This is a genomic window from Pseudomonas lini, assembly GCF_001042905.1.
In the GTDB taxonomy this organism is placed as follows: Bacteria; Pseudomonadota; Gammaproteobacteria; order Pseudomonadales; family Pseudomonadaceae; genus Aquipseudomonas; species Aquipseudomonas lini.
In genome coordinates, this window is the sequence record NZ_JYLB01000010.1 from 1 (window position 1) to 113,017 (window position 113,017).

111 protein-coding genes and 1 pseudogene (1 of these 112 cut by a window edge) are annotated in these 113,017 nt (G+C 59.7%); 38 read left to right on the forward strand and 74 right to left on the reverse strand.

Annotation, left to right across the window (positions count from 1 at the left end; translation table 11 throughout):
• Positions 1–754 precede the first annotated feature (754 nt).
• The 10 genes from TU81_RS24600 to TU81_RS24645 all read right to left on the reverse strand — a co-directional run bounded on the left by TU81_RS24600 (position 755) and on the right by TU81_RS24645 (position 12,820).
• The gene (locus TU81_RS24600) at positions 755–1,498 is read right to left on the reverse strand and encodes an SDR family oxidoreductase (protein ID WP_048396959.1); all 744 of its coding nucleotides are present in this window, start codon (positions 1,496–1,498) and stop codon (positions 755–757) included.
• A 115-nt stretch (positions 1,499–1,613) separates the two neighbouring features.
• The gene (locus TU81_RS24605; RefSeq protein ID WP_048396961.1) at positions 1,614–2,141 is read right to left on the reverse strand and encodes a nitrous oxide reductase accessory protein NosL; all 528 of its coding nucleotides are present in this window, start codon (positions 2,139–2,141) and stop codon (positions 1,614–1,616) included.
• A gap of 31 nt (positions 2,142–2,172) precedes the next feature.
• On the reverse strand, positions 2,173–3,003 hold the full coding sequence (locus tag TU81_RS24610; RefSeq protein ID WP_030130697.1) for an ABC transporter permease: 831 nt from the start codon (positions 3,001–3,003) through the stop codon (positions 2,173–2,175).
• The gene (locus tag TU81_RS24615; protein WP_048396963.1) at positions 3,000–3,923 is read right to left on the reverse strand and encodes an ABC transporter ATP-binding protein; all 924 of its coding nucleotides are present in this window, start codon (positions 3,921–3,923) and stop codon (positions 3,000–3,002) included. The genes TU81_RS24610 and TU81_RS24615 overlap by 4 nt, the downstream gene beginning before the upstream one ends.
• Entirely contained in the window at positions 3,920–5,209 is a 1,290-nt protein-coding gene (locus tag TU81_RS24620; RefSeq protein ID WP_048396965.1) for a nitrous oxide reductase family maturation protein NosD, read from the reverse strand. Before TU81_RS24620 ends, TU81_RS24615 begins: the two co-directional genes overlap by 4 nt.
• Positions 5,210–5,236: 27 nt before the next feature.
• Complete coding sequence (nosZ, locus tag TU81_RS24625; RefSeq protein ID WP_038982764.1) at positions 5,237–7,156, reverse strand: TAT-dependent nitrous-oxide reductase; 1,920 nt, start codon at positions 7,154–7,156, stop codon at positions 5,237–5,239.
• Between the two features lie 55 nt (positions 7,157–7,211).
• A complete protein-coding gene (nosR, locus tag TU81_RS24630) occupies positions 7,212–9,392 on the reverse strand; it encodes a transcriptional regulator NosR (protein WP_048396966.1) in 2,181 nt (726 codons plus the stop codon).
• A 109-nt stretch (positions 9,393–9,501) separates the two neighbouring features.
• Positions 9,502–10,890: an oxygen-independent coproporphyrinogen III oxidase gene (hemN, locus tag TU81_RS24635; RefSeq protein ID WP_048396967.1), complete on the reverse strand. Its 1,389-nt coding sequence runs from the start codon at positions 10,888–10,890 to the stop codon at positions 9,502–9,504.
• A 22-nt stretch (positions 10,891–10,912) separates the two neighbouring features.
• On the reverse strand, positions 10,913–12,259 hold the full coding sequence (locus tag TU81_RS24640; protein ID WP_048396968.1) for an oxygen-independent coproporphyrinogen III oxidase: 1,347 nt from the start codon (positions 12,257–12,259) through the stop codon (positions 10,913–10,915).
• A gap of 117 nt (positions 12,260–12,376) precedes the next feature.
• Entirely contained in the window at positions 12,377–12,820 is a 444-nt protein-coding gene (locus TU81_RS24645; protein ID WP_048396970.1) for a CopD family copper resistance protein, read from the reverse strand.
• A gap of 273 nt (positions 12,821–13,093) precedes the next feature.
• Between TU81_RS24645 and TU81_RS24650 the strand changes: the two genes are divergently transcribed.
• From TU81_RS24650 to TU81_RS24660, 3 genes are all read left to right on the forward strand, one after another.
• Positions 13,094–13,357 (forward strand): hypothetical protein, encoded by a 264-nt coding sequence (locus tag TU81_RS24650; RefSeq protein ID WP_048396972.1) that lies wholly within the window; start codon positions 13,094–13,096, stop codon positions 13,355–13,357.
• Between the two features lie 83 nt (positions 13,358–13,440).
• Complete coding sequence (locus TU81_RS24655; RefSeq protein WP_038982770.1) at positions 13,441–14,118, forward strand: SOS response-associated peptidase family protein; 678 nt, start codon at positions 13,441–13,443, stop codon at positions 14,116–14,118.
• A gap of 140 nt (positions 14,119–14,258) precedes the next feature.
• The gene (locus TU81_RS24660; protein WP_038982771.1) at positions 14,259–14,675 is read left to right on the forward strand and encodes a CBS domain-containing protein; all 417 of its coding nucleotides are present in this window, start codon (positions 14,259–14,261) and stop codon (positions 14,673–14,675) included.
• A 195-nt stretch (positions 14,676–14,870) separates the two neighbouring features.
• Here TU81_RS24660 and TU81_RS24665 read toward each other — a convergent pair whose 3' ends face one another.
• The 3 genes from TU81_RS24665 to TU81_RS24675 all read right to left on the reverse strand — a co-directional run bounded on the left by TU81_RS24665 (position 14,871) and on the right by TU81_RS24675 (position 16,037).
• The gene (locus tag TU81_RS24665) at positions 14,871–15,125 is read right to left on the reverse strand and encodes a hypothetical protein (protein WP_048396974.1); all 255 of its coding nucleotides are present in this window, start codon (positions 15,123–15,125) and stop codon (positions 14,871–14,873) included.
• 291 nt (positions 15,126–15,416) lie between these two features.
• Positions 15,417–15,722 carry a hypothetical protein gene (locus TU81_RS24670; RefSeq protein WP_038982774.1) on the reverse strand — a complete coding sequence of 102 codons (306 nt, stop codon included), beginning with the start codon at positions 15,720–15,722 and terminating at the stop codon, positions 15,417–15,419.
• A gap of 120 nt (positions 15,723–15,842) precedes the next feature.
• On the reverse strand, positions 15,843–16,037 hold the full coding sequence (locus TU81_RS24675; protein WP_030130625.1) for a hypothetical protein: 195 nt from the start codon (positions 16,035–16,037) through the stop codon (positions 15,843–15,845).
• 191 nt (positions 16,038–16,228) lie between these two features.
• Here TU81_RS24675 and TU81_RS24680 point away from each other — a divergent pair, with 191 nt between their 5' ends.
• A complete protein-coding gene (locus TU81_RS24680) occupies positions 16,229–16,423 on the forward strand; it encodes a hypothetical protein (RefSeq protein WP_038982778.1) in 195 nt (64 codons plus the stop codon).
• Between the two features lie 398 nt (positions 16,424–16,821).
• Here TU81_RS24680 and TU81_RS24685 read toward each other — a convergent pair whose 3' ends face one another.
• The 3 genes from TU81_RS24685 to TU81_RS24695 all read right to left on the reverse strand — a co-directional run bounded on the left by TU81_RS24685 (position 16,822) and on the right by TU81_RS24695 (position 18,797).
• A complete protein-coding gene (locus tag TU81_RS24685; RefSeq protein ID WP_048396980.1) occupies positions 16,822–17,157 on the reverse strand; it encodes a hypothetical protein in 336 nt (111 codons plus the stop codon).
• Between the two features lie 77 nt (positions 17,158–17,234).
• Positions 17,235–17,471 carry a hypothetical protein gene (locus tag TU81_RS24690; protein ID WP_038982782.1) on the reverse strand — a complete coding sequence of 79 codons (237 nt, stop codon included), beginning with the start codon at positions 17,469–17,471 and terminating at the stop codon, positions 17,235–17,237.
• A gap of 99 nt (positions 17,472–17,570) precedes the next feature.
• A complete protein-coding gene (locus TU81_RS24695; RefSeq protein ID WP_048396981.1) occupies positions 17,571–18,797 on the reverse strand; it encodes an RtcB family protein in 1,227 nt (408 codons plus the stop codon).
• A gap of 91 nt (positions 18,798–18,888) precedes the next feature.
• On the opposite strand from TU81_RS24695, the gene TU81_RS24700 reads away from it, so the two are divergent.
• Both TU81_RS24700 and osmE read left to right on the forward strand, forming a co-directional pair.
• Positions 18,889–19,128 carry a hypothetical protein gene (locus TU81_RS24700; RefSeq protein ID WP_007895573.1) on the forward strand — a complete coding sequence of 80 codons (240 nt, stop codon included), beginning with the start codon at positions 18,889–18,891 and terminating at the stop codon, positions 19,126–19,128.
• 11 nt (positions 19,129–19,139) lie between these two features.
• Positions 19,140–19,505 (forward strand): osmotically-inducible lipoprotein OsmE, encoded by a 366-nt coding sequence (gene osmE / locus TU81_RS24705; protein WP_038982784.1) that lies wholly within the window; start codon positions 19,140–19,142, stop codon positions 19,503–19,505.
• 46 nt (positions 19,506–19,551) lie between these two features.
• Here the strand turns inward: osmE and TU81_RS24710 are convergent, their stop codons facing one another.
• The gene (locus TU81_RS24710; protein ID WP_038982785.1) at positions 19,552–19,770 is read right to left on the reverse strand and encodes a hypothetical protein; all 219 of its coding nucleotides are present in this window, start codon (positions 19,768–19,770) and stop codon (positions 19,552–19,554) included.
• 221 nt (positions 19,771–19,991) lie between these two features.
• Between TU81_RS24710 and TU81_RS24715 the strand changes: the two genes are divergently transcribed.
• Positions 19,992–20,354, forward strand: a complete 363-nt coding sequence (locus tag TU81_RS24715) for an NUDIX hydrolase (protein ID WP_048396982.1) — start codon at positions 19,992–19,994, stop codon at positions 20,352–20,354.
• Positions 20,355–20,387: 33 nt separating this feature from the next.
• Here TU81_RS24715 and TU81_RS24720 read toward each other — a convergent pair whose 3' ends face one another.
• The 8 genes from TU81_RS24720 to TU81_RS24755 form a co-directional block, all read right to left on the reverse strand.
• Positions 20,388–21,161: a 1,6-dihydroxycyclohexa-2,4-diene-1-carboxylate dehydrogenase gene (locus TU81_RS24720; protein ID WP_048396984.1), complete on the reverse strand. Its 774-nt coding sequence runs from the start codon at positions 21,159–21,161 to the stop codon at positions 20,388–20,390.
• A gap of 136 nt (positions 21,162–21,297) precedes the next feature.
• Positions 21,298–22,311 carry a benzoate 1,2-dioxygenase electron transfer component BenC gene (gene benC, locus TU81_RS24725; protein WP_048396986.1) on the reverse strand — a complete coding sequence of 338 codons (1,014 nt, stop codon included), beginning with the start codon at positions 22,309–22,311 and terminating at the stop codon, positions 21,298–21,300.
• Positions 22,312–22,321: 10 nt separating this feature from the next.
• A complete protein-coding gene (benB, locus tag TU81_RS24730; protein ID WP_048396988.1) occupies positions 22,322–22,810 on the reverse strand; it encodes a benzoate 1,2-dioxygenase small subunit in 489 nt (162 codons plus the stop codon).
• Positions 22,807–24,171, reverse strand: coding sequence for a benzoate 1,2-dioxygenase large subunit (benA, locus tag TU81_RS24735; protein WP_038982790.1), 1,365 nt, complete (start codon positions 24,169–24,171; stop codon positions 22,807–22,809). The genes benB and benA overlap by 4 nt, the downstream gene beginning before the upstream one ends.
• 255 nt (positions 24,172–24,426) lie before the next feature.
• Positions 24,427–25,386 (reverse strand): AraC family transcriptional regulator, encoded by a 960-nt coding sequence (locus TU81_RS24740; RefSeq protein ID WP_048396990.1) that lies wholly within the window; start codon positions 25,384–25,386, stop codon positions 24,427–24,429.
• 179 nt (positions 25,387–25,565) lie between these two features.
• Positions 25,566–26,495, reverse strand: a complete 930-nt coding sequence (catA, locus tag TU81_RS24745; RefSeq protein ID WP_048396992.1) for a catechol 1,2-dioxygenase — start codon at positions 26,493–26,495, stop codon at positions 25,566–25,568.
• A gap of 55 nt (positions 26,496–26,550) precedes the next feature.
• Positions 26,551–26,841 (reverse strand): muconolactone Delta-isomerase, encoded by a 291-nt coding sequence (catC, locus tag TU81_RS24750; protein WP_007936026.1) that lies wholly within the window; start codon positions 26,839–26,841, stop codon positions 26,551–26,553.
• 10 nt (positions 26,842–26,851) lie between these two features.
• Positions 26,852–28,012, reverse strand: a complete 1,161-nt coding sequence (locus TU81_RS24755) for a muconate cycloisomerase family protein (protein WP_161794741.1) — start codon at positions 28,010–28,012, stop codon at positions 26,852–26,854.
• Positions 28,013–28,139: 127 nt separating this feature from the next.
• Between TU81_RS24755 and TU81_RS24760 the strand changes: the two genes are divergently transcribed.
• The gene (locus TU81_RS24760; RefSeq protein ID WP_048396996.1) at positions 28,140–29,030 is read left to right on the forward strand and encodes a LysR family transcriptional regulator; all 891 of its coding nucleotides are present in this window, start codon (positions 28,140–28,142) and stop codon (positions 29,028–29,030) included.
• On the opposite strand, the gene TU81_RS24765 is transcribed toward TU81_RS24760, so the two are convergent.
• The 6 genes from TU81_RS24765 to TU81_RS24785 all read right to left on the reverse strand — a co-directional run bounded on the left by TU81_RS24765 (position 29,027) and on the right by TU81_RS24785 (position 33,088).
• Positions 29,027–29,278 (reverse strand): DUF1652 domain-containing protein, encoded by a 252-nt coding sequence (locus tag TU81_RS24765; protein ID WP_038982798.1) that lies wholly within the window; start codon positions 29,276–29,278, stop codon positions 29,027–29,029. The genes TU81_RS24760 and TU81_RS24765 overlap by 4 nt on opposite strands.
• A gap of 197 nt (positions 29,279–29,475) precedes the next feature.
• Complete coding sequence (locus tag TU81_RS24770; RefSeq protein ID WP_038982800.1) at positions 29,476–30,375, reverse strand: polysaccharide deacetylase family protein; 900 nt, start codon at positions 30,373–30,375, stop codon at positions 29,476–29,478.
• Positions 30,376–30,544: 169 nt separating this feature from the next.
• Positions 30,545–31,492, reverse strand: a complete 948-nt coding sequence (locus TU81_RS24775) for an ABC transporter substrate-binding protein (protein ID WP_048397003.1) — start codon at positions 31,490–31,492, stop codon at positions 30,545–30,547.
• 367 nt (positions 31,493–31,859) lie between these two features.
• Positions 31,860–32,018, reverse strand: a complete 159-nt coding sequence (locus TU81_RS30530; protein WP_167344827.1) for a hypothetical protein — start codon at positions 32,016–32,018, stop codon at positions 31,860–31,862.
• Positions 32,019–32,078: 60 nt separating this feature from the next.
• Positions 32,079–32,390, reverse strand: coding sequence for an AzlD domain-containing protein (locus TU81_RS24780; RefSeq protein WP_162830927.1), 312 nt, complete (start codon positions 32,388–32,390; stop codon positions 32,079–32,081).
• Complete coding sequence (locus TU81_RS24785) at positions 32,390–33,088, reverse strand: AzlC family ABC transporter permease (protein ID WP_032830637.1); 699 nt, start codon at positions 33,086–33,088, stop codon at positions 32,390–32,392. Before TU81_RS24785 ends, TU81_RS24780 begins: the two co-directional genes overlap by 1 nt.
• 393 nt (positions 33,089–33,481) lie before the next feature.
• Here TU81_RS24785 and dapA point away from each other — a divergent pair, with 393 nt between their 5' ends.
• Positions 33,482–34,357: a 4-hydroxy-tetrahydrodipicolinate synthase gene (gene dapA / locus TU81_RS24790; RefSeq protein WP_048397004.1), complete on the forward strand. Its 876-nt coding sequence runs from the start codon at positions 33,482–33,484 to the stop codon at positions 34,355–34,357.
• 60 nt (positions 34,358–34,417) lie between these two features.
• Positions 34,418–34,804, forward strand: a complete 387-nt coding sequence (locus TU81_RS24795) for a DUF2784 domain-containing protein (RefSeq protein ID WP_008009099.1) — start codon at positions 34,418–34,420, stop codon at positions 34,802–34,804.
• 15 nt (positions 34,805–34,819) lie between these two features.
• Here the strand turns inward: TU81_RS24795 and TU81_RS24800 are convergent, their stop codons facing one another.
• Together TU81_RS24800 and TU81_RS24805 are read right to left on the reverse strand one after the other, a co-directional pair.
• Complete coding sequence (locus TU81_RS24800; protein WP_038982804.1) at positions 34,820–36,397, reverse strand: sensor domain-containing diguanylate cyclase; 1,578 nt, start codon at positions 36,395–36,397, stop codon at positions 34,820–34,822.
• A gap of 150 nt (positions 36,398–36,547) precedes the next feature.
• A complete protein-coding gene (locus tag TU81_RS24805; RefSeq protein ID WP_048397005.1) occupies positions 36,548–37,075 on the reverse strand; it encodes a DUF3087 family protein in 528 nt (175 codons plus the stop codon).
• Between the two features lie 227 nt (positions 37,076–37,302).
• Here TU81_RS24805 and ppnN point away from each other — a divergent pair, with 227 nt between their 5' ends.
• Positions 37,303–38,676, forward strand: a complete 1,374-nt coding sequence (gene ppnN / locus TU81_RS24810) for a nucleotide 5'-monophosphate nucleosidase PpnN (RefSeq protein ID WP_048397012.1) — start codon at positions 37,303–37,305, stop codon at positions 38,674–38,676.
• A 621-nt stretch (positions 38,677–39,297) separates the two neighbouring features.
• Here ppnN and TU81_RS24815 read toward each other — a convergent pair.
• From TU81_RS24815 to TU81_RS24865, 11 genes are all read right to left on the reverse strand, one after another.
• Complete coding sequence (locus TU81_RS24815) at positions 39,298–40,725, reverse strand: FAD/NAD(P)-binding protein (protein ID WP_048397017.1); 1,428 nt, start codon at positions 40,723–40,725, stop codon at positions 39,298–39,300.
• Between the two features lie 14 nt (positions 40,726–40,739).
• Positions 40,740–41,507 (reverse strand): ABC transporter ATP-binding protein, encoded by a 768-nt coding sequence (locus TU81_RS24820; RefSeq protein WP_048397019.1) that lies wholly within the window; start codon positions 41,505–41,507, stop codon positions 40,740–40,742.
• A 3-nt stretch (positions 41,508–41,510) separates the two neighbouring features.
• On the reverse strand, positions 41,511–42,851 hold the full coding sequence (locus TU81_RS24825; protein WP_048397021.1) for an ABC transporter substrate-binding protein: 1,341 nt from the start codon (positions 42,849–42,851) through the stop codon (positions 41,511–41,513).
• A gap of 25 nt (positions 42,852–42,876) precedes the next feature.
• On the reverse strand, positions 42,877–43,926 hold the full coding sequence (locus TU81_RS24830) for a branched-chain amino acid ABC transporter permease (RefSeq protein WP_048397022.1): 1,050 nt from the start codon (positions 43,924–43,926) through the stop codon (positions 42,877–42,879).
• 4 nt (positions 43,927–43,930) lie between these two features.
• Entirely contained in the window at positions 43,931–44,812 is an 882-nt protein-coding gene (locus tag TU81_RS24835) for a branched-chain amino acid ABC transporter permease (RefSeq protein ID WP_008014134.1), read from the reverse strand.
• Positions 44,812–45,588, reverse strand: a complete 777-nt coding sequence (locus TU81_RS24840; RefSeq protein ID WP_048397024.1) for an ABC transporter ATP-binding protein — start codon at positions 45,586–45,588, stop codon at positions 44,812–44,814. The genes TU81_RS24835 and TU81_RS24840 overlap by 1 nt, the downstream gene beginning before the upstream one ends.
• Positions 45,585–46,490 (reverse strand): AMP-binding protein, encoded by a 906-nt coding sequence (locus TU81_RS24845; protein WP_048397026.1) that lies wholly within the window; start codon positions 46,488–46,490, stop codon positions 45,585–45,587. Before TU81_RS24845 ends, TU81_RS24840 begins: the two co-directional genes overlap by 4 nt.
• Positions 46,491–46,863: 373 nt before the next feature.
• Complete coding sequence (locus TU81_RS24850; RefSeq protein WP_048397029.1) at positions 46,864–48,267, reverse strand: LLM class flavin-dependent oxidoreductase; 1,404 nt, start codon at positions 48,265–48,267, stop codon at positions 46,864–46,866.
• Positions 48,267–48,704, reverse strand: a complete 438-nt coding sequence (locus tag TU81_RS24855; RefSeq protein ID WP_048397031.1) for an acyl-CoA dehydrogenase — start codon at positions 48,702–48,704, stop codon at positions 48,267–48,269. Before TU81_RS24855 ends, TU81_RS24850 begins: the two co-directional genes overlap by 1 nt.
• Positions 48,705–48,714: 10 nt before the next feature.
• A complete protein-coding gene (locus TU81_RS24860) occupies positions 48,715–49,917 on the reverse strand; it encodes an SfnB family sulfur acquisition oxidoreductase (RefSeq protein ID WP_048397033.1) in 1,203 nt (400 codons plus the stop codon).
• Positions 49,918–50,073: 156 nt separating this feature from the next.
• Positions 50,074–50,637, reverse strand: coding sequence for a helix-turn-helix domain-containing protein (locus TU81_RS24865; protein ID WP_038982597.1), 564 nt, complete (start codon positions 50,635–50,637; stop codon positions 50,074–50,076).
• Between TU81_RS24865 and TU81_RS24870 the strand changes: the two genes are divergently transcribed.
• The 7 genes from TU81_RS24870 (at position 50,632) to TU81_RS24900 (ending at position 57,962) form a co-directional block, all read left to right on the forward strand.
• A complete protein-coding gene (locus TU81_RS24870) occupies positions 50,632–51,660 on the forward strand; it encodes a DMT family transporter (RefSeq protein ID WP_048397034.1) in 1,029 nt (342 codons plus the stop codon). The genes TU81_RS24865 and TU81_RS24870 overlap by 6 nt on opposite strands.
• 226 nt (positions 51,661–51,886) lie before the next feature.
• Complete coding sequence (locus tag TU81_RS24875; protein ID WP_048397036.1) at positions 51,887–54,817, forward strand: monovalent cation/H+ antiporter subunit A; 2,931 nt, start codon at positions 51,887–51,889, stop codon at positions 54,815–54,817.
• Positions 54,817–55,161: a Na+/H+ antiporter subunit C gene (locus TU81_RS24880; protein ID WP_008029186.1), complete on the forward strand. Its 345-nt coding sequence runs from the start codon at positions 54,817–54,819 to the stop codon at positions 55,159–55,161. The genes TU81_RS24875 and TU81_RS24880 overlap by 1 nt, the downstream gene beginning before the upstream one ends.
• Positions 55,158–56,843: a monovalent cation/H+ antiporter subunit D gene (locus TU81_RS24885; RefSeq protein ID WP_048397039.1), complete on the forward strand. Its 1,686-nt coding sequence runs from the start codon at positions 55,158–55,160 to the stop codon at positions 56,841–56,843. The genes TU81_RS24880 and TU81_RS24885 overlap by 4 nt, the downstream gene beginning before the upstream one ends.
• Positions 56,840–57,328, forward strand: coding sequence for a Na+/H+ antiporter subunit E (locus tag TU81_RS24890; protein WP_048397041.1), 489 nt, complete (start codon positions 56,840–56,842; stop codon positions 57,326–57,328). Before TU81_RS24885 ends, TU81_RS24890 begins: the two co-directional genes overlap by 4 nt.
• The gene (locus TU81_RS24895) at positions 57,325–57,603 is read left to right on the forward strand and encodes a K+/H+ antiporter subunit F (RefSeq protein ID WP_038982602.1); all 279 of its coding nucleotides are present in this window, start codon (positions 57,325–57,327) and stop codon (positions 57,601–57,603) included. The genes TU81_RS24890 and TU81_RS24895 overlap by 4 nt, the downstream gene beginning before the upstream one ends.
• Entirely contained in the window at positions 57,600–57,962 is a 363-nt protein-coding gene (locus TU81_RS24900) for a Na+/H+ antiporter subunit G (protein ID WP_038982603.1), read from the forward strand. The genes TU81_RS24895 and TU81_RS24900 overlap by 4 nt, the downstream gene beginning before the upstream one ends.
• Positions 57,963–58,085: 123 nt before the next feature.
• Here TU81_RS24900 and TU81_RS24905 read toward each other — a convergent pair whose 3' ends face one another.
• The 4 genes from TU81_RS24905 to TU81_RS24920 form a co-directional block, all read right to left on the reverse strand.
• Positions 58,086–58,523 (reverse strand): DUF3995 domain-containing protein, encoded by a 438-nt coding sequence (locus TU81_RS24905; protein WP_048397043.1) that lies wholly within the window; start codon positions 58,521–58,523, stop codon positions 58,086–58,088.
• 128 nt (positions 58,524–58,651) lie between these two features.
• Positions 58,652–59,668 (reverse strand): ABC transporter substrate-binding protein, encoded by a 1,017-nt coding sequence (locus TU81_RS24910; RefSeq protein ID WP_038982605.1) that lies wholly within the window; start codon positions 59,666–59,668, stop codon positions 58,652–58,654.
• Positions 59,669–59,787: 119 nt separating this feature from the next.
• Positions 59,788–59,991 (reverse strand): hypothetical protein, encoded by a 204-nt coding sequence (locus TU81_RS24915; RefSeq protein ID WP_038982606.1) that lies wholly within the window; start codon positions 59,989–59,991, stop codon positions 59,788–59,790.
• Positions 59,991–60,461, reverse strand: a complete 471-nt coding sequence (locus TU81_RS24920) for a hypothetical protein (protein WP_007907879.1) — start codon at positions 60,459–60,461, stop codon at positions 59,991–59,993. The genes TU81_RS24915 and TU81_RS24920 overlap by 1 nt, the downstream gene beginning before the upstream one ends.
• Positions 60,462–60,871: 410 nt before the next feature.
• Here TU81_RS24920 and TU81_RS30855 point away from each other — a divergent pair, with 410 nt between their 5' ends.
• The 3 genes from TU81_RS30855 to TU81_RS24935 all read left to right on the forward strand — a co-directional run bounded on the left by TU81_RS30855 (position 60,872) and on the right by TU81_RS24935 (position 61,888).
• Complete coding sequence (locus TU81_RS30855) at positions 60,872–61,120, forward strand: hypothetical protein (protein WP_048397045.1); 249 nt, start codon at positions 60,872–60,874, stop codon at positions 61,118–61,120.
• 147 nt (positions 61,121–61,267) lie between these two features.
• Positions 61,268–61,498: a hypothetical protein gene (locus TU81_RS24930; protein WP_007907881.1), complete on the forward strand. Its 231-nt coding sequence runs from the start codon at positions 61,268–61,270 to the stop codon at positions 61,496–61,498.
• A gap of 150 nt (positions 61,499–61,648) precedes the next feature.
• On the forward strand, positions 61,649–61,888 hold the full coding sequence (locus tag TU81_RS24935; protein WP_007907886.1) for a DUF2789 domain-containing protein: 240 nt from the start codon (positions 61,649–61,651) through the stop codon (positions 61,886–61,888).
• Positions 61,889–61,962: 74 nt separating this feature from the next.
• Here the strand turns inward: TU81_RS24935 and TU81_RS24940 are convergent, their stop codons facing one another.
• From TU81_RS24940 to TU81_RS25005, 14 genes are all read right to left on the reverse strand, one after another.
• On the reverse strand, positions 61,963–63,567 hold the full coding sequence (locus TU81_RS24940; RefSeq protein WP_048397047.1) for a methyl-accepting chemotaxis protein: 1,605 nt from the start codon (positions 63,565–63,567) through the stop codon (positions 61,963–61,965).
• A gap of 218 nt (positions 63,568–63,785) precedes the next feature.
• Entirely contained in the window at positions 63,786–64,190 is a 405-nt protein-coding gene (locus TU81_RS24945; protein WP_007907888.1) for a TraR/DksA family transcriptional regulator, read from the reverse strand.
• Positions 64,191–64,517: 327 nt separating this feature from the next.
• Complete coding sequence (locus TU81_RS24950; protein WP_008012126.1) at positions 64,518–65,540, reverse strand: ABC transporter permease; 1,023 nt, start codon at positions 65,538–65,540, stop codon at positions 64,518–64,520.
• A gap of 61 nt (positions 65,541–65,601) precedes the next feature.
• The gene (locus TU81_RS24955) at positions 65,602–67,167 is read right to left on the reverse strand and encodes a sugar ABC transporter ATP-binding protein (RefSeq protein WP_048397049.1); all 1,566 of its coding nucleotides are present in this window, start codon (positions 67,165–67,167) and stop codon (positions 65,602–65,604) included.
• A 69-nt stretch (positions 67,168–67,236) separates the two neighbouring features.
• Positions 67,237–68,163 (reverse strand): sugar ABC transporter substrate-binding protein, encoded by a 927-nt coding sequence (locus TU81_RS24960; protein ID WP_048397052.1) that lies wholly within the window; start codon positions 68,161–68,163, stop codon positions 67,237–67,239.
• Positions 68,164–68,530: 367 nt separating this feature from the next.
• On the reverse strand, positions 68,531–69,583 hold the full coding sequence (locus TU81_RS24965; protein WP_048397054.1) for a Gfo/Idh/MocA family protein: 1,053 nt from the start codon (positions 69,581–69,583) through the stop codon (positions 68,531–68,533).
• A gap of 136 nt (positions 69,584–69,719) precedes the next feature.
• The gene (locus tag TU81_RS24970) at positions 69,720–70,580 is read right to left on the reverse strand and encodes a sugar phosphate isomerase/epimerase family protein (RefSeq protein ID WP_048397057.1); all 861 of its coding nucleotides are present in this window, start codon (positions 70,578–70,580) and stop codon (positions 69,720–69,722) included.
• A 157-nt stretch (positions 70,581–70,737) separates the two neighbouring features.
• Positions 70,738–71,763 (reverse strand): Gfo/Idh/MocA family protein, encoded by a 1,026-nt coding sequence (locus tag TU81_RS24975; protein WP_048397059.1) that lies wholly within the window; start codon positions 71,761–71,763, stop codon positions 70,738–70,740.
• 31 nt (positions 71,764–71,794) lie between these two features.
• Positions 71,795–73,726: a 3D-(3,5/4)-trihydroxycyclohexane-1,2-dione acylhydrolase (decyclizing) gene (gene iolD / locus TU81_RS24980; RefSeq protein ID WP_048397061.1), complete on the reverse strand. Its 1,932-nt coding sequence runs from the start codon at positions 73,724–73,726 to the stop codon at positions 71,795–71,797.
• Positions 73,727–73,878: 152 nt separating this feature from the next.
• On the reverse strand, positions 73,879–74,700 hold the full coding sequence (locus TU81_RS24985) for a TIM barrel protein (protein ID WP_048397063.1): 822 nt from the start codon (positions 74,698–74,700) through the stop codon (positions 73,879–73,881).
• Between the two features lie 26 nt (positions 74,701–74,726).
• Complete coding sequence (locus TU81_RS24990; RefSeq protein ID WP_038982614.1) at positions 74,727–76,229, reverse strand: CoA-acylating methylmalonate-semialdehyde dehydrogenase; 1,503 nt, start codon at positions 76,227–76,229, stop codon at positions 74,727–74,729.
• 44 nt (positions 76,230–76,273) lie between these two features.
• A complete protein-coding gene (gene iolB / locus TU81_RS24995) occupies positions 76,274–77,116 on the reverse strand; it encodes a 5-deoxy-glucuronate isomerase (RefSeq protein WP_048397065.1) in 843 nt (280 codons plus the stop codon).
• The gene (iolE, locus tag TU81_RS25000) at positions 77,113–78,006 is read right to left on the reverse strand and encodes a myo-inosose-2 dehydratase (protein ID WP_048397068.1); all 894 of its coding nucleotides are present in this window, start codon (positions 78,004–78,006) and stop codon (positions 77,113–77,115) included. Before iolE ends, iolB begins: the two co-directional genes overlap by 4 nt.
• A 171-nt stretch (positions 78,007–78,177) precedes the next feature.
• The gene (locus TU81_RS25005; RefSeq protein ID WP_048397069.1) at positions 78,178–80,115 is read right to left on the reverse strand and encodes a bifunctional 5-dehydro-2-deoxygluconokinase/5-dehydro-2-deoxyphosphogluconate aldolase; all 1,938 of its coding nucleotides are present in this window, start codon (positions 80,113–80,115) and stop codon (positions 78,178–78,180) included.
• Positions 80,116–80,425: 310 nt separating this feature from the next.
• On the opposite strand from TU81_RS25005, the gene TU81_RS25010 reads away from it, so the two are divergent.
• A complete protein-coding gene (locus TU81_RS25010; RefSeq protein ID WP_038982618.1) occupies positions 80,426–81,346 on the forward strand; it encodes a MurR/RpiR family transcriptional regulator in 921 nt (306 codons plus the stop codon).
• A gap of 76 nt (positions 81,347–81,422) precedes the next feature.
• On the forward strand, positions 81,423–82,034 hold the full coding sequence (locus tag TU81_RS25015) for a glutathione S-transferase (RefSeq protein ID WP_048397071.1): 612 nt from the start codon (positions 81,423–81,425) through the stop codon (positions 82,032–82,034).
• Between the two features lie 125 nt (positions 82,035–82,159).
• Here the strand turns inward: TU81_RS25015 and hcnC are convergent, their stop codons facing one another.
• From hcnC to TU81_RS25040, 5 genes are all read right to left on the reverse strand, one after another.
• Positions 82,160–83,419 (reverse strand): cyanide-forming glycine dehydrogenase subunit HcnC, encoded by a 1,260-nt coding sequence (gene hcnC / locus TU81_RS25020; protein WP_038982620.1) that lies wholly within the window; start codon positions 83,417–83,419, stop codon positions 82,160–82,162.
• Positions 83,412–84,821 carry a cyanide-forming glycine dehydrogenase subunit HcnB gene (hcnB, locus tag TU81_RS25025; protein ID WP_048397073.1) on the reverse strand — a complete coding sequence of 470 codons (1,410 nt, stop codon included), beginning with the start codon at positions 84,819–84,821 and terminating at the stop codon, positions 83,412–83,414. Before hcnB ends, hcnC begins: the two co-directional genes overlap by 8 nt.
• Positions 84,818–85,132 carry a (2Fe-2S)-binding protein gene (locus tag TU81_RS25030; RefSeq protein WP_048397075.1) on the reverse strand — a complete coding sequence of 105 codons (315 nt, stop codon included), beginning with the start codon at positions 85,130–85,132 and terminating at the stop codon, positions 84,818–84,820. Before TU81_RS25030 ends, hcnB begins: the two co-directional genes overlap by 4 nt.
• Before the next feature lie 210 nt (positions 85,133–85,342).
• Positions 85,343–85,882, reverse strand: coding sequence for a hypothetical protein (locus TU81_RS25035; protein ID WP_038982622.1), 540 nt, complete (start codon positions 85,880–85,882; stop codon positions 85,343–85,345).
• Between the two features lie 232 nt (positions 85,883–86,114).
• Entirely contained in the window at positions 86,115–87,062 is a 948-nt protein-coding gene (locus TU81_RS25040; RefSeq protein WP_038982623.1) for a hypothetical protein, read from the reverse strand.
• Positions 87,063–87,333: 271 nt separating this feature from the next.
• On the opposite strand from TU81_RS25040, the gene TU81_RS25045 reads away from it, so the two are divergent.
• Together TU81_RS25045 and TU81_RS25050 are read left to right on the forward strand one after the other, a co-directional pair.
• Entirely contained in the window at positions 87,334–88,017 is a 684-nt protein-coding gene (locus TU81_RS25045; RefSeq protein WP_048397077.1) for a response regulator transcription factor, read from the forward strand.
• The gene (locus TU81_RS25050; RefSeq protein WP_038982625.1) at positions 87,995–89,389 is read left to right on the forward strand and encodes a sensor histidine kinase; all 1,395 of its coding nucleotides are present in this window, start codon (positions 87,995–87,997) and stop codon (positions 89,387–89,389) included. Before TU81_RS25045 ends, TU81_RS25050 begins: the two co-directional genes overlap by 23 nt.
• Positions 89,390–89,532: 143 nt before the next feature.
• Here TU81_RS25050 and TU81_RS25055 read toward each other — a convergent pair whose 3' ends face one another.
• Together TU81_RS25055 and TU81_RS25060 are read right to left on the reverse strand one after the other, a co-directional pair.
• Entirely contained in the window at positions 89,533–90,039 is a 507-nt protein-coding gene (locus tag TU81_RS25055; protein WP_038982626.1) for a DinB family protein, read from the reverse strand.
• Positions 90,040–90,255: 216 nt separating this feature from the next.
• Positions 90,256–91,365, reverse strand: a complete 1,110-nt coding sequence (locus TU81_RS25060) for an NAD(P)/FAD-dependent oxidoreductase (protein ID WP_048397274.1) — start codon at positions 91,363–91,365, stop codon at positions 90,256–90,258.
• Between the two features lie 545 nt (positions 91,366–91,910).
• Between TU81_RS25060 and TU81_RS25065 the strand changes: the two genes are divergently transcribed.
• The 5 genes and pseudogenes from TU81_RS25065 (at position 91,911) to TU81_RS25080 (ending at position 97,820) form a co-directional block, all read left to right on the forward strand.
• Entirely contained in the window at positions 91,911–92,207 is a 297-nt protein-coding gene (locus tag TU81_RS25065) for a hypothetical protein (RefSeq protein ID WP_038982627.1), read from the forward strand.
• A 281-nt stretch (positions 92,208–92,488) separates the two neighbouring features.
• The gene (gene mgtA, locus TU81_RS25070; RefSeq protein ID WP_038982628.1) at positions 92,489–95,209 is read left to right on the forward strand and encodes a magnesium-translocating P-type ATPase; all 2,721 of its coding nucleotides are present in this window, start codon (positions 92,489–92,491) and stop codon (positions 95,207–95,209) included.
• 223 nt (positions 95,210–95,432) lie between these two features.
• Entirely contained in the window at positions 95,433–97,109 is a 1,677-nt protein-coding gene (locus TU81_RS25075; protein ID WP_048397080.1) for a Na/Pi cotransporter family protein, read from the forward strand.
• 73 nt (positions 97,110–97,182) lie between these two features.
• A pseudogene (locus tag TU81_RS29865) lies at positions 97,183–97,422 on the forward strand (hypothetical protein); the annotation flags it as partial.
• A gap of 101 nt (positions 97,423–97,523) precedes the next feature.
• Positions 97,524–97,820: a DUF2388 domain-containing protein gene (locus TU81_RS25080; RefSeq protein WP_038982630.1), complete on the forward strand. Its 297-nt coding sequence runs from the start codon at positions 97,524–97,526 to the stop codon at positions 97,818–97,820.
• A 69-nt stretch (positions 97,821–97,889) separates the two neighbouring features.
• On the opposite strand, the gene TU81_RS25085 is transcribed toward TU81_RS25080, so the two are convergent.
• The 3 genes from TU81_RS25085 to TU81_RS25095 form a co-directional block, all read right to left on the reverse strand.
• Positions 97,890–98,822, reverse strand: a complete 933-nt coding sequence (locus tag TU81_RS25085; RefSeq protein WP_038982631.1) for a pyridoxal-phosphate dependent enzyme — start codon at positions 98,820–98,822, stop codon at positions 97,890–97,892.
• A gap of 271 nt (positions 98,823–99,093) precedes the next feature.
• On the reverse strand, positions 99,094–99,762 hold the full coding sequence (locus TU81_RS25090; protein WP_038982632.1) for an HAD-IA family hydrolase: 669 nt from the start codon (positions 99,760–99,762) through the stop codon (positions 99,094–99,096).
• Between the two features lie 131 nt (positions 99,763–99,893).
• Entirely contained in the window at positions 99,894–100,301 is a 408-nt protein-coding gene (locus TU81_RS25095) for a response regulator (protein ID WP_048397082.1), read from the reverse strand.
• A gap of 203 nt (positions 100,302–100,504) precedes the next feature.
• Between TU81_RS25095 and TU81_RS25100 the strand changes: the two genes are divergently transcribed.
• The gene (locus TU81_RS25100; RefSeq protein ID WP_048397084.1) at positions 100,505–101,443 is read left to right on the forward strand and encodes a class I SAM-dependent methyltransferase; all 939 of its coding nucleotides are present in this window, start codon (positions 100,505–100,507) and stop codon (positions 101,441–101,443) included.
• Positions 101,444–101,790: 347 nt separating this feature from the next.
• Here the strand turns inward: TU81_RS25100 and TU81_RS25105 are convergent, their stop codons facing one another.
• On the reverse strand, positions 101,791–102,444 hold the full coding sequence (locus TU81_RS25105) for an NAD(P)H-dependent oxidoreductase (RefSeq protein ID WP_038982635.1): 654 nt from the start codon (positions 102,442–102,444) through the stop codon (positions 101,791–101,793).
• A gap of 100 nt (positions 102,445–102,544) precedes the next feature.
• Between TU81_RS25105 and TU81_RS25110 the strand changes: the two genes are divergently transcribed.
• The 6 genes from TU81_RS25110 (at position 102,545) to TU81_RS25135 (ending at position 111,063) form a co-directional block, all read left to right on the forward strand.
• A complete protein-coding gene (locus TU81_RS25110; RefSeq protein ID WP_048397086.1) occupies positions 102,545–103,183 on the forward strand; it encodes a TetR/AcrR family transcriptional regulator in 639 nt (212 codons plus the stop codon).
• Positions 103,184–103,469: 286 nt separating this feature from the next.
• The gene (locus tag TU81_RS25115) at positions 103,470–105,227 is read left to right on the forward strand and encodes an L-lactate permease (protein WP_038982637.1); all 1,758 of its coding nucleotides are present in this window, start codon (positions 103,470–103,472) and stop codon (positions 105,225–105,227) included.
• Between the two features lie 226 nt (positions 105,228–105,453).
• Complete coding sequence (locus tag TU81_RS25120) at positions 105,454–106,827, forward strand: glutamine synthetase family protein (RefSeq protein WP_038982638.1); 1,374 nt, start codon at positions 105,454–105,456, stop codon at positions 106,825–106,827.
• A 9-nt stretch (positions 106,828–106,836) separates the two neighbouring features.
• Positions 106,837–108,228 (forward strand): aldehyde dehydrogenase family protein, encoded by a 1,392-nt coding sequence (locus tag TU81_RS25125; protein WP_048397088.1) that lies wholly within the window; start codon positions 106,837–106,839, stop codon positions 108,226–108,228.
• Positions 108,229–108,231: 3 nt separating this feature from the next.
• The gene (locus TU81_RS25130) at positions 108,232–109,392 is read left to right on the forward strand and encodes an iron-containing alcohol dehydrogenase (protein WP_048397090.1); all 1,161 of its coding nucleotides are present in this window, start codon (positions 108,232–108,234) and stop codon (positions 109,390–109,392) included.
• A 105-nt stretch (positions 109,393–109,497) separates the two neighbouring features.
• Positions 109,498–111,063, forward strand: a complete 1,566-nt coding sequence (locus tag TU81_RS25135) for an amino acid permease (protein WP_048397092.1) — start codon at positions 109,498–109,500, stop codon at positions 111,061–111,063.
• Between the two features lie 169 nt (positions 111,064–111,232).
• On the opposite strand, the gene TU81_RS25140 is transcribed toward TU81_RS25135, so the two are convergent.
• Positions 111,233–111,817 carry a hypothetical protein gene (locus TU81_RS25140; protein ID WP_048397095.1) on the reverse strand — a complete coding sequence of 195 codons (585 nt, stop codon included), beginning with the start codon at positions 111,815–111,817 and terminating at the stop codon, positions 111,233–111,235.
• Between the two features lie 425 nt (positions 111,818–112,242).
• Here TU81_RS25140 and yghX point away from each other — a divergent pair, with 425 nt between their 5' ends.
• A protein-coding gene (gene yghX / locus TU81_RS25145; RefSeq protein WP_048397096.1) for a YghX family hydrolase crosses the window boundary here: on the forward strand, positions 112,243–113,017 show its 5' portion. Its footprint extends 113 nt past the window's final position; only the first 775 of its 888 coding nucleotides appear in the window; its start codon is at positions 112,243–112,245; the stop codon falls past the right edge of the window.

Below are 113,017 nucleotides of genomic sequence, written 5' to 3' on the forward strand. Positions count from 1 at the left end.
TGCCCTCGCTCCGGTCCTGCTCCGTGGGCCCGCCGCCATCGGCCATCCATGGCCGGGGGCGGCTAACCCGGCATCCATGCCGGGTTGCCCACTGCGCAGAACCTCCACTCGGCCTCTCGAGGGGGCGAATACCGCAAAAGCACCGCGAGGCGGCCTACCGGCCGGCCTATCACTTCAAGCGTACGCATTCCCCTGTGATGATCGTTCCCACGCTCCGCGTGGGAATGCATCCCGTGACGCTCTGCGTCACCATTGCGCAGGACTCAAGCCTTGCGTCGCGAGCGGAACGCGGAGCGTCCCCGGCGGCATTCCCACGCGGAGCGTGGGAACGATCAGAGTGGGAACGGCTCCTGTTGCTTTGCTTTGCTTTGCTTTGCTTTGCTTTGGCTTTTGATTTTGACCTTGACCTGCCCCGTCGGAAGGCCGAACGCAGGTTCTGCGCAGTGGGCACCGCGGCAAGGATGCCGCGGTAGCCGCCCCCGGCCATGGATGGCCGATGGCGGCGGGCCCACGGAGCAGGACCGGAGTGAGGGTATGGCGAGCCTAGGCGAGCCACCGTACGTCAGGGGCGAAAGCGTTTGGTTACTTTGCGCTTTCCAAAGTGACCCGCCGTAAGGGCGGAACCCATAGTAGTCGTTACCGCAGCAACGGATATGTACACCATCAAAACCTATGTCACCCGACACGCCGCTTTCGCAGGCAAGCCAGCTCCCACAAGGGTCCGGGAACATCCGCAAAACTGTGAGTTAACCCATCACCCCAAGCTGTACCCATTATCAACCTTCCAATCCTGCCCATAAACACCCCGGGCGCCTTGGGACAGTTGAAAGATAATCACATTGGCCACCGCCGACGCATCGAGAAAATGCCCCGGCAGCAGACGCTTGCCAAGGGTATCAGCGACGTTATCGAGTTCCCCATCGCTCAACCCCAGGTTGTCCCACATCGAGGTCGCGGTCGGCCCCGGAGAAACAAGGTTGATGCGCACGTCATAACGCGCAAACTCCACCGCCAATGTGCGTGCCTGAGCCGCCAGCGCGGCCTTGCTGGCAATGCAGGCAGCCAGACCGGGAAAGCTCGAACCGGTCAGAAAACTACCGACAAACACCACCGAAGCCGGGTTCGCCAACTCACCGCGCAACGCCGCCAGAGTGTTCAACGCCCCGGCACCATTGACCGCCCATTGGCGCTGGAAGGCCGGCATGTCCAGGCTGTCGGCCATTTCGGCAATGCCCGCGTTGGGCACCAGATAATCCACCGGCCCCAACGCTGCAGCCCGCCGGGCCAACTCGTAAAGGTCGTCCTGGCAGGTGACATCCCCGGCACACCATTGCAACCGTTCGCCGTAGATCTGCTGCAAGGCTGGCAATTCACCGACGGTGCGTGACATCGCCAGCACCTTGACCCCGCGCGGCAACAGCGCGGCGCACAACGCCAGGCCAATCCCGGAGCTGGCGCCGGTGATCACCGCCAGACGATCCTGAAACTCGGTTTGCATCATGTTCTCCTGGGCATCGTTAATGCCAAGCACTGGGGACGTTGTGAGCCCCTATCTTTGAACAGACGCAGAAATACTGACTTGACGGCGATCACTTTTCTCGATGGCTCGCCGATCAATGAGTCGAGTGCGACATCGCTGTCTGCTGCTGAAGCACCGCCTGATCGATCTCGCTGAACCGCAGCACACGACCGCCCTGCTCGGCGGCCAGTTTTTCCGCAGCCTGCTGGCTGGAGAAAGACGCCAATACCACACCCATGGCGCCTTTGAGTTGGGTGCCGACCACGTAAAACGCATCCTTGGCATCGATCAGATGCGAATCATTGGGTGCGTTCCACGGACTGCGGCCCATGTCGTGGACATACAACCGGGCCTCGCCATGATGATTTTCCGGTTGCAGCCACCAACCGATCATCTCCGCCGTGGAGCAGAATTTCTTGATGCCGCTGCGCTCGACCACTTCGCCCTTGGGCCCGGGGAAGCCGTCGATGATCATGCCGCAAACATGGCATTCATCACTGGGATGAAAGGCAGTGGCGGCGTCGCTGTAGGTGGCTTGCACCGGTTTGTCACAGGCCGCCAGCAGCAGACAGACCATCAGGCCCGCCACGGCGCGTGCCGTCGTCGAATACAGATTACTCATCGTCAGATGCTCCAAAAACCAAGGTGTGAATTCATGTCGCCCGTCGACGGAACAGCAGCCAGGCCAAGCCCAAAGGCACCGCCACCCACAGCAACAGGCACAACCAGAGCATCGAGCCCGGCACAGGCAAATCGCTGCCCAGGGTCAGCACGCCAGCACTGCCGGCGCCGGGCTCGAAACCGGAGAGATTGATCAGGCGATAGATGTCGGCGGGGTTGAGCAGCAGTAACCAGGGCAGCACCTTCGGGTTGAACTGCCCTTCGCTGAGCACCAGCAGTGCCAGCAGCGCCAGGTCGAACACCAGCACGAAAAAGAACCACACCCCCAGCGCCAGCCCGGCGGCGGTGGATTTCTCGGCAGACACACTGCTCAGCACATAGGCCAGCCCTAGAAAGCCCCAGCCCAGTAACGTCGACGACAGCATGAATCGTCCAAAAGCCCAGAGCAGCAGGTTCAGTTCGACGTCCTCAACCAGCACCGCAATCGCGAGCATCGCGCAGCCGAAACCGATGAGGGTTGCCAGCGCCAGGATCAATCCGTGACCGACGAACTTGCCGAGCAGGATGTGCCCGCGTCCCAGCGGGTAGGTCAGCAACAGCAGCAACGTGCCGCTTTCGTCTTCGCCGACGATGGCGTCATAGGCCAGCAGCAAAGCAATCAACGGCATGAGGAATGTCGCCAGGCTGGCGAGGCTAGCGATGGTGGCGGGCACCGAGGTGAAGCCCAATTGCCCGGAAGCCGCCGCCCCCAACCAGGCGATGCCGGTCGCCAACACCGCGAACAACAGACTGATCGCCAACAACCAGCGGTTGCGCAAGCCGTCATTGAATTCCTTGCGGGCCATGTTCCAGATCGGGTTCATACGGTCTCTCCACTGGGGGTCGCACCGGCCCGGCCCATGTAATAGCGGTAAATGTCTTCCAGGGACGGTGGGTCGATTTCCACATCAGCAGGCTCGTGTTCATTAAGCAGTTCGCGCAGCAGGTCCAATTTGTTGCCATTGAGCGCAGCCACTTCAAGGCCCTCCACGCCCCAGCGCTGGGTGATGTGCCCGGCGTTGTTCCAGGATTGCTGCAAAGGCCCGGCGTGCTTGAGCCCGTTGGCGCGAATCAGCGTCGGCAACCCGGCTTCCTCGCGCAAACTGCGCAGACTGCCGAGGGCAAGCAGGCGCCCTTGGGTCAGAATCGCGGCACGGTTGATATGCGCCTCGACGCCCGGCAATACGTGGGAACAGAGAATGATGCTGGTGCCCTGTCTGCGCAGCCGGTCGAGTAACCGATAGAGGTCTTGTGTGGCGATGGGATCGAGGCCGACGGTCGGCTCGTCGAGCAGCAATAAACGCGGTTCGCCGAGCAAGGCTTGCGCCAGTCCCAGGCGTTGGCGCATGCCTTTGGAGTAGGTCTTGACCCGTCGATGAGCCGCGCCCGCCAGGCCGACTTCCTCCAGCAGCACGTCCACCTGCGCGGGCGCTGCGCCTTTGAGTCGGGCGAAATGCCGCAAGGTCTCCAGGCCGCTCATCTGCGGATAGAAGGTCACGTTCTCCGGCAAATAGCCCAGCAGACGCCGAACCTGCGGATCACTGGGCAAGCGGCCGAACACCCTGACCTGCCCTTCACTGGCCTGAAGCAGACCGAGCACCAGTTTCATGCTGGTGGTCTTGCCCGCGCCGTTGTGCCCGAACAAGCCGAGCACTTCACCTTCGCCCAGGCTCAGGTTCAACTGATGCAACACGGTGGTGTACCCATAGCGCTGGCTGACGCCTTCCATGTCGATGACGTTCATGCGGTGGGCTCCTGGGTCAGGGGTCGTGTGGTGGGATTCATCAGTGGATGGCTGTCCAGGACGCCGGGCGATTTCATCACCGGAAAGGCCCGTTGCACCCAGCGCAGCAATTCAATCCCGGGGCTGTTCATCAACAGCCGCACCTGCGGGTACAGCCACAGCAGGCGGTCGACGTTGTCGTTGGGTTCGTAGGCGATATCGCCCAGGCCATCGTTGTTGCGATCCCAGCCCAGGTAATCGCTCCAGTAATTGCCCCGGCCATCCGCCGACCACTCCTGCAAGCGGGTGGCGACGTATTTGACCTGCCGTTGGTTGCCGACAAACGCGTTGTCGCCGATGCGGTTGTCTTCGGAGCCGGCGGTGAGGTGAATGCCCACGGCGCTGTGCTCGAAGTGGTTGTGTTCGATGCTGTTGAACAGCGAGTTGTAGATGAATAGCGCCTTGCCTTCGGCGCCACTGATCATGCTGTCGCCGGTTGAGCCGTCGCGCACGTCCGTGACGAAGTTGTCGCGCAAGGTTGAATAGGTGATGTAGTTCATCAGGATGCCGTAGTTCTGATCCTGTTCGGAGCGGTTGCCGATCACCGTGAGCTTGCGGCTTTGCATCAAGGCGTAGCCGGTGCGGGTGCGGCGGGTGGTGTTGCCGATCAGCCGGTTGTCGTTGGCGAACATGTAATGCACGCCGTAACGCAGGTCTTCCAGGGTATTGTCCTGCAGCAGGTTGCCGTTGGAGGTATCGATGTAGATGCCATCGCGGGTGTCGCGCACCTGATTGCCAATGACCCGGGCGCCATGCACCGCATACAGATGAATACCGTTGCCACGATCCTGAGAACGCAGCGCCGTATCCCCCTGAATGTGGTTGTCGATCAGGCTCACATCCTGAGTCCCGTCGACCCAGATACCGAAGCCCTTACCCTTCAGGCGATTGCCTTTAATCACCGCGCCATGGGCTTTGGGCTGGATAAACACCGCTGCATTCATGGCCGTGAGGTCGTGGCCCCAGTTCACAAAGGTGCAGCCCTCGATGCCGACATCCGGCGCACTGATGATCAAACCGTTGCCCTGCCCCTCGCCCTGAAATACCGCGCCCGCCTCGCAGACAATCTGCATCGGTTGATCGACGCTGAACGAGCCACGGTACTCGCCCGCCGGCAAGTGCCAGCGTTGTTCAGCGTCAACCCGCAACGGCAACGTGGTGATCGGTTGCACCGCCAGCGCACTGCCGGACATCAGCAAGAGCGCAAACGCGATCACCTTGATCGGATTGCGCTTGATATCGGTCATCGGCCCGCTCCCGTCGAATGCCAACCGTCAGGCCCGCTCGACCTTCATGCGGCCGACCATTTCCATGTGCAGCGCATGGCAGAACCAGCTGCAGTAGTACCAATGCAGGCCGGCCTTGTCGGCGGTAAAGGTGATGGACGAAGTTTGCTGCGGGCTGATCTCCATGCTGGCGCCATGATTGGTCATGACGAAACCGTGGGTCACGTCTTCAATCTGGTCGATGTTGGTGATGATCACAGTGACCTCGTTGCCCTGCTTGACGGTGAACTCGGTCAGACCATAGGCCGGCGCCATGGAGGTCATGTAGACCCGTACATGATTGCCGTCGCGGATGACCTTGTTGTCAGTCTCCAGGTTGATCCCGTCTTTCTTGGCCAGCTCCACGGTGGCGGCGAAAAACGGGTCATTGCGGCTCCAGATCTTTTGGGTCTTGATCTGGTCCCGGCGCGCCAGGATGCAATCGTGAGGTTCGGCAAACGCAGGGCCGTCATGCACCAGCTTCATCTCGTCGCCGGAAATATCGATCAATTGGTCGTTCTCCGGGTGCAGCGGCCCGGTCGGCAGGAAGCGGTCCTTGGAGAATTTGCACAACACCACCAGCCACTTGCCATCCGCTTCACTGGTTTCGGTCAGCGAGGCGTGGTTGTGGCCAGGCTGGTACTGCACGTCGAGCTTCTGCTTGATGTAATTGACCTTCTCGCCCTTGTAGGCACGAATCGCTTCCTCCATGTTCCACTTCACCACCTGGCTGTCGATGAACAACGTGGTGTAGGCGTTGCCGCGACCGTCGAAGGTGGTGTGCAACGGGCCCAGGCCCAGTTCCGGCTCGGCGACGATAACCTCGCGCGGGTCCTTGAATTTATCGGCGAACAGGTCGTCCAGCCGGTCGATGGCAATCATCGATACCGTTGGCGACAGCTTGCCATTGGCAATGAAGTACTTGCCATCGGATGAGGTGTTGAGGCCGTGGGGGTTCTTCGGCACCGGGATGTAGCGAGTGAATTCGGAGTCCTTGCCATCGGTTTTACGACCGTCGACCACCGGCACTTTCGAGTCTTCCAGGGTGATGAATTTGCCGGCCTTGATCGCAGCCTCGATGCGCGGGATGTTGAACACCACGACCCAGTCGCGCTCGTTGCGCATCATGCCGCCAAGGTCGTAAGCCTTCTCCGAGTTGTAGCAGGTGGACGCGGCGTACTTGCCGGTGTAATCGGCGTCGGAGTTGTCCAGGTTGCCGTCGACAATCACCTGGAAAGCCATCTCCATTTTCTCGGCATCGATGGCGTTGAACATGGTGAAGCTGTTCTTGTCTTGCAGGTCGAAGGTGCTGCCGTCATTGGGGTGCGGGATGACGAATTCGGCATTGGCGAACACGTACTGGGTGTAAGGCACTTTTTGCAGACGCAGGCCGTGAATGGCCTGCACGTTCGGCACGGTGAGGATCTTGTCGCACTTCATGATGTCCAGGCGGATGCGCGCGACCCGGGAGTTGGCCTTGTCGTTGATGAACAGGTACTTGCCGTCGTACTTACCATCGGTCATGGAGATATGCGGGTGATGGCAATCGCCATTCTGGAACTTCGCACTGTCGCCCAGGATCCGCTTGCTTTCGTTGGTCAGGCCCCAACCGGTGGCCGAGTCGACGTTGAACACCGGAATACGCATCAACTCACGCATCGACGGCACACCCAGCACCCGCACTTCGCCCTGATGACCACCACTCCAGAAACCGTAGTATTCGTCCAGCTCACCGGGGCCGACATGGATTTTCGCCTGCGCATCCTTGACCGCGGCCGCCCACGACTCGCGGCTGAACACTGCGCCGCCCAACGTCGTGGCACCCGCCAGCACCGCACCGGTGACGGCGCTGCTGCCCAGAAAACCGCGCCGACTGAGTCCGGTCTGTTCTTCTTCCTGCACCGGTTTTGTGGATTCTGTGTCAGTCATGTTGCGTACTCCTTGAAGGGATAAAACGGTCACTGCGCACATGCGCTCGCAAGCTTCATTCAGCAGCCGGCACTTCCACGACAGGTATCAGTTGCACCGCCACGGGCGCCGGTTTGCCGCGCTTCTTGCGCTTGTTGATCAGCGGCGGGCATTTGTCTTCGTTGTGGTAGGTCATTTGGCAATCGAGGCAGTAGTGGCACTCGTTGGCATTGATCCGGCCATCAGGATGAATCGCCTGGATCTCGCATTCCTTGGCGCACAACTGGCAGGGGCTGCCGCATTCCTTGCGGCGCTTGAGCCAGTCGAACAGGCGCAATTTGGTCGGGATCGCCAGCGCCGCGCCCAAAGGGCAGATGTAGCGGCAATAGACTTTGCGCGTGAAAATGTTGATCACCAGCAGCGCCACCGCGTAGAGCACGAACCACCACTGGCGGTCGAACTTGAGGGTGATGGCGGTTTTGAAGGGTTCCACCTCGGCGAACAGCTCGGCGGTGGACATCGATTCCAGGGAAATGCCGAAAAGCAGCAGCAAGATGATGTATTTGATCGCCCACAGCCGCTCATGCACCGCAAAGGGCAATTCGTACTGGGGAATTTTCAACGTGCGCGCCGCTTCGTTGATCAACTCTTGCAAGGCGCCAAACGGGCACAGCCAGCCGCAGAACACGCCACGGCCCCACAGCAAAATGCTCGCGGCGGTGAAGACCCAGAGCATGAAGATCAGCGGATCGGTGAGAAACAGCTCCCAGCGAAAGTGCTCGAACAGCGCATGAACAAAGGTCAGGACATTAACCACCGACAATTGCCCCAAGGCATACCAGCCCAGAAAGACCACGGTAAAAAGCAAGTAGCCACGACGCAGCCAGTGCAGAAAGCGTGGCCGGCGGGTGAGTTTGTCTTGCAGGAACAGAATGGCCGTCAGCAGCAACAACGCACTCGCGAGGACGGCGATCTGGAAGTGTTTCTGGTACCAGATGTTCAACCACATCGGCCGGCTGGCTTCGTCGATGGCCGCCTGTTCTTCGGCACTGGGCGCGGGTCGTTCAAGGTAGGGCTCGGGCAGTTGATAAGGCAGTTCGAAGCTGCTGAAGGTGCCGCTGACCGGTCCCGTCTGACGCCGCACCAGGAGCTCCAGGGACCAGGGCGATCCCGGGTCGAACCCCGCCGGTTTGCGGACAATGAAAATCGACATTTCAGTGAACTCGGGCATGCCCTTGGCAAATACGTCGGAGAGCCGCTGATGGTCCATGTCGCGAAAGCTGATGACGTTGCCGAACTGGCGCAATTGCACCCGATCGAAAATCCCGCCGCGCACATAACCCGAGCCTTTATAGGAAAACAGCCCACGCCCCAGCACCACGATGGCCTGCTCGCCGGGTTTGAGTTCCTGCATGAGGAAGCGATATTGATTGTCGCCCAGCAACGCGCGGCCAATGGTCGGTGGGTTCAAGTCGGCGGTGTACAGCTCGATAAAGGTGTCATCGACTTGATCCGGGCCAGCGTTGTCGACGCCTTCGGCTTCGGTGCTCTTGAAGGCGGCATCGACCTGCCCACGGGTCAGGTTCAACCGGCGAATGGCGCCGTTACCGGTCAGTTGCTCCCAAGTGGCAGGCTCGAAAAAATCCTGGCGCACGATGGCGGGCTTGTTCACCTCCCCGCCCCTGTCCTCAATCAGCTTCAACGATACGGCCACCTCATGGGCGGCACGCATGATGACCTCATTGACCACCATGGCGGTGACCGTTGCGCCGGCGATGGCATCCACGGTGACCGCGCTCGGGTCGCTGGAATGGCCGACGACTACCCGCTGACTGACCTTGATCCCTTTGTATCGGGCGCTGAAACCGTGGAGTTTTTCTTCGGGAATGCCGATCAGCAGAATCGGTTCGTGGTGCTCCAGCACATAGGCGTCCTGAATCACGCCAGCGGTGTCGAGAATCACCTGGGTGTTGATGGGTTTGCCCGAGTAGGCCGGAATGTCCACCACATCCAGGCTCTGGAACACATAACCGATGACCTTGCCAGCGGCGGACAGCGTGCGCACCTTGAACTTGCCTTCGGCTGCGGACACCGAATCGGTTTGCGGGAAGACCTTCTCGATGCGCTGCTGCTCGATGTCGCCGTATGACTTGGCCTGCACCGTCGCGAACGCTGCGATCATCAGCAAGACCATCACCACCAGCCCGACGCTCCAGATGCGCAGGTTGCCATGTGTCGAAGGCTGATGGATTGTCATGAGCTCGCTGATTTCAAAGGGGCTTGCGGCAATGTTAGGGAGCGCTGTGTGCCCCGCCCTTGATTGAAATCAACTCGATAAAATTCCTCGCACCAGAGCGCCCGAAGCCTCAAACGGTGCGGGAAAACCGGCCTTTTTGCTCCCCTCCCAGATAGGCGTCAAATGCCATCGCGGCACTGCGCATCATCAAATGCCCTTGCGGCAACAGCACCAACTCGTCGCTGTGAATCTGCAACAGTCCGTCACGCACCTGCTCGTCCAGTTGCGCCAGCGCATCGGCAAAATACTCGGTGAAGCAAATCCCATGACCCGCTTCGAACTTGGCGAAATCGATCCTGCCGTGGCACATCAGGTCGCTGATCACTTCGCGGCGCAGCAAGTCATCGGCGCTCAAGCGATAACCACGATGCACCGGCAACAAACCTTGATCGATACGGGCGTAGTACTGCGAAAGCTCCTTGACGCTCTGGCTGTAGCTGTCGCCGACCTTGCCGATCGAAGACACTCCCAGGCCGATCAAGTCGCAGTCGGCATGGGTCGAGTAGCCCTGAAAATTGCGTTGCAGGGTGCCATGGGTGCGGGCCAGCGCCAGTTCGTCTTCCGGCAAGGCGAAGTGATCCATGCCGATATAGACATAACCGGCTTCGGTCAGGCGGCGGATGGTCAACTCCAGCAACTCCAGCTTGCGCTCCGGTGGCGGCATGTCCGCCGGGCGAATCAGCCGTTGCGCGCGCACCAGCTCGGGTAAATGGGCGTAGCTGTAGGCGGCAATCCGGTCCGGACGCAGGGCGATGATCTTGCCGAGGGTGACGTCGAAACTGTTCACCGTTTGCAGTGGCAGGCCGTAAATCAGATCGACGCTGATCGACTTGAATTGCGCCTCGCGCGCCGCCGCGACCAGCGCGTAGATCTGTTCTTCACTTTGCTGGCGATTGACCGCGGCTTGTACGTCGGGATCGAAGTCCTGCACGCCGAAGCTCAGACGATTGAACCCCAGTTGGCGCAGCGACTGGATCTGCTCGGTGTTGATGGTGCGTGGATCGACCTCGATGGAAAACTCATGGTCATCGCTGTCGTCCATGTCGAACGCCTGGTGCAAGCAGTCCATCAGGCCCGCCAGCTGTTCACTGGTCAAATACGTCGGCGTGCCCCCGCCCAAGTGCAGCTGCGTGAGTTTGCGCGTGCTGTCGAACAAGACGGCCTGCATCACGATTTCACGCTTGAGGTACGTCAGGTATTCGACGGCCCGATGGGTTTTCTGGGTAATGATTTTGTTGCAGGCGCAGTAGTAGCAAAGGCTCTTGCAGAACGGAATGTGGATATACACCGACAATGGCTTGGGCACCGCCGCCAGATTGCTGTCGGAGGCGGCACGCTGATAGTCGTCAACGGCAAACGCCTGATGAAACTGCGGCGCCGTGGGATAAGAGGTATAGCGCGGCCCGGGACGGTCATACTTTTCGACCAGGGCTCGATCGAAATCGAATGCAGGTTTCATGATCAATCAACTCGCAGGTGGGTTAATGCCTTGCACTGCCCGAATCCTTTTCAAACAGGTTGCAGATGGCATCCACTTCCGGCCGGCCGGCGGGAAGAATGCTGATGAAACGGTCCGACAATTCAATCAACCCGTCGCGACTCAATTGCTCCAGCAATGGCCAGACAGATGCAAAGTACTTGGAGAAAATCAGGCCATAGCGCCGCTCGATGGCGCGGATATCCAGCTCTTGATCACACGCCAGTCGCTCCATGACCATGTGCCGTATCTGATCCCCCGCCTCGAAACGCCAGCCACGAGACGTCGGCAATTGGCCCCGGTCCAGCTGTTGCTGATAACGCTCGATGGCGTCGGTGTTTTGCGTATACAAATCGTCGATCTGACTGATAGCCCCCAAACCGAAGCCGATATGGTCGCAATAGCCGTGACGGGTAAAACCGTCACACGTGCGACGTAATCGGCCGCGCTCCTGAGCGATCGCCAGATCATCGTCGGGCCGCACAAACTGCCCCATACCGATGTAGTGATAGCCCACGGCGATCAACTGTTCGAAGGCGATCTGGCGCATCGCGCCTTTATCGTCCTGGCTGCACAGTTCTCTGACCTGGTCGCCGAGCATCGGCCGATAACGGCGTGGTGGCCGGGCATAGTCGAACACCATCAGCCTGTCCGGCTCCAGTTCAATGATCGCCGCCAGCTTCAACGCGAAGCTTTCTGGCGTTTGCCAGGCATGACCAAAACCCAGATCGACATTGATCGATCGATAACCAAAGGTGCGGGCGGCATCGATCAATGAATGAATGGGGGCCGGGTTCTGGTAGCAGGCCACCGACATGTCACAGTCGGTGTCGATATCCGGAACGCCAATGCTGACATGATTGAATCCCTGGTTGCGCAACGCACCCATGGTCGACCAATCGGTATGGTGAAGGTCGACATCGACGCTGTAGTCGCCGCACTCATGCTCGAGAAAGTTGAATCGATCACGCAGGTGATTCATCAGGCGCTCGAGATGAGCGATGGTGGGTGTTCCGCCGCTCAGGTGAAATTGTTCGACCCGTTGCTCCGCTCCCAGATGACAACCGACGAGGTCGATCTCCTGTTCCAGGCGTTGAAGGTACTGTTCGATTTCGCCGTGCTCGCAGGCGACATCGCGCGGGGAACAAAAGGATGGCTTGAGGCTGGAAGGCAGCTGCACGTTCAGGGCGATCGGGCGGCGTTTCTGCCGGCTGACGCGCAAGGCGCGAAGCAAATCCAGAGAGCCGATGCCGTCATGAAACTTTTGTGTGTCGGCATGGCAGTTGGGGTCGAGTACGCCCTGATCGCACCGAGCGATCAGATCGCCGGGGGCGTGAGAAAAATCGAGCATGACAGGTCTCCGAGACTGGCTGCGGATCAACAGTGTCCGGGATTGGCGATCAATGCTCCTTGACTTGTATCAAGCGCAAGCCAAGTGCTTGCAGGACAGACCTTGGGGCAAGGCCGCTCACCACGTCAGGTAAAACATCCCCTTGGCCAGCAGCACAATGACGACCATATGGCAGAACACACTGCCATGGATGAAATGCAGGTATCGAGCGTTCATTCGGCCGCTTTTGAACAGCAAGATGGCGGCCAGGAAATGCAGCAGCACGCTCACGGCGACCATGATTTTCAACAGCAACAAGGTGCTGAACGATGAGGCCATTGGTGTTGCAAGGACGGGCAAATAGCGCAGCCAGACCATGCCCAGCCCCGCGCCGAACAATACCAGTAGCACCCACGGCATCAGGGTGCGGGCTCGGCGGCCAATACCCTCCTCGACCAGCAACATCACTTTGGCGGGCAACTGTTTGCGGATGCTTTCCAAAAAAAGGACTTCGAAGAACACCGTGCCGATAAAGATCAAAGCGGCAAACAGATGAAAGGTTAGAAACAGCGGATAGAGCATGAATGTTCGCCCTCAGTTCAGCTGTCGGTTTCTCCGGAGAATACAGAGCAGCTCGACTCAGGCGATTGACATCAATCAAGAAACCCGCGAATCCGCGCCGCCAGGGGCCGCGCCACACCGATCCTGTGCGGCGCGATCAGCCAGGCTATCGAACACAAGTTCGACTTCGTGCCATTCATCGACAATACTCAATAATCGAAAGTACCTGCCGATAGTCAAAACAATGCCCCGGCATTAGGGGATTTTAGAACGTGTAGTAATGGGTTCAAGCTTATGAAAGATATCTATCTGCTGATCGAGCATGGAATGGATCAGGGCGAAGTTTATGTACTTGGCTGGTTCGATGATGAGAAAAGGGCCAAGGAAGTGGCCGAGGAGAAGGAGTGGGAGGTGTACCGCGCCAGCTTGAAAACTGAGCATCCCTGGTCAAATCACAAACCGCTGGCGCCAGACCAGACTAAATATCGTCGTTTCTGGATCAAAGAGATTTCCAGATTTGATCACGTCCCGGTTCCCAGGTCCTCAGCGGTTCATTGACCCCCATCCGACTTCGGCTGCTCGGGGTACGCCCCACCCTGAAACTATTGTCTAAGCTCAGGATTAAGCATGAGGGCTCAGCCATGTGCGGACGACTTTCGCAGTATCGAGGTGTTCACGAGTTCGTGGCGGCGTTGAGTATGCCCAACGCCTTGGTCAACAATGCTGGCGATCAGCCGCTCGAACTCTACAACGCCGCGCCGTCGACTCAGCTCGCCTTGTTCCACGAGGAAAGCGGCATGCTGCACGCCGACAGGGTTCGTTGGGGCTGGCGACCGCACTGGGCCAGGGATCACGCAACACCGATCAACGCCCGGGTTGAGAAAGTCGCCCACGACCCATTCTTCAAGGAGATATGGCCGCACCGGGCAATTATTGCCATCGACAACTGGTTTGAATGGGTTTACGAGGGCGGTCCGAAGAAACAGCCTTACCTGATCCGTCGCAAGGATCACGCGCCGATCCTGTGCGCCGCCATTGGTCAGTATCCAAGGTACGAAAAGGAGCCGGACGAGCATGACGGCTTCGTGATCATCACCGCGGACAGTGAAGGTGGCATGGTGGATCTTCACGACCGTCGGCCTGTGACGCTCAGTCCCGAACTGGCCCGGGAATGGATTGACCCCTACACGCCCAAGGAGCGCGCCGAGCAGATGCTCCTGCAGCAACGCGAACCTTGCGACGTCTTCGAATGGTTCAAAGTGGACATGGCCGTGGGCAATGTGAAGAACCAGGGCTCAGAACTGATAGAGCCTATCTAGGGCCTGAGCACCATGACCCGCCCCAATCAATCCGTCACCATGACGAATGGGGATAAAACAATCTGAACCCGCACTTCCCCTCCAAGTCGAAAAATTGGCAGCCCTTAATCACTGAAGCATCACTTTAAAGGAGTCTTTTCATGAAGATTTCGGAAGTCATGACGAAAGATGTTTTAACAGCCAAGCCAAGCCAGACGATCCAGGAGGCCGCAAACATGATGGCCAGGATCGATAGCGGCGCCATCATGGTTGAGGAGCAAGAGCGTCTGATTGGCATGATCACGGACCGGGATATAGCCATCAGAGCTGTAGCCGAAGGACTCCCCGGCAAAACCCCTATCAGTAAAGTAATGACTGGCGGCATCCGCTATTGCTTTGAGGATGAAGACATAGAGCATGTGGCAAAGAACATGGCGGACGTGCAACTGCGTCGCCTGCCCGTGCTCAACCGAGACAAGCGTCTGGTTGGCGTTGTGTCGCTGGGAAACATTGCCAGCACTCGATCTCAATCCGCCGCTGCGACGGTTTTGCGCGGAGTGGCACAGGCTCATCATTAACCGGGCCGCTAAGCGTTCATCAGGATTAAAACTCGCATGGATCTGGCACGCTCGCCTGGCCTGGAATCCCGTTCGAAACCCGGTTTCAGGGTCAGGCGAGTCCTTGTGCACACATCCACCACAACCGTCTCGCAGAGATAACCTTCCCACACCCAGTGCGCCGTTCGCTGGGGCGCATGCTTATTGCGCGACACATCAGTTTGGCTCGACGAGCAGATCCTTGTCCTCTGCGCCTAGCGCCGGCTCCTGGTCTTCCAGTTTGTCGGTTTCTCGCTTCTTTTTCAGTCGAGCTCGAGTGCGCTCGGTGTCATAGGTTTTTCCGTCGGCCAAGGCATTCAGGGTTGTTGAAATCCGATAGAAACCACCACACGGCTCACAATAAATACGCAAGCCGCCCCCGAACGAAAGATCTTCCAGCGCATTAGTGTTTCCACACAGCGGACAGTTCATAGCCACCTCCTGATCATTCAGTTAGCCGCTTTCAGCCCGCCATAAATGCTGACAACCTGGGTAGGGTGTGATGACGAATAGCGGGGACATGTTGATATCGACAGGGGCTATCCATGGAGGTTGCTTGTTTTTTTGTCGATAGATCGAGCAATACCTGTGTGAGCCCCTGCAGGAGCTGCCGAAGGCTGCGATCTTTTGATCTTGATCTTTCAGGAGCTGCTGAAGATCAAAAGATCGCAGCCTTCGGCAGCTCCTACAGGGGGATGGTGTTTCAGCCAGGACAGACGGATTCTAATCCGCAACCAACGGCTGCCTGGAACGACTCGGCGCGAAGACCGACCTTTCCTCGGTGTCGCGATGCAACAAGGAAACGAAGTAGTCATAGGTGGATATCAACGGCACCGGATCGTCATTGCGCGCCATCTCAAGCCATCGTCTTGTGCGTTCGATGTCAAAGAACTCGTTCTTGAGTTTCATTTTCGCCACAAGGTTCGCCGAGACCTTGTAGCGTCCACAACCGGCCGAGCATTTGACTTCTGACCAGTCTCCAGCCGCGTGAACAGTGTTAGAGGCAGCCTGACAGATTAGGCACTTCATGTTCGATCTCCGTATCCATGAACTACCAACTGTAGACGATCCGCGACCAAGGAGCGTTCACTTGGAAGAAAGATAAGAACCTCAAAAAGTGAAGAGCCCAGCGCAATGGCTGGGCTCCGGTTATCTTCTGTTTTCCAGCATCTTATCGGCGAGTGCTTTGGCCCTTTGGATTAACAGATTCTGCCTGTCTTCGTGGGTGGCTTCTCCAACCACCGGTGCCGTCAGATTGCTTTCGGCAATCAACGCGGCACAGAAGTATTGATCCCAAACAGCGCTTTGCTCCGACTCCTGTCTGTTCATTTGGTCGGCGATCATATGCGGCTCCTTTTGATGAGGTAGCCTCTTTAGTTTACGCCACGAATCGTGGGCTACCCACGTCGCGAAGGATGATCGGCAATCTCATTGCAATGCCAATCGCTGGCGACAAATCGTTTCCTCAACTAGGATTTTTACCGTACAGGACTTCGCCCACTGTGTTTTCGGGCGACTCACCAAAGGAGAGATAGATGACATCTACTCGTATTTCCGAGCAAACCTATCGTGGTTGGTCCACCCCCATCCTGCTCGAACTGAAGGAAAGAGAACACCAGCTAGACCCTTCCGCACGCCAGGCTCTGCAGAATGTCCTGGTAGAAAGAAGGCTTGTAAACACCGGAAACCCTGCTGGCAGTGATCGGCGCAAGGCTGATCCGGCCAAGTAACAGACATCAAGTTTTCGTCCACCCCACGCTGCTGGCACTCTGTCGGCAGCGTGCTCATAAGCAATCACCAAATTCCAGACAAAAAAAAAGCCCAGGCAGCTGATGGACGCCTGGGCTTTAAAAATGCATAAACCGTGGTGGTGAACGCGGGGCAATATTACCTAATCGCGTGACTTGTAACAAGATATTCTGACTCACTATCCAGTTACTAAATATCCTAACTCATTAAATATCCACACTATTTTCAAGTCATCCACTGACTGCGCCACTCCCAACACTCCCAGGGACTGTTTGCTCTTGGAAGTTATTTCAGGAATGACCGTTCCTGGATTCCGACATATGGCTCCGACATACGGCACAGGCGTCCTCCATAAACGGAGCACGAAATGAAGCGAGCGTTACAAACAATCCCGGACAGCTTGGCGCAGCGCCCCTGACTTCGCCCACGGTGGCCCTTGGTAAAGCGACACCTGGCTGCCATCCTTCGATTTCACGATAACCAGAATTTCGTCAGCCGTGATGATGCTCGGCGCGGTGATCCGGTAGCCATTGGAAATCGCCGATTGCGTCGATCCCGCAATCTCCTGACGCCATAACGGCAATACACACGCGGCATATTCCTTGGGCGCCTTCTCGCTGTATTTGCTGATATTGGGTTCGCCCGGCACCACGGATGCGGGTAATGAACAGCCCGCCAACACAGCCACCGCTATTCCCGCTATCAACATGCGCATAAACGCTTCCTTATCCTGAAAAACGGGAAATGTAGCCTGTACTTATGCATACATCCAGCGGACAGCCGGTGATGTCTCTACAAAGGGGCTTCGCCCTGCCCCGGCTCGGCTCCCGAGCCCGAATCGGGATACGACCTCGCATTCAGGTACGTCATCCATCGCTCGTACGCTTCATGCTGCCATTTCGTGACCCGCTCCCATTCCGGGCCGCTCAGTTGATGGGCCGAGATCAGTTTCATCATTTCCGTGGTTGCCGCATCCAGGTCAACGATCAGCTCATGCGCGTGGTGTCTGAAATCATCGGTAGTCGTCATTTGAGATGGCCTCCCTAGCGAATGAATCATTACCTCAATACGACAGCAGAGCTGCTCACCCGCGTTAATGTTCCCGACCAATGGAAGCACCTTCCATCACTATCCCTTCACACAGATCACCTGTCGCAAGGTGTGCAGTACTTCCACCAGATCACGCTGGGCGTACATGACTTTGTCGATGTCCTTGTAAGCCATCGGAATCTCATCGATGACCGCCGCATCCTTGCGGCACTCCACATGAGCGGTCGCGCGAATCTGGTCTGCGACAGTGAAGGTATTTTTGGCTTTGGTGCGGCTCATGGTCCGACCGGCACCGTGGCTGCAGGAACAGAACGATTGCTCGTTGCCGAGACCCCGAACGATGAAGCTTTTGGCCCCCATGGAGCCGGGAATGATCCCCAGCTCGCCCTTCTTCGCCGACACCGCGCCCTTGCGGGTGACCAGGACGTCTTCACCGAAGTGCCGCTCTTTCTGCACGTAATTGTGGTGGCAGTTCACTGCCTCCAGCGCGACCTCGAAAGGTTTGCGAATCACTTGCCGCGCTGCCTGAATCACCGCCTGCATCATCAACGCGCGGTTCTGCCGGGCGAAGTCCTGAGCCCAGCCCACCGCTTCGACGTAGTCATCGAAATGCCGGCTGCCTTCCTTGAAATAGGCCAGATCGCGGTCCGGCAGATTGGCGATGTGCTGGCGCATGTCCGCTTGGGCCAATTGAATGAACAGGGTCCCGATGGCATTGCCAACGCCGCGAGAACCGCTGTGCAGCATGAACCAGACGCGGTTGGCCTCGTCCAGGCAGACCTCGATGAAGTGATTACCGGTACCTAGGGTGCCCAGGTGATGGCGGTTGTTGGTACTGGCAAGTTTCGGGTACTTGTCGGTGATCGCCTTGAACCGTGAGCTCAGCGCCGCCCAGGCTTGATCGGCCTGCTGTGGAACATGGTTCCAGGCGCCTTCATCGCGTCGGCCACGGCTCAACGTGCGGCCATGGGGCACGGCCTTTTCGATGGCAGTGCGCAAGCCGTGCAGGTTGTCCGGCAAATCGGCGGCGGTCAGCGAAGTGCGCGCGGCGATCATGCCGCAGCCGATGTCCACCCCCACGGCCGCCGGAATGATCGCGCCCACGGTGGGGATCACGCTGCCGATGGTGGACCCTTTGCCCAGATGCACATCCGGCATCACCGCCAGGTGCTTGAAGATGAACGGCATCTTCGCGGTATTGATCAATTGCTGCCGGGCTTCGCTTTCAACCGGAACACCCTCGGTCCAGAGTTTGATCGGCTTGCCGTTGGCGACTTCCAGCAGTTGGTAGACAGGTTGTTGCATGATTTCGACTCTCTTGCGATCAGACGAACATAACGCTCCAGACAGGTAAATGGGATTACTATTTCGTAGCGGGGAATTGCAGGAGGTCATCATGTGGCTTAACGAATATGAACAGCAACTTCGGCGCGACCTGCAAGGTGTAGCCTCGGACCTGAGGTGGTCGGCGGTAGAGCTTTTGCGCATCGCAGAACAGCTGCGCCAGGCCGGCAATGATGTGGACGCAGAGGCAACGCTGAGGCTGTGCGCGTTATTCCAGGGCGATGAAGAGCGACTGGCGGGCTATGCTGAAGAAGTGAAAGCAAAATCCATCACTCGAACGAAAGTTCACTAGAGAGCGCTGTCATGAACAAGCCTCTATGCGCGCTGATCGCCGTGCTGGCGGCGCCAGGTGGCTGTAGCACGGAATCACACGTTTATCGAGACCAACCGCTGGTCGCCAAGGTCGAGACCGGCATGAGCAAGGACCAAGTCCAGCAGATTGGCGGCCAGCCTTTATCGATAACGCAGCGCACGGTGGAACCTGGTACCTGCTTTGACTACAAGCTGACCCAGGCCGGCCATCAGCAGCCGTATAACGTCAGTTTCGACAGCCAGGGCAAGGTCGACCACAAAAGTTTCATGACCTGCGCGCAATGGAGTCGTGCCCAACAAAAAGCCAGAGAATATTATTCCCCTTCGACGGGCGGGATGGGTGGCAGCGGTTACTGATTCCCGACCTGCTATAAAGCCCCGGCGAACCGGGGCTTCAAGTGCACTATTTATCTGATTTCTGGCTTTCTGATTTGTGGCTACGCGACGCTTTGCCCGACCGGGCTCTGTAGGCGGGAAGCGAAGCCGCATAGGCCAGTGCTTCCTCTCTGCTGCCAAAGGCTCCAAGCCGGTCACCTTTGGTGCACACCCGCCAGGGGCCGTTGTTCACGCTGAGTACGTCGTAGCCGTTCATGTGCATTTTAGTCAGCATCGGAACGCTCATAGTCACCTCCATTTCGGCAGTGATAGTCCTGGATCGACTCAAATACCTTACACCCGACCTTCACTGAAGTGCCAACCAGACGTCGCGTCAGGATTCCGGCATTTCATTGCACTTTCAGCCGACCTGTCGACTCCAACCCTTGAAGCAGACACTTCTGCGGATTCCGGTCTGAATATTGCATTTTTATGACTGTTTTATGACAGGCAGCAGTCGGGTAACCCATGAAAGTACGTGCAACCGTTATTTGTGAGCAGGATCGGCATATTCTCCTGGTGCGCAAACCCAAGGGGCGCTGGACCCTGCCGGGCGGAAAAGTCGAGCCTGGCGAAACTGCTGCGGGCGCGGCCACAAGAGAGCTTTACGAAGAAACAGGGCTTGAGGTCGACGACCTGCTGTACTTGATGGAGTGGGAAACGGCCAGCACTCGGCATCATGTCTACGAGGCGTTGGTCGTAAACCTGGCAGAGGCTCGACCACAGAATGAAATCTTTGACTGCATCTGGTATCCGCTGGACGCGGTACAGAACCTGAACACAAGCGACGCCACGCTTAGAATCGTCAAAGCGTTTCAGCGTCGCTTGTAGATCGAAGGTATTAACCGCGCGACTGCAAGTCACTCAGCCCAGATCGCCGCCACCGACCGGCATGATCATGCCAGTGATGTAGGAGGCTTCGTCGCTGGACAGAAACAGGATAGCGCTTGCCTGCTCATCCAGCGTGCCATAGCGCTTCATCAAACTGCTGTCGAGGGTCTGGTCGACAATCTGCTGATACCAGAGTTTTTCCTGAGCGCTTTGCTGCGCGGTGTTGCGCGGGATCAGCCGTGGCGGCGCCTCGGTGCCACCAGGAGCGGTCGCGTTGACCCGCACGCCACGACCGGCCGTTTCGAACGCCAGGCAAGCGGTCAGCGCATTGACCCCGCCCTTCGCCGCACCGTACGGCACGCGATTGACGCTGCGGGTCGCAATGGACGAAACGTTGACGATGGCGCCGCTACCTTGTTCGAGCATGAACGGCAGCGCGGCATGGCAGCACCACAATGTCGGGAACAACGAACGGCGAACTTCGGCTTCGATCTGCGCCTCTTCATAGTGCTCGAAAGGCTTGGCCCAGATCGTGCCGCCGACGTTATTGACCAGCACATCGAGGCGATCAAAACGTTCGACAGCGGTGCGCATCACACGGCTGCATTCGCTGTACTGCTCAAGGTCGGCGGTCAGGGCAAGTACCTGGCTGCCCTGCCCCAATTCCTTCTGGAGTTCGAACACCAGGTCGGAGCGGTCGACCAAAATCAGACGCGCACCTTCGGCGGCCATGCGTTCAGCAACACGCCGGCCGATGCCTTGGGCGGCACCGGTGATCAACGCGACTTTTTCGTGGAATCTGTTCATGTGTACCTCGTGACGACGACCACTTCCTGTAGGAGCTGCCGAAGGCTGCGATCTTTTGACTTTGTTTTTAAAAGACAAGATCAAAAGATCGCAGCCTTCGGCAGCTCCTACGGGCGTGCATCGCTGCAGAAAATTTTCAGGCCGCGCTGGCGGCAAATTTCTCGTAGTAGAAGTTCACCGGCGCAATGCCTTGCTCGCGGATGAACTGGCTGACCGCTTCGACCATTGGCGGTGGGCCGCACAGGTAGACGTCGACGTCGCCATCGTTCAAGTGCCGTGGTTCGATGTGTTGGGTCACATAGCCCTTGAGCGGGTGCCGACTGTCGGGATTGGCCACGCAGGCGCTAAAGCTGAAGTTCGGAATTCGCGCGGCGAAGGTTTCGAGTCGATCGAGTTCCACCAGGTCGAAATCGTTGGTCACGCCATAGATCAAATGCAGCGGATGCTCGCTGCCCTGTTCGGCGATTCTTTCCAGCATCGCGGTGAACGGCGCCAGACCGGTGCCACCGGCCAGCAACAACAATGGACGGCGGATGTCGCGCAGATAGAAGCTGCCCAAAGGTCCGGCCAGGCTCATGCTGTCGCCGGCCTTGGCCATGCCGGTCAGGAAACTGCTCATCAAGCCGCCGGGTACGTTGCGAATCAGAAAACTCACTTCTCCGTCACGCTGCAACGAACTGAACGAGTAAGCGCGAGTCTGCTCGCTGCCGGGAACCCCGAGGTTCACATACTGCCCCGGCAGGAACGCCAGTTTGCTCAGGGCTTCGCCCTTGATCGACAGTGCGATGGTGCTGTCGGACAGCTGCCGCACGGCGCTGATGGTCGCGTCGTAGCTGGCCTGACGGGTGCGGCAGACATCCGACGAAACCGGCACCCGCACCACGCAATCGCTCTGCGCACGCATCTGGCAGGTCAGGACAAAACCCTGTTGCGCTTCGCCGGCGCTGAGCGCGTCTTCGATGTAGTCCTCGCCCAAGTCATAGCGGCCGGCCTCGGCGAAGCATTTGCAGGTTCCGCAGGCGCCGTCGCGGCAGTCCAGTGGAATATTGATGCCCTGGCGATACGCGGCATCGGCCACGGTTTCCCCAGCATTGGCGTCGATGAAACGGGTGACGCCGTCTTCGAAATTGAACGCAATGGAATGAGTCATGACGGCCGCCTCAGAGGTGGTAAACATCAATGACCTGGCGAACGTAGTCGTTCTTCAGGATCACTTTTTTGGCCTTGATCAACGGGTTTTCACCGCGTACATCGAGGGTGTAGAAACTGCTGCCGAAATAGCTGTCGACGGTCTTGTAGCGAAAGCTCAGGGTGTGCCAGTTGAAGCGCACCTTGCACAGCCCGTCAGCCTGTTCGATCAGCTCGATATTGCTGAGGTTGTGCGAGGTGCGGGTGTCCGGCACGCTGGCGCTGGAACGCTCGGTCTTGATGCGGAAGATGCGGTCTTCCAGGCCGGTGCGGTTGCCGTACCAGATCAGCGAGATTTCCCGCTGCGGGTCTTCAGTCAGCTCGTCGTTGTCGTCCCAGGACGGCATCCAGAATGTTGCGTCGGGCGCGTACAACTCCAGCCAGTCGTCCCATTGTTTGTCGTCGAGGTAGCGTGCTTCGCGATAGAGAAAATCGCGCACGACGTCATAGGTGATGGTCATTGCACAGCCTCCACTGCAATCAGTCCGGACTGTTCAGCGGCCAACGCCTTGAGCATCGTTTGCTGCCAATACTTGTGTTGCAGCACAAACAGGCCTTCGTCTTCGGTGCGCACGCCGCTGAGCAGCGGGTGCAGGTCGATTTCCTTGGCCGCGTCATCGGCGCCTTCAACCCAGTGTTCGGCGCCACGGGACATGTCGTTCCAGGCGGTAACGCTGCCCTGATAACCCGTCTGGCAGGAGCGAAACTCTTCCAGATCGTCCGGGGTCGCCATGCCGCTGACGTTGAAAAAATCCTCGTACTGACGAATCCGGCTCGAACGGGCGTGGTCGCTTTCGCCTTTGGGGGCGATGCAGTAAATGGTGATTTCGGTGCGGTTGACCGAGATCGGCCGGGCGATGCGAATCTGCGAGCTGAACTGGTCCATCAGGTACACGTTCGGGTACAGGCACAGGTTGCGCGAGTTCTCGATCATCCAGTTGGCGCGGGCCTGGCCGAAGTCCCGGGCCAACTCGTCGCGACGCTCGTACAGCGGACGGTCTTCGGGGTTGGACCAACGGGTCCAGAGCAGCATGTGGCCCTTGTCGAAGGAATAGAAACCACCGCCCTGCTTGGCCCAGGTGCCGGCGCTCATGGTCGGATTGCAATCGCCGGCTTCGCGCTGCTTGCGCTGGTTCTGGGTCGCCGCGTAGTTCCAGTGCACCGAGCTGACGTGATAGCCGTCGGCACCGTTTTCGGCGGTGAGTTTCCAGTTGCCTTCGTAGATGTAACTGGATGAGCCGCGCAGCACTTCCAGGCCATCGGCGGACTGATCGACGATCATGTCGATGATCTTCGCCGACTCACCCAAGTGCTCCACCAATGGCACCACGTCAGACTTGAGGCTGCCGAACAGGAAACCGCGATAGGATTCGAAACGCGCGACTTTGGTCAGGTCGTGGGAGCCTTCGCAGTTGAAGCTCGCCGGGTAGCCGGCCGCCGCCGGGTCCTTGACCTTGAGCAGCTTGCCGGAGTTGTTGAAGGTCCAGCCGTGGAATGGGCAGGTGTACGAACTCTTGTTGCCGGTCTTGTGTCGGCAGAGCATCGCTCCACGGTGGCTGCATGCGTTGATAAAGGCGTTCAGTTCACCGTCTTTGTTGCGCGCGATGAAGACCGACTGACGTCCCATGGTGGTGGTGTAGAAATCGTTGTTGTTGGGGATCTGGCTTTCATGGGCGAGGTACAGCCAGTTGCCTTCAAAGATGTGTTCCATCTCGAGGTCGAACAGCCGCGGATCGGTGAACATCTCGCGCTTGCAGCGATAGATGCCCTGCTCAGGGTCTTCTTCAAGCAGGGAGTGAAGGTATTCAGGTCGCAGGGTCATGGCCGCCGCCTCCATTGTTTTTATTCAGGCAGGGCCATGCTAGGACGAGGGGATGGGGCGGACTATCCACCGGGTGCAGACCTGTATCCGTTTTGTGCAACAAGCGGTCGGTGGTTGATGATCGTTCCCACGCTCCCGCGTGGGAATGCCTCAACGGACGCTCTGCGTTCGGCTCTGGAAGGGACGCGGAGCGTCCCGGGCTGCATTCCCATGCAGAGCGTGGGAACGATCAAACGGTGGGTGGCGTTTGCGAGGTCAATGGCGGCGTTTGAGGGTATCCGATGGCAGTTCGCCGAACTGTTTGCGGTAGCTGTCGGAGAACCGGCCCAGGTGCAGAAAGCCGTAATCCATGGCCACTTCCGTGACGTTGCGCACGTTGCAGGTCGGGTCGCTCAGGTTGGCGTGGATGCGTTCGAGCTTTTTCTGCCGGATGTAGTTTTTCGGCGTGTCCCCCGCGTTGCGTTCGAACAACCCATACAGCGAACGCAGGCTCATCCGCGCCTGGCGTGCCAGTTCTTCGCTGTCGATGTCCTGCTTGAGGTTGCACGCAATGTAATCGACCAGCGCCTCGAACGTGGCCGAGGGTGAGCAGGGATCAGTGCGGATGACGTTGGTCTTCATCAGGCCAAGCATCTTGCTGACAATGATTTGCGCATAGTGCTCCTGCACCCGGGGAATCTGCTCGGTGGCCTCGGCTTCCTGGCAAATCATCGCCAGCAGACCGACAAAACCTTCCAGTTCATTAAGCTGATAACGGTTCTCCAGAAACCGTATGCCCTGCCCCGGATACCGCCAGCGCTGCTCTTCGCACACTGACTCCAGCAGCCGCGTGGGGACTTTCAGGATGAATTTTTCGCAATCACTCGAATAGGTCAGATCCACCGGATCATCGGGGTTGATCAGCAGTAACTCGCCAGGCGCGAAGTAATGTTCCTGACCATGGCCACGCCACAGGCAGTTGCCGCGCAGCAGCACTTGCAAGTGATAGATGCTGTCCAGCGCATGGGACATAACCCGCACGCTGGCGCCGTAACTGATGCGGCACAGGTCTAGACTGGCGAATTTGCGATGATCGAGGCTGGCCAGCGGTCGGCCGGCCCGAGGCATCTGGAGGCAATGATTGCCGACGTGCTGATTGACGTAGTCTGATACCGCGTAGGGGTCGGCATGGTCGAAGACTCTGCTGCGATGACTCAACAATTGCGCTTGCATCATCGGATCACTCTCATTGTTATTGTTGATTGCGTCAGGCCATTCCAGGGCAGTGGTCGTAGCGGTTTGTCAGTAGGCTGAGAGGTTGGATGTTCGGGCCTCTTCGCGAGCAAGCCCGCTCCCACAGGGCCACGAGATAAACGGTCGGTTATCTCGTGGCCCGGTTCGGCTGGTTGAGGGTGTCAGTCCTCGAGCGCGCGAACCCGTTCGTGGCGTTGCTGCTCCTCAGGCTGGGCAGACGACTGCAGCGTGAAGTCAAAATCGATTTCGGCAAAACGCCCGCTCACGCCATGGGCCGCCGCACGCTGCGGATCATCGCTGAAGGTGATCTTGGCAATCAGCTCATCACGGGTGGCGTAGGCGAAATCGTCATGCAGGTACTGATCGCCGTCGAGGTTGATCTGGGTGGTCAGGTGGCGATGATCCGCTGCCGAAATAAAAAAGTGGATGTGCGCCGGCCGCTGACCATGACGGCCCAGTTGATCGAGCAATTGCTGGGTCGGACCGTCCGGCGGGCAGCCGTAGCCCGACGGCACGATGCTGCGAAAACGGTACCGGCCCTCGGCATCGGTGACGATACGACGACGCAGGTTGAATTCCGATTGAGTGGTATCGAAGTACGAATAAGTGCCGCCGGTGTTGGCGTGCCAGACATCCACCACCGCACCGGCCAACGGTTCGCCGTCGGTATTCTTGACCTGGCCCTGCATGAACAGCACCACACCCGGATCGACGCCGTCATCCAGCCGCGCTTCGCCTTCCGATAGTGGCGCACCCGCCACATACAGCGGCCCTTCGATGGTCCGCGGTGTGCCGCCGGCTTTGCCGGCCTGCTCGTCTTCGGCGTCCATCAGCAGGTCGAGGTAATGCTCCAGACCGAGCCCGGCCACCACCAACCCGGCCTCTTGACGCGCGCCCAGCACGTTGAGGTAGTTGACGGCTTTCCAGAACTCTTCCGGGGTCACGGCCAGGTCTTCGATGATGTTCACCGAATCGCGCAGGATCCGGTAAATCAGCGCCTTGACCCGCGGATCGCCGGCTTCGTTATGCAGACCGCTGGCGTCTTCGAGAAACTTCTGGGCACTGGCAGTGTGGGAAATCTTGACGTTCATTTTGGTGGGTTCCTCATCTTGTCATTATTAGCGTAGCGAACTGAACAGGCTGGGTTCAGCGGTCATCCTCGCGAATGGAAGAAGGATGCCGGCACAGCGCGTTGACCTCGATGGCCATGTACGGGTACAGCGGCAATTGCATCAGCAGGTCGTGCAGTTCCTGAACGCTGTCGACATCGAACACGCTGTAATTGGCATAGAGCCCGGCGATGCGCCACAGATGACGCCACTTGCCTTGCTCTTGCAGGCGCTGGGCCAGGGCTTTTTCGTCGGCCTTGAGCTGAGCGGCGCGTTCCGGGTTCATGTCGACCGGTAAATTCACAGTCATTTTTACGTGAAACAGCATGATGCCCTCCTCAGGCGTGATGAACGGCAGTGGATGTGGCAGTGGATATTTTGTCCCGACGGAAAAACGCGAGGCGCTCTTCATCCAGAGTCAGGCCCAATCCGGGTGTTTGCGGGACGTGCAGTTGGAAATCGCGGTAGACCAATGGCTCGCTGAGGATGTCTTCGGTGAGCAGCAGCGGGCCGAACAACTCGGTGTCCCAGCCCAGTGTGTTCAGCGTGACAAAGGCATGGGCCGAGGCCAGCGTGCCGATACCGCCTTCGAGCATGGTGCCGCCGTACAGGCCAATACCGGCCGCCTCGGCAATCGCGGCGGTTCGCAGCACGGCGCGTGGGCCGCCGTTCTTGGCGATTTTCAGGGCGAATACCGAAGCGGCGCCTTCGCGGGCCAAGTTGAAAGCATCTTCCACGCACTCGATGGATTCATCGGCCATGATCGGCGCCGGGCTCACGGTATTCAGGCGCACCATGCCGGCGCGGTTATTGCGCGAGATCGGTTGTTCGATCAGGTCGATGCCGTTGCTTCCGAGGATCCGGCAGGCGCGCAACGCGACCGCTTCGTCCCAGGCCTGATTGACATCGACCCGCACGCTGGCGCGATCGCCCAGCGCCTTTTTGATCGCAATGACGTGGGCAAGGTCGCGGTTGACCTCGCCTGCGCCGATTTTCAGCTTGAAGATCCGATGGCGACGCAGGTCGAGCATTTTTTCCGCTTCGGCGATGTCCTTGGCGGTGTCGCCGCTGGCCAGGGTCCAGGCCACCGGCAGTGCATCGCGAACGCGGCCACCCAACAGTTCGCTGACCGGCAGGCCCAGGCGCTTGCCTTGGGCGTCGAGCAAGGCGCTTTCGATACCTGATTTGGCGAAGGTGTTGCCACGAATGCTGCGCTCCAGGCGCAACATCGCGGCATTCACATTGCTGCTGTCCTGGCCAAGCAGCAATGGGGCGAAGTGTTTATCGATATTGGTCTTGATGCTGTCCGGGCTTTCGTTGCCATAGGCCAGACCGCCAATGGTGGTCGATTCACCGACCCCTTCAATGCCGTCGGCACAGCGCACACGAATGATCACCAGGGTTTGGTTCTGCATGGTGTGCATCGCCAGCTTGTGCGGGCGGATGGTCGGCAGATCGACGATGATCGTCTCGATCGATTCAATGGCAGTTGCACGCATGTCGATACCCGTCAGGTTCTTAAAGTTCTGGAACGGATTCTCATACGGCTTTTTCCGGGCGGCCAATATAGAATTGGTCTGGCTCGATACCTTAAAGGTATTTAACAGCTCGACGTCTGGAGGCTCCATGGAACTGCGTCACCTGCGGTATTTTCAGGTGTTGGCTCAAACCCTCAACTTCACCCGCGCCGCCGAACTGCTGCACATCGCCCAACCGCCGCTGAGCCGGCAGATTCAGCAGCTGGAAGATGAACTCGGGGTGCTTCTGCTGGAGCGCGGCCGACCGCTGAAGCTGACCGACGCCGGGCGGTTTTTCCATGAACATTCCACCGCCCTGCTCGAACAGTTGAGCAAGGTGTGCGACAACACACGACGGATTGGTTTGGGCGAAAAGACCTGGCTGGGCATCGGCTTTGCGCCATCGACCCTCTATGGCGTGCTACCGGAACTGATTCGCCGATTGCGCAGCGGTGAGCCGCTGGCGCTTGAGTTGGGGCTCTCGGAAATGACCACGTTGCAGCAGGTGCAGGCGCTCAAGGCCGGGCGCATCGACATTGGTTTCGGACGAATCCGCATTGACGACCCGGCGATCATCCAGACTGTTTTGACTGAAGACCGACTGGTCGCCGCCCTCCCCGCCGGCCATCCATTACTGGCCGGACCGATCAGCCTTCGTGAACTGGCAAAAGAACCCTTCGTGCTCTACCCCGGCAACCCGCGGCCCAGCTACGCCGATCATGTGATCGCGTTGTTTGAATCCTATGGCGTACACATCAACGTGGCGCAATGGACCAACGAGCTGCAAACAGCAATCGGTCTGGTGGGGGCGGGAATCGGGGTGACGTTGGTGCCGGCCTCAGTGCAGTTGCTGCACCGCGACGACATTGGCTTCACCCCGGTGCTGGAAGACAACGCCACCTCGCCGATCATCCTCAGCAGGCGCGTGGGCGATGTATCGCCGGGGTTGAATCATTGTTTGCAGATGATTGATGAACTGCTGCCGCGCGACATGCTCTAGGCCATTACCCCGGCGAAGGCTCGGCGCCCGGCGCGCATTTCTGTGCGAAGTTCGCCGATCAGGTTGGAAATATCGCGGACACTGGTCAACTCGTCGGGCGACACGCCGGTGATCAACAGCTCAATCCGCCCGGTGCTGTGATCGAAGACCTTGATCCGCAACGTTTCATCGCGATTCACGGTGCACTCGCAGGACAGCGGTTTGAAACCGGACTCCACAATGCTGCAAAGCTGGGGAACTGGAACCATGGCGAGCGCCCTCGGGGACGGTTTTCCGATTGGATCCACTCAGCGTAGATCAACTTGCGCAACGCGCCAGCGAGTTTCGTAGGAGCTGGCGAAGCCTGCGATCTTTTGATCTTCGGCATTTTCGAACCGCTGAAAATCAAAAGATCGCAGCCTGCGGCAGCTCCTACGCCGCTACACAGTCAATCGTCCGACATCACTCAGTGGGTATCTGCGCCCCATAACCAGTTCCAGATCCCTGGCAACTCAACCACCTCTGAACTGTCACGGACAGTACGCGCCATGGCCGCCCGCTGCAGCGCTGCCGTGTCGTCGTAAAACGCTTTCTGCGCCGTGACCAAACCTGTGGCATTGGCACTGTCGAGGAGGATTTGCAGGTATTCGCGGGTGTGTCGGGCGGTGTAGCGATTAAGGTCGTGAAAGGTCACCACCACCGGAATCACCCCGTCCACTGTCGGCAACTGGCCAAGAGCGATGCGCTCGCGGACTTCGGACAGTTGCCGCAGCATATTGGCCCGCCGACGGGGGCTGGCGTTGAAGCCCCAGATCTTGCCGTCATTGGCGCTCAGGTCGGTCAGCAGTACGTGCATGCCATGCTGTTGATAGGCCGCAAAGGTGCGCTTGTCGTAGTTCCAGAACGGCGGGCGCACCAGGGTCGGCGAGGCTTGGCTGATCGCGGCGATGTCTGCGCTGCCATCAGTGAGCGACTGTTCCAGTTCTTGCGTGTCCAAAGAACGATGGTTGGTGTGCCGGCGCGTGGCGGTGTGGAAGCCCAACAGGTGACCTTCGGCGTGTTCGCGACGCATGATTTGTCGACCCGTTTCACTGCCACCCGCGCGTGAGTCACGGGTCTGCACGAAGAACACCGCTTTAATGTCGGGTTGCAGCGGATTGCGCGCGAGGCTATCGAGCACGGTGACGGTCGGGTTGTAAAAACCCGACGCGCTGGGCCCGTCGTCGAAGGTCAGCAGAAAGCGGATCGGCGCTTGCGTGCGCAGATTCTGTTGCGTCTGTGGCGTCATTTCAATGGGCGCGGCGATGCAGCCCAGCAGGCCGACTGCGATGGCGAACGCGGAGAAAACCTTGACCAACTGCTTCATGTTTTGCCTTGGACCAGACCTTGCGGTCATCACGTTTAATGGCAATATTCCCTCGCCCATTCATCCCTCGACCGGCCCGCAGATCGCTGCGAGCCGAGGTTGGATAAGGGTACACAGTGTTTGGTTCCGGCGCCCGCTCCCGGACTCGCGTTATGCCTTCGATTTTCGGTTATTGCGCCAGCGCCTGCTGGAACGAGCTGTCGATAATCGGTGCCGTCGCCAGGGCGGCCGGCAATGCCTTGACCTTGAACAGGAAGTCCGCGGTGCTTTGCAGATCCGCCGCAGCTTGTTGATCCACCGGGCCGACGGTCATGTGCGCCTGGCGCAACCAATGACGTGACACGTTCTGATCAAGGTTGGCCTTTTTCGCCCAGAGATCGGCGTACTCGTCGGAGTGGGTGTCGACCCAGGCCCGGGCCTTTTTCAGGCGCCCCAGGAAGTCGGCAATGGCTTCGCGCTTGCTGTCGATCGAAGGCGTCGAAGCGGCGATGGCGCTCAGGCCGGGCATCAGGTTTTTGGCGGTGAGAATCGGCCGGGCGCCAGAGAATAGAATCTGCTGGGAAATGTAGGGTTCCCAGACCGGAAACGCGTCGATGCTGCCTTGGGGTAACGCAGCGGCTGCATCAATCGGCATCAGTTTGATGAAGTCGACGTAGTTATCCGGCAAATCGGCTTGCTCCAAGGCGCGCAGGGTCAGCTGCTGGCTCCAGGCGCCAGGCCAGTAAGCGACTTTCTTGCCCTTGAGATCGGCGACGGTCTTGACCGGCGAATCCTTGGGCACCAGCAAGGCGATGGTGTCCGGGTTCTGCCGCGACACGCCGATCAGCTTCACTGGCGCCTGTTTGGCGGCCAGAAACAGAAAACCTGAATCGCCGAGAAAACCCAGGTCCAATGCGCCGGTGTTCAGTGCTTCGGCCAACGGCGCAGCGGCCTGGAAGTGCTTCCAGTCGACGGTATAGGGCGCCCCTTGCAGCACACCCGAAGCCTCCACCGATGCGCGAATGTTGTAGTAGTTCTGATCGCCAACGTGCAACACCACGGGGTCGGCACCGTAGGTCAAAGGCGCGGCAAACAGGGCGCTGGCCAACAGACCGCGCAGGTATTGGGAGAGATTCATTGGGGCTCCTGGAAGGTCATTTTTATAGACCATAACGCTCTTACAGGAGTAATTTTAAATTCTATTTATGCATAAGCTCATGACCGGGAACAGTGCGTGTTTACCCAGCAACAGTGGCTCGACAGACTGCATTTCCCGGTGCATTTCTCCCAGCGACACATTGCCTTACCTGTGGGAGCCTGCTCGCGATGGCGGTGTAACTTCAGCGGATCAAAAGCAAAAGATCGCAGGCTGCGCCAGCTCCTACATTGGATAGCATTCCCCTGTAGGAGCTGCCGAAGGCTGCGATCTTTTGATCTTGCTTGCGGGTTTACCAAACTAAAAGCCCCGTTATCCAAGGCGGGGCTTTTGGGTATGTACAAGCTGATCAGGGCTTCAGCGGGCGTTCCTGGTCGCGGTCCGACAGCTCTTTACCGTCGTCGGGGTGCTTCCAGTCCGGCGTCGAACGCCTCTGCTGCTCAAGCTCTTCTTCCGTCGGTTCATCCACATCTTCATCCGGGTCCGGACGTTTTGGTTCAATGGCCATGCTCACCTCTCTTCCTGAAGGGATCCTCTTTAAGCGTAGAACAGTTCCGCGTGTGACGACTCAGAGCCACCACCGCAGCAAAAAGAAGAACCCCATGCTCAACAACATGCTGAGCAAGGTGTTGCGTGTGTAGAGCACAAGGCCCACGGCCACCAGCGAACTGATCAGGTACGGGTTATCCCACTGCAGGTTCAGCTGCTTGTCGGGCATGAACACGATCGGCCCGCAGATCGCCGTGAGCATGCCCGGTACCGCGAAACCGAGGAATTGCCGGGCATTGCTGCTCAAGCGCACCGGCAACCGAGGTTCGAGAAATACGTAGCGGTTCAGGAATACCAGCAGGCCCATCCCGATAATCACAGCCCAGACCATCATGTGCGCCCCACATAGAGTTTGTTGCAGATAAAGCCTGCGGTCATGCCCGCCAACCCCGACAGCACCAGCGCCGAGCCCCATTGCCAATAGCTGAACAGCACTGAACAGAACAGTGAGACCGCCACGCAAACCACTGTCGGAACGTTGCGCACCACTGGCGTGATCAAGGCGATAAAGGTCGCCGCGATGGAGAAGTCCAGCCCCAGGTGTTCAAGGCCCGGAATGCTGCTGCCCAGCACAATGCCCGCCAGGGTGAAGAGGTTCCACGCGATGTAAAACGTCAGGCCCACGCCCAAGGCGTACCAACGATTGAACTGCTGTTTGTCATGCTGGCTGGTCAGGGCGAACAACTCGTCGGTGAGCAAAAAGCCCAGCCCCACACGCCAGCGGCCCGGCAACGGGGAAATCACTGAACGCATGCTCATTCCGTAAAGCAAATGCTGGGAGGTCAGCAGCAACGTGGTCAACAGAATCGAAAAGACCCCGGCGCCGCCCTTGAGCATGCCGATGGCGACCAATTGAGCCGCGCCGGCAAACACGATGCTCGACAGCCCCTGGCCTTGCAGCGGTGTGAGATTGGCCTCGATGGCCATGGAACCGGCCAGCAGCCCCCAAGGCGCGGTCGCCAGGGACAACGGCATGATGGCCGCGGCACCGCGAAGGAATGCACTGCGCGGCATGAGTGAGTTGGACATAACGCTCTACAACCAGGGAAAGACCCCAGACTGTGCCAGCAGTCGCGGTGGATGGCTTGAACAATCTTGCGCACTTGCACGCAACCGGTACTGATTTTCGAGATTGACAAACGTCGCGCCGACTTTTAAAACTGAGCACCTCATTCAGGGTGTAAGCAATCATGTCCGCAACCTTCAACCTCAACACTGTCGTCATTGGCTTGAATGCCAAGGCGCAAGGTTGCGTTGCGCACGCCCTTAAATCGAAGAAACAGTCGCTCATGTGACCGGGGCGCGCTGTCCCGTCAGATGAGCTGACAGGACATTGAGCGCGGCGGACACTCCCTCCTTCTTGCTGACTTCCTTCTACGCTTCTGACGGTGACGAAATCGGTCAACCTTCAGGAGAAAGTGCATGTCATCGTTTCAAGGTATCTGGGTTCCCATCGTTACGCCGTTTCACCATGGCGCGATCGACTTCGACGGGTTGCGGCGGCTGGTCAGTCATCTGCTGGAAAAAGGCGTCGATGGCATTGTGGTCTGCGGCACCACCGGGGAAGCCGCAGCGCTGGGCAACCATGAGCAGCTGGCGGTGCTCGATGCGGTGCTGGAACTGGTTCCGCCAGAACGTGTGGTCATGGGCCTGGCCGGCAACAATCTTGCCGAATTGCTGACATTTCAAAGCGAAATCCTCAAACGTTCTCTGGCGGGTTTGCTGGTTCCACCGCCGTACTACATCCGCCCCTCCCAGGCCGGCCTCGAAGCTTTTTTCAAGACCGTCGCCGATGCGTCCAGCGTCCCGGTCATTCTCTACGACATTCCCTATCGCACCGGCATAGCCTTCGAACAGGCGACCTTGCTGCGGATCGTCGCCCATGAGCGGATCGTCGCGATCAAGGACTGCGGCGGCAATCCAGCCACCACCCTTGCGCTGCTCTCCAGCGGCAAAGTCGACGTGCTGTGCGGTGAAGACCACCAGATCTTCGGCGCTTTGTGTCTGGGTGCCAAAGGCGCGATTGCTGCATCGGCTCATGTTCATCCCGAGCTGTTCGTGACGCTGTATCAACAGATCCGCGACAACCGGTTAGCGGCCGGTCGGACGACCTTCTTCAAGTTGCTGCCGCTGATTCACAGCCTGTTCATCGAGCCCAATCCCGCGCCGGTGAAAACTGCCCTGGCCCTTGAAGGGTTGATCCACGACGAGCTGCGCGCGCCGATGCAATGCAGCAGCGAAGCCACGGCGGTGCGTTTGAAAGAAGTATTGGCAGTGCTCGAAAACAGCAATCGATAGAGCACACGCGCCCAGCCCGAGTACCATGGAGCGATTCACATAACGCGTCAGGGAATCGACATGCTTTACCGAATCGCAGCCGACGGGCTGGTGCTGTCTCACTTGCTGTTCATTCTGTTCGTGCTGTTCGGCGGGCTGCTGGTGCTCAAATGGCATCGCCTGGCCTGGTGGCACCTGCCCGCCGCCGCGTGGGGCGTGATCGTGGAAGTTTTCCACCTGACGTGCCCACTGACCGAATGGGAAAACCTCATGCGCCATGCGGCCGGGCAAACCGGCTACGGCGGCGGTTTTATTGAACATTACGTGTGGCCGATTATTTATCCGGCCGGGCTGACACCCACGATTCAACTAGGACTGGGCAGCGTGGTGCTGGCGATCAACGTGCTGATCTACCTGCGGCTGATCCGCTTATGGAGATTGCGGCACCCGACTCGTTCAGGGCAGTAACCGGTCTGGCTGAGTTCAGTTGGCAATGACGCTCATGTTCCGGCCACTGGCCTTGGCCACATACAGCGCCTTGTCTGCTGCGCCGATCAAATCTTCGGGCTGGCTCTGCGCTGTCTGGTTGTAGGCACAGACCCCCAGGCTGACCGTGACGAGGCCTTCGGGGCTGCCGCTATGCTTGATGTCCGTTTGCTGAACCGCGCGACGGATCTTTTCCGCCACCAGAAACGCCCCCACATAATCGGTGCCGGGCAACACCACCGTAAACTCCTCACCACCGAAGCGGGCAGCAAGATCGCCGGGGCGCTGGATGTTGTCAGTGATGATGGTGCTGATCTTGCGCAAACACTCATCGCCCGCCAAATGACCGTAGTGATCATTGAAACTCTTGAAATGATCGACATCGATCATCAGCAACGCCAGGCTGGTGTGGGTACGCCTGGCGCGGCCCATTTCCGCCAGGATGAACAAATCGAACTGACGCCGGTTGGAAAGCCCGGTTAGTGCATCCTCCAAAGCCAGCAACTTAAGGCTGTGGTTGACCTCAATGAGTTTTTCCTGCGCCTCCAGCAATTCGTTCTGAATATGATTCTGCTGTTTCATGACGCGGATCAGGCGATAGCCGAGAACGCCCAGAAACCCCAGCAGCAATGAGACGATGCCCGCACTGAGCATTGACTCCTGCCGCCAACTGGCCAGGACTTCAGCCTTGTCGAGCGCGGCAAAAACGATAAGCGGATAACCCTCGACCCGCCGAAACCCCACCACCCGCTCCACCCCGTCCACGTAGGATTTGACGATGGCCGTTCCGGAATTACCCTTGGGCAACAGCTGGGTAAACAGCGGCCCCTTGGCGACACTGGTACCGATATCGGCTTCGTTGAACGGGCGGCGGACGACGATGGTGGCGTCGTCGGCGATCAGATTGACCACCCCGTTACTGCCCATGTCGATGCTGTTGTACAGGTCCAGGAAATGGTTGAGATAGATCGAAGCCGCCACCACGCCGGCAAACCGCCCATCGGCGTGATTGATTCTGCGTGACACGGTCATGACCCACTCACCGGTCGAGCGACTTCTTATCGATGGACCGATATGAGGACCGCGGTCGGGATGATCACGATGGTAGATGAAATATTCACGGTCGGAGTTATTGGCATTGGCCAGCACAGCGTTATTGGAGTTGGCGAGCCAGCGTCCTTCTTCGTCGAAAACGAACAGCCCATGGATCTGCGCCAGTTCACCGCGCTGGGCGTGGAGCAAACGTTGCAGTCTGGGAATTTTCGCCGGCTCCATGCCGTCGTTTTCGAGGCGGTCCACCACGGCAAACAGCAGTGTGTCGGCCTGCTTGATCGAGGCCTGTGCCTGCGAGGCCAGGGTTTGCGCCAGGTTGGACATCTCCACTTCGCTGCCGCGCAAATGATACTGCCGCGCATTCCAGCCCTCACCGATCACAATGGCCGTCATGGACAGGCATACCGCAATAAGCAGAGAAACCGCGTATCGAACCTTGAGTTTCGACTCAACCTGCCCGGGTACCCAAGGCGTGGCAAGCCGGGTGCTTTCAGTACGATCTTTGACGAACGGATGCCCCATGACGCTCCTTTAATCCCTTATGACATGGCGAATTTTCCCGTTCGCCCTTTTAGCGCCAGCCAGCCGTGGCTGGCGCTCGGACCACTATGACTCATCAACGAATACGATAGGTGATTTGCACAAAAATGCTCATCGCCAACGATCGTAAGGCTACATCTGCGTCTGTTTCACCGCCTCAAGCCAGGCCGGATTCAATTGTGTCTGTTCGGTCTCGATGCCCAGCGCTTCCATCCGCGCCTTGTGCTGCTCCATCTCACGGGTCAGCTGGCTATGGTCGCTGGAATTGCCGTCCAACTGGTGCATCTGGCTCAGCCCCAAGTGATAAAAACGCAGCAGCTTCATGGCGCTCGGATCGCCCTTATCCACTGCCGCCGTCACCTGGTGCATGACGTTGGTGATGCTCATCAGGCTGCGTTTGAGCTGCCAACCATAGACCGCTGGCGCCATCCATTCCTGGGTCCAGAACGTGCCGCGCATCAGCGCCGCCATCAGCAATAACGCGGCAAACACGCCGCCCACGTTGAAACGCAGATTGTCGCCGCCGGGCTCACCGAACAGCGCCACCGCCGCCGTGGACAGCACCATCGCCAGCGCCAGGAACATCAGGGCGATGATTACCGTGCTGCGCCGCGTCTGGCGTCGATAGGTTTCGGCATTCATTGGCTGGATTTCGAACATCGCGACGGGGTTCCTTGCATCAATGGTAAAAGGCTCTGTGGCAAAAAGACTGCGGGGCATTATCGCCTCCCCGAAGGATTTAGCTATGCTGGGGCTCCTTTTCATCTTTCCATCGTTAAACGGGGAACATGGCGATACAGCGCAGTTCGTGCCATCTTCTCCATGGATACACACTATTCGGATGCCATGCGCCTGCCGGCGGGTGACATCGTTTTAAGGATCATTGAATGACCCAACGACATGTAATCAACGCCTCGGTCAGCCCTAAAGGCAGCCTGGAAACACTCTCCCAACGTGAAGTACAGCAACTGAGCGAAGCCGGAACCGGCCTCACCTACACCCTTTTCCGCCAGTGCGCCCTGGCCATCCTCAATACCGGCGCTCACGTCGATAACGCCAAGACCATTCTGGAAGCCTACAAAGACTTCGAAATCCGCATTCACCAGCAAGACCGCGGCGTACGCCTGGAACTGCTGAATGCCCCGGCCGACGCTTTCGTCGATGGCGAAATGATCGCCAGCACCCGGGAAATGCTCTTCAGCGCCCTGCGCGACATCGTCTACACCGAAAACGAACTCGACGCCTTGAGCATCGACCTGAGCACCTCCCAGGGCATCAGCGACTACGTCTTTCACTTGCTGCGCAACGCCCGCACCCTGCGCCCCGGTGTCGAACCGAAAATCGTGGTGTGCTGGGGCGGCCACTCGATCAACACCGAAGAATACAAATACACCAAGAAAGTCGGCCACGAACTCGGCCTGCGCAGCCTGGACATCTGCACCGGTTGCGGCCCCGGCGTGATGAAAGGTCCGATGAAAGGCGCGACCATCGCCCACGCCAAACAGCGCATCCACGGTGGCCGCTACCTCGGCTTGACTGAACCGGGGATCATCGCCGCCGAAGCACCGAACCCGATCGTCAACGAACTGGTGATCTTGCCGGACATCGAGAAACGTCTGGAAGCGTTCGTCCGCGTCGGCCACGGCATCATTATTTTCCCGGGTGGCGCGGGCACGGCGGAAGAATTCCTGTACCTGCTCGGCATTTTGATGCACCCGGATAACGAAGGCCTGCCCTTCCCCGTGGTCCTCACCGGGCCGAAAAGCGCCGCGCCGTATCTGGAGCAGTTGCACGCCTTCGTCGGTGCAACCCTCGGTGAAGCCGCGCAGCGGCACTACGAGATCATCATCGACGACCCGGCTGAAGTGGCGCGACAAATGACTCAAGGCCTCAAAGCGGTCAAACAGTTCCGTCGCGAGCGCAACGACGCGTTCCATTTCAACTGGCTGCTGAAAATCGACGAAGGCTTCCAGCGCCCGTTCGACCCGACCCACGCCAACATGGCCAACCTGCAACTGAGCCGCAACCTGCCGTCCCACGAACTGGCCGCCAACCTGCGCCGCGCGTTCTCCGGCATCGTCGCCGGCAACGTCAAGGACAAGGGCATCCGCCTGATCGAAGAACACGGGCCATACCAGATCCGTGGCGATGCCGCCGTCATGCAACCGCTGGACAAACTGCTCAAAGCCTTTGTCGCCCAGCACCGGATGAAACTGCCGGGCGGCGCGGAGTATGTGCCGTGTTATCAGGTGGTGGCTTAATACGCTCCCACACTTTGACAAGAAACCCCACGTGATTGATCGTTCCCACGCTCTGCGTGGGAATGCCTCAACGGACGCTCTGCGTTCGGCTCTGGAAGGGACGCGGAGCGTCCCGGGCTGCATTCCCACGCAGAGCATGGGAACGATCATCCTCGCTAGCCTCGTGGATATACGCAGGTCGCAGACCGGGACTCTAGAACCGGCAGACCCGAAGGTCTCCCACGTACAGCCGCCATAACATGAACGGACAGGCGTACCTGTTCACGAACGGGGGATGTTGTGCGTCTAGAGATACACGGGCTGCGAAACCCGATCGCTGATTCGTCAGCGACCCGGAAACGATAGAGCCCGGCCTCAAGGCGCACAAGCCGGCGGATTCTGGCGTAGTCGTAGGCAGTGGCGCAAGAATGTGTAGCCCGGGTGAGTGTCTGGAAGTGTCGTTTAAACAGTGCTTGTTTAGTGGTCTGACACCGAGCCTTGTGGTGGCTGTACCGGCCTCATCGCGGGCAAGCCCGCTCCCACAGGTATCTGCGTTGACCAAAGGATTTGTGAACGACACCGATCACTGTGGGAGCGGGCTTGCCCGCGATGAGGCCCGAAAAAACACCGTCCAACTTTCGGTCAATCCACCAATCGCGCCGCAAGAGACTTGGCCTGGCTCGCCACATCAGTCACTGCCGTGCTCTCCCACCACATCCCGCGCAACGGTGGGCCCATGGCGAACAAACGGCTGGCGACCTGCCCGTCAGCGCTTAATACCGCACCGTCATCCGCGGCGGCAATCCCCAATGCCAATGGCCCTGGCCGCACCAGCCCGCGTGCCAATAGTTGCTGCGGCAATGGTCGCGCCACTCGCCGCCAGTCATATTCGATGCCACTGGAGTTGATCAGCGCCGCGCCATGCACCACGCAGGTTTGCGCCTCGCCCCGACGACGAATGCGAATGCTGACCTCCCCGTTCAACGAAGGCTCCAACCCTTTGAACGATGCAGCCTGAATCCGCAACCGCCCTTCCCCATGCAGCCGCGCCACCAACTCGGCACTCAACGGCGGCGAGCGATGGTGATGGCTTTCCCACCACGGCCGCACATGTCGCACAAACTGCCGACGCTGCACATCCGTCGCCTGGCTCCACAACCGCCCGATGTGCGCCCGCACGGTGTCGAGCGGCGCTTGCCAGTCGATGCCCTGGGCGATGGCGTCGCGGCAATGCCGGCGCAGTTCGCGCATCAACTGACGCGGTGTGCGGATGCTGTGATCCTCGGCCAAAAAATCGGCCCAGGCCGGAGGCTGTCGCCGTACATGGGGCAGCAGACCATGCCGGGAAAACACTTCGATCGGCCCGCGATGCCCGGCCTGTTCCAGCGACACCACGGCATCGACCATGGTCAGGCCCGAGCCGATGATCAGCACCGTCGACTGCGGATCGAGCTGACGCATGGCGGTCACATCCCAGGGATCGAGCGCCGCTGCGTTCAAGCCGCTGGATTCGGTTTGCGGCGTGCGCGCAGCGGGGAACATGCCAGTGGCCAGCACCGCATAGGCGCCCTGCAAACGTTGGCCGTCACTCAAGATCAGCAATACAGCGTTGTCCCGGGTTTGCAGGTCGACCACCTCGGCCCGTACATGCTCGACACTCGAACCATTCAATGCGCCCACCGCCTGCGCCTCGGCCAAACGCTGCTGCACATAAACGCCAAACAGCCCGCGCGGCGCAAACAGCTCGCTGATCGGCACATGCTGCTGATCCGACTCAGGCCAACCACCCGCCGTAATGTACTCGGTCAGCCATTGGGTCAAATCATCAGCGTTGTCGGGATCGACGCTCATCCGCGCCGCGTTGCCGTTGAGCGTATGGCCCAACTCCACCGCGCTGTACGCTTCGCCCCGACCGAGTTCGGCGCGGGGTTCGATCACCAGCACCTGACGCTTGCCCGGCAAACGCAACAACTGCGCCGCCAGCATCGCGCCGCTCAGGCCGCCGCCGATGATCAGGATGTCCGCGTGGCGGATGGCGTCGGTCGCCTGTCCGCTTGGGGTGTCAGTCATGGCGTTCTCATTGATCAGTGTTTACCTAAATAGAAGTCGTGCAGATCGCCCCGTGCCAGCAACTCATCGGCGGTACCGGACAGCACCACGCGACCCGTGTCGAGGACGTAGGCCTTTGAGGCGTACTTGAGTGCCACGTTAATATTTTGCTCGGCAATCAGGAAGCTCACCTGCTCGTCTCGATTGAGTTGCGCCACGATTTCGAAAATCTCCTGGACGATAATAGGCGCCAAACCCATGGAAGGTTCATCGAGCAATACCAAAGTAGGACGTGTCATCAACGCCCGGCCGATGGCGACCATCTGTTGTTCGCCACCGGAAGTCAGCCCGGCCCGGGTCTTGCGCTTGGTTTTCAGACGTGGAAACCAGGCGTAGATGCGCTCCAGATCCGCCGCCAGGTCTTTGCGGCTCAGGCCGCGAACGAAGCCGCCGCTGCGCAGGTTGTCCTCCACCGTCAGTTGTGGGAACACGTGCCGGCCCTCCAGCACATGCACCATGCCCTGGCGCACGCGAACGCTCGGATTAACCCCAGCGGTATCGCGCCCGAGAAACTCGATCGTCCCTCGACTGACTTCCGCGCGCTCGGCCCGCACCAACCCGGAAATCGCCTTGAGCGTGGTGCTTTTGCCCGCACCATTGGCCCCGAGCAACGCGACGATGCCGCCCTTGGGCACCGTCAGCGACACCCCGGCCACAGCCAGGATCGCCCCGTCGTAGATCACCTCGATGTCGTTGACTTGCAACAGGTCATTGGCGGCAATGTCACTGACGGCTTGGCTCATACGTTATTCATCCCCAGTGCAGGTGCGTGGCGTCAGGCCTTTTTCCTTGGCGAACGCGGCGGATTTTTCATCGATCAATGGCCGCAGCAAGGCGCGGTCGGCGGGGATCCAGTCGCTGATCAGCGTCCAGTGGGCGCCGTCCCACTGTTGAACCCGCGCCGAACCGCCACCCTCATGATCCTTGCAAGACAGCTTGAGGTTCTGCATCAGGCCGAAGTAGCCCATGTCCTTGAGCCGCGCGTCGTCGATGTTCAGGTGTTCCAGGCCCCAGCGCCCTTCTTCGCCGTTAAGCGGCCGCTTGCCGAATTTGCCTTGGGCGGTACGGATCGCTTCCACCATCACTGCCGCGTTCACCAGCCCGGAGTTGTAATAGACGCTGCCGAAATTCTTCAGGTCCTTGAGGTCGCTTTTGCCCTTGTCGAGGATGGCTTGCTTGAGGCGTTTATGGATCTCGAATTCGCTGCCGGCCGGGTATGGCGTCAGCGCCAGATATCCTTTGGCGGCGGCGCCTGCGGGCAATACGTCTTCGCTGGAACTGGCCCAGATGTCGCCGACGATGTGGTCCACCGGGAAGCCGAAACGCGCCGCCGTCTTGACTGCCACTGGCGTCGACACGCCCCAGGTGCGCAGGAACACCCAGTCCGGGTTGACCTGGCGCACTTGCCGCCATTGCGACGATTGCTCGTTGCCGGGATCGGCTACCGGGATCTGGATGTTTTCGAAGCCGTATTTTTCAGCCAGCAATTTCAACGGACCGAGGGTTTCCCGACCGTAAGCCGAGTCGTGATAAACCGTGGCGATCTTCTTGCCCTTGAGTTTGTCGAACCCGCCCTCGCGCTGGGCGATGTAGTTGATCAGGCTCGAGGCCTCGCTGTAGAAGGTCAGCATCACCGGAAAGTTATAGGGGAACACCGTGCCGTCGGTGGCTTCGGTGCGACCGTAGCCGAGGGTGATCAGCGGGATCTTGTCGACTTCCGCCCGCTCGCTCAGCGCATACGCCGCCGGCGCGCCGTTGGGTGAATAGATCGCCACCGGGGCGCCATCCAGGCCTTTCTTGAAGCGCTCATAGCACTCGATGCCCTTCTCCGCCGTCCACTCGGTTTCGCATTCCTGCCAGACCAGTTTCACGCCGTTGATCCCGCCTTCCACATCATTGATGTAGTTCAGGTAATCGAGCATGCCGGCCCACACTTGCACACCGCTGGAGGCGTAAGCGCCGACACGGTAAGTGGCCAACGGGAAGAACTGCTGGTCTGGCGAGGCCTGAACCATCGGCGCCGCGCTGCCGAAAATCGCCAGCGTCAGAGCGACGCCGGCCAACGAACGTTTCAAGGATGCACGCATGTTGTCTCTCTACCAGGTTGGGGATTCAGAAGCGCAGCGGCCAGTGACTCAGCCGTTCACGAAGGTTGCTCAAGAGGCGAATCAGGCCTTCCGGTTCCTTGATCAGAAACAGGATGATCAGCGCGCCGAAGATGATTTTTTGCAGGTTCTGCAACTGGCCGGCGTCCACCGAACCACCGAACAAGGCTTGCCCGGCATGGCTGAGCAGGATCGGCAGCAGGCTGATAAACGCCGCACCGACGAAGTTGCCGGCGATGCTGCCCATGCCACCGATAATGATGATGAACAGGATCTGGAATGACCGGTTGATATCGAAGCTGCTGGCGCTGGCCGTGCCCAGATAAGCGAAGGCCCACAGCGCCCCGGCGATGCCGAGGTAAAACGAGCTGACGGCGAACGCCAGGTGCTTGTAGCGCACCACCGGAATGCCGATGACTGCGGCGGCGGTGTCCATGTCGCGGATCGCCATCCAGTTGCGGCCGATCTGGCTTTTCACCAGGTTCACGGCAACCCAGGTCAGTAGCAGAACGGTAGTCAGGGTCAGCAGGTAGCGGCCCAGCGGCGTGTTCAGATCATGGCCAAACAAGGCCAGTTTCGGCGCGGAAATGGTTCCGGACGAACCGTAGTTGTAGAACCAGGGGAATTTGACGAACAGCCACTCCAGGAAAAACTGCGCGGCCAGGGTGGTGACCATCAGGTAAAAGCCCTTGATCCGCGAACTCGGCAGGCCAAAGACAAACCCCACCACCGCGCTGATCAGCCCGCCGCCGAGCAGTGCCACCGGCAAACCCAGCTCTGGTAAACGCAGTAGAAAACCATAGGTGGCAAAGGCGCCGACCGCCATGAAACCGGCCGCGCCGACCGAGGTCTGGCCGGTGTAACCAGTGAGCAAGTTGAGGCCAAGCCCGGCCAGGGACAGCACCAGGAACGGAATCAGAATCGCGTTCAGCCAATAGTCGTTGCCGGTCAGCGGCACGACCACGAAGGCGATCAACAACAGCGCAATCAAACCAATCGGCATTCGGCGCTGAATCAACACCGCCGGCGCGGTTTCGCGGGTAAGGGAAATCGACATGGGTTCAGACTCGCTCGATGGCCCGCTCGCCGAACAGGCCGGCGGGACGGATGTACAGGAAGGCCAAAGCCAGGACGTAAGCGAACCATGGGGTAATGCCACCGCCGATCAACGGGCCGATGTACACCTCGGCGAGGTTCTCCGCCGCACCGACGATCAACCCGCCGACAATCGCCCCGCCAATCGAGGTGAAGCCGCCGATGATCAACACCGGCAAGGCCTTGAGCACCACCAGCGACAGCGAGAACTGCACGCCTTGGCGCGCGCCCCACAACAATCCCGCCACCAGCCCGACGATGCCGGCCACCGCCCAGACGATCTGCCAGATGCGGTTGAGGTTGATGCCGATCGACAGCGCGGCGGTGGTGTCATCCGCCACTGCGCGCAGGGACACACCAATGCGGGTTTTGTTGAACAGCAGCGCCAGCACCGTCACCAGCACGATGGCGGCCGCTGCGGCAATCAGGTCGAACTGGCTGACCATCATCCCGCCGATAAACAGCGGCACGTCGTCGATGCCCAGATCCAGCGCCCGCACTTGCGAACCCATCAAGCCCTGAGCCAGGCCTTCGATGATGAACGACAACCCGAGGGTGGCCATGAACAGGGTGATCTGCGAGCGATTGACCAATGGCCGCAACACCAGCCGTTCGATCAGCAACGCGCCGACGATCATCACCACAACGGTCAGCAACAGCGCCAAGGCGAACGGCACGCCTTGATCGTGCAGGCTGACAAAGGTCAGCGCGGCGAACAGCAGCATCGCGCCCTGGGCGAAATTGAACACGCCGCTGGCCTTGTAGATCAGCACGAAGCCGATCGCGACCAGCGAGTACATGGTCCCGGCGAGCAAGCCGCCGAGCAGGGTTTCGAAGAAGAACGTCATCAGTGCACCACTCCCAGATACGCCGCGATAACGTCGGGATTGGCCTGCACTTCGGCCGGCGTGCCGTCACCGACCTTGCGCCCGTAATCGAGTACCACCACATGGTCGGACAGGCCCATCACCACGCTCATGTCGTGCTCGATCAATACCACCGTGGTGCCGAGGTCGCGGTTGATGTCGGCGATGAAGCGGGCCATTTCCTGCTTCTCTTCGGCGTTCATCCCGGCCATCGGCTCATCGAGCAGCAACAGGCTGGGGCCGGCGATCAAGGCACGGCCAAGCTCCACACGTTTTTGCAGGCCGTAGGACAGCTTGCCCACCGGCACATCGCGATGGGCTTGCAGTTCGAGGAATTCGAGAATGCCCTGGGCCTGCCGCCGGAAGTCTTCAGCCTCACGCCGGGCTCTTGGCAGGTTCAGCGCCTGCTCGATGAAACCGCTGCGCAGGTGCCGTGACAGGCCGGTGAGGATGTTGTCGATCACACTCATTTTCTTGAACAGTGCGTTGTTCTGGAACGTGCGGCCGATGCCCCGGCGTGCGGCGGTCAATGGGTCGATACGTTTGAACGGCTGTTGCTCGAACACAATCGAACCGGCATCGAAGCGGTACACGCCGTTCAGCACGTTGAGCAGCGAACTCTTGCCCGCGCCGTTGGGGCCAATCAGCGCGCAGATCTCGCCCCGACGCACGTCGAACGACAGTTCATTGATCGCCTTCACGCCTTTGAAGGACAGGGAAATACCGCTGACTTGCAGAATGGAGTCGGTCGAACTCATGCGATGTCCCGTTTGAATTCAGCGAGCCAGGTCGGCTCGGGTTGAGCATCGGAAATGCGGGGGGCTTGCCAGATGAAATGCAGGTTGTGGAAGCCCAACAGGCGGCGAACGCGGTTCTTGATCAAGCGTTGCAGGCCTTTTTCGGGATGGGCGATGGCCCAGTCGCAGAGGCGTCGACGCCAGGTGCCATTGGGGGCGAGGCGGCTTTCGATTTCTGCGGCCAATAGTTGCAGGCGTTCGGCCGACAGCAGCAGCCCGGACGGCGCCACTTCACGACGGTCGCGGGCGGCGCTGCCGGGGCTTTCCGGGAAGGCCAGGGATTGGCCGCTGCTCAGCCATTGTTCCAGTAGCACCGTCAGGCCGTGCTGCCACTGGGTGCCCTCTTCGCTCCACAGTTGCGCGTCTTGATTCCAGCGGTTGAGGCGTTGCGCAGGGTCCACCGGGCCGAGCAACTCGGCGAAATTCAGCAGCGTCAGGCCTTGGTTGGTCCAGAGTTGCTGCGTCTGTCTCCCTTGAACGAACGCGTGAGTTGGACGGCTGCGCCATAGGGCTTTGTGCAGCTCCTCGGAGTCGAGGTTGTCCGGCAACGTCAGCAGTTCGGCGCCAATGTGGCGGGCGGCCAGTGCGAGCAGCAACAGATCTGGCTCGAATGCACCGCTCAAGGCCAGGCGCGAATCTTCGGTAAAACCCTGCTGACGCAAACCATCGGCCAACCGCTCGACATCGCGCAAGGCATCGATCCAGCGCCAGACGAACCACTGACCGTGGCGTTTGTGGCGCAACGCCGGTTGCAACGGACTGACCTGCGCCCAGTGCTGCAGCTGCTCCAAAGCCTTGGGCACATCGACCCGCCATTGGGCGGAATCGGCGACTGGCGGACGTTTGAGTTCATGCACGCTCATTGGCTTACCTCTTATCCATGGGCAAAAGCGTGCGGTGGTCCGCTGGGCTGGAATCTGTAAAACACCACCGTCCCAATGTGGGAGCTGGCTTGCTCGCGAAAGCGGTGTAACTGGCGATATCAATGTTGAATGTGCCGGCCTCTTCGCGGGCAAGCCACGCTCCCACAGGGTTTTGTGTCGTCCACAAATATCGCCAGCGATACGAAACCTGTGGGAGCGTGGCTTGCCCGCGATGGCGGTGTGACAGGCGACATCGATGTTGGACGTACTGGCCTCTTCGCGGGCAAGCCACGCTCCCACAGGGTTTTGTGTCGTCCACAAATATCGCCAGCGATACGAAACCTGTGGGAGCGTGGCTTGCCCGCGAAGGCGTCTACGCAGACACCACTTTCTTCTCCTGCCGCCGCAACCCCGCCAGGTCTCGATAGCCCGCCCCCGGATGTATCTCCGGCAATCGCGCCCCTTCGCCAAACAACTTCTCGCGCAAGGTCCCCGGCGCATAGTCGGTCTTGTACACCCCACGCTTCTGCAACTCCGGCACCAATAACTCAACGGCATCGATGAACGTTTCATGGGTCAACGCATAAGCCAGGTTGAAGCCATCCACATCGGTCTCCTCGACCCATTCCTGCAGCAAATCGGCGACGGTCTCGGGGCTGCCGACAAACAGCGGCCCGAAACCACCGATCCCAACCCAATCGGCCAGTTCGTTCGGCGTCCAGACCTTGTTCGGGTCCGCCGTGGAGAACGCCTCCACCGCCGATTGAATGGCATTGGTGTGCACGTGTTTGAGCGGTTCATCCGGTTTGAACTGGCTGAAATCGATCCCGGTCCAGCCCGAGATCAACGCCATGGCGCCCTCATAACTGACCCAGGTTTTGTATTCTTCAAACTTGACTTTGGCCTTTGTGTCGGTCTCGCCGAGGATCACCGTTTGCAGATTGAAGATCAGGATCTTCGACGGATCGCGCCCCGCTTCAGCCGCACGGCGACGGATGTCGGCCACGGTTTTCTTCAGCAGCACTTTCGACGGCGCGGCGACAAACACGCATTCGGCATGTTCGGCGGCGAACTGCTTGCCACGACTCGAGGCGCCGGCCTGAAACAGCACCGGCGTGCGCTGGGGCGAAGGTTCACAGAGGTGCATCCCTGGCACCTGAAAGTGTTTGCCGACGTGCCGGATCTCGTGAATTCTGCTCGGATCGCTGAAGATCCGCCGCTCGCGATCCCGCAGAATCGCGCCCTCTTCCCAGCTGCCTTCCCACAGCTTGTAGCAAACCTCCAGGTACTCTTCGGCGAAGTCGTAACGGGCGTCATGTTCGGTCTGGGCTTTCTGGCCGAGGTTCTTCGCGCCGCTTTCCAGGTACGACGTGACAATGTTCCAGCCGGCGCGGCCCTTGGTCAGGTGATCGAGAGTCGACAGGCGTCGGGCAAACGGATACGGGTGTTCGAAGGACAGCGACGCGGTCAGGCCGAAACCCAGATGTTCGGTGACCAGCGCCATCGGCGGGATCAGTTGCAATGGATCATTGACCGGTACCTGCGCCGCCTGACGAATAGCCGCGTCACCGTTGCCGTTGTAGACGTCATATATGCCCAGCACATCGGCGATGAACAAACCGTCGAACTTGCCGCGTTCGAGGATCTTCGCCAGATCGGTCCAGTACTCAAGATCCTTGTACTGCCAGGATCGATCCCGCGGATGCGCCCACAAACCCGGCGACTGGTGGCCGACGCAGTTCATGTCAAAGGCGTTGAGACGAATTTCACGGGCCATCAAACGACACTCCGCACGCTGGGTGGATGGATGCCGTTGAGGCGGAAGTTGCCAATGAGGTGGAGCTTCCAACGCAGCGGATCATCCAGCGATCCAGGCAACACGGTACGTTGGCCGGTGAGTTCGAATTCGGCATTGCTGACGGCATTTAAAGCATCCGCGCTGGCCAGGTGCGACTCGGCGATGGCGACGCTGATTTCCGTGTCGTCATCAACACTGTTCAGAAAGTCTTCGGCGCGTTCGAGCAGCGCGGCGGCGACTTCAATCCGGATGTGCAAATCGCCGAAGCGGCTGATGACGTAAGGATCATCCGTGGCTTGGGTCTTTTGCCGGACGAAACGCAACGTCGCATCGAGCAAGCTGCGAGCGTTGTGCAAGTCGTGCTGAGGCTTGGCCAGGGGCTGCCCGGTAACAATTGGTTGGGTCAAGGCGTTCATGGGTCGCTCCTCAGTTCCAGGCGTGGCGCGCAGGCTTCACGCCGTTGAGCAGGTAGTTGCCGATCAAGTGATATTTCCAGCGTGCCGGGTCGTGCAAGGTGTGAGTCCGGGCGTTGCGCCAATGACGGTCGAGGTTGTACTTGCCGAGCACCGAGCGGGTGCCGGCGAGTTCGAAGAGTTTGCTGCTGGTGAGCAAGGCGATTTCGGCAGAGAGGACTTTGGCCTGTGCGACCACAACCGAGGCGCGGGCAACGGTGCCCTCATTGGGTTTGAGCAACGCGCCGTCGATGGCTTGGCCGGCTTTTTTCAGGATCGCTTCGGTGCCGTGAACCCGCCATTCCAGATCGCCGATGGCGGCGATGCTGAACGGGTCCTGCCAGCCATGATCCTGCTGGCTGTCGATCCATGGTCGGGCTTCACGAGCGTAGCGCTTGGTTTCTTCCAGGGCGCCGACGGCGATGCCGGTATCCACCGCAGCCTGGATAATTTGCGAGATCGGGCCGTCGGCGGTGGGTTCGTCGAACGCCTTGTGGGCCGGGATCACCGCGCTCAAAGGCACCTTCACCGCGTCCAGATTCACGCCGCCGCTGGCAGTGGTGCGCTGGCCGAAACCGTCCCAACTGTCGATCACCGTCAACCCGGGATTGTCGCGCTCGATGAAGGCGATGAAAGCCTTGTTCTCTTGATCGACCGCCACCGCCGGCACGATGTGCGCGAACAAGGCGCCGGTGCAGTAGAACTTCTCACCGTCGATTTGCGCGGTGTCTTCATCGAAACGGATACGGGTTTCAAAGGCACCGGCATTTTTGCTTTTGGATTCGGAGAAGGCGTTGCCGAAACGATAACCCTGCAGGACTTTGCCGAAGTAATAGCGCTTCTGCGCTTCGGTGGCGGTTTGCAGCAGGATGTCGAGCACGCCCAGATGGTTTTGCGGGATCTGGCCGAGGGACGGGTCGGCGGCAGAAATGATCTTGATCACCTCGGCGACTGTCACGTAAGACACGCCGGCACCGCCGTATTCTTTGGGAATGGTGATGCCCCATAAACCACTGGCGGAGAACTCGTCGAGTTCAACGACCGGCAGACGTCGCTCGCGGTCACGAGCGCTGGCCTCGATAGCGAAACGTGCGGCTAGCTTGTGTGCGACGGCAATCGCCTCGGCGTCCGAATGGATCACATGGGCGGTTTGCGAGGGTTGGGCAGAGGCTGTCATGGGCCGACTCCGGGATTCTGGTGAATGCCCCAGCGCTTTTGCAGGAGTCGTGCCTGAAACTAAATTTGTTTTATTTCAATAGCTTAATTAACTATCCGAGAAACACTTGCAGCTTTAAAACAGCAAAGTGCTTATCCAGTGTTGGTCGGCAAACAGTCAGATCACCACATTACGCACAAACCGCGCCGCCACTTCCCCGTCGTTGCGATAGGAATGTGGCTGGTTGCTGGCGAACATGAAGAATTCACCGGCGGCGATTTTCTGCGGTTGGTCGCCGAGCATCAGGGTCAGGCAACCTTCGAACACATAAATCTGCTCACTCCAGCCTTCGGCATCCGGCTGCGATGGATAAACCTCACCCGGTTGCAGGCACCATTCCCATTGTTCCACTTCACGGGTGGCGGTGGCTTTTGACAGTAAAACGGCTTTACTGCCGGGGATCGTTCCCGCCCAGGCGACTTCGTTGATACGGCTCGGATCGCGGGCATCCGGGGCCTGGATCAGATCGCTGAAGGCGACGTCCAGTGCTTCGGCCACGCGATCGAGGGTGGTCAGGCTGACGTTCTTCTCGCCAGCCTCGATGGCCACCAGCATGCGGCGGCTGACCCCGGACTTTTCGGCCAAAGCGGTCTGGCTCATGTCGGCGGCGTGGCGCAGACGTCGGACGTTCTGGCTGACGTGCTGGAGAACCGAGGCCCGTTGGGTGGAATCTTTGTGCACTATATTGCTCACTTGATGGTGTTGCGCAGTATACTGCCCAACTTCCGGCGCATTGTGCGTCTCCCTCAGGTAGCGCGCAAGGTCATGACGTCGGTGAACTCCTCCCCTGCTTCCTCCCGTTTCTCACGGTTCAGCAAAGCTGAGTGCGTGTTGGTGCTGATCACCATGGTCTGGGGCGGGACGTTTTTGCTGGTGCAGCATGCAATGACCGTCAGCGGGCCGATGTTTTTCGTCGGTCTGCGCTTTGCCGCGGCGGCGAGCATCGTTGCCCTGTTCTCCTGGCGTCATCTGCGCGAACTGACCTTGTTCGAACTCAAGGCCGGGTCGTTCATCGGCGTGGCGATCATGCTCGGTTATGGCCTGCAGACCGTGGGTTTGCAGAGCATTCCCAGCAGTCAGTCGGCGTTTATTACCGCGCTGTATGTGCCGTTCGTGCCGTTGCTGCAATGGCTGGTGCTGGGTCGGCGTCCGGGGTTGATGCCGAGTATCGGGATCATGCTGGCCTTTACCGGGTTGATGCTGTTGTCGGGACCCGCCGGCGCTTCGTTCAATTTCAGCCCTGGGGAAATCGCCACATTGATCAGCGCCGTGGCGATTGCGGCGGAGATCATTCTGATCAGCACCTACGCCGGCCAGGTCGACGTGCGCCGGGTGACGGTGGTGCAACTGGCGGTGACTGCGGTGCTGGCCTTTTTGATGGTGGTGCCGACTCAGGAAGTGATTCCCGGGTTCTCCTGGTTACTGTTGTGCAGCGCATTGGGCCTGGGCGCGGCGAGTGCGGCGATTCAGGTGGCGATGAACTGGGCGCAGAAGAGTGTGTCGCCGACGCGGGCGACGCTGATCTATGCCGGGGAGCCGGTGTGGGCCGGGATTGTCGGGCGGATTGCCGGGGAGCGGTTGCCGGCGATTGCGTTAGTGGGGGCGGGATTGATTGTGGCGGCGGTGATTGTCAGTGAGTTGAAGACTAAGGGTAAGGCTTCTGCCGAAGTTGATGAAGCCTTGGAGAGTGAAAGCGGCAATTAACAGCAAGATCAAAAGATCGCAGCCTTCGGCAGCTCCTACAGGAGTACGCATTCCCTTGTAGGAGCTGCCGAAGGCTGCGATCTTTTCGGGGATTCCCCCTCTCCGTTGAAACAATGATAAACAGGAATTTTCCGTTTACCTTGTAGGATTCTGCGACAGCTTGGCGTTTGGTGATCCGGGAGCTGGCACGTATGATGCTTCACAAACTTCCGCAGATTAGAAGCCTATGTCCCTGATAGTTCTACTGCTTCTGCCTTTTATCGGCAGCTGTCTGGCGGCCTTGCTGCCGCACAATGCGCGTAACACCGAATCGCTGTTGGCTGGCCTGGTTGCCCTTATCGGCACCGTCCAGGTCGCCCTCTTGTACCCGCAAATCGCCCATGGCGGCGTGATCCGCGAAGAATTCTTCTGGTTACCGAGCCTTGGCCTGAACTTCGTTCTGCGCATGGACGGTTTCGCCTGGCTGTTCTCGATGCTGGTGCTGGGCATCGGCACGCTGGTTTCGCTATACGCCCGCTACTACATGTCGCCGGACGATCCGGTGCCACGCTTCTTCGCGTTTTTCCTGGCGTTCATGGGCGCCATGCTCGGGTTGGTAATCTCCGGCAACCTGATCCAGATCGTGTTTTTCTGGGAGCTGACCAGCCTCTTCTCATTCCTGTTGATCGGCTACTGGCACCACCGCGCCGATGCGCGACGTGGCGCCTACATGGCGTTGATGGTCACCGGTGCCGGTGGCTTGTGTTTGCTGGCGGGGGTCATGCTGCTCGGCCATGTGGTCGGCAGCTATGACCTGGACAAGGTCCTGGCCGCCGGCGATCTGATTCGCGCACATGCCCTCTACCCTATTCTGCTTCCCCTGATCCTGATCGGCGCCTTGAGCAAAAGTGCGCAATTCCCCTTCCACTTCTGGCTGCCCCACGCCATGGCGGCGCCGACACCGGTTTCGGCCTATCTGCACTCAGCGACCATGGTCAAGGCCGGGGTCTTCCTGCTCGCGCGCCTGTGGCCGTCGCTGTCCGGCAGTGAAGAATGGTTCTACATCGTCAGCGGAGCCGGGGCCTGCACCCTGTTGCTCGGCGCTTACTGCGCGATGTTTCAGAATGACCTCAAGGGTCTGCTGGCCTACTCGACCATCAGCCACCTGGGCCTGATCACTTTGCTGCTGGGGCTGAACAGTCCGCTGGCCGCCGTGGCCGCGGTGTTCCACATTCTCAACCACGCCACGTTCAAGGCCTCGCTGTTCATGGCCGCCGGGATCATCGACCACGAAAGCGGCACCCGGGATATTCGCAAACTCAGCGGCCTGATCAAACTGATCCCGTTCACCGCCACCCTGGCCATGGTCGCCAGTGCCTCCATGGCCGGCGTACCGCTGCTCAACGGTTTCCTGTCGAAAGAGATGTTCTTCGCCGAAACCGTGTTCATCAACGCCACGGCCTGGATCGAGATGACCCTGCCGATCGTCGCGACCATCGCCGGGACGTTCAGCGTCGCCTATTCCCTGCGCTTCACGGTCGATGTGTTCTTCGGCCCGACCGCCACCGACCTGCCGCACACCCCGCACGAACCGCCACGCTGGATGCGCGCGCCGGTGGAGTTGCTGGTGTTCACCTGTCTGGTGGTGGGGATCTTCCCCGCTCAAGTGGTCGGCCCGTTGCTCGCGGCAGCGGCATTGCCGGTGGTGGGCGGCACGCTGCCCGAGTACAGCCTGGCGATCTGGCACGGCTGGAACGCGCCGATGATCATGAGTCTGATTGCCATGTCTTGCGGCATCACCCTCTATCTGCTGCTGCGCAATCAGCTCAAGCGCGGGCGCTTCACGCACCCGCCGGTGATCAGCCACTTCAACGGCAAGCGCCTGTTTGAGCGCAGCCTGGTGATCATGATGCGCCTGGCTCGTCGTCTGGAGCGGCGGATCAGTACCCGGCGCCTGCAAACCCAACTGTTTCTGGTGGTGCTCGCCGCGGTGCTGGCCGGGTTGATCCCGATGCTGCACAGCAGCCTGAGCTGGGGCGACCGGCCGAAAATTCCAGGTTCGATCGTGTTCGTCACCCTCTGGTTGCTGGCGATTGCCTGCGCCCTTGGCGCGGCGTGGCAAGCCAAGTATCACCGGCTCGCGGCCCTGACCATGGTCAGCGTCTGCGGCCTGATGACCTGCGTGACCTTCGTCTGGTTCTCGGCACCGGACCTGGCCCTGACGCAATTGGCGGTGGAAGTGGTGACCACGGTGTTGATCCTCCTCGGTCTGCGCTGGCTGCCGCGACGGATCGAAGAGGTCTCGCCATTGCCGAGCAGCCTGCGCAAGGCACGCATCCGCCGTATCCGCGACTTGCTGCTGTCGATCATGGTCGGTGGCGGCATGGCGCTGCTGTCCTACGCCATGCTGACCCGCCAGACGCCCAACGACATTTCCTCGTTCTACCTCAGTCGCGCCCTGCCCGAAGGCGGCGGTAGCAACGTGGTCAATGTGATGCTGGTGGACTTCCGTGGCTTCGACACCCTCGGCGAAATCACCGTGCTGGTGGCCGTGGCCCTGGCCGTGTTCGCCCTGTTGCGACGCTTCCGCCCACCGAAAGAGAGTCTGCAACTGCCGGCGCAGCAACGTTTGCTCGCGCCGGATGTGGTCACCGACCTGGTCAACCCGCGTCACGCCAGCGACACCGCGCTCGGTTTCATGATGGTGCCAGCCGTGCTGGTGCGTCTGCTGCTGCCGATTGCGTTTGTGGTGTCGGTCTACCTGTTCATGCGCGGGCACAATCAACCCGGTGGCGGTTTCGTCGCCGGTCTGGTGATGTCGGTGGCGTTCATCCTGCAATACATGGTCGCCGGCACCCAGTGGGTCGAGGCGCAAATGAGCCTGCGACCGCTGCGCTGGATGGGCACCGGGCTGCTGTTCGCCACGGTCACCGGGCTCGGGGCGATGGCGGCTGGCTATCCATTCCTCACCACCCACACTTGGCATTTCACATTGCCGCTGCTGGGCGACATTCACATCGCCAGCGCGCTGTTCTTTGACATTGGCGTGTACGCCGTGGTGGTCGGCTCGACCCTGTTGATCCTGACCGCCCTCGCCCACCAATCGGTACGTGGTCATAAAACCAGCGCGCAACCCAAGCCCGCGGCCAAAGTGGCTGCCACGCAAGGAGCCATCTGATGGAAGAAGTCATCGCAATCGCCATCGGTGTGCTGGCCGCGTCCGGCGTGTGGCTGGTGCTGCGGCCACGGACGTTCCAGGTGGTCATGGGCCTGTGCCTGCTGTCCTATGGCGTCAACCTGTTCATCTTCAGCATGGGCAGCCTGTTCATCGGCAAGGAGCCGAACATCAAGGACGGCGTGCCTCAGGATTTGCTGCACTACACCGACCCGCTGCCGCAAGCGTTGGTGCTGACCGCGATCGTCATCAGCTTCGCCATGACCGCGCTGTTCCTGGTGGTGCTGCTCGCCTCCCGGGGCCTGACCGGTACCGACCATGTGGATGGCCGGGAGCCTAAAGAATGAATCCGATGGCGCACCTGATCGCTGCACCGATTCTGCTACCGCTGCTGACCGCCGCGGTGATGCTGATGCTGGGCGAGAAACACCGCCCGCTAAAGGCCAAAATCAACCTGTTCTCCAGCCTGCTGGGGCTGGGCATCGCGGTGATGTTGCTGCAATGGACCCAAACCACTGGCGTGCCCGGCTCCATCGGCGTGTACCTGCCGGGCAACTGGCCGGTGCCGTTCGGCATTGTGCTGGTGGTCGATCGCCTGTCGGCGCTGATGCTGGTGCTGACCGGGATCATCGGCGTCAGCGCCCTGCTGTTCGCCATGGCGCGCTGGGACGGTGCCGGTTCGAGTTTCCACGCGCTGTTCCAGATTCAGCTGATGGGCCTGTACGGCGCCTTCCTGACGGCAGATCTGTTCAACCTGTTCGTATTCTTCGAAGTGCTTCTGGCCGCCTCTTACGGGCTGATGCTGCACGGTTCGGGTCGGGCGCGGGTGTCGTCGGGGCTGCATTACATCTCGATCAACCTGCTGGCCTCGTCGCTGTTTTTGATCGGCGCGGCGCTGATCTACGGCGTTACCGGCACGCTGAACATGGCCGACCTGGCGCTGAAAATCCCGCTGGTGCCGGAAGCCGATCGCGGCTTGCTGCACGCCGGCGCGGCGATTCTGGCGGTGGCGTTCCTGGCCAAGGCCGGAATGTGGCCGCTGAACTTCTGGCTGGTGCCGGCCTACTCCGCGGCCAGCGCGCCCGTGGCGGCAATGTTCGCGATCATGACCAAAGTCGGCGTCTACACCTTGCTACGCCTGTGGACGCTGCTGTTTTCCGGGCAGGCCGGGGCATCCGCGTACTTCGGTGGTGACTGGCTGATCTACGGCGGCATGGCGACCATCGTCTGCGCCGCCGTGGCGATCCTCGCCGCGCAACGCCTCGAACGCATGGCCAGCCTGAGCATTCTGGTGTCGGCAGGCATTCTGTTGTCGGCCATCGGTTTCGCACAGCCGAACCTGATCGGCGCGGCGCTGTTCTATCTGGTCAGCTCAACCCTGGCCTTGAGCGCGCTGTTCTTGCTGGCTGAGTTGATCGAGCGCTCGCGTTCGGCCAACGAATTGCCTCTGGACGATGATGGCGAGTTGCTTCCACGGCCGCTGGAATCCTTGCAGCCGCCCAAAGGCTTCAACCTCGATGACGACCGCAAAGCAGTGGTCGGCCAAGTGATTCCCTGGACCATGGCTTTCCTCGGCTTGAGCTTCATCGCCTGCGCCCTGCTGATCATCGGCATGCCGCCGCTTTCAGGGTTTATCGGCAAACTCAGCCTGCTCAGCGCTTTGCTCAATCCGCTGGGTCTGGGTATTGGCAGCGACGAACCGATATCGAACGGAGCGTGGGCTCTGCTCGCCCTGTTGATTCTGTCCGGGCTGGCCTCGCTGATCGCTTTTTCGCGCTTGGGTATCCAGCGTTTCTGGACCCCGCAAGAGCGGCCATCGCCCTTGCTGCGGCGCCTGGAATGCGTGCCGATCGTCGTTCTGTTGGGGCTGAGCATTGCGCTGACGTTCAAGGCTGAACCGCTGCTGCGCTACACCCAGGCTGCCGCTCAAGCGTTGAATAATCCGCAGCAATACGTGATGGCGGTGCTCGGCACCCGCCCGATTCCGAACCCGCAGGCCAGCGCAGCACAAGTGGAGGTGCAACCATGAAGCGCCTGTTTCCTGCACCCTGGTTGTCGTTGGCACTGTGGCTGCTGTGGCTGGTGTTGAACCTGTCGATGAGCCCCGGCAATCTACTGCTGGGCGCCGTGCTGGGGTTCTGCGCGCCGTTGATGATGCGCAAGCTGCGGCCGCTGCCGATCCGCATTCGTCGGCCTGGGGTGATCCTGCGTTTGTTCTTGCTGGTCGGGCGCGACGTGATCGTGTCCAACCTCGCCGTGGCTTGGGGCGTGCTCAACGCGGGCCGTCGTGCGCCTCGCTCGCAGTTCATCAAGGTGCCGCTGGATTTGCGCGATGCCAACGGCCTCGCGGCGCTGTCGATGATCTGCACGGTGGTGCCCGGCACGGTCTGGTCGGAACTGGCGCTGGATCGCAGCATTCTGTTGCTGCACGTCTTCGATCTGGATGACGAAAACCAATTCATCCAGCACTTCAAGACGACCTACGAGCGCCCCTTGATGGAGATCTTCGAATGAGCGCATTGCTGTCGAACGCGATCCTGCTGAGTCTGTTCATCTTTTCGGTGGCGATGATTCTGACCCTGATCCGCCTGTTCAAGGGCCCGTCGGCCCAGGACCGGGTTCTGGCGCTGGACTACCTGTACATCATCGCCATGCTGATGATGCTTACACTGGGCATTCGTTATGCCAGTGACACTTACTTCGAGGCGGCGCTGCTGATCGCCCTGTTCGGCTTCGTCGGCTCGTTTGCCCTGGCCAAATTCTTGCTGCGTGGCGAGGTGATCGAATGAACGCTGAATTGTCTCTGTGGGTTGAAATGGCGGTGGCGATTCTGCTGGTGCTGAGCAGCCTGTTTACGCTGATCGGTGCGGTCGGGCTGCTGCGGATGAAGGATTATTTCCAGCGCATGCACCCTCCGGCGCTGGCCTCGACCTTAGGCGCGTGGTGCGTGGCGCTGGCTTCGATTATTTACTTTTCGGCACTCAAGTCGGCGCCGGTGCTGCATGCCTGGCTGATTCCGGTTCTGCTGTCGATCACCGTGCCGGTGACCACGCTATTGCTGGCCCGGGCGGCGCTGTTTCGCAAGCGCATGGCGGGGGATGATGTGCCGGCTGAGGTGAGTAGTCGGCGCACGGAAACGGGGAGCTAAGATCAAAAGATCGCAGGCTTCGCCAGCTCCTACATTGGTCGTGGTCATCGCAATTGTGGCGTATGACATCAAATCCGTAGGAGCTGCCGAAGGCTGCGATCTTTTGATCTTGCTTGTCCCGAATCAGATCCAGGCCACTGCCAACAACCCGGCCCCCAACACCACACACAACGGCGAATACGCCCACGTATCCAGCCGGGCAAACCTCGATCCCTTCTCCTGCTTGAAGAACCCCACCAGATTCGAATCGCCGATCGCCCGGGCGAACATCAGCATCGCAATTGCGCTGATCACCCATTGCAGCGACCAATGATGCACCGTGGGCAGATACAGCCCGACCCGCAGGCACACCAGCATCGCGATCAGCAGTAAACCCACCGCCACCAGCAACGTGGCAAAGCCCGACGGCTTGAACGCCGGCCTTGATGCCTCACCGCCCTCCCCGGGCACTCGCGGCACCGCCGCCTCGCTGCCCCACTTGCCACCCGCAGCCCAATACAGGTGGACCAGGCTGATCAATAAAAAGATTGCAGCAATCCATTGCGCGACCAAAAGGCTCATATTCAGACATCCAGCGTGAAATGTTGCAGCAGGATGAACTTCCTTACGCGTTTTTGTAAGGGTATTCGCTATCTCCCCCGTAGGGATTTATGTACACCCGAGCATTCCCGGGTGTACATAAATCGGTTTTATTTCAGGGCCGCAGAGACTTTGTCTGCCACATCCTTGGGCACCCAGGCCTGCCACACGTCCGGGTGCGCCTTCATGAACGCCTCCGCCGCTTGCCGTGGCGGGGTGTGTTTTTCGCTCATGTCAGCCAAGGCCTTGTTCAATGCTTCGATCGGCAAATCGACCTTGCTGAAGAACTCGGCAATCTGCGGGTACTGTTTCTGAAATGGCGTGGACACGCCGATGGACAGCTTCGAGGGCAGCGAGCGAGTCGGTTTCGGATTGGGGTTGTCAGCGTCGGTCAGGGTTTTCCAGGCTTCGGCATCGAACGGCGGCTCTTGCAGTTGAATCAGCTTGAAACGGCCGAGCAACGGCGTTGGGGACCAATAATAGAACAGGACCGGCTTGCCGCGACGAATCGACGAACTGATCTCTGCGTCCAGCGCCGCCCCTGAACCACTGCGAAAGTTCACGTAGCTGTCGTCCAGCCCATACGCCTTGAGCTTCTGCTTGTTGACCACTTCCGATGTCCAGCCGATCGGGCTGTTGAGGAAGCGTCCCTTGCCCGGGGTTTCCGGGTCTTTGAACACGTCTTTGTAGCGTGGCAGATCACTGATACTGCGCAGATCCGGCGCCATCGGCTTGATGCCCTTGGCCGGGTCGCCCTTGATCACATACTCCGGCACCCACCAGCCCTCGGTGGCACCCTTGACCGTATCGCCCAAGGCCGCGACTTTGCCCTCGGCTTCAGCCTTGACCCAGACCGGACTGCGACCGGCCCATTCTTCGCCAATGACCTGAATGTCATTGTTGGCCAGTGCGGTCTCCAGGGTAATGGTCGTCCCCGGCAAGGTGTCGGTCGGCAAGCCATAGCCCTTCTCGACGATGATCCGCAGGATATCGGTGATCAGGCTGCCACTTTCCCAGTTCAGGTCGGCGAAATGGATCGGCGCCTGGGCAGCGAACACCGGGACGGGTGAAGCCAATAAACTGAACGTGGCCAGGGTAGTGGCCAGTAACCGTCGAAATCCCTTCATGCTTTTGCACCTCGTGCTGTTCACAGCAATAGCAGGATGGCCTGACAAAGAAGACCGCAAGCCTCTGAATACTCAGTCATCTGACTGTAGTTGAGGTTCCTGCTTTCGAGGGGCGAGGATTACTTTTCGCAAGGTTCCTGCAAGCGAGCAAGCTCTCTTCTGACCATGCTGGCGTACGCCGCCGGACGCAACAGGTAGATCTGTGACGCCACCCAACTCAGCCAGGTTCCCTGTAGAACGGCCTTTTGAGCCAACAGTCGCTGCGCCTCGGCGTGGGCACTGGCCTGGTTCTGTTCGTGGAAATCGGCGCGGGTCAGGGTCATTACTCGCTGGCCTTGAAGGTCACCAGTTCGCCCTTGCGCCACTTGGCGGCCTTGGCAGTCACGGCTTTCAGGGTTTTGGTCAGGCCTTCCTGCAATTGTTGATGGGCTGCGAACACCATCACCACGCTATGACCTTCCTTGAACACAATGCCGTGGCCGTCTGCGGTGGTCACGAACGCGTAATCCCCCAGCCCGTACACCGTCAGCTTGATTTCACGGAACTTGATGTCCAGCTTGCCGCCTTCGCGACTAGGCAACACGGAAGCGCTGAAATGATCGCCGACCTTGAGCTTAAGCCCTGGCTTGTCATCCACCACCAGCGCTGACTCGGTGTCGAGTTCGGCAATGTAAATGCCTTCAGCGTTCTGTTCGGTGATGTAGACGAAACGTGACTGAAACTGTTTAACCAGCTTTGCGCGCAAATCACCCAGTACGAACAAAGCATGCATATCGAGATTACTTACTGCCAAGGAAACATCCCCACATCTGAAAATGACGCCGTACGCCGGAAACGCGCACAGCAGAAAAAAGCGGCAATGCCGAGGTGTAGCCAAATGACCCGGGTCGAATCCTGGAACGGGCAGAGGGCCCATTCATCGCGAGGTTTGAGAAGATTACTGGAACATCCCTCACGTCGTCTTGCCTGGCGGTCGTCAGATGTTGAAGGAAAACGCCCTTCTGACGGCCAGATAAAACCGGATTACCAACTTTAGGGAAAAATCTCTTTAAAAAAAGCACTTTTCCGACATATCGCCAGTAAAAAATTGCTTTAGATGGGCATCAATCGCCAACCATTGATGGCGATTCTAGAGCAGCGATGCTCACCGAGACTACCCATAACAACGTACACACGTCGGTAAAACCACGAAAAGGACTTCATATGTGCACACTGACTCACTTTGCCCAGCCTCACACGCGGTACACAAACGGCTCGCCTCTTCTGCATTCGATGGGACTTCCGCCGCAGGACTTCATGCCTGAAGAGCGTCTACTCCCGCGCTTTCAGGTGGTATTGGCCGGCAACGCCTTTTTCCACATCAAGGAAATATCCACCGGACGTGTAAGAGGTTTCCGCGGCAATCATAACGAAGCCTGCGCCCTTGCCCGCTCACTCGAGGCACGCAGCTGACCATTCATTTCCATAGACGTTTCGTCATGCCGGCGACTTAACTCAGCCGCCGGCAGGCAACTACTGCCATACTGCCCGACCAATGAAACCCGTCCACAGGGCGGACGGCGTTCAATACAACAACTATTTCCAAGGGAAGACTGCTACGTGACGGAATTTGATATCGGTGAATTTTTTATCCGGGGCGAAGCCAGAGAGGTCGAAGGCGAATTCCAGGCCGTCATTATCATGCGCGCCAAACCGCCGTTGACCGCTGTGACGTATCACCAGGTCGAAAAGGATCGCTGGTTCAAGACCGCCGATGTCGCGGCCGTCGCCGCCCAGGAAGCCGCTAAAGCCCTGAAGCTTGCCGTCGATGAAGGGGCATTGAAAGCCTGATCATCGGATTTGCAGTCTATGCTCATTCCTGCTTTTGAAATTCGCTATCGAACTCCTGAAGCGCGGTTCTCTCAAATGCCTCTCAGATGCAATGAAGCCGCACCTCGGATCTCGCACTCGACGCGACGGATTATCTGCAAGGAGATGAAGATGGATTCACCCACACATGATTTGAAAGGCTTGTTCGACCAGCTCGGCCTGGACTCCAGCGAGAAGGCCATCGACGATTTCATTGCCCGTCATTCCCCCTTGGCCGATGACAAGAAACTCATCGACGCCGAGTTCTGGACCCCGCAACAAGCCGGCTTCCTCAAGGAACAACTGCGTGAAGACGCCGATTGGGCGCACGTGGTCGACGACCTGAACCTGCGCATGCACCAGATCCACTAGCCAAGGGTTCAATGCAGGCTGTCGGGCATTTCGGCGCTCAATTGCGCCAACCAGGCAGCCCTGCACGCTTCCTCTCAGCGAGGACGTTCTGGTTTATAACCCAGGCGCAAACCACCCCAATGCCGGCCCTTGAGCATGATCGGCACCGACAGGTCGTGCATCAGTTCACCGGTGTCGCGGGTGTAAGTCTGCAACAGCACGGCCTGTTGATGGCTGCCACAGCGGATCCCGGTGCGGTCGGCGAATTTGCGTTTGGTGCGGTTTTGCAGGGTATCGACCTGCACATCACCGGTCAGCGGCTGGCTGAACACGGTGTTGTGAGTCGGCACATAACCCTGCTGTGTGCAGGCGATGGCGAACACCAGGCCTTCATGGCGCGGCAGCAACGGTTCCTGAATCGCCGGCAATACCTGATCGGTGTAGCGGTCGAAGCGGGTCTGGTATTTGGCCGGGCTGGTGTTGGGGATCGCCTGGTAATTGCGATCAAACAAGTCATCTAGACTGATTCGACCCTGATCGATATCTGCTTCGAAGCGTGCCGCAATTTGACTCGCGCCTTCGCGGGCCAGGTCGTAAATCCGCTGGTGATAGTCATCCAGTCCAACTGCGGCCAGGCGTTCGCTGATGGTTTCGGCCTGCCCTTCCATTTGCACCGCTGCCTGGGCGAGCCGCTGAGTCTGCTGGTCGCTGATCGCCAGATCGCTGCGCATCTGTTCGATGGCGTGGAACAGACTGTCGAGCTGTTCGCGGTTGGTGTCTGCGCCCTGAGCGATTTCCCCGACCTGTCTTTCGACGCCGGCGGCCAGGCGCGCGATGTTTTCCAGGTGCTGTCCGGTGTGCTCGACTTGCGCGACGCCGGTATTGAGATCGCTGGCCAGTTGACGAATCTGCTCCACCACTTGCGCGGTGCGTTGCTGAATGTCGGCGACCATCTCCCCGACTTCACCGGTCGCCGTCGCCGTGCGCGCGGCCAGCCCCCGCACCTCATCGGCCACCACCGCAAAGCCGCGACCGTGCTCGCCGGCCCGCGCCGCTTCAATGGCCGCGTTCAACGCCAACAAATTGGTCTGGCTGGCGATGGACTGGATTACCAGTGTGACCCGCTGGATATCGTCGCTGCGCAAACTCAGGGCTTCGATCAGCTCGCGGCTGCTGCTGGCGCGCTGACTGAGTTGATGCATGCGCGCAATGGACTCGACCAGTTCCGTACGCCCGGCCGCGCTGCTCTGATGAGCTTCACTGGCCGCGCCCAAGGCTTCCCGACTGAGTTTCGATGTAGCGTGTTCGGTGGCGATCATCACTTCGGCGCTGCTGACGATCTGCGCCGCGGCGTTGAGCTGCGATTGCAGTTTGTCCGCCAGTTGCTTGACCGAATAGGCCACGCCGGCGGCCGACAAGGCGTTATGGCTGGTGGTGTAGGAGAGATCGCGAGTCAATCCAGCGATGGCGCTGGTGCTGTCCGCAGCGTTCGCCTCAGGGAGAGTGCGCGAGCGCAGGCGCGGCAGCCAGATAATCAGCACGGCCAATGGCAGGCCAAGGTAAAGCGACCAGCCAGCCAATGCCATGCCGCACAGCAATAGCATCAGGGCGATGCTTTGCAGGGTCGGCGTCAGCCAAAGGTTTTTCGGCAAAAGTACTGGTGCAGGCATTGCCTCAACCAGAGATCCGTCCCTCGTCATCTTCGTCACCCCACGCGTCTTCTAATTGTTGTGATCGCATTAAACGCCACTACAAAGCCATTATCTATGGTCCATTAGTAGTGGGGGGTTGAAGCAGATCAATAGAAGTGCGCGGGTGTTTTCACAGACGTCGAAAAGCATCGCGGGCAAGCCCGCTCCCACAAGGTCCGTGTTGAACCTGTGGGAGCGGGCTTGCCCGCGATGGGGGCGCTACTGAATCAGGCCTGACGCTGGTGCTTGTCGATCTGTTCGTGACGCTCTTGAGCTTCGATGCAGTACTTGGTGGTCGGGCTGATCAGCAGGCGTTTCAGGCCGATGGCCTCGCCGCTGTCGTCGCACCAGCCAAAGCTGTCTTCCTTGATGCGTTCCAGGGCCTGTTCCAACTGAGGCAGCATGCGCTGGTCGCGATCGATGGCGTTCACCAGCCAGGTGCGCTCTTCTTCGACGGAAGCCGCGTCAGCCGGATCGGCCGGGGTGTCCAGGCTCTCGATGGCGATGCGATTCTGCTCGATGCGCTCATGGGTTTCGACTTTCATGTTCTGCAACAGCTCGGAGAAAAAAGCATGCTGCTCGGCATTCATGTAGTCATCCGCCGGCATGGCCAGCAACTTGTCCTTTGTCATTGATATCTCTATAAAAAAACGTGCATTAAGGCGAATTAGGGAGCGATCCGTTGAACCTGAAGCGGTCATTGGAAAGGCGCCGTTTATTCCAAGCGCCACCCGGCACTCAATTTACGAGGGGCGGCAGTCTAAGGCCGACTTGAGGCCTCAGCAACTGAAAAGACAGCAAATCTGTCGGACAAAGCCCTGAAAGTGCGCTACGGCAGGCTTTGAGCCGCTTATCGGAGTGCGTTTATAGCAAGAAATTCAGTCGAGCGGCTGTATATAGAAGACAAACGGCTGCGCCACGCGGGTCAGGCGTGGCGCATTTTCGTGTTTCTTCCGGCTTCAGCGCTTGAGTTTGCGCTTGTTGCGGTACTGGTCGATGACCACCGCCACCACAATAATCAGCCCCTTGATGATGTCTTGAATATAAGCATCAACGCCGACAAAGGTAAAGCCGCTGGCCATGACCCCGAGGATCAACGCGCCGATCACGGTGCCGGTGATCCGCCCGACGCCACCGGCCAGGCTGGTGCCGCCGATGACCGCCGCGGCAATCGCGTCCAGTTCATAAGACATGCCCATCCCGGCCTGCCCGGTCGCGGCCCGCGCCGACGCCACCACCCCGGCCAGGCCCGCAAGCAACCCGGCGATGCTGTAGACGATCACCAGATGCCGCTTGACGTTGATCCCGGAGGTGCGCGCAGCCTGCATGTTGCCGCCGATGGCGTAGGTGTATTTGCCGTACTTGGTGTAGCGCAGGGCGATGTGAAAGATCACCGCCACCACCAGAAAGATGATCACCGGCATCGCGCCGTGTCCGATGGCCGTGTAGGAATCCGAGAGCATGCTCACCGGCTGACCTTCGGTGTAGTAGCGCGCCAGGCCACGGGCCGAGACCATCATGCCGAGGGTGGCAATGAACGGCGGAATCCCGGTAATCGCAATGATGCTGCCGTTGATCGCCCCCGCCAGCAATCCCACCCCAAGCCCGACGATCACTGGAATCCACACCGGCAAGTCAGTCAGGGACGGAAACACCGCCCGGGCAAAATCCGAGGTCTGCGCCAGGCTGGCGGCGATCATCGCCGACAGTGCCAGCACCGAACCGGAGGACAGGTCGATACCGGTGGTGATGATGACCTGGGTCACGCCGATCGCCAGCAGACCGATGATCGACACTTGCAGGATCATCAGCACCAGGCGCTGAGAGTTCATCAGGAAGCTCTGGTCCCGCACGATCCAGCCGAACATTTCGAAGACCAGGCCGATGCCGATCAGCACCAGGAAGATACTCAACTCGGTTGGAAAGCGCCGGCGACTCTTGACCGGTGCCACTGCAGGCTTGTTTTCCAGTATCGCGTTCATAACCACTCACCCTTCAAATGAAATCCGTGTGACGAGCCACAGGACTGTGTTCACCCTTGATTTAATGACACTGGGACATGCCCGAGGCCAGTTGCATCACCCGTTCCTGGGTCGCTTCGCTGCGGTCGAGGGTGCCCATCAGATCGCCCTCGTGCATGACCATGACCCGGTCGCTCATGCCCAGCACTTCCGGCAGCTCCGAGGAAATCATGATCACCGCCATGCCTTCACTGGCGAGGTAGGAAATAAGCCGGTAGATCTCGGCCTTGGCGCCGACATCGATACCCCGGGTCGGCTCGTCGAGAATCAGGATGCGTGGATTGGTCATCAGCCAGCGCGCCAGCAAGGCCTTCTGCTGATTACCGCCGGACAGCGTGTCGATGCATTGCTCCAGCGACGGCGTTTTCACCCGCAGCTTCTTGCACATGTCTTCACACAACGCCCGCAGGGCTTTCTGCTGGATGAAGCCGTTGCCGACGTAATGGGGCAAGACTGCCATTTCCATGTTCTCCAGCACCGACAGGCACGGGAACAGGCCGCTGAGCTTGCGATCTTCGGTCAACAGCGCGAAGCCCTTCTCGATCGCCATGTGCGGATCGCTGATGCGCACCACCTCGCCATCGAGGCGGATTTCACCGCCGTCGCTTGGGGTGATGCCAAAAATCGCTTCGGCGACGTTGGTCCGCCCCGAGCCCATCAACCCGGCGATGCCAAGGATCTCGCCGGCATGCAGGTCGAAGGAGACGTCTTTGAAAATGCCATCCAGCTTGAGGTCGCGTACCGACAGCAACAGATCGCCGATCGGTTTCTCGCGCACCGGGAACAACTGGCTCAGCTCGCGGCCGACCATCATTGAAATCAGGCTGTCACCGTCCATGCTGTCGGCCCGCTGCAGGCCGATGTAGGCACCGTCACGGAACACCGCCACCTCATCGGCAATGCTGAACACTTCGTTCATTTTGTGAGTGATGTAGATGATGCCTTTGCCCTGGCTCTTGAGGTCGGCAATGATCGAGAACAGATGAGCGACTTCCTTATCGGTGATGGCCGAGGTCGGCTCATCCATGATCAGGACATCGGAGTCATAGGACACCGCCTTGGCGATCTCGACCATCTGCCGTTCGGCGATGCTCAGGTTGCCCACCAACTCTTCCGGGTCGAGGTTGATCCGCAGACGCTCCAGCAGTTTGGCGGTGCAACGGTGCATTTCGCGGTGATCGATCATGTGCAGGCCATTGAGCTGCTCGCGGCCGATCCAGATGTTCTCGGCGATGCTCATGTGCGGCATCAGGTTGAGTTCCTGATGGATCATTGCGATCCCGGCCTGGAGCGCAGCCAGCGGTGTTTCGAAGACCACCGGTTTGCCCCGCAGGCGCAACTCGCCGGCGTCCGGCTGGTAGATGCCGGCAATGATTTTCATCAGGGTGGATTTGCCGGCGCCGTTCTCGCCCATCAGCGCCAACACGGAACCGGGACGCACCCGAAGCTGCACGTCGGACAAGGCCACCACACCGGGAAAACCCTTGCTGACGTTGATGATCTCCAGCAGGTACGGCTCATCGACAGGTGTTGCGGTTGGCTGGATACCCACTAACGGGGTGCTCGAAGCAGTCGCTGAAGCGAACATGATCAGGTCCTCCATCAGCAAGGTCGCGGCGCAACCTTGCGTGCTTATTGTTGTTATCGAACGGACGGGCTATTTAAAGGTGTCGACGTTTTGCAGCGTGATCAAGCGATACGGCACCCACACGGCCGACTCGACCGGTTCGTTCTTGGCCATTTTCACCGCCGTGTCGATCGATCCGTCCGCCTGCCCCTTGGCATCCTGGAACACCGAGACCAGCAGAGAGCCCTTCTTCACCGCGTTCAAACCGTCGGGCGTACCGTCGACACCGGCGATCAGAACACTGCCTTTGGCGACGCCAGCCTGTTGCAGGGCCATTGCCGCGCCAATCGCCATCTCGTCGTTGTTAGAGACGACCGCGTCGAATTTGCGGCCCTGGGTCAGCCAGTCGTTGACCAGGGTCATGCCCTTGTCCCGCGACCAGATGCCGGACTGTTCTTGCTCGATCTTGATGTTCGGGTACTTGGTCAGCACCTCTTTTACGCCCTTGGTGCGGTTGGTGGTGGAGTTGTTGGCCAAATCACCAAGCAGAATCACGATGTCGCCCTTGCCGCCCATTTTTTCGGCCAGGTACTGCATCTGCATCTGGCCGGCCTCCAGATCGTTGGAGGCGACAGTGACCACGCCTTTGGGCAGGTTCAGGTCATCGGGACGACGATTGACGTACACCAGCGGAATACCGGCCTTGACTGCTGCTTCAGTGATTTTTTTGGTGGCGGCGGTATCCACCGGGTTGACCACAATGGCGTCGACCTTCTGACTGATGAAGCTTTCTACCTGGCTCAGCTGCCTGACCACGTCGCTGCGGGCGTCTTCGAACTGCAGCTTGACGCCATCGGGATAGGACTTGGCCTTGGTGTCCATGGATTCACGCAGGTAGGTCAGCCAGGTGTCATCGAACTGCGACATGCTGACGCCAATCTTCATGTCAGCGAGTGCGGCGCCGCTGGCGAACATCAGGGACAAGGCCAGTGAGGCGAAACGGATCTTGGTCTTCATGAAAAGTCTTTCTCCACATTCTTGTTGGTTTTATGGATAAGGCGTGACGATTTCAGTGAGTGGGCAAGCGGACAATCGGCGCTCCGGGAATGCAACAGACCAGGGCGCCTTTGCGTTCGATGCAGAGCAAGCGGAAAAAGGAATGAAACGAGACGCGAGGCAGGTCGCGAGAGAGGTGTAGCGCGGAACGTAAAGCATGCAGAGCAGAGTTGAAGGTTTTCATCGACGGTACCTGGCTTTTGTTTCTTGTTTTTGGTGCGTCCTTCACTCGTTCAAGGCCTGCTTGAGCGTGATCGGACGTTGATAGTCGGCAACCTGGAAACGACTTTATTGGAAAATAATTTCTATATCAACTCATTTTAGAATTTTATTCTGATTTTATTCCATGGCTCTCGAACGGGCTCAGTGCCACCACTTGATGCCGCTCGAAACTTAGCCGCGCAGCGTCTAGCACGCGGGTGGTCGCCAGTGCATCACGGGCGTCGACCGGCAGTGGGCCACCGCTCTGTAACGCGGTTTGTAGCTGCAAATAGAACTGATTCCAGCAGCCACGCTCGGAGGGAACCCGTTCACGCACCTCGCCCTGCTCGAACCAGCCCCAGCGCCGGTGCTCTTCGACGCCCCAACGCTCGCCTTCGGATTTCGGCGTAAGCCCGGCGAGGGTCGACGCCTCCTGCCCATCCAGACCGTCGACGCTGTAGCAGCCCTGGGTGCCGGTCACGCGAAAGCGCGGGCCGGGGGTGTTTTGCAGGCAACTGCCACCCAGGTGCGAGATCACTCCGTTGGCATGGGTCAGGGACATAAAGAAGCCGTTGTCGAAGGGCTGGCCTTTTTCGAGGTAATCCAGTTCGGCGTAAACCCGGGTGACGGGACCGAACAAGAGCAGCGCCTGATCCACCAGATGGCTGCCCAGATCGCGCAGGAAACCGCCGCCGCTGCCGTTGTTCACCGACTGCGGCGAATAGCGCTCGATCCGCGATTCAAAACGGGTGACCTGGCCCAGCGCACCGGACTCGATGAGTTTGCGCACGGTGAGAAAGTCCGAGTCCCAGCGCCGGTTCTGGTAGACGCTCAGTTGCACGCCTTGGCGCTCGGCCATGGTGATCAGGGTTTGCGCCTGTTGCGCATCAGCAGCGAACGGCTTGTCGCTGACCACCGCCACCTCGTGTTCGATGGCGTCGAGCACCAGCGCCGGGCGACCTTTGAGCGGCGTGGAGATCACCAGCACATCGACCCCGGCTTCGACCATTTGGCCGATGCTGTCGAAGGCCGGCACACCGGGATGTTCCGCCGCCAGCAGCTGCCGGCGCTCGGCAGAACGGGTGACCACGCCCACGAAGGTCGCCGCCGGCAAACTGCTGATCAGCGGTGCATGGAAAAACCGGCCGCCATGGCCGTAACCGACAAGTCCGATACGCATGAAAGTAATCTCCTTATAGAACGCGGCCCCTGTGGGAGCGGGCTTGCCCGCGATAGCGGTCTGACAATCACTGAGATGTTGAATGTGCCGCCGTCATCGCGGGCAAGCCCGCTCCCACAGGTTTTGTGTAGGTCGGTCAGCGGCAGAGTTCGCTTTTGACGCGTTCGAGCATCATGCAGTTGGACTCATCCGGCCGGTCTTCCCAGGCGAATACCGAGACGGTGGCAATGCCATCGAACTTGATCTCGCGCAATGTGCCGAAAAACGCTTCCCAGTCGACTTCGCCCTGGCCGATGTCCAGATGCTGGTGCACGGTGGCGGTGACGCCCGGCGGGTTGACGATGTAGCGCAAGCCCGAGGAGGCCTTGTGGTTGTAGGTGTCGGCGATGATCAGGTGGCTCAGCTTTGAGCCGGCGTACTTGAGCATCGAGGCGATATCACCGACACCGTCGTCATAGAAAAACGTGTGCGGCGCGGCGTAGAGGTAGTTGATCCAGTCACGGTCCAGGCCGCGGATGATGTCCACCGACTCGTTATTGCGCTCGCAGAAATCATAAGGGTGGGCCTGGATATCGAGCTTGATGCCTTCGCGTTCGAACTCGGGAATCAACTCGTCCATGGAGCGCATGAACTGGTTTTCGCACACCAGCGGGTTGTCCGACTGGCCGGTGAACTCGGTGTTGACCAGTTCGCAGTCCATCTCTACGGCAATCTGGATCGCGCGCCTCCAGTTTCGCACGGCAGCCACACGCAAACCTTCATCGGCGGCGGCCCAGTGGTACATCGGTAATAAGGAAGAGAGTTTGACCCCGGTGTCGCTCAAGGCTTTGCGAAATTCCTTGATCCGCGCCTTGTCGACCCGTGGGGCTTTATAGAACGGCAGGAAATCTTCCCGGGGCGACAGCTCGATGTGTTCGTAACCGAGCTCGGCAACCTTGTCGACCATCTTGCCCAGGGACAGGTTGCGGTACATGTAGGGGTCTAGTGCGATGCGCATGTTTTTTTGTTCTCCTTAACCAGAATCGACGCCGTCCCCTGTAGGAGCTGCCGAAGGCTGCGATCTTTTGATCTTGATTCTAAAAAGCGAAGTCAAAAGATCGCAGCCTGCGGCAGCTCCTACATGATCGATGAGTGTCAGCAAAGATCAGGTTTTGTTAGCCGTAGAAACGGGGGCGGTCTGGCAGGCCGACTTTGACGATCTGCCCGCTGTTCTGCGCGTCGATGCACGCATCAGCCGCCACCGCTGCCGCGTAACCATCCCACGCCGACGGCCCACCGACCTGCCCGGCCCGTACGCCATCGATAAACGCCTGCAACTCGACGTCATACGCGGCGATGAAACGGTCCTTCCAATCCATCAGAATCGCATTGGACAGTTTCGCCCCACTGCGCAATTGAACCTGCGACGGCTCCGGCAGTTTGGCGATGCCGGTCTCCCCTACCACTTCGCACTGGATGTCGTAGCCGTATTGGCAATTGACGAACACTTCCACATCGATGCGCGTGCCCTTGGCGGTTTCCAGCAGCACGATCTGCGGGTCTTTCAAATGGGCGTGGGCTTTGCTGGTCTTGCGCGGGAACACCACTTGCACCGACACATAATCGTCGTCGAGCAACCAGCGCAACACGTCCAGTTCATGGATCAGCGTGTCGGTGATCGCCATGTCGGTCTTGTAGTTCCCACCCACGGTCGGGTTGCGGTGGGCGCAGTGAAGCATCAACGGCTCGCCGATCTGGCCGCTGTCGATCACTGCTTTCAACGCCCGATACCCTTCATCGTACGGACGCATGAAACCGACCTGCACCAGCCGTTTACCGTGGGCCACTTCGGCCTCGACGATCTTGAGGCAGCCTTCGGCGGTGACCGCCAGTGGCTTTTCGCAGAACACCGGTTTGCCGGCGGCAATCGCCGCCAGCACGAACTCTTCGTGGCTCGGACCCCATGAGGTCACGAGGATCGCTTCGACTTCCGGCGCCTTGATCAGCGCATGACCGTCGGGATAGACCTCGGCAGTCAGTTTCAGATCGGAAACGACCTTGGCCGCTTGCTGCAAATTGATGTCGGTGACCGCGACAACCTGGCTATTGAGCAAAGTCTGGCTGCAACGACGGATATGATCCTGGCCGATGGCCCCGGTGCCGATAACGCCGATCCGCAACGAATTGGAAAGCAAAGACATATAAACACTCCTGTGGGTTCGTTCAGGGCAATCAGTATTGACGGGCCTTGGCCAGTCGCTCATTGAGGGTCTTGGCCACCGTATCGGTGCGGGCGCTGGTGGAGACTTGCGCCACGCCGACCCGCCACCACGACAGGTATTTGTGAATCATGGTTTTGGGCAGGACCTTGATATCGATCAGCGTCGACACCGTCTGCAACCGCGCATCCGCCAACGCAGCTTGCAACGCTTCAACGGTGTTCACTTTGTAAGTCTTGCAGCCGTAAGCCGCCGCGCTCATGGCGAAATCCACCGGCACGAAGCCGCCATCGAGCTTGCCGGTTTGCGGATTACGGAAACGGAACTCGGTGCCGAAACTGTCCATGCCGTGTTCCATTTGCAGGTTGTTGATGCAGCCGAAGGTCATGTTGTCCAGCAGCACCACGTTGATCTTGCGTCGCTCCTGGATCGAGGTCGCCAGTTCCGAGTGCAGCATCATGTAGGAGCCGTCGCCCACCAGTGCGTAGACCTCGCGCTCAGGCTCGGCGAGCTTCACGCCCAGTGCGGCGTTCACCTCGTAACCCATGCAGGAATAACCGTACTCGACGTGGTAAGTATTCACGCCCTTGCTGCGCCAGCTGCGCTGCAAGTCACCGGGCAAACTGCCGGCGGCGGCGACGATCACGGCGTCATCGGCCAGGGTTTCATTGAGCACGCCGAGCACCCGGCTCTGGGTCAGGCAGGAACCGGTCAGCTCGATGAATTCGCGCAGCACCGCCGGGTCCAGGTGGTCGTTGATTTCCGGGACGAAATCCTCGGTCTGATACTCAACCTGATAGATGCGATCCACTTCCTCATCCAGCTGCGCCTTGGCCTGACGGGGTTGATCGCCCCAGCCCGAGCGGTAATCGCCCAGCGCTTCGGCCAATGCCTGCAAACCGGTTTTGGCGTCCGCCAGCAGCTGCACGCCGTCGAGCTTCAGCGCGTCGCAGGGGCTGATATTGAGGTTGAGAAAATGCACGTCCGGGTGTTTGAACAAGGATTTCGACGCGGTGGTGAAATCGCTGTAGCGCGTGCCCACACCAATGATCAAATCAGCATCCTTGGCCAACAGGTTCGCCGCCAGGCAGCCGGTTTCGCCGATCCCGCCGACGTTCAGCGGATGGCTGGACACCACCGCACTTTTGCCGGCCTGTGTTTCGGCGAAGGGAATATCGAAGCGCTCGGCGAACGCCTGCAACGCGGCATTGGCGCCCGAGTATTTGACCCCACCACCGCAGATGATCAGTGGCTTGCGCTTGCCTTTGAACAGCGCCAGTGCATCACCGAGCATCGCTTCGGTGGCCGGACGGCGCTCGATGCGGTGCACGCGTTTTTGCAGGAAATAATCAGGGTAGTCGTAAGCCTCGGCCTGTACGTCTTGCGGCAAGGCCAGGGTCACCGCGCCGGTTTCGGCGGGGTCGGTGAGCACGCGCATGGCGTGGATCGCCGCGGTCATCAGTTGCTCGGGACGGTTGATCCGGTCCCAATATTTACTCACGGCCTTGAACGCATCGTTGGTACTGATGCTCAGGTCGTGGAATTGCTCGATCTGTTGCAGCACCGGGTCCGGTTGGCGGCAGGCATAAACGTCGCCGGGCAACAGCAGCAAGGGAATACGGTTGGCGGTGGCCGTCGCGGCAGCGGTCAGCATGTTCGCCGCACCCGGGCCCACCGATGAAGAACAGGCGTAGATCTTGCGCCGCAGGTGTTGTTTGGCAAAACCAATGGCGGCGTGGGCCATGCCTTGCTCATTGCGCCCCTGATGGACGATCAGGTCGCCGCTGTCCTGTTCCAAGGCTTGCCCCAGACCCAGCACATTGCCGTGGCCGAAAATGGTAAAGATCCCGGCGACGAATTTGCTCTGAACCCCATCGACCTCGATGTACTGGTTATCGAGGAATTTCACCAGGGCCTGGGCCATGGTCAGTCTTGTTGTGGTCATGCTTGCACCTTCCTTTGAAGCTAAATCCGGTGTGTGCTGTGGAATGCGATCACTGTGGGAGCGGGCTTGCCCGCGATAGCGATCTACCTGACACATCAATGTTGAATGTGCTGCCGCCATCGCGGGCAAGCCCGCTCCCACAGGGTTCTCCATTAACCTTGGGATTTCTGCAGGTGATCCATGCTCGCGCCAATCGCCGTCTGGATATCCGCCAGGCCATGGACGCTGTCGGCGAACGGTTCGAACGACAGGTAGCCGCTGTAGCCGGTAGCGAGCAAGGTTTCGATTTGCGCCGCGTTGCCGAGGATGTCGCCCTCGCCCACCAGCACCCGGTGGCCGTCGCGGATGGTCGCCAGCGGTGCCTCGGTATCTTCGACGCCGGAGATGTGCACCAGCCCGGTCAGCTCGGGAAAGAACTCATGTTCGCTGGCCAGGTGATGGTGAAAGGTGTCATGCACCAGACGGAACACATCCAGCCCACCGATGGCCTTGATTGCATCGACCGCGGTGCGTTTGCGCCGCAGCGAGCATTCTTCGAAACCCAGCGGCTCGATGAAACCGAGGATGCCGTGATCACGCAGAATCGGCGCCAGTTCACTCAACGCCGTGCGCAGCCCGGAAGCACGCTGCGCTTCGGTTCGTGGATCGGCGCGGTCGTTCAACGGGCACATCACCAAACCCTGCGCGCCGCAATCACGGGCATAAGCGGCGAGCTTCAGGGCGTGTGCACGGCGCTCGTCATTCCAGACATCGAACGGATACAGCGCGTTGATCGACAGCACGGTGATGCCTTTGGCCGCGCACAACTCACGCACGTGTTCGGGCGCGGTACCGTCCTCGATCTCGACGCCCTTGAGGTCGTTGCGGATCTCGATGGCGTCGGCCTTGAGCGTCACCGCCAACTCGATGAACGCGGGCAGGGACAAACGTGGGGCGACCATACGGTTCAGGGCGAAACGCAGGGGTTTGCTCATTTTTTGTTGTTCTCCGCACAAGTGAATTATTTGGCTGTCGGCATGCTGAATTCAGGGCCCTTGGCGATGCTGTCGGGCCAGCGCTGCATCACGCTTTTATAGCGGCTGTAGAAGCGGATGCCTTCTTCGCCGTACGCGTGATGATCACCGAACAACGAGCGCTTCCAGCCGCCAAACGAATGCCAGGCCATCGGTACCGGGATCGGTACGTTGATGCCAACCATGCCGACCTTGATGTTGCGGGCAAACGAGCGGGCGATGCCGCCGTCGCTGGTGAAACACGACACGCCGTTGCCGAACTCATGGGCGTTGATCAGCGCCACGGCGCTGGCGAAATCCGGCACGCGCACGATGCCCAGCACCGGGCCGAAGATCTCTTGCTGGTAGATGCTCATCTCGGTCGTGACGTTATCGAACAGCGTCGCGCCGACGAAGAAACCGTTCTCGGCGCCCGGCACCTTGAAGTTGCGCCCGTCGACAATCAGCTGCGCGCCCTGGGCCACGCCTTCGCCGATAAAGCCCTCGACCTTGGCTTTGTGCTCGGCGGTCACCAGCGGCCCCATGTCGCTGTCGCCCTGCATGCCATTGCCGACTTTCAGTTGATCGATGCGCGGCAGCAGTTTGGCAATCAACTGGTCGCCGACATCACCAACCGCCACGGCAATCGAAATCGCCATGCAGCGCTCACCGGCCGAGCCGTAAGCGGCGCCGATCAATGCATCTGCCGCTTGATCCAGATCGGCATCGGGCATGACGATCATGTGGTTCTTCGCCCCGCCCAGCGCCTGTACGCGTTTGCCGCGCGAAGTCGCTTGCTGGTGGATGTACTCGGCAATCGGCGTCGAACCGACAAAGGAAATCGCCTCGATGTCCGGGTGTTGCAGCAAGGCGTCGACCGCGGTCTTGTCACCCTGAACCACGTTGAACACACCGTCCGGCAACCCGGCTTCGGTCAATAATTTCGCCATCAGCAAACTGGCCGACGGGTCGCGCTCGGACGGTTTGAGGATGAAGCAGTTACCGGTGACCAGCGCGATCGGAATCATCCACAGCGGCACCATCACCGGAAAGTTGAACGGCGTGACTCCGGCGCAAACACCCAGAGGCTGACGCAAGTTCCAGTTGTCGATGCCGCCGCCGATGTTGTCGCTGAACTCGGTTTTCAGCAGGTTCGGCGCACCGCAAGCGTACTCGACGATTTCGATGCCGCGCGTCACTTCGCCCTTGGCGTCCGAGAACACCTTGCCGTGTTCGCGACTGATGATTTCCGCTAGTTCGTTGTGATGGCGGTCAAGCAGTTCCTTGAACTTGAACATCACCCGCGAACGGCGCAGGGACGATTGCTCGGACCACGCCGGGAACGCCTTCAGGGCTGAGGCGACGGCTTCGTCCACGGTTTTCTGGCCGGCCAGCCCGACTCGCGCCTGAACGCTGCCGGTGGCCGGATTGAAGACATTGCTGAACCGCTCGCTGCCGCTGTCTTGCACCTGACCGTCGATGTAATGGCCTATTACCTGGGCGTCACTCATTGTTCTTGTTCTCCGTTCGAATGTGGGAATTCAGGCTTTTTAGTTCAGAGATCAAGCAGCCAACTGTGCTGCGGATCGTTATGGAACTGCCAGACGCGTTTCGGGCCGGCCATCACGTTCAGGTAATACGACTCGTAGCCGTAGGGCACGCTGACCGGGTGATAACCCTTGGGCACGACGACCAGATCGCTGTTTTCCACGGCCATGGCCTGGTCGATACTGCGATCGTCGGTGTAGACCCGCTGGAACACGAAGCCTTGGGGCGGGTTGATCTGGTGGTAATAGGTTTCTTCGAGAAAGCTCTGATGCGGCAGATCGTCGGTGTCGTGCTTGTGCGGCGGGTAGCTCGACGAGTGCCCGGACGGTGTGCGCACTTCCACCACCAGCAGCGAATGGGCTAGCTCGGTGTCTGGCAGGATGTCGCAGACGTAACGGGTGTTGGCACCCTTGCCGCGCACGCTGCGTTTCATGCTGTCGGGCTTGATCAGCCGTGGGCTGTAGGAGCTGCCGAAGGCTGCGATCTTTTCGCTATTGGCTTCAAGAGTGGAGCCAGGCGCAGAGCAAACGGCGATCTGCACGTCGCTGAGTGCGACCACTTGCGCCTGACTGCCCGGTGGCAAGTACGCGGCGAACGGGGATTTGTCTTCGAACACCGATTGGCGATCACCGATGTTGTCCCAGTCGAACGCGCCCTGCCCCGGCGCTTCGCCTTTGATGCTGACCCGGCCGCTGAGCAGCACCAGGCACAGTTCCTTGTCGCCGGCGCTGACCGGCAGGGTTTCGCCGAGGCTCAGGCGGTAAGCGGCGAAACCGACGTATTCCAGCTCACCCTGCCCCAACTCGACCATGGTCCGGCCGCGAGCATTGCTTTTGACCAACAGGCTCATCGCACGGTCCTCTCGTTGAGCAGTGCGCGCAAGGTGTCGTAGCCTTTTTTGGCGTAGACATAACTCGGTGCCACCGCTGGATCCTGCTCGGCCTCCACCACCAACCAACCGTGGTAATCGGCGCCCAGCAGGACGTCGAGCAAGGCGCCGAAGTCGATGTCGCCATCGCCGGGCACGGTGAACGTGCCGTTGATGATGCAGTCCGGGAAGCTCCACAGGTTGTTGCGCGCCAGTTGCACCACCGGTTTGCGCACGTCCTTGAAATGCACGTGGCAGATGCGTTCGATGTGTTTGCGCAGCACCTGCAAGGGTTCACCGCCGCCCATGTAGCAGTGACCCGAATCGAACAGCAGGCCGACTTCACTCCCGGTCAGCGCCATCAGTTTGTCGATGTCGGCCGGGGATTCGACATAGGCGCCCATGTGGTGGTGATACGCCAGGCGCACGCCCTGGGACAGGGTGAAGCGTGCCAGTTCGGTGAGTTTGTCGGCGTATTCCTGCCACGCCTGCTCGGTGTGAAAACGCGGGCGCTCGACCAAGGGAATGCGCTGGCCTTGAATCGAGTCAGCGACTTCGCCATAGACCAGCTCCTTGGCGCCGTTCTTCGCCAGCAGCTCGACATGGCTGGCGATGGCGTCGATTTCCTCAGCCACGGAACGGCGGGCCAGACGGCTGGAATACCAGCCGGAGACCAGCGCCAGATCGTAAGGCCGCAGCACGTCGCCAACGCCTTTGGCATCCTTGGGGAATTTACCGTTGAGTTCGAAACCTTCGTAGCCGATTTCCTTGCCTTCGCTGAGGGCGGTACTCAACGGCGTCTCGCCACCGAGGGAAGGCAGGTCGTCGTTGCTCCAGGAGATCGGGTTGATGCCAATTCGGATAGCGGGCATGGCTGCACCTTTTATTGTTTTCAAATAAACCTGAGACCGCTGCGGTCGGTTTTTCTGTGGGAGCTGGCTTGCCTGCGATGCAGACGACTCGTTCTTTCAGCTAGACCGAGGTGATGCCATCGCAGGCAAGCCAGCTCCCACACTTGATAGCATTCCAATTTCCAATAGATGTCAGGCCCGGGCCGTGCGCCAGGCGTCGATCAATTCGACGAACGTGCCCTGCACTTGGCGGATCAGCGTTTCGTCGTCGATTTCACCGGCCATCCACGCGCGGCTCGGTTCCTGGAAAATCGTCCGGCCTACGGCAAAACCTCGGCAGGTCTGGCTCTGGCTGGCCTGCTGAAACCCTTCGGCCAACGCCGCCGCCGGTGCATTCAAGCCCAACAGCACCACGCCACGGCAATACGGATCGCGCTCCTGAATCAGCTCATCGAGTTGTTGCCATTCCTCGGCGCTTTGCGCTTCGATCTTCCACCACGCCGGGTAGATGCCCAGGTTGTAGAGGCGTTTGAGCGCGCGATACAGCACGTCCGGATGCGTCGACGGGTGATCCTTGGGCGGAATGATCTCCAGCAGCAGCTCATGACCGCTGACCTGGGAGGCCTGATACAAACCCTTGATCTGCGCTTCCTGCTCCAGACGCAGCAGCGGCTCGTCGTCGGGGTGGAATTGCACCAGGCATTTGATGATCTGTTCTTGCGGCCAGGCGATCAGGTTGCTGCCGATCGAGCGCCCGTGTTCGAACGCCAATGGCCGCGAGCCCTGCACTTCCACCGGCCGCGCCACCCACCAGCCGCGACCGGTGGCGGCGTTCAGCGAGTCCTGACCGAAGCGTTGATCGGCCAACAAGCCGACATCAGCCTCGACGCCCTGCTCACGCAAGTCCGCTTCGACCCGCTCCACGGCTTTGATAAAGAGTTGTTTGAGTTCGCCAATGCTGCTCAGGTCGCGACCGCCCTTATGGGCCAGTTCCACCAATTGCCCGCGATGATCGAAGGCGAAGATGAACAGCTGCTTCCACTGTTTGCGCGGTACGCTGACCTGATGCAAACGCTGCAACACGGCGTCCTGATCCGGCCGGGTGATCGGCACCGGGCTGTTGAACAGATAGTCGAGTTCGGCGCGGGTCGGCATCGCCGGGGCGCAGGCATGGCGCGACACCACCAGACCGCCGCAGGAATTGGCCAGCTGGCAGCAGCGTTCGTCGCTGGCATCCTCCAGCCAACCGCTGAGGAAACCCGACATGAAGGCATCGCCGGCCCCCAGCACATTGAGCACTTCGACGCGCACACCGGGATAGATCGCGCCGTCTTCGAGACGCGCCGGAATCACCCCATGAATCACCGTGCAGCCTTGCGGGCCGAGCTTGACCACCAACGTCGCCGCGCTCAGTTGCCGGACGTTGCGCAATGCAGTGAGCAAATCCTCGGAACCGCCGGCAATCAAAAACTCTTCTTCAGTGCCGACGATCAGGTCGAAACGCGGGAGGATTTTCTGTACGTGCTGGCTAACGTTCTGATCGGCGACGAACCGGGTTTCGCCGTCCGCCTTGCCGGCCAGGCCCCAGAGCACCGGGCGATAGTCGATGTCCAGCACCCGTTTGACGTTGTGCGTCTCGGCATAGTCCAGGGCCTGGATGCTCGCCTTGTAGACGCCGTCGGTGGAGAAATGGGTGCCGGTGATCAGCAAGGCTTTACTGGAAGCAATGAAGGCTTCGTTGATGTCTTCGGCGCGCAACGCCATGTCGGCGCAATTTTCGCGGTAGAACACCAGGGGAAAGGTTTCGCGGTCCTTGAGGCCCAGCAGGACCATGGCGGTCAGGCGTTCCGGATCGACCTTGATGCCGCTGACGTCGCAACCCTCGCGGGTCAGCGATTCAACGAGGAAACGCCCCATGTGGTCGTCCCCTACCCGGCTCAGCATCGCCGACTTCAGACCCAGCCGAGCGGTGCCGAAGGCGATGTTGGCGGACGAACCGCCGAGGTATTTGGCGAAGCTGCTCACATCCTCCAGCCGCGCCCCGACTTGCTGCGCATAGAGGTCGACGCCCAGGCGTCCCAGGCAAATCAGATCCAATTGACGCCCACTGGCAAAACGAGTCTGGCCCATGCTGGCTCCTGTTATTTTTATCAGCCTGCGTTCGGGGCGATGACGGCGCCGAACACTCTTGGTGGATGCAGACTAAAACGACCGGGACCGAACAATCAATAATTATTCTAAATATTTTTTACATGGAATATTTTTTCCAATAAACTTTTACACAAGCGCTCCAGACACAGTGCATCGTTTCAGCAGACCCGATGACGGCCGCAAGCTCAAGATTTTATTCCGGCCTACCCTGTAGACTGCGCACAGCCAACCTATTGTCAGGGGATGACCCGCCTGTCATCTCTATAAGCACAAGCCAGAAGGATTTCTTATGTCCCGCACCGATCAGCCGGCCACGACCGAGAGCACGCCCGACAGCGATCTCGTCAGCCCTCCGATCAATGCCGAGCGTTTGTTGCAGCTGATCACCGATGAATACGAAAGCCTGCCGCGCCAGCTCAAACGCATCGCCAGCTACATGAGCCAGCAGAGCGACCGGATCATGGTCGACCGCATCAGCGACATCGCCCGCGAATGCGAAGTGCACCCGTCGGCCATCGTGCGGTTTTCCCAGCGTTTCGGCTTCAGTGGTTTCAGCGAAATGCAGGCGCTGTTCCGAGAGGCCTACACCCACAAAACCACGCCGGTGCAGAACTACCAGCAACGCATCCGCAGCATGATCGCCAACAAGTCGCAGAAGGCCAGTGGTGGCGATCTGGCGCGCGAGTGCGTCAACGCCACCCTGTCGGGTATCGAACGGTTGGGGCTGGAACTCGATGACCAGGCCTTCGACAAAGCGGTGGACCTGGTGGTGAATGCCGACAACATCTACGTGGTCGGGGTGCGCCGCTCGTTCGCGGTGGCCGATTACCTGGTCTACAACCTGCAACACACCAACAAGCGCATCCACCTGGTGTCGGGTCTGGGCGGCAGTTACCGCGAGCAGATGCGCAGCGTGCGCGCCAATGACCTGGTGATTGCCATCAGCTTCACGCCCTACGGCAAGGAAACCCAGCACTGCCTGCGTATTGCCCAGCACAATCAGGCGAAAACCCTGATCATCACCGACAGCAACCTTTCACCTTTGGCCAAGCGCGCCAACACCGTGCTGCTGGTCAACGAAGGCAGCTCGTTTGCCTTCCGCTCGCTGAGTGCGACCTTGTGCCTGTGCCAGGCGCTGTTTATCGCCGTGGCTTATCGACTGGAATTGAAGGTTGATGAGATTCACGAACAAGTGGGGTTTGAGGATTAGCCTGATGCCGTTTGCAGGTCGCTGAACCTCAGCTAAGGTTGTCCATCCCCCAAGGACCGTCTGAAGGAGAGGCTCAATGAAACTGATCGGCATGCTGGATTCGCCCTATGTGCGGCGCGTCGCCATTTCCGCCAAATGCCTGGGTATACCGCTGGAGCACGAATCGGTTTCGGTGTTCAGGAACTTCGAGCAGTTCCAGCAGATCAACCCGGTGGTGAAGGCCCCAACCCTGGTGCTGGCTGATGGCGAGGTGTTGATGGACTCGACGCTGATCATCGATTACCTGGAGGCCTTGGCCGCGCCGGGTAAAAGCCTGATACCGAACAATCTGGAGCAACGCTTGCGCTCGCTGCGACTGATCGGTCTGGCGTTGGCGGCATGTGAAAAATCGGTGCAGCTTTACTACGAACGCAATCTGCGGCCGGCGGAGATTCAGTACGCGCCCTGGGTGGAACGGGTCGAAGGGCAATTGGCTTCGGCATATTCGGCGCTGGAGCGGGAGCTGCAAAAACAGCCGCTGAAGATCGACGGTTCGATTGCGCAGGACGGGATTACCCTGGCGGTGGCCTGGAGTTTTACCAACCTGGTGGTGCCGGATCAGGTAGAGGCCGCGCAGTTTCCGCGGATCAGCGCGTTTACGGCGTATGCCGAGGGGCTTGAGGTGTTTGTCGGTACGCCGATCGATTGAGAATTGCTGCGCCAGGACCGAAGTCTTCGCGGGCAAGCCTCGCTCCCACAGTTGATCTGAGGTGTTCTCGGATTGTGTGTTCACCACAAAACCCTGTGGGAGCGGGCTTGCCCGCGATGGCGTCCTCAGGCCATTTCCATTCCCTTCGATCCAACCTCCGCCTTCCCTGCAAACCGATCCGCCAGAAACGGTGTGATGTCCAGCGGCAACGGCTCGTTGTTCACCAGTTTATCCAGCAACACCCCAGTGATTGCCGATGTCAGGATGCCGGTGCGGAAATGTCCGCAGGCATTCAGGTAACCCTCCACCCCTTTCATCGGCCCGAGAATCGGCAGTTCGTCCGGTGAGCCTGGACGCAACCCGGCCCAGCAGCGTTTCAGGTTGATGTCCGCCAGCGCCGGAATGCAACGCAGCGCGCCTTGCACCAGGCCGCTGATTTCCGGGTAGGTGGTGGTCACGTCGAAACCCTTGTCTTCGGTGGTGCTGCCAATCAGGATTTCGCCGTTGTCTTTCTGCGCCACGTAGCAGTCGCTGGTGGTCAGGCAACCGCGCAGGATCTTCGGCATGCGCTCGGTCAGCAGGATCTGGCCCTTCACCGGGTTCACCGGAATGCGAATGCCGGTGGCCTGCTCGCTGAGGTCGGCGGCCCAGGCACCGGCAGCGTTGATCAACGTATCGCAACGGAACACGCCAGCCCGGTCGGTCTGCACGCCGCTGACCCGCGAGCCGTAGTGCAACACGCCGGTGACGTTGGTGTTGAAATACAGATCCACACCGTTCTGCCGCGCACCTTCGGTGTAGGCATCGGCCAGGCGGAACGGGCTGACCTGATGGTCGCAGAGGAACTCCAGCGCGCCCCTCGCCTCATGGCTGACACTCGGTTCGGCTTCGCGCAGTGCCGCTTGATCGAGCCAACGCACCTGATCCGCCAGGTGCGGAATGCAAGCGACGATATGCTCGGCGTAGAGCCGGTCTTCATCGTCATAAATCACGAATTTCAATCCGGTCTTCTCGAACTTGAAATCCATCCCGTGATTCTCCTGCAACTCCCGATGCAAGTCCGGGTACATCGCGTTGGACTGCAAGGCGAAGTCGAAGAACGACTGCGGCAGGATGTGCGGCGTGCTGGAATCCACCGCCACGGCCGCGCCCTGGGCTTCGCGCTTGCGGTTGGCCGACATCATGCGAAAGAAAATCACCCCGCAACCCAGCCCCACCGACTCGCCGATCGCCCACAGGCCGCCGGCCGAAGCCCGGGTCGCGTTGCCCGGACGCTTGGCGTCGATCAGCGCGACTTTCAGGTGTTTGCGCTTGGACAATTGATAGGCGCAGGACGCCCCGATCACACCGCCGCCGGCGATGACCACGTCATAGAACTTACTCATGGCTTGCGGCCTCCGTGCCGACAGACTGGAACGCGGAAAAAGGAATCGGGTCGACGGGGAAACGCGGTCGCAACCAACCCACATCCTGCCGGCCAGTGGCTTCGCGCAAACGGTCGGTGCAATAACACACGCACATGCGCCCCTGGCAATCGCCCATGCTCACACGGGTGCGCATCTTCAGGCTGGCCAGGTCTTGCACGCCCTGCTCCAGCGCCCGATCGATGTCGGCGCGAGTCGCGTGTTCACAGCGGCAGATCACCGTGTCGGCGGCCGGCAATGCGGTCTGCCCGGCGCCGCGTTCGGTGTAGCGGTCGACGGCGGCACGAAAGCGCACGATGGACTTGAGTTTCGACAGGTAACGGTCGCGCCGGACAAGCGCCAGTTCCGAGTCCAGCACATCGCGTTGCAGCAGGATCGACACTGCCGCGATCCGTCCCGCGAGCATGGCCGCCTCGCCCCCCCGAATCCCGCCCATGTCACCGGCCAGGTGCACATGGGGTTCGCTGCTTTGCTGCCAGACATTGGCGCTGGCCCGCAAATAGCCGTCGTCGCTAAAACCGTGATCCAGGCCCATTTGCTGGCTGAGTTGGGTGCGTGGAATGAAGCCGTAACCGACCGCCAGGGTCTGCGCGGCAACCTGCTCGGCGCGACTCAGGTCCGGCTCCCAAGTGCTGGAGTACGGCGCGACGGTCACCGAACTCAACTCGCCCTCGCCCTGTACCTCGACCACGCCCCAGCCATAGTGCATGGGGATGCCGTGCAGTTTCAGGTACGCGAGCATGCTCAAACCATCGAGAAACAGCTGCGGTTTGTTCAACAGTGCGAGACTTTCCCGAGCGATCTTGCCGAACGCACACGCTTCGTAAACCCCGGCGACGCTCACCCCGGACGTGTGCAGCTGGCAGGCCACCAGCGGCAACAACGGACCGGTGCCCGCGATCAGCACCGGCCCCTGCGGTTTAACGACGCCGCTCTTGATTTGCAGTTGCAGACCACCCAACAGAATCACGCCGGGCAAGGTCCAGCCGGGAAATGGCACGCTGCGTTCATGGCACCCGGCAGCCAGCAGCAACTGCGAATACTCGATCTCCTGCAAGCGTTCATCGGCGTCCAGCGCCACCAGTGCGCGAGTGCCTTCGGCCCCCACCACGCGATGGTTCAGGCGCACGTCGATCAAGCCCGACTGCTCCCGGAAATCTCCATGCAGCTTGGCCAGCGCTTCCGAATAACGCGGCCCCAAATAATCCAGCTGGACGCCATCGCGCAACGGACCGCGATAGACCACGCCGCCGAGCCGTGAGGCTTCTTCAAGCAAGGTACACCGCACCCCGTGCCGGGCCAGTTCAATGGCCGCCGCCATACCCGCCGGCCCGCCGCCGACGATCACCGGACGCAGGCTCATAACACCTCCTGCCCGGTGATGCGGTTGACTCGGGTTTCGACATCCATGCCCTCACGCACGATCGTCTGGCAGGCACGACGTTTGTGTCGGCCATTGATTTTCACCAGGCAGCATTGGCACACACCCATGCCGCAATAGGCACCGCTGACATGATCGTGATCGTTACGGGCCACTTGGCGAATGCCCAGTGATTGAATGACCGTCAGGACGGTTTCGCCAATGGCGGCACTGACGGTTTGGCCATTGATGCGCACAGTCATGTCCGCCTGCACCAGCGGCTGGATATCGAAGGTTCTGTCTTGGCGTTGCATTGCGACGTCCATCCTTGAAAAGTTCAGGTAAGGGTTGCCAGCTCCATGCTGCACTTACACTTGCGGTGGCCCGATGAGATACAAAAACGAGGGGGCCTGCTCGGGTACTAATCGATGTCGCGGCAAGGGCCTGGATTGTTCACGGTAAGGCATACCCCCGAACGAAATATTGATCCAGGCCAGTAAAAGCTGCCGCGCTCGCACCAATCTTCAGCTGGAAAAAACGTAGTGCCCTTTGACCTTCTTCGAGCCCAGGAAGCCCAGGTCCGGGAACAACAGCGTTTTGAGGTAAGCGACGAAAAACACCATGCCCAAGGTGATTGCGGCACCAATGAGCGTCAGCAACGGATCTTCCTCAAACCCCTGGAACATGCGCGGAAACTGGCTCAGGGACAGGATCACGTAAATGGTGTAGGCCTGCGCAACGTTCCTGTAAAAGCCCCAAACGAACAGCAGCGGCACCCCTGCGGCAAACAGGGTGAAAAATACGGCGGCACCTGGCCCGATCATCGAGCCGAGGAAGAACCCGAAGACTGCACCGAGCAACGCTTGAGCAATCGTCAGAAAAAGTAAGGTCTTGATCTTGCCGGAGTGCCGCTGACACAGCGCAGGGTCCGCATAGGCACCGATCCAGTACGCCAGCACCCGATCCTTGACCTCGCCGCCGGACAGCGTCTTGAAAATTTCGGTCTTCGAACGCCCGCTTTCGAGCATCGCCACCAGTTGCCGTTTGCTTTCCTTTTTGTCCACGGTATTTCTCCTGCCAGGCAACACAACATTAAAAGTGGGAGCAGATGTGCTCCCGCTGGGGCGATTCTCGCTGCTTGGGCATCCGAAAAGCAAAACGCCGCTTCTATCTGAGATAGAAGCGGCGCAGGCAAGTGCCTCGAAGAGGTCACGTCAGCAAGGCAATCAGAATGATGATCGGGATCGGTACGCCGAGAAAGAACAGCAATATTGAGCGCATGATGGTTCTCCTGGATTAACGAACAGGTGGCAGCGTCGTGGTTGTGGTGGTCACGTAGGCATCGGTTTCCAGGTACTCCACGGCATCCCGACGACGACCACCGAAGATCGCGGCGAGGCTGGCAAAAAATGCCCCAGCCAGCAGCGCGACAAACATCCACAACGCGGTCAAGGCTGCGACTTTGGCTGCGGTGTCGGCCGCTTGCTGCGCGGTCAGTTTGGCGTCGGCGGCGGCTTTTTGGGTGCGGGCATAGACTTCATCGACACGACGCTCGGCATCCGCTTGAGTGAGGTTGGTCCGCTGGGCGACCAGTTGAGCCAGGTAGGTCCGATCTTCGGGCGCCAACTGACCGTCGTTACGCAAACTGCGCGCGAAGATCCGGGTGACGGTGCCATTGACGGCGTCCTCGCTGACGGCGACTGGCCGATCATCGCGAAACAGGCTGTCGATGAAGTAACCGTACGGATCACTGTCGGTATTGCCGACCGCACTGCCGGCAGCCTGGGTCATGGCGCTGGCGGCACCGCCGGCGACCGTGGCCCCGGCCTGCACGCCGCCGCTGACAATGTTGCTGACCGAGCCGACCACCAGGGTCGCGGTCACCAGCGTCGCGATACACCAGGCCAGGAAGCCATGGGCCGTGTCACGGAAGTAGACCTCATCGCCGTGCATGTAGGCCCACCTCACCCGCAGGCGACCGGCGATGTAGCCGCCGAGCCCGGACGCCACGATCTGGGTAAAGGCCAGCCAGACAATCGTCGAGATACCCAGGCTTTTGGCGCTGACGCCTTCATGGGCCCACGGCGAAACCGCCGAGAAACCCAGGCCAAACCCAAGCAGTACGAGGATCAGCGACAACGCCGCAGCCGCCGCGGCCCCGGCGAAGATAGCGGCCCAGGACACGCCCGAGAGCGTGCTGAACTCATCTGCGACAGGATAAAAACCATCAGAGGATCTGTTCATTGTTGTAGTGCTCCAGGCAGGTGTTACAACTCGTCAAACGAGCAATTGCAGTCAACGTGCCAGTCGCGGCACTTGGATAAATCGTTCTATTTCAATGCGTTGAAAACAATGAACTTCTCAGGGTCATGCAGTTTGCAAGGAGTCAGTAATATCGGCGGGTTTTATGCATTGATCAAAACGATGCCTGCATGAAATTTTATTTAGAAAACCATCGATCATTTCTTGGCAAAATGCCGTGCAACGTCTTGAACACCTAACCAGGCAAGCCCTTATGACCCGCATCTTGACCATCGAAGACGACGCTGTGACCGCCCGGGAAATCGTCGCCGAACTGAGTAGCCACGGCCTCGACGTGGATTGGGTCGACAATGGCCGTGAAGGTCTTGCGCGCGCGGTCAGCGGCGACTACGACCTGATCACCCTCGACCGCATGCTGCCGGAGCTCGATGGTCTGGCGATTGTCACCACCCTGCGCACCATGGGCGTGGCCACGCCGATCCTGATGATCAGCGCCCTCTCCGATGTCGATGAACGGGTTCGCGGCTTGCGCGCCGGCGGCGACGATTACCTGACCAAACCGTTCGCCACCGATGAAATGGCCGCCCGGGTCGAAGTCTTGCTGCGCCGGCAAAACACCGTGACCGCCCAGGCCACCACATTGCGCGTGGCCGATCTGGAGCTGAACCTGATCAGCCACGAGGCCAGCCGCGACAGCCAGTTGCTGACGCTGTTGCCCACCGAATACAAGCTGCTGGAATTTCTGATGCGCAACACCGGGCAGATTCTGTCGCGGATGATGATTTTCGAAGAGGTCTGGGGTTATCACTTCGATCCCGGCACCAACCTGATCGACGTGCACATCGGCCGTCTGCGCAAAAAGATCGACCCGCCAGGCAAAGTCCCACTGATTCGGACGGTGCGAGGCTCGGGTTATGTCATTGCTGAACCCCTCTAAAGGCTGGCGCTCCTCCAGCAGCCGCTTGCTGGCGCTCTACAGTTCGCTGTTCGTGGCCTGGAGCGGGATTCTCATGGGGGTCATGTACTACGAAGTGTCCAGCTACCTGGACACCCTGGCCAAGCATTCATTGATGCAACGTCAGCATCTGTTTTCACGCTTTTCGGGCGAGCAACTGGAGGACGCCCTCGCCGCCAGTGTGACGTTCGACATTCGCGGCATCGATGCCTATGGCCTGTTCGATGACCAGCAGCGCTACCTCAGCGGCCCCTTGCGCCAGATCCCTCAAGGCCTGCCGCTGGACGGCAAGATTCACATCCTCAGCGACTGCGTCGACGCCGACGACCCGACCCTGCCCACCGACAGCTGCGATGCCGTAGCGACCCGGACCCTGGACGGACGCTGGCTGGTACTGGTGCGAGACAATGGTTCGTTGTTTGCGGTGACCCGGATCATCCTGCGCGCGCTGCTGTGGGGCGTGTCGCTGACCATTCTGCCTGGCATCGCCGGCTGGCACCTATTGAGACGGCGCCCGCTGCGGCGGATCCGGGCGATTCAGGCCAGCGCCGAAGCCATCGTCGCCGGTGACCTGACCCGACGCCTGCCGCTGTCCAACCGCCGTGACGAGCTGGACATGCTCGCCGCCATCGTCAACGCCATGCTCGAACGCATCGAGCGCTTGATGAACGAGGTCAAGGGCGTGTGCGACAACATCGCCCATGACCTGCGCACACCGCTGACGCGCCTGCGGGCGCAGCTGTACCGGATTCAGCAGCAGGCCGATGACGGTTCGACGCTGGCCGTGCAACTGGATTCGGTGCTCGGCGAAGCCGATACCTTGATGGCGCGTTTTCGCGGCTTGCTGCGGATTTCCGAGCTGGAGGATCGCCAGCGCCGTTCGGGCTTCGTGCAACTGGACCCGGTGCCGTTGCTGCAAGAGTTGCATGACTTTTATCTGCCGCTGGCGGAAGAAGGCGAACTGACTTTTGAACTGCAACTGCCCGAGTCCCTGCCCCAACTCAATGGCGACCGGGCGCTGCTGTTCGAAGCCGTGGCGAATTTGCTGAGCAACTCGATCAAATTCACACCGCCGGGTGGGAAGGTGATTTTACGTGGAGTGAATGACGCTGGGCATACACGAATCGAAGTACTCGACTCCGGCCCCGGCATAGCGCTGGCCGAACGTGAGGCGGTGTTTCAGCGCTTCTATCGCGCCGAGGGCGGTAACCCGCAAAGCGGTTTCGGGCTGGGATTGTCGATCGTCGCGGCGATTGTCAGCCTGCACGGGTTTACGCTGGAAGTCGGCAGCAGCGAGCTGGGTGGTGCGCTGTTGGTGCTTGATTGTCGGCAGAGTTTGATGCCTCAGGCCTGACACAATCTCCATCACAAAGAAGATCCAATGTGGGAGCGGGCTTGCTCGCGAAAGCGGTGTGTCAGACAACATCATCGTCGACTGGCAGTCCGCATTCGCGAGCAAGCCCGCTCCCACAGGGATTTGCTTAAGTCAGCGATGACTCAATACCCCGGAACCTCGCGCAGAAAAACCGGCAGATCAGTGATCGGCGGCAGGGCCGGAATCTCGACGTACATCTGGACCACCCAGCCTCGGTGATAACTGGCGTGGTTGACCACATGCAACAGCATCGCGCCGGCGCTCATGACCCCGCTTTCGCCCGAGACGGAGGTGAATTCGATGGGTTGATCCAGTGAATCGTCGGTCTGCGCCGAGGTCCATCCACAGAACCATTGATCTATCTCCTGTTGCGCCATTCGCAGCTCGGGGAGTTCGGTATGAAGCAGGTCATGGGAGGTTTTGAAGTCGTGCCCTCGGCCTTCCAGGTGGGCTTGCCAGATGCAGTCCACCACGTAGATGTGGTTCAAGGTGCCGATGATGTTGCTGAACACCGACACCCGTTTGCGGTTGAGCTCTTCCGGTGGCAGCGCCATGAGGCTGTCGAAGAGTCGCTGATCGGCCCAGCGCCTGTAATCGGCGAGCATGCGGGCAGTGCGTACGTTGATCATCAGAGGTCTCCCATATCGATGGGCGCATTGGCAAGAATAGTCCCCCGTTGATCATCGGTCACGCCATACGCGACCTTGTAGCCGCTGGTGCCATGTGGGAGCGGGCTTGCTCGCGAAAGCGGTGTGTCAGGTAACATCATTGTCGACTGGCAGTCCGTATTCGCGAGCAAGCCCGCTCCCACATTGTGATCTGCGGCTACAGGATCTCGTCGAGAATTAAACCAGGATCAGACGCTGCACCACCCGCTCGGCCAGCGCCAGGCAACTGGTCAGCCCCGGAGATTCGATGCCGAACAGGTTGACCAACCCCGGCACGCTATGCACATCCGGGCCGCTGATGATGAAGTCGGCAGCCGGCTCGCTCGGTCCGCTGATCTTCGGGCGAATGCCGCTGTAGGCCGGTTGCAGGCTGTCATCAGGCAACGCAGGCCAGTAACGCCGGATCGCCTGATAGAAACCTTCGCTACGGCGCGAATCGACGCGGTAATCAACGTGCTCGACCCATTCGATATCCGGCCCGAAACGCGCCTGACCGCCCAGGTCCAGGGTCATGTGCACACCCAGCCCGGCGCTTTCCGGTGCCGGGTAAACCAGATGCCGGAACGGCGCCGGACCGCTGAAACTGAAGTAACTGCCCTTGCACAGCCAGGCCTTGGGAACGTGCTGCGCTGGCAAGCCTTCGATCCGGTTCGCCACTTCAGGCGCGGACAATCCCGCGCAGTTGATCAACTGCCGACAGCTCAACGTCATCGGCTGGGCCCCGCCCATGTGCAGCTCGAAACCGTGCCCGGTGCAACGGGCCCATTCCAATGGCGTGTGAAAGACTATCGAAGTACCGCACGCTTCAGCATCTGCCTGAAGCGCCAGCATCAGGGCATGGGAATCGACGATGCCGGTGGACGGCGACCAGAGCGCGGCAACGCAAGACAACGCAGGTTCAAGCGCCCGCGCCTGCCCGGCATCCAGCCATTGCAGGTCATCGACGCCGTTGCGCCGGCCCTGCTCCAGCAATGCTTGCAAGGCATGGCGCTGACGTTCATCGGTGGCCACGATCAGCTTGCCGATACGCCGGTAATCGACGCCGCGTTCATCGCAGAAGGCGTACAACCGTTGCCTGCCCTCCACGCACAATTGCGCCTTGAGACTGCCGCTCGGGTAATAGATGCCAGCGTGGATCACTTCCGAGTTGCGCGAACTGATGCCCACGCCAATCCCCTCGCCCGCCTCGACCAGAATCACTTCTCGCCCGGCCCGAGCCAGCGCCCTGGCCACCGCCAGCCCGACCACACCAGCCCCGACCACCACGCATTCGATATCGACGCTCACCTGCCCTCCACACATTCAAGCCTGTCCTGCCACCGATAATCGACCACGCTGGAGATTATCGCCAGCATGACCACGAAGATCTCGTCACGGGTTACATACGGTCCATGTAGGAGCTGGCGAAGCCTGCGATCTTTTGATCTTCGGCGGCCGCTGAAATGCCAAAGATCAAAAGATCGCAGCCTTCGGCAGCTCCTACATACCATCCAACAGCCATCAAAACGGCAATTAACTGTCATTTAGCTGAACCACTACACACTTCAATAACCAAACCCCGTTTAACCGGCCATTAAGTGCACTTTTACGATTGACTTCACCCCCCTCGCTCAGTAAATTGCCCGGGCCGATAACAACGGCCTTTCATCAACTCACAAAAGAATTCAATGGACACAGTATCTAGTTGCTGTCGGATGACTGCAGATAGGCAGGATCTGGCACATAACCCAGACAATGACGGGACTCGACTTTTCGGTCGGGTGAGCTGCGCTAGAGCCTGAGGCTCCACCGTAACTTGCCTCACCGGAATCAGTCCGGCCCAGAGGCATGTTATGAACTTCAAAACCACTGTAATGCCAGGCGTACGCGCCTTTGCATCGACCATGCGGGTCAAGCTTTGCCGTGAGCGTCTGTTGACGACTCGGCCCAGCGCCCCGTTTTCCGCCCCTTCTGCCCACGCCAAGGCACAACCTCGTGCCAACTGGCGCGTCTGCCCGACGACGGGCCGGCTTCAGCAACGCTGGAGCTTCGACGAAAGCCAGGACCCACCGAGTCGGCGCATCGCGCGCCTCTTCCAGCAGGCGAGCCTGATGCTCGGCCTGTACGTCGGGGCACGCACTCTCAATTGATTTGAAGGCACTTTCAAAGTCCTTCCCTAACGGTTTTCTTAAACGAAATCCGACAACTTCTTATTGCCTGTCAAAAACAACTTTATCGGAATTAATTTATGGACGAAGCCAGTAGTCGGTTCGCTGCCTATCACTTATTAGTTGATGGACAGCGAACGTTAAAACATCAAAACACAATCATCCGACTCGATCGCTTATTTACGGCTCGACATATGTGCGCTCGTCTTTGATTAGCTGAGTACCTGTGTGTCGTGCCGCAAGCCTGCGGCAGGAGCACAGCAATGACCCTTGTAAAAACCGCAAAAAAAACCACCCGGGGCGCCTCCAGCGACAACGCCAAGCTGTCGATGCGTGCCGCCCGGGAAGCGCAAAACGGCCTGGCCGTAACCCTCACCAACCTCAACGCCACCGCTGACGGCTTGACTGAACTCGAAGCCGAAGGCCGTTTGGTGCGTGGTGGCCACAACGAAGTCGCCCACGACAAGCCGCCTCACGCCCTCATCCAACTGCTCAAAGCCCTGAACAATCCCTTCATCTATGTGCTCCTGACCCTGGCCGGTATCAGCTTCTTCACCGACTACTGGCTGCCGATCAGCCAGGGTGAAGGCGACGACGCCGACCTGACCAAGGTCATCATTATCATGACCATGGTCAGCCTGAGCAGCCTGTTGCGATTCTGGCAGGAATACCGCTCGGCCAAGTCCACCGAAACCCTCAAGGCCATGGTGCGCACCACTGCCACCGTCCTGCGTCGCCCACAAAAGGGCCGCCCGCCGGTGCTGCGCGAAGTGCCGATGCGCGAACTGGTGACCGGCGATATCGTGCAGCTCAGCGCTGGCGACATGATCCCGGCGGACATCCGCCTGATCGAATCCCGCGACCTGTTCATCAGCCAGGCCGTGCTGACTGGCGAAGCCTTGCCGGTCGAGAAGTACGACACGCTGGGGGACGTGGCACAAAAATCGGCCACCAGCAGTGCAGCCGACCAGTCCAACCTGCTCGACCTACAGAACATCTGCTTCATGGGCACCAACGTGGTCAGCGGCACCGCCAAAGCGGTGGTGGTCGCTACCGGTTCGCGCACCTACTTCGGCTCACTGGCCAAAGCCATTGTCGGCTCACGGGTGCAAACCGCGTTCGACCGTGGGGTGAACAGCGTCAGCTGGTTGCTGATCCGCTTCATGCTGGTCATGGTGCCGATTGTGTTCCTGCTCAACGGCTTCTCCAAAGGTGACTGGAGCGATGCGTTCCTGTTTGCGCTGGCAGTGGCGGTCGGCCTGACTCCGGAAATGCTGCCGATGATCGTCAGCGCCAACCTGGCCAAAGGCGCCATGGCCATGGCCAAGCGCAAAGTGGTGGTCAAGCGCCTCAACGCGATCCAGAACTTCGGTTCGATGGACGTGCTGTGCACCGACAAGACCGGCACCCTGACGCAGGACAAGATCATTCTTGAGCACCACGTCGACATCAATGGCCAACGCGACGATTCGCTGCTGGAGCTGGCCTGGCTCAACAGCCATCACCAGAGCGGACTGAAAAATTTGATGGATCAGGCCGTGGTGCAGTTCGCCAATCGCAATCCAACATTCCGCGTGCCGTTCGCCTACAGCAAGGTCGATGAACTGCCGTTCGACTTCGTGCGTCGGCGCCTGTCGATCATCGTCAAGGACAGCCGCGACGATCACCTGATGGTGTGCAAAGGCGCGGTCGAGGAAATGCTGACCATCGCCAGCCACCTCCATGAAAACGGCACTGTCGTGGCGTTGAATGATCAACGTCGCCAGGCGCTGCTGGCCCTGGCCAACGAGTACAACCAGGACGGCTTCCGAGTGCTGTTGGTCGCTACCCGCGAGATCCCGAAGGCACAGACGAAAAACCAGTACGCAACCACTGACGAACGCGAACTGGTGATTCGCGGTTTCCTGACCTTCCTCGATCCACCGAAGGAAACCGCCGGCCCGGCGATTGCCGCGCTGCGCGACATGGGCGTGACCGTCAAGGTGCTGACCGGTGACAACGCCGTGGTGACCTGCAAGATCTGCCGCGAAGTCGGCCTGGAACCCGGCATGCCGCTGCTCGGGCAAGACATCGAGAAGATGGACGAAGCCACCCTCAAGGCACGGGTCGAGGAACGCACGGTGTTCGCCAAGCTGACGCCGTTGCAGAAATCCCGGGTGCTCAAGGCGTTGCAGGCCAACGGTCACACCGTGGGTTTCCTCGGTGACGGCATCAACGACGCCCCTGCCCTGCGCGATGCCGACGTCGGTATTTCGGTGGACAGCGGCACCGACATCGCCAAGGAATCGGCCGACATCATCCTCCTGGAAAAGAGCCTGATGGTGCTCGAAGAAGGTGTGCTCAAGGGCCGCGAAACTTTCGGCAATATCATGAAGTACCTGAACATGACCGCCAGCTCCAACTTCGGCAACGTGTTCTCGGTGCTGGTGGCCAGTGCGTTCATTCCGTTCCTGCCGATGCTGTCGATCCACCTGCTGCTGCAAAACCTCATGTACGACATCTCTCAGCTGGCGCTGCCGTGGGACAAGATGGACAAGGAATTCCTGCGCAAGCCGCGCAAGTGGGATGCGAAGAATATCGGCCGTTTCATGCTGTGGATCGGGCCGACCTCGTCGGTCTTCGATATCACTACCTTCGCCCTGATGTGGTACGTGTTCGCCGCCAACAGCGTGGAAATGCAGGGCCTGTTCCAGTCCGGCTGGTTCATTGAAGGGCTGCTGTCCCAGACCCTCGTGGTGCACATGTTGCGCACGCAGAAAATCCCGTTTTTCCAAAGCACCGCGGCGTTGCCGGTGATCCTGATGACCGGGCTGGTGATGGTGCTGGGCATCTACATTCCGTTCTCGCCACTGGGCACGCTGGTCGGTCTGCAACCGCTGCCGTGGGCGTACTTTCCATGGCTGGTCGGCACGTTGCTCAGCTACTGCGTGTTCGCGCAGGTCATGAAGACCCTCTACATCCGTCGCTTCAAGCAATGGTTCTGATGGTGTAAGCCCCCGAAGCGAGGGAGCAAACCCAAATGACTTGAACACCGCAATCCCTGTGGGAGCGGGCTTGCTCGCGAAGAGGGAGTGTCAGTCGGCATCGATGGCGCCTGACACACCGCTTTCGCGAGCAAGCCCGCTCCCACAGGTTTCGTGTTTACCGCACCATCCCTCCGGCTCTCGGGCCGTCAATAAATGCAGTACGTGAAAAGGGAGAGTCCTCATGTCGGGAACTACTCTACTGATCAACCTCGCTGGCTCCATCGCCCTGTTGCTATGGGGCACTCATATGATTTCTTCGGCGCTGTTGCGCGGCTTCGGCACGCCATTGCGTCAGTGGCTGGGCCACAACCTGAATAACCGCTGGATGGCTTTGCTGTCCGGCATCGGCATCACTGGCGTCCTGCAAAGCAGCACCGCCGTCAGCCTGATGGCGACTTCGTTCACCGCCGCCGGGACACTGGGACTGGCGCCAGCACTGGCGGTGATGCTCGGCGCCAACATCGGTTCGACCCTGGTGGTGCAACTGCTCAGCGCCGATGTGTCGATGCTCACACCCATTGTTTTGCTGGTGGGTCTGATCATCTTTCGGCTGCGTGATGACTCCCGCTACGAAAGCGTCGGTTGCGCGTTGATCGGCCTGGGGCTGATGCTGCTGGCCCTGCACATGCTCGGTTCGACGCTGGCGGAAGTCGAAGGCACGCCAATCTTCCAGCTCATCATGCAGAGCCTCGATGGCGACCTGCTGATTGCACTGCTGGTGGCGCTGATCCTCACCTGGCTCTGCCACTCCAGCGTGGCCGTGGTGCTGCTGATCGTCTCGTTGGCCCCCACCGGCATGCTCTCGGCCAGCACGATTGTCGCGCTGGTATTGGGGGTGAACATTGGCGGTGCGCTGCCTTCGGTCATCAATGCCGGTTCAAGTGTCGGCCGACGCCTGCCGCTGGGCAATCTGCTGGTGCGGGCGGTCGGTGCCGTGGTGGTCTTGCCGTTTGCCGGGCTGCTCGCTCAGACACCGCTCGCGCCTTCGACGCTGGTGGTGTGCCTGCACACCGGTTTCAATCTGCTGCTGGGGTTGGTGTTCATCGGCCTGACCGACGTGCTCGCCAATGCCCTCACCCGATGGCTGCCGGCGCCTGAGCGGGATGTCGACCCTGGCATGCCGCACTACCTGGATGAGGCCGGTCTGGAAGTGGCCGACATCGGCTTGTCGAATGCCGCCCGCGAAGCGTTGCGCATGGCCGACATGCTCTCGGCCATGCTCGGCCGGATGTTGCATCTGCTCCACACATCGCTACCGGCCTGCGCCGATGAAGTGCGGCGCATCGATCAATCCCTGGACCTGCTCAGCGCGGCGATTCGGGCTTATCTGGCCGACATCGGCAAGGAAGGCATCAGTGACAGCGATGCCGATCGCTCCCAGGAAATCCTCACGTTCGTGATCAACCTCGAACATGCCGCGGACATTCTTTCCAGCAGCCTCGCACAGCTGGCCATGCGCCGTTTGCGCCGGGGTGAACAGTTCTCGGCCTTCGAACTGGGCAACATCGCCCCGCTGCACGACGCATTGCTGGAAAGTTTGAGCCTGGCGATCACCGTGTTCCTGCGCGAAGACATCGCCACCGCGCACCAATTGATCCAACGCAAAGAGACTGTCAGAAGGCTCGAAGCAGAAGCCAGCCGCGAGCATTTTCGCCAGTTGCAGGAAGACAAAAGTACCTGGGCTGAATCCGGCGATATTTTCCAACGGGTGCTGCGTGATTACCGGCGTATGCATCACCACATCGCCGCGCTGGCGTATCCGCTGCTCGAACGTGCCGGTGAGCGCTCGGTCGAGAACATCGATCTGGTGAAGGAGAACCCATCAAAAACAACTTCAGCCGCGACGCATTCCTTATAGCAGCTGCCGAACGCAGCCTCGCGAGCTCGGCAGCTGCTCCGGATCGCATTACGGATTAAACGGCTGACCTGCTGCCTGCGACGACGGCGAGCAAAACCATCGCTGGACCTGGGGCACCGGCGTCGAGTATGACCTCGCCAGGTCCTTGACCCTGGTCGCCGAACGCTATGGCCAGCAAGGGGGCGAACAGGCCTGGCAGGCCGGGCCGCGTTTGCACATCGGCGAGCGGGTCGATGTCGATCTGGTGATGGGTCACGACCTCACGGGCCAGCGTGATCAGTGGCTGACCACTGGGGCTACCGTACGGTTCTGAGCGGTCGCCTGTGCATATATCGAATCGGCAGGGAACTCCTGAGTGCTGCCAGGCATCCTAAATTATGTGTTACTTCCTTTACGCTTTTGGAGGACGCCGTCATGCGCCGTCTGTTGCTCATATCTTCACTAGTGCTTTGTTTGCCCGTTGGTTCGGCCATGGCCGATGTGGATGCAAAAGATGTCGCCACCTCGGCCGGTGTCTCCGCATCGCTGTACTCGACGTTCAAGGATGACAAAATCGTGATTCCCGCACGGGATGACGCTTCTAGCTTCGTGGCGAGTGGCGGTACGATTCGCGGCGTTTACCTGGAGTCGGTGTTGAAGGAGATTCGACAAAATCATCCCGACCTCAAGGCTAGCGACGAGGAGCTGGCCAGAGCGATCCTCGCTCAGTAAGGTCCAGTCGGTCGCTGAAACCTGAAAAAGTCAGCCGTGGGGCTCGCAACACCGGATAGTGTTCGGGCCCTAGGTTGCTTGCGTCCCAGCGGACAGGCGCGCCCAGCCGGCGACCAATTGCGCGTTGATGCTGACACCGCCGCACACCACAATCACCACATCATGGGCCTCGGCAATCGCCGGATGGTCCAGGTATGCCACCGCCAATGAAACGCCGCACGCCGGCTCGACCAACTGGCGCAGGTCGTTGGCGTAACGAACCACGCCCATGATCGCCTCATCATCGCTGAGCACCACGCATTCGTGGGCAAAGTCGAGAATGTGCTGCACCGGCCAGGCCGCCACTTGCGCCGCCCCGAGTGACGTGGCGACGGTATCGATGCGCGGCAATCTGACCGGGTGGCCGGCACTGATGGCGGCCGCGAAAGACGCCGCGCCCTGGGTTTCACAAGCAACGATCCGACAATCCATGCGCTGATGACGGATCAATCCAGTGAGCAGGCCCGCCAGCAACCCTCCGCCACCCACCGACGTCACCAACACATCGACCTGAGGACAGTCCTCGAGAATTTCATCGACCATCGTGCTGTGCCCTTCCCACAACACCGGATGATCGAAGGCTGGCACATATTCGGTGTTCGCACCCTTTGCGAGCTCTTTCGCCCGTTGATTGGCTTCGTCCCAGACCTTGCCGTGGACGATCACCTCGGCACCGGTTTTCCTGATCCTGGCGCGAGTGGTTTCCGGTGTGGTGTTCGGCACCACGATGCAGGCTTTCAGCCCAAGGCTGGCCGCGGCCACGGCGGTGGCCAACCCGGCGTTACCACCGGAAGGACAAACCACTTTGCGCTTACCCTGCTCCGCTGCCTGACTGCACAGCAGGCCCATGCCGCGCAGTTTGAACGAGCCGCTGGGTTGCAGGTTTTCCAGCTTGAGCCAGATCCGCCGGGCCGGGGTCGACAGACCCGGATGCAGAATCAGGGGCGTTCTGATGTGAAGCATCGTGTGCTCCTTGTGACGCCCTCGGCTCATCGAGATGTTCAACGAGTCGGGAGTGAATAGATCGAATTAGCCTTATCCAAGCTTAGTTCACCCAGCCCCGCGGCTATCGTCTGGCGATGCGCTGGCAACCCTGATGATGGCGGTTGATTCCCGGAATTTACTGAACCCACCACAAATCTACTATGGGAGCGGGCTTGCTCGCGAAGGCGGTGTATCAGTCGACATCAATGTTGAATGATGAACCGCCTTCGCGAGCAAGCCCGCTCCCACATTAAAGTGTGTGCAGGCTGATTTGGCTGTGGAGATCCACTCGTACCTCGACCGTGTCATAACAGGCCAAAGTGGCATGCGGGGTCTGGAGCGGATGAACGTGGGTCGCAGTGATAACCATGACGTGCCCACCCGCCGCTTCACCGGCGAGAATCCCCACGGCGGCGTCTTCGAAGATCAGGCACTCGTTGGGCGCGACCCCTAACCGACGAGCGGCCAGCCGATAACCCGCAGGGTCGGGTTTGCCGGCGCTGACGTCTTCGGCGGTGATCATCACGCCTGGTTCGGGAATGCCTGCCGCCGCCATTCGGCGCAGGGCCAGTGCCCGTGGCGCGGAGGTGACGATGGCCCATTGGTTGGCAGGCAACGACTTGAGGAAACTCGCCGCGCCGGATACTTCGACAATCCCTTCCACATCCTCGATTTCCGCCTCGGTGATCCACGCGGCTTCAGCTTCAGCGTCCACCCCGGGCAAGGCCAGACGGTTGATGGTATCGATGGCGCGAACGCCGTGGATGGTCGGCAGGAAGGTGTCGACATCGACGCCGTGGTGCAGGGCCCAGATGGTCCAGATCCGCTCGGCGGCAGCGATGGAATTGAGGACAGTTCCGTCCATATCGAACAGGAAGGCGCGGTACGAGGTGTTGAACACGGATGCTTGAACTGACAAAGGGCGATTTCCAGAACCAGGCGAATGTTGTCAGCCAATGTACATCACCCTTGTAGGAGCTGCCGAAGGCTGCGATCTTTTGATCTTCGTTTTTTAAAGCAAGATCAAAAGATCGCAGCCTTCGGCAGCTCCTACAGGCTCCGGTTCGAATGCAAGGCGTTTTGCACACAATCGAGCAGCTGTCCCACCGCCCAAGGTTTCTTGATGAACGCAACCCGATGCTTGACCCCGGAGCTTTTCGGGGTTTCGAAGCCCGACATGATCATGATCGGTTTGTCCGGCCAACGGTCGCCGAACTGATTGGCCAGGTCTGCGCCATTGAGCTTGCCCGGCATGGTGATGTCCGTCAGCAACAGTCCCACCTCCGGCGCGTGCTGCTCCAGATACTGCGACGCGGCGTCCGCGCTGACCTGTGGTTCAACCGCAAAGCCTTCCTCCTGAAGAATTTCGCACAGAAACTCCAGGATCAACGGGTCATCCTCAACCACAAGAATCAATCCGTCAGACAAGTGCGCGCCCGCCGTCGATACTGGACCCATGACTGTGCCACTCCCTGATTACGTAAATGATTTGCGCGGGCTCAAATCCGCCACCTACACGTATGAGCAGCGGACTTCGTGGAAAATTCATTTTTGATACACCTGACGTGGACATTCTCCGTCCAGGCTGACAAATACGACAGTTTGTCAGCGCATAATTGTGGTTAAAATGCCGCCCCCCCATGCATGGCCGACCTTGCCCGATGAACCCAGATGCCCTCTCCGTCCTCCACGACCATTTGCTGACTGCACTTGCGGCTGCGCCCGCAGAAACCCGTCGGCTGTTCCACGGCCGTGGCCGCTGCTGGCCGGGGCTGGAGCAATTGACGGTCGACTGGCTGCAGGGCGTGGTGCTGGTCTGCGTGTTCAAGGAACCGCAAGCGTCGCAACTGGACGATTTGAAGCAGCGGCTGATGGCGATCACGCAATCGCCAGCATGGGCGAAATCCGGCGCGCATACCTTGCTGCTGCAACATCGATACCTGCAGGAAAGCACCACCGAATGGCTGCTCGGGGAGCCGATCGAAGAGATGACGATCACCGAGGGCGGCCTGCATTATCGCGTGGACCTGGGCCGCAAACAGAACACCGGCCTGTTCCTCGACATGCGCTACGGCCGTGATTGGGTGCGGGCCAATGCTGATGGCAAGCGGGTGTTGAACCTGTTCGCCTATACCTGCGGGTTTTCGGTGGCCGCCATTGCGGGAGGCGCTACGCATGTGGTCAATCTGGACATGGCTCGCTCGGCCCTGAGCCGTGGCCGCGACAATCATCGGCTCAATGGGCATGACTTGAGCAAGGTGAGTTTTCTCGGCCATGACCTGTTCAAGTCATGGGGCAAGGTCATCAACAATGGTCCTTACGATCTGGTGATCATCGACCCGCCGTCCTTTCAGAAAGGCAGTTTTCTGCTGACCAAGGATTACCAGCGCGTACTGCGCCGCCTGCCGGAATTGCTCAGCCCTCAGGGCACGGTACTGGCCTGCATGAACGATCCGGCTTTTGGTGCGGACTTTCTCATCGACGGCGTCACCCGCGAAGCGCCGAGCTTGCGGTTTGAGCAACGGCTGGAAAATCCGCCGGAGTTTCCCGATGCCGATGTTGAGTGCGGGTTGAAGGCGTTGGTGTTCAGACAAGGCTAATTGACGATCAAAAGATCAAAAGATCGCAGCCTTCGGCAGCTCCTACGGAATCGCGTACACCCGTGAAATATCGGGCGAACACACATTCTGTAGGAGCTGCCGCAGGCTGCGATCTTTTGATGTTGATTCAGCAGCAGCCAGGCTGGCCGGGGGGATTAGACTAATGGTACTTGAGTGCCAGCCCCCGGCTTCTTACGATGTTGATACGTGGCGGTTGGAGGTTTAAGCCGTTGCGTAGGTGGTGAGTGAACTGAACCCCAATAAGCTCACCACTTGTTTCATGCGCATCTTGAGCCTCTGGCTCTACTTCCTCCCCATCAAAGAGCTCGAGGCTCTTTTTTTGTCTTTCAAAAAGCATCAGCGCTGACTGGTCGGCAATGGTGAACATTCTGGGCCGTGTCGCTGCATCTGGATCCACCGAAAAGCTCACGACCGATCACCCGAGCAGCCTCCAGATGAACCGTCGGCGCCTGGATTTCCGAGTCGAGCAGCAGCTCGGACGTTACAACGCAGGCACCGCAATAATCGAAGATCCCATGGTCAATCTGCGTCTTCATGGCATCGGCATAACCATGGCGCGCATAGGTTCCCGCATCGGCGCCACCGACACCGACAAGGTGAACTCGCAGATGGCGAAGCTTCTTCTCCAACTTGGCATCCGCACTGAAATCGAACGCCCAGCCATTGGCGAACACCCGATCGATCCAGCCTTTGAGCAGCGCTGGCATCGACCACCAATAAACCGGATAAACCAGCACCAGCGCATCGGCGCGATCAATCCTGGCCTGCTCGGCGACCACATCGGCAGGGGGTGGGGCTTCCCGGTGATGGACGGCGAGATCGGCCGCGCCGAACCGCGGATCGAACCCTTGCGCCCAGAGGTCTGCGATTTCGAAAGAGTGGTCGGAATCAGCCGCGCATACACCTTCGGCAATATGCCTGGCGAGGCTATGGGTGAGCGATTGGGCATCATGGTGAGCTACAACAATGAGTGCGTGCATGTCGAAAACTCCTGCTACGGAATGAGTGATTGAGGGCTAGAAGCGAGCCTTATATACTCTTGGTAAGTTACGATCAGTAAGCTACTTTTGGTATATAAGCATGTCAAGCACTGAAACACCTGAGCAGGATTCCAGCCCGACACCGCGCCGTCGGATGTCGCGGGAAGAGCGCCAGCGCCAGTTGCTGGATGTCGCCTGGCAGCTGGTTCGAGAGGACGGCACGGACGGGTTGACGCTTGGCCGGCTCGCCGAGCTGGCAGGGGTGACAAAACCGGTGGTTTACGACCATTTCACCACCCGCCCCGGGTTGCTGGCGGCGCTTTATCAGGAGTTCGACGCGCGTCAGACCGCGCTCATGGACGCCGCGCTTCAAACCAGTGAACCAACCCTGGCCAGCAAAGCAATGGTCATCGCCTCGTCTTATGTTGATTGCGTCCTTCTTCAGGGCCGCGAGATACCCGGCGTGATCGCCGCGTTGACCAGCTCACCCGAGCTGGAAAAAATCAAGCGCGAGTACGAAGCGATCTTCATGGACAAATGCCGCAACGCCCTCCTCCCTTTCGCCGGAACGGGTGATATCGCGCCAGCAAGTCTTCGGGCAATGCTCGGTGCAGCCGAGGCGCTGTCCCATGCCGCCGCGACTGGCGAGATCACGCCAGTGCAGGCACAGGACGAACTTTTCGCAACGATCGTGGCGATGGTCGAAAGGAGCGCACACGTCGGTGGCCTCGACGCCTGAACGGAATTCAACGCCTGGCAAGCAGCTTCAGAATGGACAAGCATGCCAGTCAGTTATGGTGCAATCCCTGTGGGAGCGGGCTTGCTCGCGAAGGCGGCATAACAGCCAACATTGATATTGAATGTTAGTCAGTCTTCGCGAGCAAGCCCGCTCCCACAGGGATTGCGCTTGACTGACTGACATCAGGACAAGCCCCGCCAGGACAGCAGCGTAACGCCACCTATACTCCAAGCCACCTTCCCCCACGGGGGTCTGCGCTACCCACAATAAAAAGCAGAGGTGGAACATGGTCTGGCAGCAAATCTACGACCCCTTCGATAACCCAATGCTATCTACCATCATGGCGGCGGTGCCGGTGGTGGTGATGCTGGTCTCCCTGGCGTTTTTCCACATCAAGGCGCACCTGGCGGCGTTGCTGGCCCTGGGCTCGGCCTTGCTGATTGCGATCTTCGCCTTTGGCATGCCGGCGAACATGGCAGGCTCGGCCGCACTCTACGGCGCCGCCAACGGTCTGCTGCCGATCGGCTGGATCGTGCTCAACATCATCTTCCTGCACCGGCTGACCACCGAGAACGGTTCGTTCAAAGTGCTGCAGGATTCCCTGGCGCGCATCACTGACGATCGACGTCTGCAACTGCTGCTGATTGCCTTCTGCTTCGGTGCTTTCTTCGAAGGGGCCGCCGGTTTCGGCACCCCCGTGGCGGTGACCGGGGCCATTCTGATCGGGCTGGGCTTTTCGCCTCTGGCCGCATCTGGCCTGGCACTGATCGCCAATACCGCGCCCGTGGCGTTCGGCGCCTTGGGCACGCCCATTATCACCTTGGCCAAAGTGACCGGCCTGGATGAAATGGAACTGTCGATGATGGTCGGCCGGCAGCTACCGTTTTTCTCGGTGATCGTGCCGTTCTGGCTGATCTGGGCCTTCGCCGGCTGGCGCAAGATGCTGGAAATCTGGCCGGCGATCCTGGTCGCTGGCGTCAGCTTCGCCATACCGCAGTTCCTCGTGTCCAACTACCACGGGCCGATGCTGGTGGATGTAATCGCCGCGCTGATTTCCATGGCCTGCCTGACCGGTTTCCTCAAGGTCTGGAAGCCGGCCACTGTGCATACCTCCGCCGCATTGTCAGGCCGGACCGACGACTCCAGGGTAGAGGCGGACCCGGACGAGAAACCCACAGCGACCTTTGCCAGCGATGCAAAACCTGCCGTGATGCGGGCATGGTTGCCGTGGATCATCCTCACCGTCTTCGTCTTCGCCTGGGGCACCCAAAGCTTCAAAAACCTATTCGATACCCGCCCGGCGATAGATCCGCAAACCAGCTCGGCCAAGCTCGACCCTCAGGGCAAGCCGATGCGCGAAGCGAATCCGATCTTTGCCCCGACCTTGACCTTCACCACCATTCACCAACAGATCGAAAAGGTCCCGCCCGTGGTGCCCGTGGCTAAAACCGAGGACGCCGTCTACAAGTTCAACTGGTTCACCAGCACCGGCAGCGGCATCTTGCTGGCGGCGATCCTCGGCGGGCTGCTGATGGGCTATTCCATCCCGCAGCTGCTGCACCATTACCTGCGAACGCTGTGGGTGGTGCGTTACTCGCTCATCACCATTGTGGCCATGCTCGCCCTCGGTTTCCTGACCCGCTACTCGGGCCTCGACGCCACCATGGGTCTGGCCTTCGCCGCAACGGGCATTTTCTACCCCATGTTCGGCACGCTGCTCGGCTGGCTCGGCGTTGCGCTGACCGGCTCGGACACGGCCTCCAACGTGCTGTTCGGCGGCTTGCAACGGGTAACGGCCGAGCAATTGGGCCTGAGTCCGGTGTTGATGGCCGCGGCCAACAGTTCCGGTGGGGTCATGGGCAAGATGGTCGACGCCCAGTCGATCGTGGTCGCGTCCACCGCCACCCGCTGGTACGGCCATGAAGGGGAAATCCTGCGCTACGTGTTTTTCCACTCCGTGGTGCTGGCGATTCTGGTCGGCGGGCTGGTAACGCTGCAAGCGTATGTGGCGCCGTTCAGCCATATGGTGGTGGGCGGGAATTAACCGAGGCGACCGCTGTTCGCCATGGCTCGGAGTCGGACCCGAGCCATGGTTCAGGCCAGATAATCGCCGCTCATTTCAGGCCGAAACTTGCGCATGGCAACAGTAGGCTAAGCTTTCAGCAGCTCATTGCTCACGATGCTCGATTCTGCAGGTTTTGGTTTGTTCTGGAGAGCGTCTGCAACAGCTATTTCAGACAGGCCCAAACCTTTCACGCAGGATTGACGTGATGACCGAGCCCCTCCTCAGCTTTGATGCACTCAAGCGCGCCGCTGCCGCAGGCGAGATCGATACCGTGTTGGTCTGCATGGTCGACATGCAAGGACGACTGGTCGGCAAGCGATTCCAGGTCGAGTTTTTCATCGACAGCGGCCACGAAGAAACCCACTGCTGCAATTACCTGCTGGCCGACGACATCGACATGGAGCCGGTGCCGGGTTACGCCGCGGCCAGCTGGAGCAAAGGCTATGGCGACTTTGTCCTGAAACCCGACATGGCCACCTTGCGTCGCGTGCCTTGGCTGGAATGCACGGCGCTGGTGCTCTGCGACGTGCTCGATCATCACCACCGACGCGACCTGCCGCACAGCCCGCGGGCGATCCTGAAAAAACAGGTCGAGCGCCTGCGCGAACGCGGCTATACCGGCATGTTCGCCTCGGAGCTGGAATTCTATCTGTTCGACGAGAGTTACCAGGCGATCCACGAGCGCAACTACCACAAGCCGAAGACGGCCGGCCATTACATCGAGGATTACAACATCCTGCAGACCACCCGCGAGGAACCGGTCTTGCGGGCGATTCGCAAACACCTGCAGGCCAGCGGCATTCCGGTGGAAAACTCCAAGGGTGAATGGGGGCCGGGACAGGAAGAGATCAACATCCGTTATGCCGATGCCCTGACCATGGCCGATCACCACGTGATCATCAAACACGCCTGCAAAGAGATCGCGCAACTGCAAGGCAAGGCGATCACGTTCATGGCCAAGTGGCGCTATGACGCCGCCGGTTCCAGCAGCCATGTGCACAATTCACTGTGGGACAAAAATGCCAAGAAGCCGCTGTTCTTTGACCCCAAGGCCGAGTTCGGCATGTCGAAGCTGATGCGCTCCTGGGTGGCCGGGCAGCTCAAATACGCCAACGACATCACCTGTTTTCTTGCGCCCTACATCAATTCGTACAAGCGCTTTCAGGCCGGCACTTTCGCGCCGACGCGGGCCGTCTGGAGTCGGGACAATCGCACCGCAGGCTTTCGTTTATGCGCGGAAGGCAGCAAGGCCATCCGCATCGAATGCCGTATCGGCGGTGCCGACCTCAACCCCTATCTGGCCTTCGCGGCCTTGATCGCCGCAGGCCTGGCCGGTATCGACGAGAAACTCAGCCTGGCGCCGCCCTTCGAGGGCGATGCTTACGTCGACGAGCACTTGCCTGAAGTGTCGAAAACCCTGCGCGAGGCCTGCGCCGCGCTCAAGGCGTCGAGCATGTTGCGCGAGGCGTTCGGCGATGAAGTGATCGACCACTACGTGCACACCGCCGAGTGGGAGCAGAAAGAGTACGACCGGCGCATCACCGACTGGGAACTGCAGCGCGGCTTCGAGCGTTATTGAGCACACACCATGACTGAGATCGTTCAACTTATCTCCCCGGTCGATGGCCGGGTCTACGCCGAACGCCGCCGTGCCGATGCGGCGCAACTCGACCAGGCTCTGGCGGCGGCCGCAGCGGCCCAGGCGCAATGGAAGCGCCGGCCACTGAGCGAACGCGCCGCGTTTTGCAGCGCCGCCGTGGACGCAATGTTGGCGATGAAGGCCGAGATCGTACCGGAGCTGGCCTGGCAGATGGGCCGCCCAATACGCTTCGGCGCCGGCGAGTTACGCGGTTTTGAAGAACGTGCGCGGCACATGATCGCCATTGCGCCTGAAGCGTTGGCAGCGATTGAACCTGCACCTGTCGCCGGTTTTCGGCGCTGTATCAAACGCGAGGCGTTGGGTACGGTGCTGGTCGTTGCGCCGTGGAATTACCCCTATCTGACGGCGGTGAATACGATCATTCCGGCGTTGATGGCGGGCAACAGCGTGATTCTCAAACACGCCACGCAAACGCTGCTGGTGGGCGAACGGTTCGCCGAGGTGTTTCGCCGCGCCAATCTGCCCGAAGGCCTGTTCCACAACTTGCTGCTCGATCATAAACAGACCGCCGCGATCATCGCCTCGGGACGTGTGCAACAGGTGAACTTCACCGGTTCAGTCGATGCCGGCAAGGCCATGGAAAGCGCCGCCACTGGATGCTTCCTCGGCATGGGCCTGGAGCTTGGCGGCAAAGACCCGGCCTATGTCCGGGCAGACGCCAACCTTGAGCATGCGGTGGAAAATCTGGTGGACGGCAGCTTCTTCAATTCCGGGCAGAGCTGCTGCGCGGTCGAGCGCATCTATGTCGATGAAAAAATTTACCCGGCCTTTGTCGAGCGCTTCGTCGCCTTGACCCGCCAATACGTACTCGGCAATCCGCTGGACGAAGCCACCACCCTCGGCCCGCTGATCACTCCGAGCGCCGCTGAATTCGTTCGCGGGCAGATCGCCGATGCACTGGCACAAGGGGCCAAGGCACTGATCGATCCAAAGGACTTTCCCGCCGACGTACCGGGCAGCGTCTACCTCGCGCCGCAGGTATTGGTGGACGTCACCCATCAAATGTCGGTGATGCGCGAAGAAAGCTTTGGCCCGGTGGTCGGCATCATGCCGGTGGCCAGCGACGACCAAGCCATCGCGTTGATGAACGACAGTGAGTTCGGGCTCAGCGCTTCCATCTGGACCCAGGACCTGGCCGCCGCCGAACGCATCGGCGACGAGATCGCCACTGGCACCGTGTTCATGAACCGCTGCGATTATCTGGACCCGGCCCTGGCCTGGACCGGGGTGAAAAACAGCGGGCGCGGCGTAACGCTGTCGCGCCTTGGCTATGAACACCTGACCCGCGCGAAATCCTTCCATCTGCGCCACGAGATCTGAGCCATGAGCCTGACCGCGAACTGGAACTACCCCACGAGCATCCGCTTTGGCGTCGGCCGCATCGCCGAATTGGCCGAGGTCTGCCGCAGCCAAGGGATCCAGCGACCGTTGCTGGTCACCGACAGCGGCCTGGCGCGTGCCCCGATCACCACGGCGGCGCTGGAATCGTTGCGCGCTGCTGGCCTTGGTGTAGCGCTGTTTTGCGACCTCAAGCCAAATCCGATTGAAGCCAATCTGGCAGGAGGACTCGACGCCTGGCGCGCCGGCAAACACGATGGCGTGGTCGCCTTTGGCGGTGGCAGTGGCCTGGACATGGGCAAGCTCATCGCGTTCATGAGCGGCCAGACCCGACCGGTCTGGGATTTCGAAGACATCGGCGACTACTGGACACGCGCCGACGAAAGCAGCATCGCCCCGGTCATTGCGGTGCCGACCACCGCGGGCACCGGCTCCGAAGTCGGCCGTGCGGCGGTGATCATCGACGAACGTACGCACACCAAACGCATCATCTTTCACCCGAAGATGATGCCGCAGGTGGTCATCAGCGACCCGGCCCTCACCATCGGCATGCCGGCAAAAGTCACCGCCGGCACCGGCATGGATGCGTTTGCCCATTGCCTGGAATCGTACTGCGCTCCCGGTTTCCATCCCATGGCCGAAGGCATTGCGGTGGAAGGCATGCGCCTGGTGGCCAATGCCCTGGTGCGAGCCGTACACACCCCCTCCGACCTCGACGCGCGCGCGCAAATGCTCGCTGCGGCCGCGATGGGCGCTACCGCTTTCCAGAAAGGTCTGGGCGCAATTCACGCGCTTTCGCATCCGGTGGGATCCCTGTACGACACCCATCACGGCATGACCAATGCCACCTTCATGCCCTATGTGCTCAAGTTCAATCGCCCGGCCATCGAAGAACGCATCACTCGCCTGGCGGCTTATTTGCGTCTGCCCTCCCCGGGCTTCGACAGCTTTCTGGCCTTCGTCCTCAAGCTGCGCAAAGACGTCGGCGTGCCGCATACGCTGTTTGAGTTGGGGGTGGATGACAAGCAGGCCGATTTGATCGCGGACATGGCGATTGTCGATCCCTGCGCCGGTGGCAACCCATTGCCGTTGACACGAACTGGCGCGGCAGAAATTTTCGACGCGGCGTTCCACGGCCGTCTTTAAGCGAGTTAGAGGCAGGAGCAGTACGACAGGGGGTTGAAGACAAACCCATTCGGCAACGCACCACGCGGATGGATGTGGATCAAAACCTGAACAAGAGCACACGCTATGAGTCCAGTAAACCAACCCGGCGCCACCGCGCCACAAGACGACGACCTCAAGGTGTTGCACAACATGGGCTATGCCCAGCAACTCTCCCGACGCATGGGCGTTTTCTCCAACTTTGCCATTTCCTTTTCGATCATTTGCATCCTCTCGGGTGGCATCAACTCGCTGGCACAGGGCACCTCGGGGGCAGGCGGTGCGGCCATCGGTATCGGCTGGCCACTCGGCTGCCTGATCTCCGGGGTTTTCGCCATGGCCATGGCACAGATTTCCTCGGCCTACCCAACCGCTGGCGGCCTCTATCACTGGGGCTCGATTCTCGGAAACCGCTTCACTGGCTGGCTGACGGCCTGGTTCAACCTGTTGGGGTTGATCACGGTACTCGGCGCGATTAACGTCGGTACCTATTACTTCTTTTTTGGTGCCTTCGGACCGGCCTTGGGAATGGAAGACACCATCACCACACGGATCACTTTCCTGGCGATCCTGACCGGCGTCCAGGCCTTGTGTAACCACTTCGGCATCGGCCTGACCGCAAAGCTCACTGACTTCTCGGGCTACCTGATCTTCGCCACGGCAATCGCGCTGACCATCGTCTGTCTGATGGCTGCACCCAGCTTTGAGTTCTCCCGGTTGGTGACCTTCGGCAACTACTCCGGCGAAGCCGGCGGCAACGTCTGGCCACAGGTGTCGAACGGCTGGATTTTCATGCTCGGCCTGCTCTTGCCGATCTACACCATCACCGGCTACGACGCCTCCGCGCATACCTCCGAAGAAACCCGTCAGGCAGCCTGGTCGGTGCCGCTGGGGATGGTCAGTTCGGTGGCCTGGTCGTTGCTGTTCGGCTGGGTGATGCTCTGCTCGTTTGTGCTGATGCTGCCGAGCATGGACGAAGCGGCGAAGCAGGGTTGGAATGTGTTCTTCTGGGCGATGGACACTCAGGTGAACCCGACAATCAAGATGGCGCTTTACCTGGCCATTTTCATCTCGCAGGTTCTCTGCGGGCTGGCGACCGTAACCTCGGTTTCACGCATGATCTTCGCGTTTTCCCGTGACGGCGGCCTGCCCTTCTCGAAAGCATTGGCCTCGGTCTCACCGACCCATCGCAGCCCGGTGGCGGCGATCTGGACCGGTGCCACGCTCGCGGTGTTGTTCGTATGGGGATCGTCCCTGGTATCGATCGGCGAAACGCCGGTTTACACGATCGTGGTCTCCTGCACGGTGATCTTCCTGTTCTTCTCTTTCATCATTCCCATCGTGCTGGGCCTGTTTACCTACGGGACCGCGAAGTGGCCGACCATGGGACCGTGGAACATGGGGCGCGCGTTGTACTCGTTTTTCGCCATCCTCTCGATCCTTTCGATGGTGCTGATCTTTGTGATCGGCATTCAGCCACCGAACGATTGGGCGCTGTACATCACGCTCGGTTTTCTGATTCTGACGGCGATCGTCTGGTTCGGCTTTGAAACCCGACGCTTCCAGGGCCCGCCCGTGGGCGACATGATCATCAAGCGTCAGGCAGAAATCGCAGCGGCTGAAGAGGCGTTGAATAAACAGGCTGGGGGCTGATTGCGACAACCATGAACAGCGGGGCACTGCGCCCCGCTTTCCTCACAATTCATCCGGCCGATTCGACCACTTCGTAACCATGAGTGACATCCTCCTGATGTATTCCTGATCATCTCCAGGAAAAGCACTTCGAGCTCATTCAATGCGCAGTAGGTGAAACATCGTACGCTTACGATGCAAACCAATAAGTTGTAAGTTTCAGTTGTATTTGATCACGATATAAAGTCGCTACATAGTCAACAAGAAAGGCCTTGTGCTTGAACTGCGCCTTGGTTATCTGCCATTCGCAGGTATTGGCATCGATGAATATAATATGGTCATCCGCTCGCTTTAGACCAAAGCAATGCCCTTCCATACTGATGTAGTAATACCCGTTGATCGGGAATAACGCATCAAAGCAAAAAGTGATTTGACCCAACGAAAATCTGTCCACGCTCTTGGGAATCGCGGGAGAACGTCCCAAGGATAAGGCTCCCAGAATCTGGCTGTCCGAGTGAAACTTTAAATCGTCGTGTAGCGCCACGAACTTGGAAGCGCTACTGCCACTAAGATTGCTGACGTCAGCTCGAAACTGTTCGAGTATCTTGTCGACACCCAAACGTTGAGCGTCCAAATGTGATGCAAGCCAGTGCTGTACAACGCCACGGCAAACACCTTCGCCGACACCCGCTGATTGACTTTGGAAAATCCGGGCCAGTATGACAGCCCCATGCTGACGCCTTATGCGATCCGACTCTACAACTTCGTTGGCCATGACTGATTCCTCCTGATGCGACTGGATCCTGACTGACCAGGTCCCTCACTCCCTGTAGCTACCCGACATTAGCCCATGAAACGTCGCCAGGCAGTCCGCCAACCCAATTACCGGTATCACCGATCGTTGAGCCTATGCCCACATAGGTATAAACGGGAAAAACGATTTTGTCGTTGAAAGGGCAATCAGAACTCAAGACGTCCATTGACGGACATATCGGCCTGATGTCCCTGAGCACAGGATCCAGCGTGATGGGATCCGGACCGAGCTATGATGTAATGATCACTGCTGAACAGAGGGTCTTTGATGATCAAAAGAATACCCTCCTGCTGTTTCCTGAAAGGGTGGGCATCGTTCTGTCACCCACGTTATCCGCGCGTATCCAACTCACTGGATTAAATTCCACTTTCAGAGGAAGCACGCAGATGGACCGTCTTACGGCGAAAGATTTTGCCCCTGAACTGCTCGAACTCTACGACTACTACGCCCACGGCAAAATCAACCGGCGAGAGTTTCTTGATCGTGCGGCGCTATTCACCTTGGGCGGCCTGACGGCCTCGGCCCTCCTCGCCGCCCTGAGCCCGAATTATGCGCTGGCCGAGCAGGTGCAATTTACCGACCCGGACATCATCGCCGAGTACATCACCTACCCCTCGCCCGAGGGTCACGGGCAGGTTCGTGGTTATTGGGTGCGCCCTGCGAAAGCCACCGGCAAGGTGCCGGCGGTGGTGGTCGTACATGAAAACCGTGGGCTCAACCCTTACATCGAGGACGTCGCCCGACGTCTCGCCAAAGCGGGGTTCATCGCACTCGCCCCTGACGGCCTGACGTCGGTGGGCGGCTATCCCGGCAACGATGACAAAGGCCGGGAACTGCAGCAGAAAGTCGATCCGGAAAAGCTCATGAATGACTTTTTCGCCGCCATCGAATGGCTGATGAAACATGACGCCACCAGCGGCAAAGTCGGCATCACCGGTTTCTGTTATGGCGGTGGAGTCGCCAATGCTGCGGCCGTAGCCTATCCAGAGTTAGGGGCTGCCGTGCCCTTTTATGGCCGTCAGCCAAAGGCTGAAGATGTCCCCAGAATCAAAGCTCCTCTGCTGATCCACTATGGCGAACTGGATACGCGTATCAATGAAGGATGGCCCGCTTATGAGCAGGCGTTGAAAGCGGCCGGCAAGACCTATGAAGCCTATATCT

Excerpts from the sequence above, each read along its gene's own strand:
- TU81_RS24600 (WP_048396959.1), bottom strand. The coding sequence starts at position 1,498 with ATGCAAACCGAGTTTCAGGATCGTCTGGCGGTGATCACCGGCGCCAGC.
- TU81_RS24605 (WP_048396961.1), bottom strand. The coding sequence starts at position 2,141 with ATGAGTAATCTGTATTCGACGACGGCACGCGCCGTGGCGGGCCTGATG.
- TU81_RS24610 (WP_030130697.1), bottom strand. The coding sequence starts at position 3,003 with ATGAACCCGATCTGGAACATGGCCCGCAAGGAATTCAATGACGGCTTG.
- TU81_RS24615 (WP_048396963.1), bottom strand. The coding sequence starts at position 3,923 with ATGAACGTCATCGACATGGAAGGCGTCAGCCAGCGCTATGGGTACACC.
- TU81_RS24620 (WP_048396965.1), bottom strand. The coding sequence starts at position 5,209 with ATGACCGATATCAAGCGCAATCCGATCAAGGTGATCGCGTTTGCGCTC.
- nosZ (WP_038982764.1), bottom strand. The coding sequence starts at position 7,156 with ATGACTGACACAGAATCCACAAAACCGGTGCAGGAAGAAGAACAGACC.
- nosR (WP_048396966.1), bottom strand. The coding sequence starts at position 9,392 with ATGACAATCCATCAGCCTTCGACACATGGCAACCTGCGCATCTGGAGC.
- hemN (WP_048396967.1), bottom strand. The coding sequence starts at position 10,890 with ATGAAACCTGCATTCGATTTCGATCGAGCCCTGGTCGAAAAGTATGAC.
- TU81_RS24640 (WP_048396968.1), bottom strand. The coding sequence starts at position 12,259 with ATGCTCGATTTTTCTCACGCCCCCGGCGATCTGATCGCTCGGTGCGAT.
- TU81_RS24645 (WP_048396970.1), bottom strand. The coding sequence starts at position 12,820 with ATGCTCTATCCGCTGTTTCTAACCTTTCATCTGTTTGCCGCTTTGATC.
- TU81_RS24650 (WP_048396972.1), top strand. The coding sequence starts at position 13,094 with ATGAAAGATATCTATCTGCTGATCGAGCATGGAATGGATCAGGGCGAA.
- TU81_RS24655 (WP_038982770.1), top strand. The coding sequence starts at position 13,441 with ATGTGCGGACGACTTTCGCAGTATCGAGGTGTTCACGAGTTCGTGGCG.
- TU81_RS24660 (WP_038982771.1), top strand. The coding sequence starts at position 14,259 with ATGAAGATTTCGGAAGTCATGACGAAAGATGTTTTAACAGCCAAGCCA.
- TU81_RS24665 (WP_048396974.1), bottom strand. The coding sequence starts at position 15,125 with ATGAACTGTCCGCTGTGTGGAAACACTAATGCGCTGGAAGATCTTTCG.
- TU81_RS24670 (WP_038982774.1), bottom strand. The coding sequence starts at position 15,722 with ATGAAGTGCCTAATCTGTCAGGCTGCCTCTAACACTGTTCACGCGGCT.
- TU81_RS24675 (WP_030130625.1), bottom strand. The coding sequence starts at position 16,037 with ATGATCGCCGACCAAATGAACAGACAGGAGTCGGAGCAAAGCGCTGTT.
- TU81_RS24680 (WP_038982778.1), top strand. The coding sequence starts at position 16,229 with ATGACATCTACTCGTATTTCCGAGCAAACCTATCGTGGTTGGTCCACC.
- TU81_RS24685 (WP_048396980.1), bottom strand. The coding sequence starts at position 17,157 with ATGCGCATGTTGATAGCGGGAATAGCGGTGGCTGTGTTGGCGGGCTGT.
- TU81_RS24690 (WP_038982782.1), bottom strand. The coding sequence starts at position 17,471 with ATGACGACTACCGATGATTTCAGACACCACGCGCATGAGCTGATCGTT.
- TU81_RS24695 (WP_048396981.1), bottom strand. The coding sequence starts at position 18,797 with ATGCAACAACCTGTCTACCAACTGCTGGAAGTCGCCAACGGCAAGCCG.
- TU81_RS24700 (WP_007895573.1), top strand. The coding sequence starts at position 18,889 with ATGTGGCTTAACGAATATGAACAGCAACTTCGGCGCGACCTGCAAGGT.
- osmE (WP_038982784.1), top strand. The coding sequence starts at position 19,140 with ATGAACAAGCCTCTATGCGCGCTGATCGCCGTGCTGGCGGCGCCAGGT.
- TU81_RS24710 (WP_038982785.1), bottom strand. The coding sequence starts at position 19,770 with ATGAGCGTTCCGATGCTGACTAAAATGCACATGAACGGCTACGACGTA.
- TU81_RS24715 (WP_048396982.1), top strand. The coding sequence starts at position 19,992 with ATGAAAGTACGTGCAACCGTTATTTGTGAGCAGGATCGGCATATTCTC.
- TU81_RS24720 (WP_048396984.1), bottom strand. The coding sequence starts at position 21,161 with ATGAACAGATTCCACGAAAAAGTCGCGTTGATCACCGGTGCCGCCCAA.
- benC (WP_048396986.1), bottom strand. The coding sequence starts at position 22,311 with ATGACTCATTCCATTGCGTTCAATTTCGAAGACGGCGTCACCCGTTTC.
- benB (WP_048396988.1), bottom strand. The coding sequence starts at position 22,810 with ATGACCATCACCTATGACGTCGTGCGCGATTTTCTCTATCGCGAAGCA.
- benA (WP_038982790.1), bottom strand. The coding sequence starts at position 24,171 with ATGACCCTGCGACCTGAATACCTTCACTCCCTGCTTGAAGAAGACCCT.
- TU81_RS24740 (WP_048396990.1), bottom strand. The coding sequence starts at position 25,386 with ATGATGCAAGCGCAATTGTTGAGTCATCGCAGCAGAGTCTTCGACCAT.
- catA (WP_048396992.1), bottom strand. The coding sequence starts at position 26,495 with ATGAACGTCAAGATTTCCCACACTGCCAGTGCCCAGAAGTTTCTCGAA.
- catC (WP_007936026.1), bottom strand. The coding sequence starts at position 26,841 with ATGCTGTTTCACGTAAAAATGACTGTGAATTTACCGGTCGACATGAAC.
- TU81_RS24755 (WP_161794741.1), bottom strand. The coding sequence starts at position 28,012 with ATGCGTGCAACTGCCATTGAATCGATCGAGACGATCATCGTCGATCTG.
- TU81_RS24760 (WP_048396996.1), top strand. The coding sequence starts at position 28,140 with ATGGAACTGCGTCACCTGCGGTATTTTCAGGTGTTGGCTCAAACCCTC.
- TU81_RS24765 (WP_038982798.1), bottom strand. The coding sequence starts at position 29,278 with ATGGTTCCAGTTCCCCAGCTTTGCAGCATTGTGGAGTCCGGTTTCAAA.
- TU81_RS24770 (WP_038982800.1), bottom strand. The coding sequence starts at position 30,375 with ATGAAGCAGTTGGTCAAGGTTTTCTCCGCGTTCGCCATCGCAGTCGGC.
- TU81_RS24775 (WP_048397003.1), bottom strand. The coding sequence starts at position 31,492 with ATGAATCTCTCCCAATACCTGCGCGGTCTGTTGGCCAGCGCCCTGTTT.
- TU81_RS30530 (WP_167344827.1), bottom strand. The coding sequence starts at position 32,018 with ATGGCCATTGAACCAAAACGTCCGGACCCGGATGAAGATGTGGATGAA.
- TU81_RS24780 (WP_162830927.1), bottom strand. The coding sequence starts at position 32,390 with ATGGTCTGGGCTGTGATTATCGGGATGGGCCTGCTGGTATTCCTGAAC.
- TU81_RS24785 (WP_032830637.1), bottom strand. The coding sequence starts at position 33,088 with ATGTCCAACTCACTCATGCCGCGCAGTGCATTCCTTCGCGGTGCCGCG.
- dapA (WP_048397004.1), top strand. The coding sequence starts at position 33,482 with ATGTCATCGTTTCAAGGTATCTGGGTTCCCATCGTTACGCCGTTTCAC.
- TU81_RS24795 (WP_008009099.1), top strand. The coding sequence starts at position 34,418 with ATGCTTTACCGAATCGCAGCCGACGGGCTGGTGCTGTCTCACTTGCTG.
- TU81_RS24800 (WP_038982804.1), bottom strand. The coding sequence starts at position 36,397 with ATGGGGCATCCGTTCGTCAAAGATCGTACTGAAAGCACCCGGCTTGCC.
- TU81_RS24805 (WP_048397005.1), bottom strand. The coding sequence starts at position 37,075 with ATGTTCGAAATCCAGCCAATGAATGCCGAAACCTATCGACGCCAGACG.
- ppnN (WP_048397012.1), top strand. The coding sequence starts at position 37,303 with ATGACCCAACGACATGTAATCAACGCCTCGGTCAGCCCTAAAGGCAGC.
- TU81_RS24815 (WP_048397017.1), bottom strand. The coding sequence starts at position 40,725 with ATGACTGACACCCCAAGCGGACAGGCGACCGACGCCATCCGCCACGCG.
- TU81_RS24820 (WP_048397019.1), bottom strand. The coding sequence starts at position 41,507 with ATGAGCCAAGCCGTCAGTGACATTGCCGCCAATGACCTGTTGCAAGTC.
- TU81_RS24825 (WP_048397021.1), bottom strand. The coding sequence starts at position 42,851 with ATGCGTGCATCCTTGAAACGTTCGTTGGCCGGCGTCGCTCTGACGCTG.
- TU81_RS24830 (WP_048397022.1), bottom strand. The coding sequence starts at position 43,926 with ATGTCGATTTCCCTTACCCGCGAAACCGCGCCGGCGGTGTTGATTCAG.
- TU81_RS24835 (WP_008014134.1), bottom strand. The coding sequence starts at position 44,812 with ATGACGTTCTTCTTCGAAACCCTGCTCGGCGGCTTGCTCGCCGGGACC.
- TU81_RS24840 (WP_048397024.1), bottom strand. The coding sequence starts at position 45,588 with ATGAGTTCGACCGACTCCATTCTGCAAGTCAGCGGTATTTCCCTGTCC.
- TU81_RS24845 (WP_048397026.1), bottom strand. The coding sequence starts at position 46,490 with ATGAGCGTGCATGAACTCAAACGTCCGCCAGTCGCCGATTCCGCCCAA.
- TU81_RS24850 (WP_048397029.1), bottom strand. The coding sequence starts at position 48,267 with ATGGCCCGTGAAATTCGTCTCAACGCCTTTGACATGAACTGCGTCGGC.
- TU81_RS24855 (WP_048397031.1), bottom strand. The coding sequence starts at position 48,704 with ATGAACGCCTTGACCCAACCAATTGTTACCGGGCAGCCCCTGGCCAAG.
- TU81_RS24860 (WP_048397033.1), bottom strand. The coding sequence starts at position 49,917 with ATGACAGCCTCTGCCCAACCCTCGCAAACCGCCCATGTGATCCATTCG.
- TU81_RS24875 (WP_048397036.1), top strand. The coding sequence starts at position 51,887 with ATGTCCCTGATAGTTCTACTGCTTCTGCCTTTTATCGGCAGCTGTCTG.
- TU81_RS24880 (WP_008029186.1), top strand. The coding sequence starts at position 54,817 with ATGGAAGAAGTCATCGCAATCGCCATCGGTGTGCTGGCCGCGTCCGGC.
- TU81_RS24885 (WP_048397039.1), top strand. The coding sequence starts at position 55,158 with ATGAATCCGATGGCGCACCTGATCGCTGCACCGATTCTGCTACCGCTG.
- TU81_RS24890 (WP_048397041.1), top strand. The coding sequence starts at position 56,840 with ATGAAGCGCCTGTTTCCTGCACCCTGGTTGTCGTTGGCACTGTGGCTG.
- TU81_RS24895 (WP_038982602.1), top strand. The coding sequence starts at position 57,325 with ATGAGCGCATTGCTGTCGAACGCGATCCTGCTGAGTCTGTTCATCTTT.
- TU81_RS24900 (WP_038982603.1), top strand. The coding sequence starts at position 57,600 with ATGAACGCTGAATTGTCTCTGTGGGTTGAAATGGCGGTGGCGATTCTG.
- TU81_RS24905 (WP_048397043.1), bottom strand. The coding sequence starts at position 58,523 with ATGAGCCTTTTGGTCGCGCAATGGATTGCTGCAATCTTTTTATTGATC.
- TU81_RS24910 (WP_038982605.1), bottom strand. The coding sequence starts at position 59,668 with ATGAAGGGATTTCGACGGTTACTGGCCACTACCCTGGCCACGTTCAGT.
- TU81_RS24915 (WP_038982606.1), bottom strand. The coding sequence starts at position 59,991 with ATGACCCTGACCCGCGCCGATTTCCACGAACAGAACCAGGCCAGTGCC.
- TU81_RS30855 (WP_048397045.1), top strand. The coding sequence starts at position 60,872 with ATGTGCACACTGACTCACTTTGCCCAGCCTCACACGCGGTACACAAAC.
- TU81_RS24935 (WP_007907886.1), top strand. The coding sequence starts at position 61,649 with ATGGATTCACCCACACATGATTTGAAAGGCTTGTTCGACCAGCTCGGC.
- TU81_RS24940 (WP_048397047.1), bottom strand. The coding sequence starts at position 63,567 with ATGACGAGGGACGGATCTCTGGTTGAGGCAATGCCTGCACCAGTACTT.
- TU81_RS24945 (WP_007907888.1), bottom strand. The coding sequence starts at position 64,190 with ATGACAAAGGACAAGTTGCTGGCCATGCCGGCGGATGACTACATGAAT.
- TU81_RS24950 (WP_008012126.1), bottom strand. The coding sequence starts at position 65,540 with ATGAACGCGATACTGGAAAACAAGCCTGCAGTGGCACCGGTCAAGAGT.
- TU81_RS24955 (WP_048397049.1), bottom strand. The coding sequence starts at position 67,167 with ATGTTCGCTTCAGCGACTGCTTCGAGCACCCCGTTAGTGGGTATCCAG.
- TU81_RS24960 (WP_048397052.1), bottom strand. The coding sequence starts at position 68,163 with ATGAAGACCAAGATCCGTTTCGCCTCACTGGCCTTGTCCCTGATGTTC.
- TU81_RS24965 (WP_048397054.1), bottom strand. The coding sequence starts at position 69,583 with ATGCGTATCGGACTTGTCGGTTACGGCCATGGCGGCCGGTTTTTCCAT.
- TU81_RS24970 (WP_048397057.1), bottom strand. The coding sequence starts at position 70,580 with ATGCGCATCGCACTAGACCCCTACATGTACCGCAACCTGTCCCTGGGC.
- TU81_RS24975 (WP_048397059.1), bottom strand. The coding sequence starts at position 71,763 with ATGTCTTTGCTTTCCAATTCGTTGCGGATCGGCGTTATCGGCACCGGG.
- iolD (WP_048397061.1), bottom strand. The coding sequence starts at position 73,726 with ATGACCACAACAAGACTGACCATGGCCCAGGCCCTGGTGAAATTCCTC.
- TU81_RS24985 (WP_048397063.1), bottom strand. The coding sequence starts at position 74,700 with ATGAGCAAACCCCTGCGTTTCGCCCTGAACCGTATGGTCGCCCCACGT.
- TU81_RS24990 (WP_038982614.1), bottom strand. The coding sequence starts at position 76,229 with ATGAGTGACGCCCAGGTAATAGGCCATTACATCGACGGTCAGGTGCAA.
- iolB (WP_048397065.1), bottom strand. The coding sequence starts at position 77,116 with ATGAGCCTGTTGGTCAAAAGCAATGCTCGCGGCCGGACCATGGTCGAG.
- iolE (WP_048397068.1), bottom strand. The coding sequence starts at position 78,006 with ATGCCCGCTATCCGAATTGGCATCAACCCGATCTCCTGGAGCAACGAC.
- TU81_RS25005 (WP_048397069.1), bottom strand. The coding sequence starts at position 80,115 with ATGGGCCAGACTCGTTTTGCCAGTGGGCGTCAATTGGATCTGATTTGC.
- TU81_RS25010 (WP_038982618.1), top strand. The coding sequence starts at position 80,426 with ATGTCCCGCACCGATCAGCCGGCCACGACCGAGAGCACGCCCGACAGC.
- TU81_RS25015 (WP_048397071.1), top strand. The coding sequence starts at position 81,423 with ATGAAACTGATCGGCATGCTGGATTCGCCCTATGTGCGGCGCGTCGCC.
- hcnC (WP_038982620.1), bottom strand. The coding sequence starts at position 83,419 with ATGAGTAAGTTCTATGACGTGGTCATCGCCGGCGGCGGTGTGATCGGG.
- hcnB (WP_048397073.1), bottom strand. The coding sequence starts at position 84,821 with ATGAGCCTGCGTCCGGTGATCGTCGGCGGCGGGCCGGCGGGTATGGCG.
- TU81_RS25030 (WP_048397075.1), bottom strand. The coding sequence starts at position 85,132 with ATGCAACGCCAAGACAGAACCTTCGATATCCAGCCGCTGGTGCAGGCG.
- TU81_RS25040 (WP_038982623.1), bottom strand. The coding sequence starts at position 87,062 with ATGAACAGATCCTCTGATGGTTTTTATCCTGTCGCAGATGAGTTCAGC.
- TU81_RS25045 (WP_048397077.1), top strand. The coding sequence starts at position 87,334 with ATGACCCGCATCTTGACCATCGAAGACGACGCTGTGACCGCCCGGGAA.
- TU81_RS25050 (WP_038982625.1), top strand. The coding sequence starts at position 87,995 with ATGTCATTGCTGAACCCCTCTAAAGGCTGGCGCTCCTCCAGCAGCCGC.
- TU81_RS25055 (WP_038982626.1), bottom strand. The coding sequence starts at position 90,039 with ATGATCAACGTACGCACTGCCCGCATGCTCGCCGATTACAGGCGCTGG.
- TU81_RS25065 (WP_038982627.1), top strand. The coding sequence starts at position 91,911 with ATGAACTTCAAAACCACTGTAATGCCAGGCGTACGCGCCTTTGCATCG.
- mgtA (WP_038982628.1), top strand. The coding sequence starts at position 92,489 with ATGACCCTTGTAAAAACCGCAAAAAAAACCACCCGGGGCGCCTCCAGC.
- TU81_RS25075 (WP_048397080.1), top strand. The coding sequence starts at position 95,433 with ATGTCGGGAACTACTCTACTGATCAACCTCGCTGGCTCCATCGCCCTG.
- TU81_RS25080 (WP_038982630.1), top strand. The coding sequence starts at position 97,524 with ATGCGCCGTCTGTTGCTCATATCTTCACTAGTGCTTTGTTTGCCCGTT.
- TU81_RS25085 (WP_038982631.1), bottom strand. The coding sequence starts at position 98,822 with ATGCTTCACATCAGAACGCCCCTGATTCTGCATCCGGGTCTGTCGACC.
- TU81_RS25095 (WP_048397082.1), bottom strand. The coding sequence starts at position 100,301 with ATGGGTCCAGTATCGACGGCGGGCGCGCACTTGTCTGACGGATTGATT.
- TU81_RS25100 (WP_048397084.1), top strand. The coding sequence starts at position 100,505 with ATGAACCCAGATGCCCTCTCCGTCCTCCACGACCATTTGCTGACTGCA.
- TU81_RS25105 (WP_038982635.1), bottom strand. The coding sequence starts at position 102,444 with ATGCACGCACTCATTGTTGTAGCTCACCATGATGCCCAATCGCTCACC.
- TU81_RS25110 (WP_048397086.1), top strand. The coding sequence starts at position 102,545 with ATGTCAAGCACTGAAACACCTGAGCAGGATTCCAGCCCGACACCGCGC.
- TU81_RS25115 (WP_038982637.1), top strand. The coding sequence starts at position 103,470 with ATGGTCTGGCAGCAAATCTACGACCCCTTCGATAACCCAATGCTATCT.
- TU81_RS25120 (WP_038982638.1), top strand. The coding sequence starts at position 105,454 with ATGACCGAGCCCCTCCTCAGCTTTGATGCACTCAAGCGCGCCGCTGCC.
- TU81_RS25125 (WP_048397088.1), top strand. The coding sequence starts at position 106,837 with ATGACTGAGATCGTTCAACTTATCTCCCCGGTCGATGGCCGGGTCTAC.
- TU81_RS25130 (WP_048397090.1), top strand. The coding sequence starts at position 108,232 with ATGAGCCTGACCGCGAACTGGAACTACCCCACGAGCATCCGCTTTGGC.
- TU81_RS25135 (WP_048397092.1), top strand. The coding sequence starts at position 109,498 with ATGAGTCCAGTAAACCAACCCGGCGCCACCGCGCCACAAGACGACGAC.
- TU81_RS25140 (WP_048397095.1), bottom strand. The coding sequence starts at position 111,817 with ATGGCCAACGAAGTTGTAGAGTCGGATCGCATAAGGCGTCAGCATGGG.